104 protein-coding genes (2 of these 104 running past the window's edge) are annotated in these 115,343 nt (G+C 34.2%); 42 read left to right on the top strand and 62 right to left on the bottom strand.

Translation table 11 applies throughout. The features are described from left to right. Together ruvX and H8R22_RS12580 are read left to right on the top strand one after the other, a co-directional pair. Positions 1–376, top strand: the 3' portion of a protein-coding gene (ruvX, locus tag H8R22_RS12585; RefSeq protein ID WP_187010744.1) for a Holliday junction resolvase RuvX. It extends 41 nt beyond the left edge of the window; 376 of the gene's 417 nt are visible here — the last part of the coding sequence; the start codon falls outside the window, past its left edge; its stop codon occupies positions 374–376. Positions 377–495: 119 nt separating this feature from the next. Continuing rightward, on the top strand, positions 496–1,992 hold the full coding sequence (locus H8R22_RS12580) for a malate:quinone oxidoreductase (RefSeq protein ID WP_187010743.1): 1,497 nt from the start codon (positions 496–498) through the stop codon (positions 1,990–1,992). 25 nt (positions 1,993–2,017) lie between these two features. On the opposite strand, the gene H8R22_RS12575 is transcribed toward H8R22_RS12580, so the two are convergent. Next, entirely contained in the window at positions 2,018–4,249 is a 2,232-nt protein-coding gene (locus H8R22_RS12575) for an FUSC family protein (RefSeq protein WP_187010742.1), read from the bottom strand. A 196-nt stretch (positions 4,250–4,445) separates the two neighbouring features. Here H8R22_RS12575 and def point away from each other — a divergent pair, with 196 nt between their 5' ends. The 4 genes from def (at position 4,446) to H8R22_RS12555 (ending at position 7,935) form a co-directional block, all read left to right on the top strand. Beyond that, the gene (gene def, locus H8R22_RS12570; RefSeq protein ID WP_187010741.1) at positions 4,446–5,033 is read left to right on the top strand and encodes a peptide deformylase; all 588 of its coding nucleotides are present in this window, start codon (positions 4,446–4,448) and stop codon (positions 5,031–5,033) included. Positions 5,034–5,109: 76 nt separating this feature from the next. After that, positions 5,110–5,577, top strand: coding sequence for a DUF5606 family protein (locus tag H8R22_RS12565; RefSeq protein WP_187010740.1), 468 nt, complete (start codon positions 5,110–5,112; stop codon positions 5,575–5,577). Positions 5,578–5,683: 106 nt separating this feature from the next. Beyond that, entirely contained in the window at positions 5,684–6,457 is a 774-nt protein-coding gene (mazG, locus tag H8R22_RS12560; RefSeq protein WP_187010739.1) for a nucleoside triphosphate pyrophosphohydrolase, read from the top strand. 32 nt (positions 6,458–6,489) lie between these two features. Further along, complete coding sequence (locus tag H8R22_RS12555; protein WP_187010738.1) at positions 6,490–7,935, top strand: APC family permease; 1,446 nt, start codon at positions 6,490–6,492, stop codon at positions 7,933–7,935. On the opposite strand, the gene H8R22_RS12550 is transcribed toward H8R22_RS12555, so the two are convergent. Further along, positions 7,936–8,616, bottom strand: a complete 681-nt coding sequence (locus H8R22_RS12550) for a Crp/Fnr family transcriptional regulator (protein WP_187010737.1) — start codon at positions 8,614–8,616, stop codon at positions 7,936–7,938. Between the two features lie 109 nt (positions 8,617–8,725). Between H8R22_RS12550 and H8R22_RS12545 the strand changes: the two genes are divergently transcribed. From H8R22_RS12545 to H8R22_RS12505, 9 genes are all read left to right on the top strand, one after another. Beyond that, the gene (locus H8R22_RS12545; protein WP_187010736.1) at positions 8,726–11,110 is read left to right on the top strand and encodes a heavy metal translocating P-type ATPase metal-binding domain-containing protein; all 2,385 of its coding nucleotides are present in this window, start codon (positions 8,726–8,728) and stop codon (positions 11,108–11,110) included. 93 nt (positions 11,111–11,203) lie between these two features. Further along, entirely contained in the window at positions 11,204–11,395 is a 192-nt protein-coding gene (ccoS, locus tag H8R22_RS12540; protein ID WP_187010735.1) for a cbb3-type cytochrome oxidase assembly protein CcoS, read from the top strand. Between the two features lie 2 nt (positions 11,396–11,397). Further along, positions 11,398–13,587 carry a cytochrome-c oxidase, cbb3-type subunit I gene (gene ccoN, locus H8R22_RS12535; RefSeq protein WP_187010734.1) on the top strand — a complete coding sequence of 730 codons (2,190 nt, stop codon included), beginning with the start codon at positions 11,398–11,400 and terminating at the stop codon, positions 13,585–13,587. 91 nt (positions 13,588–13,678) lie between these two features. After that, complete coding sequence (locus H8R22_RS12530; RefSeq protein ID WP_187010733.1) at positions 13,679–13,849, top strand: cbb3-type cytochrome c oxidase subunit 3; 171 nt, start codon at positions 13,679–13,681, stop codon at positions 13,847–13,849. A 24-nt stretch (positions 13,850–13,873) separates the two neighbouring features. Beyond that, positions 13,874–14,776 (top strand): cbb3-type cytochrome c oxidase N-terminal domain-containing protein, encoded by a 903-nt coding sequence (locus tag H8R22_RS12525; RefSeq protein ID WP_187010732.1) that lies wholly within the window; start codon positions 13,874–13,876, stop codon positions 14,774–14,776. Positions 14,777–14,846: 70 nt separating this feature from the next. Beyond that, positions 14,847–16,265 carry a cytochrome c oxidase accessory protein CcoG gene (gene ccoG, locus H8R22_RS12520; RefSeq protein WP_187010731.1) on the top strand — a complete coding sequence of 473 codons (1,419 nt, stop codon included), beginning with the start codon at positions 14,847–14,849 and terminating at the stop codon, positions 16,263–16,265. 48 nt (positions 16,266–16,313) lie between these two features. Then, positions 16,314–16,814: a FixH family protein gene (locus tag H8R22_RS12515; protein ID WP_187010730.1), complete on the top strand. Its 501-nt coding sequence runs from the start codon at positions 16,314–16,316 to the stop codon at positions 16,812–16,814. Positions 16,815–16,889: 75 nt separating this feature from the next. Then, entirely contained in the window at positions 16,890–17,591 is a 702-nt protein-coding gene (locus H8R22_RS12510; protein WP_187010729.1) for a sulfite exporter TauE/SafE family protein, read from the top strand. Positions 17,592–17,626: 35 nt separating this feature from the next. Further along, positions 17,627–17,860 (top strand): YdcH family protein, encoded by a 234-nt coding sequence (locus H8R22_RS12505; RefSeq protein WP_187010728.1) that lies wholly within the window; start codon positions 17,627–17,629, stop codon positions 17,858–17,860. 277 nt (positions 17,861–18,137) lie between these two features. Here H8R22_RS12505 and hemN read toward each other — a convergent pair whose 3' ends face one another. The 6 genes from hemN to H8R22_RS12475 all read right to left on the bottom strand — a co-directional run bounded on the left by hemN (position 18,138) and on the right by H8R22_RS12475 (position 27,133). Then, positions 18,138–19,502 (bottom strand): oxygen-independent coproporphyrinogen III oxidase, encoded by a 1,365-nt coding sequence (gene hemN, locus H8R22_RS12500; RefSeq protein WP_187010727.1) that lies wholly within the window; start codon positions 19,500–19,502, stop codon positions 18,138–18,140. Positions 19,503–19,667: 165 nt separating this feature from the next. After that, a complete protein-coding gene (locus H8R22_RS12495) occupies positions 19,668–21,665 on the bottom strand; it encodes a DUF349 domain-containing protein (protein ID WP_187010726.1) in 1,998 nt (665 codons plus the stop codon). A 306-nt stretch (positions 21,666–21,971) separates the two neighbouring features. Next, the gene (locus H8R22_RS12490) at positions 21,972–22,721 is read right to left on the bottom strand and encodes a shikimate dehydrogenase family protein (protein ID WP_187010725.1); all 750 of its coding nucleotides are present in this window, start codon (positions 22,719–22,721) and stop codon (positions 21,972–21,974) included. Beyond that, on the bottom strand, positions 22,718–24,118 hold the full coding sequence (locus H8R22_RS12485) for a tetratricopeptide repeat protein (RefSeq protein WP_187010724.1): 1,401 nt from the start codon (positions 24,116–24,118) through the stop codon (positions 22,718–22,720). The genes H8R22_RS12490 and H8R22_RS12485 overlap by 4 nt, the downstream gene beginning before the upstream one ends. Positions 24,119–24,247: 129 nt before the next feature. Next, on the bottom strand, positions 24,248–25,441 hold the full coding sequence (locus tag H8R22_RS12480; protein ID WP_187010723.1) for an aspartate aminotransferase family protein: 1,194 nt from the start codon (positions 25,439–25,441) through the stop codon (positions 24,248–24,250). 60 nt (positions 25,442–25,501) lie between these two features. Continuing rightward, a complete protein-coding gene (locus tag H8R22_RS12475) occupies positions 25,502–27,133 on the bottom strand; it encodes an OstA-like protein (protein ID WP_394368138.1) in 1,632 nt (543 codons plus the stop codon). A 295-nt stretch (positions 27,134–27,428) separates the two neighbouring features. On the opposite strand from H8R22_RS12475, the gene H8R22_RS12470 reads away from it, so the two are divergent. Next, on the top strand, positions 27,429–29,300 hold the full coding sequence (locus H8R22_RS12470; protein WP_187010722.1) for an alpha-amylase family protein: 1,872 nt from the start codon (positions 27,429–27,431) through the stop codon (positions 29,298–29,300). A 67-nt stretch (positions 29,301–29,367) separates the two neighbouring features. Here H8R22_RS12470 and H8R22_RS12465 read toward each other — a convergent pair whose 3' ends face one another. The 7 genes from H8R22_RS12465 to rsfS all read right to left on the bottom strand — a co-directional run bounded on the left by H8R22_RS12465 (position 29,368) and on the right by rsfS (position 34,975). Then, positions 29,368–30,144: a superoxide dismutase gene (locus H8R22_RS12465; RefSeq protein WP_187010721.1), complete on the bottom strand. Its 777-nt coding sequence runs from the start codon at positions 30,142–30,144 to the stop codon at positions 29,368–29,370. Between the two features lie 9 nt (positions 30,145–30,153). After that, the gene (locus H8R22_RS12460) at positions 30,154–30,423 is read right to left on the bottom strand and encodes an acyl-CoA-binding protein (protein WP_187010720.1); all 270 of its coding nucleotides are present in this window, start codon (positions 30,421–30,423) and stop codon (positions 30,154–30,156) included. Then, entirely contained in the window at positions 30,416–31,075 is a 660-nt protein-coding gene (locus H8R22_RS12455; RefSeq protein ID WP_187010719.1) for a phosphatidylserine decarboxylase family protein, read from the bottom strand. Before H8R22_RS12455 ends, H8R22_RS12460 begins: the two co-directional genes overlap by 8 nt. Next, the gene (locus tag H8R22_RS12450; RefSeq protein WP_187010718.1) at positions 31,065–31,955 is read right to left on the bottom strand and encodes a phosphatidate cytidylyltransferase; all 891 of its coding nucleotides are present in this window, start codon (positions 31,953–31,955) and stop codon (positions 31,065–31,067) included. Before H8R22_RS12450 ends, H8R22_RS12455 begins: the two co-directional genes overlap by 11 nt. Before the next feature lies 1 nt (position 31,956). Next, positions 31,957–32,559 carry a lactate utilization protein B/C gene (locus tag H8R22_RS12445; RefSeq protein ID WP_187010717.1) on the bottom strand — a complete coding sequence of 201 codons (603 nt, stop codon included), beginning with the start codon at positions 32,557–32,559 and terminating at the stop codon, positions 31,957–31,959. Positions 32,560–32,670: 111 nt separating this feature from the next. Continuing rightward, positions 32,671–34,596: an ATP-dependent zinc metalloprotease FtsH gene (gene ftsH / locus H8R22_RS12440; protein ID WP_187010716.1), complete on the bottom strand. Its 1,926-nt coding sequence runs from the start codon at positions 34,594–34,596 to the stop codon at positions 32,671–32,673. A gap of 7 nt (positions 34,597–34,603) precedes the next feature. After that, the gene (rsfS, locus tag H8R22_RS12435; RefSeq protein WP_187010715.1) at positions 34,604–34,975 is read right to left on the bottom strand and encodes a ribosome silencing factor; all 372 of its coding nucleotides are present in this window, start codon (positions 34,973–34,975) and stop codon (positions 34,604–34,606) included. 94 nt (positions 34,976–35,069) lie between these two features. Between rsfS and H8R22_RS12430 the strand changes: the two genes are divergently transcribed. Continuing rightward, entirely contained in the window at positions 35,070–35,798 is a 729-nt protein-coding gene (locus H8R22_RS12430) for a biotin--[acetyl-CoA-carboxylase] ligase (protein WP_187010714.1), read from the top strand. 62 nt (positions 35,799–35,860) lie between these two features. Here H8R22_RS12430 and H8R22_RS12425 read toward each other — a convergent pair whose 3' ends face one another. Then, the gene (locus H8R22_RS12425) at positions 35,861–37,609 is read right to left on the bottom strand and encodes an ABC transporter ATP-binding protein (protein WP_187010713.1); all 1,749 of its coding nucleotides are present in this window, start codon (positions 37,607–37,609) and stop codon (positions 35,861–35,863) included. A gap of 195 nt (positions 37,610–37,804) precedes the next feature. Between H8R22_RS12425 and H8R22_RS12420 the strand changes: the two genes are divergently transcribed. From H8R22_RS12420 to H8R22_RS12405, 4 genes are all read left to right on the top strand, one after another. Next, positions 37,805–39,880: a glycoside hydrolase domain-containing protein gene (locus tag H8R22_RS12420; RefSeq protein WP_187010712.1), complete on the top strand. Its 2,076-nt coding sequence runs from the start codon at positions 37,805–37,807 to the stop codon at positions 39,878–39,880. Positions 39,881–39,983: 103 nt separating this feature from the next. Then, positions 39,984–40,409 (top strand): MarR family winged helix-turn-helix transcriptional regulator, encoded by a 426-nt coding sequence (locus H8R22_RS12415; protein WP_187010711.1) that lies wholly within the window; start codon positions 39,984–39,986, stop codon positions 40,407–40,409. 21 nt (positions 40,410–40,430) lie between these two features. Continuing rightward, on the top strand, positions 40,431–40,853 hold the full coding sequence (locus H8R22_RS12410) for an organic hydroperoxide resistance protein (protein WP_187010710.1): 423 nt from the start codon (positions 40,431–40,433) through the stop codon (positions 40,851–40,853). 11 nt (positions 40,854–40,864) lie between these two features. Beyond that, positions 40,865–41,500, top strand: coding sequence for a nitroreductase family protein (locus H8R22_RS12405; protein WP_187010709.1), 636 nt, complete (start codon positions 40,865–40,867; stop codon positions 41,498–41,500). 162 nt (positions 41,501–41,662) lie between these two features. Here the strand turns inward: H8R22_RS12405 and H8R22_RS12400 are convergent, their stop codons facing one another. The 6 genes from H8R22_RS12400 to H8R22_RS12375 all read right to left on the bottom strand — a co-directional run bounded on the left by H8R22_RS12400 (position 41,663) and on the right by H8R22_RS12375 (position 46,639). Next, positions 41,663–41,968 (bottom strand): DUF6787 family protein, encoded by a 306-nt coding sequence (locus H8R22_RS12400; protein ID WP_187010708.1) that lies wholly within the window; start codon positions 41,966–41,968, stop codon positions 41,663–41,665. Between the two features lie 32 nt (positions 41,969–42,000). Beyond that, entirely contained in the window at positions 42,001–42,435 is a 435-nt protein-coding gene (locus H8R22_RS12395; RefSeq protein ID WP_187010707.1) for a DUF6146 family protein, read from the bottom strand. A gap of 211 nt (positions 42,436–42,646) precedes the next feature. Further along, positions 42,647–43,204: a DUF937 domain-containing protein gene (locus tag H8R22_RS12390; protein WP_187010706.1), complete on the bottom strand. Its 558-nt coding sequence runs from the start codon at positions 43,202–43,204 to the stop codon at positions 42,647–42,649. A 99-nt stretch (positions 43,205–43,303) separates the two neighbouring features. Beyond that, the gene (locus H8R22_RS12385; RefSeq protein WP_187010705.1) at positions 43,304–44,254 is read right to left on the bottom strand and encodes a D-2-hydroxyacid dehydrogenase; all 951 of its coding nucleotides are present in this window, start codon (positions 44,252–44,254) and stop codon (positions 43,304–43,306) included. Between the two features lie 159 nt (positions 44,255–44,413). Beyond that, a complete protein-coding gene (gene serC / locus H8R22_RS12380) occupies positions 44,414–45,487 on the bottom strand; it encodes a 3-phosphoserine/phosphohydroxythreonine transaminase (RefSeq protein ID WP_187010704.1) in 1,074 nt (357 codons plus the stop codon). A 93-nt stretch (positions 45,488–45,580) separates the two neighbouring features. Beyond that, a complete protein-coding gene (locus tag H8R22_RS12375) occupies positions 45,581–46,639 on the bottom strand; it encodes an acyl-CoA reductase (RefSeq protein WP_187010703.1) in 1,059 nt (352 codons plus the stop codon). Between the two features lie 134 nt (positions 46,640–46,773). Here H8R22_RS12375 and H8R22_RS12370 point away from each other — a divergent pair, with 134 nt between their 5' ends. Beyond that, the gene (locus tag H8R22_RS12370; protein WP_187010702.1) at positions 46,774–47,124 is read left to right on the top strand and encodes a 4Fe-4S dicluster domain-containing protein; all 351 of its coding nucleotides are present in this window, start codon (positions 46,774–46,776) and stop codon (positions 47,122–47,124) included. Between the two features lie 128 nt (positions 47,125–47,252). Here the strand turns inward: H8R22_RS12370 and H8R22_RS12365 are convergent, their stop codons facing one another. After that, the gene (locus H8R22_RS12365) at positions 47,253–49,886 is read right to left on the bottom strand and encodes a TonB-dependent receptor (protein ID WP_187010701.1); all 2,634 of its coding nucleotides are present in this window, start codon (positions 49,884–49,886) and stop codon (positions 47,253–47,255) included. Positions 49,887–50,184: 298 nt separating this feature from the next. Between H8R22_RS12365 and ychF the strand changes: the two genes are divergently transcribed. From ychF to H8R22_RS12335, 6 genes are all read left to right on the top strand, one after another. Beyond that, a complete protein-coding gene (gene ychF, locus H8R22_RS12360) occupies positions 50,185–51,279 on the top strand; it encodes a redox-regulated ATPase YchF (protein ID WP_187010700.1) in 1,095 nt (364 codons plus the stop codon). 321 nt (positions 51,280–51,600) lie between these two features. Further along, positions 51,601–52,125, top strand: coding sequence for an NADPH-dependent FMN reductase (locus H8R22_RS12355; RefSeq protein WP_187010699.1), 525 nt, complete (start codon positions 51,601–51,603; stop codon positions 52,123–52,125). A 126-nt stretch (positions 52,126–52,251) separates the two neighbouring features. Then, positions 52,252–54,111 (top strand): DNA topoisomerase IV subunit B, encoded by a 1,860-nt coding sequence (locus H8R22_RS12350; RefSeq protein WP_187010698.1) that lies wholly within the window; start codon positions 52,252–52,254, stop codon positions 54,109–54,111. A gap of 12 nt (positions 54,112–54,123) precedes the next feature. Next, positions 54,124–54,534 carry a nucleotidyltransferase substrate binding protein gene (locus H8R22_RS12345; protein ID WP_187010697.1) on the top strand — a complete coding sequence of 137 codons (411 nt, stop codon included), beginning with the start codon at positions 54,124–54,126 and terminating at the stop codon, positions 54,532–54,534. Further along, a complete protein-coding gene (locus H8R22_RS12340; RefSeq protein ID WP_187010696.1) occupies positions 54,534–54,836 on the top strand; it encodes a nucleotidyltransferase domain-containing protein in 303 nt (100 codons plus the stop codon). Before H8R22_RS12345 ends, H8R22_RS12340 begins: the two co-directional genes overlap by 1 nt. 15 nt (positions 54,837–54,851) lie before the next feature. Next, positions 54,852–57,572, top strand: coding sequence for a DNA gyrase/topoisomerase IV subunit A (locus H8R22_RS12335; RefSeq protein ID WP_187010695.1), 2,721 nt, complete (start codon positions 54,852–54,854; stop codon positions 57,570–57,572). 37 nt (positions 57,573–57,609) lie between these two features. On the opposite strand, the gene H8R22_RS12330 is transcribed toward H8R22_RS12335, so the two are convergent. From H8R22_RS12330 to H8R22_RS12265, 14 genes are all read right to left on the bottom strand, one after another. Further along, positions 57,610–58,383: a TerC family protein gene (locus tag H8R22_RS12330; RefSeq protein ID WP_187010694.1), complete on the bottom strand. Its 774-nt coding sequence runs from the start codon at positions 58,381–58,383 to the stop codon at positions 57,610–57,612. 34 nt (positions 58,384–58,417) lie between these two features. Next, positions 58,418–58,792 carry a DNA topoisomerase IV gene (locus tag H8R22_RS12325; RefSeq protein ID WP_187010693.1) on the bottom strand — a complete coding sequence of 125 codons (375 nt, stop codon included), beginning with the start codon at positions 58,790–58,792 and terminating at the stop codon, positions 58,418–58,420. Positions 58,793–58,906: 114 nt separating this feature from the next. Continuing rightward, positions 58,907–59,479, bottom strand: coding sequence for a pentapeptide repeat-containing protein (locus tag H8R22_RS12320; RefSeq protein WP_187010692.1), 573 nt, complete (start codon positions 59,477–59,479; stop codon positions 58,907–58,909). Continuing rightward, the gene (locus H8R22_RS12315) at positions 59,479–59,700 is read right to left on the bottom strand and encodes a DUF6095 family protein (protein WP_187010691.1); all 222 of its coding nucleotides are present in this window, start codon (positions 59,698–59,700) and stop codon (positions 59,479–59,481) included. The genes H8R22_RS12320 and H8R22_RS12315 overlap by 1 nt, the downstream gene beginning before the upstream one ends. A 2-nt stretch (positions 59,701–59,702) precedes the next feature. After that, a complete protein-coding gene (locus H8R22_RS12310; protein ID WP_187010690.1) occupies positions 59,703–60,170 on the bottom strand; it encodes a hypothetical protein in 468 nt (155 codons plus the stop codon). A 33-nt stretch (positions 60,171–60,203) separates the two neighbouring features. Next, a complete protein-coding gene (murQ, locus tag H8R22_RS12305; RefSeq protein ID WP_187010689.1) occupies positions 60,204–61,019 on the bottom strand; it encodes an N-acetylmuramic acid 6-phosphate etherase in 816 nt (271 codons plus the stop codon). Positions 61,020–61,611: 592 nt separating this feature from the next. Further along, a complete protein-coding gene (gene nhaA / locus H8R22_RS12300; RefSeq protein ID WP_187010688.1) occupies positions 61,612–62,778 on the bottom strand; it encodes a Na+/H+ antiporter NhaA in 1,167 nt (388 codons plus the stop codon). Positions 62,779–63,331: 553 nt separating this feature from the next. Then, positions 63,332–63,868: a GNAT family N-acetyltransferase gene (locus tag H8R22_RS12295; protein WP_187010687.1), complete on the bottom strand. Its 537-nt coding sequence runs from the start codon at positions 63,866–63,868 to the stop codon at positions 63,332–63,334. A gap of 404 nt (positions 63,869–64,272) precedes the next feature. Continuing rightward, positions 64,273–64,599 carry a DMT family transporter gene (locus H8R22_RS12290; protein ID WP_187010686.1) on the bottom strand — a complete coding sequence of 109 codons (327 nt, stop codon included), beginning with the start codon at positions 64,597–64,599 and terminating at the stop codon, positions 64,273–64,275. A 543-nt stretch (positions 64,600–65,142) separates the two neighbouring features. Next, positions 65,143–65,481 carry a HepT-like ribonuclease domain-containing protein gene (locus tag H8R22_RS12285; protein WP_187010685.1) on the bottom strand — a complete coding sequence of 113 codons (339 nt, stop codon included), beginning with the start codon at positions 65,479–65,481 and terminating at the stop codon, positions 65,143–65,145. Then, entirely contained in the window at positions 65,471–65,773 is a 303-nt protein-coding gene (locus tag H8R22_RS12280) for a nucleotidyltransferase family protein (protein ID WP_187010684.1), read from the bottom strand. Before H8R22_RS12280 ends, H8R22_RS12285 begins: the two co-directional genes overlap by 11 nt. Positions 65,774–66,618: 845 nt before the next feature. Next, the gene (locus tag H8R22_RS12275) at positions 66,619–68,802 is read right to left on the bottom strand and encodes a hypothetical protein (RefSeq protein ID WP_187010683.1); all 2,184 of its coding nucleotides are present in this window, start codon (positions 68,800–68,802) and stop codon (positions 66,619–66,621) included. Positions 68,803–68,994: 192 nt separating this feature from the next. Continuing rightward, a complete protein-coding gene (locus H8R22_RS12270; RefSeq protein ID WP_187010682.1) occupies positions 68,995–69,729 on the bottom strand; it encodes a hypothetical protein in 735 nt (244 codons plus the stop codon). 8 nt (positions 69,730–69,737) lie between these two features. Next, a complete protein-coding gene (locus H8R22_RS12265; protein WP_187010681.1) occupies positions 69,738–69,944 on the bottom strand; it encodes a DUF6140 family protein in 207 nt (68 codons plus the stop codon). A 233-nt stretch (positions 69,945–70,177) separates the two neighbouring features. Between H8R22_RS12265 and H8R22_RS12260 the strand changes: the two genes are divergently transcribed. Continuing rightward, positions 70,178–71,722, top strand: coding sequence for an IS1182 family transposase (locus H8R22_RS12260; protein ID WP_225876024.1), 1,545 nt, complete (start codon positions 70,178–70,180; stop codon positions 71,720–71,722). A gap of 329 nt (positions 71,723–72,051) precedes the next feature. On the opposite strand, the gene H8R22_RS12255 is transcribed toward H8R22_RS12260, so the two are convergent. The 6 genes from H8R22_RS12255 to H8R22_RS12230 all read right to left on the bottom strand — a co-directional run bounded on the left by H8R22_RS12255 (position 72,052) and on the right by H8R22_RS12230 (position 78,436). After that, complete coding sequence (locus tag H8R22_RS12255; RefSeq protein WP_187010680.1) at positions 72,052–72,858, bottom strand: tetratricopeptide repeat protein; 807 nt, start codon at positions 72,856–72,858, stop codon at positions 72,052–72,054. A gap of 185 nt (positions 72,859–73,043) precedes the next feature. Further along, positions 73,044–74,798: an ATP-binding protein gene (locus H8R22_RS12250; RefSeq protein WP_187010679.1), complete on the bottom strand. Its 1,755-nt coding sequence runs from the start codon at positions 74,796–74,798 to the stop codon at positions 73,044–73,046. Positions 74,799–74,801: 3 nt separating this feature from the next. Then, complete coding sequence (locus H8R22_RS12245; protein ID WP_187010678.1) at positions 74,802–76,028, bottom strand: DUF4297 family anti-phage-associated protein; 1,227 nt, start codon at positions 76,026–76,028, stop codon at positions 74,802–74,804. 192 nt (positions 76,029–76,220) lie between these two features. Further along, the gene (locus H8R22_RS12240) at positions 76,221–76,730 is read right to left on the bottom strand and encodes a hypothetical protein (protein WP_187010677.1); all 510 of its coding nucleotides are present in this window, start codon (positions 76,728–76,730) and stop codon (positions 76,221–76,223) included. Positions 76,731–76,951: 221 nt separating this feature from the next. Next, a complete protein-coding gene (locus H8R22_RS12235; RefSeq protein WP_187010676.1) occupies positions 76,952–77,623 on the bottom strand; it encodes a ZIP family metal transporter in 672 nt (223 codons plus the stop codon). Between the two features lie 48 nt (positions 77,624–77,671). Continuing rightward, positions 77,672–78,436, bottom strand: coding sequence for a class I SAM-dependent methyltransferase (locus H8R22_RS12230; protein ID WP_187010675.1), 765 nt, complete (start codon positions 78,434–78,436; stop codon positions 77,672–77,674). Positions 78,437–78,597: 161 nt separating this feature from the next. Between H8R22_RS12230 and H8R22_RS12225 the strand changes: the two genes are divergently transcribed. After that, positions 78,598–79,773, top strand: a complete 1,176-nt coding sequence (locus tag H8R22_RS12225; RefSeq protein WP_187010674.1) for a THUMP domain-containing class I SAM-dependent RNA methyltransferase — start codon at positions 78,598–78,600, stop codon at positions 79,771–79,773. Between the two features lie 129 nt (positions 79,774–79,902). Continuing rightward, positions 79,903–80,139: a hypothetical protein gene (locus H8R22_RS12220; RefSeq protein ID WP_187010673.1), complete on the top strand. Its 237-nt coding sequence runs from the start codon at positions 79,903–79,905 to the stop codon at positions 80,137–80,139. A 109-nt stretch (positions 80,140–80,248) separates the two neighbouring features. Here the strand turns inward: H8R22_RS12220 and H8R22_RS12215 are convergent, their stop codons facing one another. The 4 genes from H8R22_RS12215 to H8R22_RS12200 form a co-directional block, all read right to left on the bottom strand. Then, complete coding sequence (locus H8R22_RS12215; protein WP_187010672.1) at positions 80,249–81,076, bottom strand: DUF6048 family protein; 828 nt, start codon at positions 81,074–81,076, stop codon at positions 80,249–80,251. After that, the gene (locus H8R22_RS12210) at positions 81,048–81,569 is read right to left on the bottom strand and encodes a DUF6452 family protein (protein ID WP_187010671.1); all 522 of its coding nucleotides are present in this window, start codon (positions 81,567–81,569) and stop codon (positions 81,048–81,050) included. The genes H8R22_RS12215 and H8R22_RS12210 overlap by 29 nt, the downstream gene beginning before the upstream one ends. A gap of 114 nt (positions 81,570–81,683) precedes the next feature. After that, on the bottom strand, positions 81,684–83,096 hold the full coding sequence (gene rlmD / locus H8R22_RS12205; RefSeq protein ID WP_187010670.1) for a 23S rRNA (uracil(1939)-C(5))-methyltransferase RlmD: 1,413 nt from the start codon (positions 83,094–83,096) through the stop codon (positions 81,684–81,686). Between the two features lie 256 nt (positions 83,097–83,352). Then, entirely contained in the window at positions 83,353–84,243 is an 891-nt protein-coding gene (locus tag H8R22_RS12200; protein WP_187010669.1) for a hypothetical protein, read from the bottom strand. A gap of 368 nt (positions 84,244–84,611) precedes the next feature. Between H8R22_RS12200 and H8R22_RS12195 the strand changes: the two genes are divergently transcribed. Continuing rightward, complete coding sequence (locus tag H8R22_RS12195) at positions 84,612–85,091, top strand: hypothetical protein (RefSeq protein ID WP_187010668.1); 480 nt, start codon at positions 84,612–84,614, stop codon at positions 85,089–85,091. A 28-nt stretch (positions 85,092–85,119) separates the two neighbouring features. On the opposite strand, the gene H8R22_RS12190 is transcribed toward H8R22_RS12195, so the two are convergent. Then, positions 85,120–85,563 carry a hypothetical protein gene (locus H8R22_RS12190; protein WP_187010667.1) on the bottom strand — a complete coding sequence of 148 codons (444 nt, stop codon included), beginning with the start codon at positions 85,561–85,563 and terminating at the stop codon, positions 85,120–85,122. A 392-nt stretch (positions 85,564–85,955) separates the two neighbouring features. Here H8R22_RS12190 and H8R22_RS12185 point away from each other — a divergent pair, with 392 nt between their 5' ends. Further along, on the top strand, positions 85,956–87,806 hold the full coding sequence (locus tag H8R22_RS12185; RefSeq protein WP_187010666.1) for a CocE/NonD family hydrolase: 1,851 nt from the start codon (positions 85,956–85,958) through the stop codon (positions 87,804–87,806). A 238-nt stretch (positions 87,807–88,044) separates the two neighbouring features. After that, positions 88,045–88,455 (top strand): OsmC family protein, encoded by a 411-nt coding sequence (locus H8R22_RS12180; protein WP_187010665.1) that lies wholly within the window; start codon positions 88,045–88,047, stop codon positions 88,453–88,455. A 123-nt stretch (positions 88,456–88,578) separates the two neighbouring features. Here the strand turns inward: H8R22_RS12180 and H8R22_RS12175 are convergent, their stop codons facing one another. From H8R22_RS12175 to H8R22_RS12155, 5 genes are all read right to left on the bottom strand, one after another. Continuing rightward, the gene (locus H8R22_RS12175; RefSeq protein WP_187010664.1) at positions 88,579–89,871 is read right to left on the bottom strand and encodes a CPBP family intramembrane glutamic endopeptidase; all 1,293 of its coding nucleotides are present in this window, start codon (positions 89,869–89,871) and stop codon (positions 88,579–88,581) included. Positions 89,872–89,993: 122 nt separating this feature from the next. Then, positions 89,994–90,443 carry a GNAT family N-acetyltransferase gene (locus H8R22_RS12170; protein ID WP_187010663.1) on the bottom strand — a complete coding sequence of 150 codons (450 nt, stop codon included), beginning with the start codon at positions 90,441–90,443 and terminating at the stop codon, positions 89,994–89,996. After that, the gene (gene cysM / locus H8R22_RS12165) at positions 90,444–91,331 is read right to left on the bottom strand and encodes a cysteine synthase CysM (protein ID WP_187010662.1); all 888 of its coding nucleotides are present in this window, start codon (positions 91,329–91,331) and stop codon (positions 90,444–90,446) included. Position 91,332: 1 nt separating this feature from the next. Continuing rightward, positions 91,333–92,124, bottom strand: a complete 792-nt coding sequence (gene epsC / locus H8R22_RS12160; RefSeq protein WP_187010661.1) for a serine O-acetyltransferase EpsC — start codon at positions 92,122–92,124, stop codon at positions 91,333–91,335. A gap of 494 nt (positions 92,125–92,618) precedes the next feature. Continuing rightward, the gene (locus tag H8R22_RS12155; RefSeq protein WP_187010660.1) at positions 92,619–92,897 is read right to left on the bottom strand and encodes a DUF2752 domain-containing protein; all 279 of its coding nucleotides are present in this window, start codon (positions 92,895–92,897) and stop codon (positions 92,619–92,621) included. Positions 92,898–93,000: 103 nt separating this feature from the next. On the opposite strand from H8R22_RS12155, the gene H8R22_RS12150 reads away from it, so the two are divergent. Together H8R22_RS12150 and H8R22_RS12145 are read left to right on the top strand one after the other, a co-directional pair. Then, entirely contained in the window at positions 93,001–93,186 is a 186-nt protein-coding gene (locus tag H8R22_RS12150; RefSeq protein WP_187010659.1) for a hypothetical protein, read from the top strand. Further along, positions 93,176–93,727 (top strand): Smr/MutS family protein, encoded by a 552-nt coding sequence (locus H8R22_RS12145; RefSeq protein WP_187010658.1) that lies wholly within the window; start codon positions 93,176–93,178, stop codon positions 93,725–93,727. The genes H8R22_RS12150 and H8R22_RS12145 overlap by 11 nt, the downstream gene beginning before the upstream one ends. 86 nt (positions 93,728–93,813) lie before the next feature. On the opposite strand, the gene H8R22_RS12140 is transcribed toward H8R22_RS12145, so the two are convergent. After that, positions 93,814–94,764: a hypothetical protein gene (locus H8R22_RS12140; protein WP_187010657.1), complete on the bottom strand. Its 951-nt coding sequence runs from the start codon at positions 94,762–94,764 to the stop codon at positions 93,814–93,816. Between the two features lie 234 nt (positions 94,765–94,998). Between H8R22_RS12140 and H8R22_RS12135 the strand changes: the two genes are divergently transcribed. After that, a complete protein-coding gene (locus H8R22_RS12135; protein ID WP_187010656.1) occupies positions 94,999–96,123 on the top strand; it encodes a cysteine desulfurase family protein in 1,125 nt (374 codons plus the stop codon). Between the two features lie 57 nt (positions 96,124–96,180). Next, a complete protein-coding gene (locus tag H8R22_RS12130; protein WP_187010655.1) occupies positions 96,181–96,816 on the top strand; it encodes a porin family protein in 636 nt (211 codons plus the stop codon). A gap of 45 nt (positions 96,817–96,861) precedes the next feature. On the opposite strand, the gene H8R22_RS12125 is transcribed toward H8R22_RS12130, so the two are convergent. The 6 genes from H8R22_RS12125 to H8R22_RS12100 all read right to left on the bottom strand — a co-directional run bounded on the left by H8R22_RS12125 (position 96,862) and on the right by H8R22_RS12100 (position 108,965). Continuing rightward, entirely contained in the window at positions 96,862–98,076 is a 1,215-nt protein-coding gene (locus tag H8R22_RS12125) for a cation:proton antiporter (RefSeq protein WP_187010654.1), read from the bottom strand. Positions 98,077–98,529: 453 nt separating this feature from the next. Beyond that, the gene (locus H8R22_RS12120) at positions 98,530–98,916 is read right to left on the bottom strand and encodes a response regulator (protein ID WP_187010653.1); all 387 of its coding nucleotides are present in this window, start codon (positions 98,914–98,916) and stop codon (positions 98,530–98,532) included. After that, positions 98,903–101,923, bottom strand: a complete 3,021-nt coding sequence (locus H8R22_RS12115) for a PAS domain S-box protein (RefSeq protein ID WP_187010652.1) — start codon at positions 101,921–101,923, stop codon at positions 98,903–98,905. The genes H8R22_RS12120 and H8R22_RS12115 overlap by 14 nt, the downstream gene beginning before the upstream one ends. 265 nt (positions 101,924–102,188) lie before the next feature. Further along, positions 102,189–102,482 (bottom strand): chaperone modulator CbpM, encoded by a 294-nt coding sequence (locus tag H8R22_RS12110; protein ID WP_187010651.1) that lies wholly within the window; start codon positions 102,480–102,482, stop codon positions 102,189–102,191. Beyond that, on the bottom strand, positions 102,479–103,369 hold the full coding sequence (locus H8R22_RS12105) for a DnaJ C-terminal domain-containing protein (RefSeq protein WP_187010650.1): 891 nt from the start codon (positions 103,367–103,369) through the stop codon (positions 102,479–102,481). Before H8R22_RS12105 ends, H8R22_RS12110 begins: the two co-directional genes overlap by 4 nt. A 334-nt stretch (positions 103,370–103,703) precedes the next feature. Then, the gene (locus H8R22_RS12100) at positions 103,704–108,965 is read right to left on the bottom strand and encodes an endonuclease (protein WP_187010649.1); all 5,262 of its coding nucleotides are present in this window, start codon (positions 108,963–108,965) and stop codon (positions 103,704–103,706) included. A gap of 368 nt (positions 108,966–109,333) precedes the next feature. Between H8R22_RS12100 and H8R22_RS12095 the strand changes: the two genes are divergently transcribed. Beyond that, a complete protein-coding gene (locus tag H8R22_RS12095; protein WP_187010648.1) occupies positions 109,334–110,866 on the top strand; it encodes a SulP family inorganic anion transporter in 1,533 nt (510 codons plus the stop codon). 100 nt (positions 110,867–110,966) lie between these two features. On the opposite strand, the gene H8R22_RS12090 is transcribed toward H8R22_RS12095, so the two are convergent. Both H8R22_RS12090 and H8R22_RS12085 read right to left on the bottom strand, forming a co-directional pair. Then, positions 110,967–111,752 carry a sulfite exporter TauE/SafE family protein gene (locus tag H8R22_RS12090; RefSeq protein ID WP_187010647.1) on the bottom strand — a complete coding sequence of 262 codons (786 nt, stop codon included), beginning with the start codon at positions 111,750–111,752 and terminating at the stop codon, positions 110,967–110,969. A gap of 70 nt (positions 111,753–111,822) precedes the next feature. Further along, a complete protein-coding gene (locus tag H8R22_RS12085; RefSeq protein ID WP_187010646.1) occupies positions 111,823–112,449 on the bottom strand; it encodes a Crp/Fnr family transcriptional regulator in 627 nt (208 codons plus the stop codon). 293 nt (positions 112,450–112,742) lie between these two features. Here H8R22_RS12085 and H8R22_RS12080 point away from each other — a divergent pair, with 293 nt between their 5' ends. The 3 genes from H8R22_RS12080 to H8R22_RS12070 all read left to right on the top strand — a co-directional run. Further along, positions 112,743–113,054: a rhodanese-like domain-containing protein gene (locus H8R22_RS12080; protein ID WP_187010645.1), complete on the top strand. Its 312-nt coding sequence runs from the start codon at positions 112,743–112,745 to the stop codon at positions 113,052–113,054. A 49-nt stretch (positions 113,055–113,103) separates the two neighbouring features. Further along, positions 113,104–114,684 (top strand): NADP-dependent glyceraldehyde-3-phosphate dehydrogenase, encoded by a 1,581-nt coding sequence (locus tag H8R22_RS12075; protein WP_187010644.1) that lies wholly within the window; start codon positions 113,104–113,106, stop codon positions 114,682–114,684. Positions 114,685–114,904: 220 nt separating this feature from the next. After that, positions 114,905–115,343: the beginning of a S9 family peptidase gene (locus tag H8R22_RS12070; RefSeq protein WP_187010643.1), read on the top strand. It continues 1,718 nt past the right edge of the window; 439 of the gene's 2,157 nt are visible here — the first part of the coding sequence; its start codon is at positions 114,905–114,907; its stop codon lies beyond the right edge, outside the window.

The following is a 115,343-nucleotide window of genomic DNA, read 5'->3' as shown; positions in this document are numbered from 1 at the left end:
AGGAATAGCTGTAACTGATGAAATGCAAATTATAGCATCAGGATTGACTACTGTTCCTAGCGCAACAGCCATTGCTTTTTTGAAGGATTATTTTTTGAAGGAGAAAGTAGAGGCGGTGCTTATTGGTGAGCCAAAACAGATGAATGGTCTACCTTCAGAAAGTGCTTCGATAATCAAAGGTTTTGTAACCCATTTTACGAATCATTTTCCGGAGATGAAGGTTATTCGTGTAGATGAACGGTTTACCTCTAAAATGGCGTTTCAGTCCATGATAGATAATGGTATGAAAAAAAAGCAACGTCAAAATAAGGCATTGATTGATGAAATTTCAGCTACCATTATGCTGCAAGATTACCTAAACAGAAAAAGGTTTTAGTACTCAATTTATAGAGAAAAATAACTACAAAGTTTTTTTTGTTAAATCTAGTTTTTCCTCATTTTTATACTTTTTTTAGGAACTATATAAAGTATCTTTGCATTTTAAAAAAATGTGCTATGGCTGATACAATTATTCGTTCAAATACTGATGTCGTTCTTATAGGAGCCGGAATTATGAGTGCTACTTTAGGACTGATGCTAAAAGAATTACAACCAGATATTACAATTGAAATTTTTGAAAGATTAGATATTGCGGCTGCCGAAAGTTCCGATGCTTGGAATAACGCTGGAACTGGGCATTCGGCTTTTTGTGAATTAAATTACACACCTCAAAAAGAAGACGGTACTATCGATCCAAAAAAAGCGATTAGTATTGCAGAATCATTTGAAGTTTCAAGACAGTTTTGGTCTTACCTAGTTCAAGAAAATAAGATTACTGCGCCAGAAAATTTCATAAAAAGTGTTCCTCACATGAGTTTTGTTTGGGGGGCTGAGAATGTAGCGTTCTTAAAAAACCGTTTTGATACGTTGCAAGCAAATCCTATTTTTAAGGAAATGACTTATAGCACTGATTTTTCTAAATTGAAAGAATGGATGCCTTTAGTAATGGAGGGTAGGGCAGAATCTGGAGAAGTAGCTGCAACTAATATGCCTATTGGTACTGATGTTAATTTTGGTGAATTAACGCGAAGTATGTTCAATTATCTAACAAGTTTAGATGGTGTTACGATGCATTTTCATAATGAGGTTAGGAAAATTAATAAACGAGAAGACGGAAGGTGGAGATTAAAAGTAACTGACTTGTCATCTGGTCAGAAGAAAAAAATATATACTAAATTCGTTTTTATCGGTGCTGGTGGTGGGTCACTCCCACTATTAGAAAAAGCTGACGTTCCTGAGGGTAAAGGGTATGGCGGTTTCCCAGTAAGTGGGCAATGGCTTAAATGTACTAATCCAGAAGTTATAGCGAAACATGATGCAAAGGTATACGGTAAAGCTAGTGTAGGCGCACCGCCTATGTCGGTTCCGCACATAGACTCTCGTATGATCGATGGTCAAAAAGCATTACTTTTTGGACCGTTTGCTGGATTCTCCACTCGATTTTTAAAAAATGGATCCTACTCTGATCTTCCTTTATCAATCAAGACTGATAATATTTATCCAATGATTGTTGCGGGTATTAAGAATATTCCGCTGACAAAATATTTAATTCAGCAGGTTCGACAGTCACCAAAAGATAGAATTGAGGCACTTAGAGAATATGTTCCAAGTGCTCGATCTAAGGATTGGGTTCTAGAACGTGCGGGACAAAGGGTTCAGGTTATTAAAAAGGACGAAAAAGAAGGTGGTATTTTAGAATTTGGAACAGAAGTAATCAATACTGCTGATGGTAGCTTAGCTGTTCTATTAGGCGCATCGCCTGGAGCTTCTACTGCAGTATCAATTATGGCGGAGTTAGTAGACAGATGTTTTAAAGATCAATTAGCTACTCCAGAATGGCAGAAAAAAATGAAAGCCATGATTCCATCCTATGGTCAGACGCTTAATGATCAACCGGAATTGCTAGCTAAAGTTAGAAACAATACGGCTGACGTCTTAAAATTAAATAACTAAAACACAAAACAAATCCCAATAGTCTCTATTGGGATTCTTTTTTTTCCGCCAGTAACGTTTTTGTTATTTTGAGAATATTTTCAGATAAACTAGTCAACCATATTAACTGCTCTATGACTAACTGAGCTTCTTGCATTTTTAACTTAAAATCAGCTTCGTCCTCAAGTGCATTACTTTTAATTTCTCGTTCTCTAATTTTATTTAATTCTATAAATCTCTTTTTTAGGCTCTCGTCAATAAGTTCAGGATTCATTACTGTGCTAACTTTATTATCTAAAAGCAAAATAGCAGAATCTAAATTTTTTAATACAGCATTCACCACCTCATTAAATGCCTCTGAGGCTTGTGTTGTTTTATGAGACTGAATGTAGGTTCCTAATGATGCAAGGGAAGATAATAAAGAGTGATTAACCACGGTTAGTTTATATACCTGCTGTAGTTTACTTTGCTTCGATTTTGGCTCTTGAATCATTCTTTGAAACGATGCCATTAAGTTTCCTATATCTACAAAAGCTTCTTTTCTTGCCAAACGATAGGCAGTCGTTACTTCGCCTTTTTTATTATATAGAATAGAAATCTGGTTTAAGTAATTTCTATTTGCTGAAATAGCTTTACTGATGAATTTGGATAAATTTAAAAACTCCCATGAAGGCCAAATAAAGGAGTTGGCTAAAAATGCCAAAAGTGCTCCAACACAGGTGTCCAGAATGCGATATTGAACTACATCGGTAATATTAGGGGTTAAGATCGCGTATATGAACACAACATAGATAGTTACAAAAGTTGCTCCAATTTTATAATTACTCGGGGTATAGGTAAACCCTAAAAGCATGGCTAAGATGGCTAGGGCCGCTGTTATTGCTGTATTATTTATAAATAGGAGAACTCCAAAAGCTATTGCACCCCCTAATAATGTGCCAAAAATTCTTTGGTAGGTCCTTTGGTTTGTAAGTCCGTAGCCAGGCCTCATGATTACTACAATTGTAAGTAAGATCCAATACGTATTTTGAAAAGGCAGAACTTGTCCGATAATAAAACCGATTAAGATGGTAATTGTCAAACGTGAGGAATGTCTGAAAACAGTGGAGGAAAAACTTAAATTTTCAATTAAAGTATTCCATAAATAAGTATTTGGAGAAATGAATTTTTCTAAATCTTTATCTCTACCCTTAAATTCATTTGCTTGAATATTCTCTATAAAAGCACGTTCAATTGTTTTAATTTTTTCAACTTGCTTCTCTGCATAATGTAGCATGTTGATCAACATCAACACGCCTTCTGTTGATTCTCCTTTATCTAACTGCTTTTCATAATCTGTAATCGCAATTTCTAGCTTCTGTAACTCAGTAAGTAAATTATGTTTTGATGTATATTTTGTCCTGTCCTCAATGCTTTTGCCAACTTTTTTTAAACAAGCCGCCAGTTTATAAGCAAGATTTTGATAGGTTTCTAAAACCTTAGGGTGCGCGTCAAACTTTTGATGTAATTTATTATGATCAAATGAAGTAGCTATGGCTAATTCCATTATCTCCACTAAAGAAATAAAAGTAATTAGCATTTTTCTGTTTTGATTTGATGAACCTATATTAGTTCTGTTTCTGATCAAAACTTCTCTTATGTTTTCATGAATAGCGTTCAATTCAACCTGAAAATGCAATTGCTTTTTAGTGATTTCTTTACGATCAGAGTTTAATTTCCATAAGTCACCTCTGAGTTTTAGGTACTTTGCAGTTAATAAAATACCCTGCGCAATTTGCAGTTGGATATAACGATTAGGTCTTATGTAGTAAAACAAAAGAGAAATAAGTAGGTAAAATAATCCGCCTGTCAAAAGTAAACCAGAATGGCGAAGCATTTCCCAGCCACTGTGTAAATTAGCAAAGGCAAGCGATATAGCAAGCAAACCAGAAAATGATACCATTGTAGCTCGCTGTCCATAGACGGAAATCATAGACATTAAAAAGATCAGAAAAACTAGAACGGGATAAAACAGTAAAGGGTATGGGTGTATAAAATTAATAATGAGGTTCATTCCCGCAACCGTAAAAGCAGCAACAAGCATTCCGTTTACTTTGTGTTTTAAACTACTAGGGATATCGCTGGGGTAGGTTAAAATAGCGCCTAAAGCTATGGTAAATCCCGTAGAGAAATAGCCTAAATAACTAAATAACAATGCAGGAATAACTGCAGAAAAAGTTACTTTTAGGGCATTAGTAAAATGAGTACTGTCAATAAAATTTTTGATATTAGTAATCATAGATGTAAGATTGTCTTCAAAGGTAAGGATTGTGGGATTTATCCATAAAAAAAAGAGTACTAATTATAATCGAATTACAAAAAAATATTAAATACCCAGATCCGTTTATTCATTGTCCAAAATTTTACTATTTTTGCCCACCATATTTAAAGGGGTTTTACTCCTTAGATGGTTAATAAATCTTAATACAAGAATAATGATTTTACCAATTATAGGTTACGGTGATCCAGTCTTGAGAAAGGTAGCAGATAATGTAACTGCTGAATTCCCTGACTTGAAAGAAACGATTGTTAATATGTACGAAACCATGTATAACGCTAATGGCGTAGGTTTAGCAGCGCCACAAGTTGGAAAAGCACTTCGTATATTCGTTATAGACACTACGCCTTTTAGCGATGATGAAGATCTTGATTCAGCTGAACAAAAGCAGTTAAATGGTTTCAAACGTACTTTTATTAATGCAAAAATGATAAAAGAAGAAGGCGAAGAATGGTCTTTTAACGAAGGTTGTCTCAGTATTCCGGACGTTCGTGAAGACGTTTATAGAAATCCCACGATTACTATAGAGTATTGCGAAGAAGATTTTGTAATGAAAACAGAAGTTTTTGATGGCTTAATTGCACGTGTTATACAACACGAATACGATCATATCGAAGGAATTTTGTTTACTGATAAAATTTCGTCATTAAAAAAACGATTGATTCAAAAAAAGCTTAAAAATATTATCGAAGGGAAAACATTCCAAGAGTACCGAATGAAATTTTTCGGTAAAAAAGGCAGATAAAGAGCGAGTCGGTATAGTTTTTGGTTGACATAAAAAAAAATACAATTCAAATTGAATTCTTAATAAAATAAATAAAATGAATTTAGAAAAAATATTATCCATTTCAGGAAAACCAGGTTTATATGTTTTAAAAGTACAAACGCGTACTGGTTTTGTTGCAGAATCATTAGCTGATGGAAAAAAAATATCAGTAAGCCTTAAAAGTAACGTAAGTTTATTATCAGAGATTTCAATTTATACCTACGAAGGCGAAAAACCTTTGGTAGAGATCATGAATAATATTGCGGCTAAAGAGAGTAACGGACCGGCTATTTCACATAAAGAAGATAACGCTACTTTAATGAATTACTTTAGAGAAGTTTTAGTTGATTTTGATGAAGAAAGAGTATATCCCTCAGATGTAAAGAAAATCTTAAATTGGTACAATACACTACAAGCTAAAGGATTAGTGGTTTCTGAAGAAGCAACAACTGCTGAAGTAACAGAAGAAGCTTCTGAAGTAGTAGAAAACAAACCAAAAAAAGAGAAAAAAGTTAAAGAATAATTTTTTTTGATAAGAGTAAAAATCCTGCTTTCTATACTAATTAGAAAGCGGGATTTCTTATTTTTACCCCAATAGCTTACTCATACGAAGTTAAAACCGGTACGAAATGAACACAAGACAAAAACAATTAGAAGCCTTCAATAGATTACTAGATATTATGGATGATTTGCGTGAAAAATGTCCTTGGGACAAAAAGCAAACCATGCAAAGTCTTCGTCATTTAACAATTGAAGAAACCTATGAACTTGGAGACGCAATTTTAGAAAATGATTTAGTTGAGGTCAAGAAAGAACTAGGTGACTTAATGTTACACCTTGTTTTTTATGCAAAGATTGGAAGTGAAACCAATGATTTTGATATTGCAGATGTATGTAATGAAATTTGCGAGAAATTAATTCACCGTCATCCTCATATTTATAGCGATACTGTGGTAAAGGATGAAGAAGAGGTAAAGCAGAATTGGGAGAAATTAAAATTAAAAGAAGGTAGATCTTCAGTTCTAGAGGGAGTACCAAAAAGTTTGCCTGCATTGGTAAAAGCAAGTCGCATACAAGAAAAAGTAAGAGCGGTGGGTTTTGATTGGGACGAACCACAGCAGGTCTGGGAGAAAGTTCAGGAGGAGTTAGACGAGTTTCAAATTGAGGTACAAGCCGGTGATCAGGATAAGATGGAAGCTGAGTTTGGAGATGTTTTGTTTTCGATGATTAACTATGCCCGTTTCTTAAAGATCAACCCCGAGGATGCTTTGGAACGCACCAACAAAAAATTTATCAAACGCTTTCAATATTTAGAGAGTAAAGCTGGAGAGTTAGGAAAGCCATTAATGGACATGACTTTAGCGGAGATGGATGTTTTTTGGGAAGAAGCTAAAAAACTATAATTTGTTATTCTTAACATAGATTAAAACACAATATGTCAGAAAATAAAACCGAATTAAAACGCTCATTAGGATTAATTGACGCCACAAGTTTAGTTGCAGGTTCCATGATAGGTTCTGGAATTTTTATTGTTACCTCTGCTATGGCTAGAGATATCGGATCAGCAGCTTGGTTATTAGTAATCTGGTTAGTGACTGGTTTAATAACTGTAGCTGCAGCGCTAAGCTATGGCGAACTAGCAGGAATGATGCCTAAAGCGGGCGGACAATTTGTTTATATACAGCGTGCCTACGGTAGATTAGTTTCTTTTTTATACGGTTGGACCGTGTTTACAGTCATTCAAACAGGTGTTATTGCGGCTATTGCAGTAACATTTGCAAATTATTCTGCTATATTTTTCCCCGCTTTAGACAATGTTATTTTTACAATGGGAAGTAGTTTTGCGTTCACAAACAGCAAAGCACTTGCTGTTATTAGCATCATACTACTAACTTACATTAACACTAAAGGTGTTCAAAGCGGAAAAACAGTCCAGCTAATCTTAACTTCAGCTAAGTTGATTGCGCTGTTTGCCTTAATAATTTTAGGTTTGTATGTGGGTTTACAAACCAATATTCTCTCAGATAATTTTGCTAATATGTGGGAAGCAAGTAAAAACGTAGTTAACGCAAACGGTACGATCACCGTTACTAAATTAACTGGTATGGCATTGTTGGGAGCCGCTGGAGCAACGATGATTAATTCTCTTTTTTCAAGTGATGCATGGAATAATGTGACTTTTATCGCAGGTGAGATTAAAGAACCCAAAAAGAATATTCCGCGCAGTTTGTTTCTTGGAACGCTAATAGTTACTATAATTTATGTGTTGGCAAATGTAGCTTATCTTGCTTTGTTACCGATGCAAGGAACTCCAGGCGCTGAGACGGCGTTTGAAAACGGAATCATGTTTGCAAGTAACGATCGGGTAGGAGCTGCTGCGGCAGGCATGATTATGGGGAATGTGAGTGTTTTTGTAATGGCCGCACTGATTATGGTATCTACTTTTGGTGCCAATAGCGGATTAATATTGTCAGGAGGTAGATTATTCTATGCTATGGCAAAAGATGGATTGTTTTTCAAACAAGCTACGGAACTGAATAAGAATCAAGTTCCTGCTAAAGCCTTATGGGTACAATGTATTTGGGCAAGTGTATTAGCGGTTTCAGGTAAATTTGGAGATCTATTAACCTACGCTACTTTTGCTTCTTTACTGTTTTATATTTTAACGATAATTGGAGTCTTTGTTTTGAGGAAAAAAGAACCTGATACTGAACGTCCTTATAAAGCATTTGGTTATCCATTTATACCAGCAATTTATATTCTTGTTACAGTTGCAATATGCATTACTTTATTGGTTTACGATACGTTTAATACAGGTTTAGGCTTAGGAATCGTAGCTCTAGGAGTTCCAGTATATTATTTAGTAATGAATAAAAAATAATTATTCGGATAGTTTTTTTAGCATCATATGATTTTTCAAAGCTATTTTCTTGCCAGTTAAATCGATCAAATCACTTTTTTTGAAATCAGATAAAAGACGGATGCAGCTTTCTGTAGCGGTTCCAATCATGCTTGCTAATTCATCTCGAGAAAGTTGAATTTTTAAAGTGCCGTCAACGTTTTTACCAAAAGTGTTCTCTAGATATAATAAGGTTTCAGCAAGTCGTTGCTTAACTGTTTTTTGAGCCATATTTACCATATGACCATCAGCATCTTTTAAGTCTCCACAAATGGTTTTCATAACATTCATTGAGAATTGATTATTGCTGTCAAAAAAACTCATGACTTCTGCTTTGGGAATAAAGCACACTTGCATATCCTCTAAAGCTACTGCAGTCAAGTTGACTGGTTCTTCGCTAATCATAGAACGCTGTCCCAATAATTCACCTTTAGTCACTAATTTAACTATTTGATCTTTGCCATTTGGGCTTAATTTGGTTAGTTTACAAACACCATCTTTAATACAAAAGATACCATTCACATTCTCACCTTCTTCAAATATCACTTCCCCTTTTTTAATAGTATGAGATGTTTTGCAATCAGCAAGATGTCCTAATTGGTCTTTGTTTAGCGCTTTTAAAGAGCTAAATTCTCTAACAATACATTGTTCGCATTTACCCATTGAAAAGAAGTTTGTGTTTCACCGTAAAAATAAGGCTTTAATATGATATATGTCATGTTTACTTTAACAATCGTTTAAGTTCTTTGTGTTAGGTAAAATGAGCAAAGTTATGGACACACAAAACTGTTTCCATTGTGGGTTAAATATTGTAGAATCAGAAGAAATTATTTTTGACGAAAAAAAGTTTTGTTGCAACGGTTGTAAAACGGTGTATGAGATTTTTAGTGTCAATGATATGTCGTGCTATTATGATTTTGAAAATTCCCCTGGAGCAACCCCATTAGATATTAATGGGAAATATGATTTTTTAGAAAATGAAAATATTGTCTCAAAATTATTGGAATTTCAAGAGAGTGCAACCGCTATCGTTTCACTTAATATTCCTCACATTCATTGTAGCTCGTGTATTTGGATTTTGGAAAATTTACACCGCCTTCAAGAGGGAATAAGTAGTTCACAGGTTAATTTTCCTGAAAAAAAAGTACGTGTTACTTATAATCCCGAAGTGGTTTCTCTAAAAACAATAGTGTATTTATTAAGTTCTATTGGCTATGAGCCATACATCAGCTTGGAGAATTATGAGACAGGAAAAAACAATATCGATAGGAGCTTAACTTATAAACTAGGAGTGGCTTTCTTTTGTTTTGGGAATATTATGTTGCTTTCATTTCCGGAATATTTTGAGGTAAAAGAGTTTTGGTTAGATAGTTTCAAGCCATTTTTTAGAGGATTAATCTTTGCACTATCACTTCCTGCATTTTTCTATTCCGCCTCAGATTATTATGTTTCGGCTTATAAAAGTATAAAATCTAGGATGTTAAATATTGATATTCCGATAGCCTTGGGAATTATCGTCATGTTTATTAGAAGCACGGTCGATATTTTATTCGATTACGGTTCGGGCTTTTTTGATAGCTTAACTGGTTTGATTTTCTTTATGCTCTTGGGGAAAATGTTCCAAATCAAAACGTATAGTTTTTTAAGTTTCGAAAGAGACTTTAAATCGTATTTCCCGATCGCAATTACCCGAATCAATAGCGATTCTTCTGAAGAGAGTGTGCCTATTTATGATATTCAAAAAGGAGATCGATTATTAATTAGAAATCAAGAACTAATTCCTGTTGACGGAATTTTAATTAGTGATAAAACCGCCATTGACTATAGTTTTGTTACCGGAGAAGCTGATCCTATAACTAAAAACTCAGGCGACAAAGTATTTGCTGGTGGGAAACAGATGGGCAAAGTCATTGAAATGGAGGTCTTACATTCGGTTTCACAAAGCTACTTAACGCAGTTATGGAGCAACGATGTTTTTCAAAAAAATGTAGAACGCAAACACAAAACCATAACCGATACGATTAGTAGGTATTTCACTCCAGCATTATTATTCATTGCGTTTTTGGCCTTTGGTTATTGGGTTTTCATTGATACCAATACCGCTTTTAATGTTTTTACAGCTGTGCTTATTGTCGCTTGTCCTTGTGCACTAGCACTGACCGCTCCTTTTACTATGGGGAACGTACTAAGAATAGTAGGCAAGCAGCAGTTTTATCTTAAAAATGCATTGGTAATTGAGCAATTAGCGGCTGTAGACACTATTGTTTTTGATAAAACAGGAACCATAACAACTAATAAAAAATCAAATATATTGTATGAGGGAGAGGTGCTTTCGAGCCAAAATACAATACAATTAAAAAATGTGCTTCGGGCGAGCAATCATCCGTTGAGCCGAATGTTGTATGATTATTTCCCAGACAGTACAAAAATAAAAACTACTTATTTTGAAGAGATCACTGGACAAGGTATAGTGGCAACAATTGATGGAGTTGAGGTACAAGTAGGTTCGGGGATTTTTGTTGAGAATAAAGCAGAAAATCATAATTTACAAACAGCTGTTCATGTAAAAATAGGCGGTATTTATCTAGGTAAATATATTTTCAATAATCAATATAGAGATGGTTTAGAATTGTTATTCAAAAATTTAAAACAAGAATATCAAATCAAAGTATTATCTGGAGATAACGAAGGAGAACGAGCAATTCTAGAAGAATTATTACCTAAAGGAACTGAACTTATTTTTAATCAAAAGCCAGAACAAAAGCTAGAATTTATAAAAAAACTACAAGAAGACGGTAAAAATGTTATGATGGTGGGTGATGGTTTGAATGACGCAGGCGCTTTAGCACAAAGTAATGTAGGTATTTCAATTTCTGAGAATGTCAACGTTTTTTCACCAGCTTGCGATGCTATTTTAGAAGCCAAACAATTTGAAAAATTGGATTATTTTTTGAAGTTATCTAAAAAAGCAATGTTAACTATTAAAATGAGTTTTGCTTTATCATTATTATATAATATTGTAGGATTGTCCTTTGCAGTCACAGCAAATTTACAACCGTTAATCGCAGCTATTATCATGCCTTTGAGTACCATAACAATTGTAAGTTTTGTGACGGTTATGAGTAATTATTATGCTAAAAATTTAATGAGAAGATAGCAATGATAATTCTGATAGAAAATAGATAAATATGATATATATCATATTTGTTATAGAACGATTAAGGTAATTTTGTTAACATAATTTTAAGGTATGAGTGTCATTTATTTATTAATCGGAATCAGCATATTTGTTGCCCTTGGTTTTTTTGCAGCCTTCATTATTGCTGTAAAAAGTGGCCAGTATGACGATGATTATACGCCTTCAGTACGAATGCTATTCGATGATGAAATCAAGAAATCACCAAAAAAAGAAATACAAACAATAAAAGAAAAACAAATTTAATTATGGAAATGCAGCAGTTTTATTATGACAACAAAATTGTAAAGAATTTCATTTACGCTACCATTCTTTTTGGGGTAGTGGGAATGATTGTAGGGCTTACGCTAGCTACAATGTTTCTTTTTCCTAACTTGACTGATGGTATTTCATGGTTGAGTTACGGTAGATTAAGGCCTTTACATACTAATGCAGTTATTTTTGCATTTGTAGGAAATGCTTTTTTTGCGGGAATGTATTATTCCATGCAACGATTGCTAAAAGCTAGGATGTACAGTGATTTTTTAAGTCAGCTTCACTTTTGGGGATGGCAGTTGATCATTGTTGCGGCGGCAATTACTTTACCTTTAGGATACAGTACTTCAAAGGAATATGCCGAACTTGAGTGGCCTATAGATATAGCAATTACCTTTATTTGGGTTGTTATGGGGATCAATATGATAGGAACTATGATAAAAAGAAGAGAGCGCCATTTATATGTAGCGATCTGGTTTTATCTAGCCACTTTTGTAACAGTTGCGGTATTGCATATTTTTAATAGTTTAGAAATTCCTGTTTCATTGTTTTCAATGAAAAGCTACTCTGTTTATGCAGGAGTTCAAGATGCATTAGTACAATGGTGGTACGGTCATAATGCTGTGGCATTTTTCTTGACAACGCCATTTTTAGGTTTGATGTACTACTTTGTGCCTAAAGCAGCTAATCGTCCAGTGTATTCTTATAGATTGTCTATTGTGCATTTTTGGTCTTTGATATTTATTTATATTTGGGCTGGACCACACCACTTATTATATTCTGCTTTGCCTAACTGGGCTCAAAACTTAGGAGTTGCTTTCTCAATAATGTTACTTGCTCCATCTTGGGGAGGTATGATTAACGGATTGCTAACTTTACGTGGTGCTTGGGATAAAGTGCGTGTAGATCCAGTATTAAAATTCTTCGTAGTTGCAATTACAGGTTACGGTATGGCTACCTTTGAAGGACCTATGTTGTCTCTTAAAAATGTAAATGCAATTGCGCATTTTACAGATTGGATTATTGCTCACGTTCACGTAGGAGCTTTAGCTTGGAACGGATTTATGGCATTTGGTATGATTTATTGGTTAGTGCCAAGAATGACAAAAGGGCCTTTATTTTCTCTTAAATTAGCTAATTTCCATTTCTGGATAGGAACACTAGGAATTTTACTGTACACATTACCAATGTATGTTGCGGGTTTCTTACAAGCTTCAATGTGGAAACAATTTAATCCTGATGGAACTTTAACTTATGGTAACTTTCTTGAAACGGTGACGCAAATCATGCCTATGTATTGGATGCGTGCCATAGGAGGTACTCTATACCTTATAGGAATGCTTGTTTTAGTATATAACGTTACTAAAACAATAATGGCTAATGAAACAATAGAAGATGAATTAGCAGAAGCACCTGAATTACAAAAAATTAGCAGTAGTCGTATCAAAGGAGAAAAATTTCACCCTTGGTTAGAGAGAAAACCAATCCAATTAACAATTTTAGCTACAATCGCTATTTTAATTGGTGGGATCATCCAAATTGTACCTACCATTATGGTAAAATCAAACATACCTACAATTGCAAGTGTAAAACCATATACTCCTTTAGAATTAGAAGGGCGTGATTTATATATTAGAGAAGGTTGTGTAGGGTGTCACTCTCAAATGGTCAGACCTTTCCGTTCTGAGGTAGAGCGTTATGGTCCACAATCTAAAGCTGGAGAGTTTGTTTACGATCACCCGTTTTTATGGGGGTCAAAACGTACAGGACCAGATTTATTAAGGGTAGGTGGTAAGTATAATGACAACTGGCACTTTAACCACATGTGGAGTCCACAAAGTACTTCACCTGGATCTATCATGCCTGGTTACAAATGGTTATTTGATAACAAACCGTTAGATATTTCAGATATTGAAGGGAAAATGAAAGTAATGCAAACACTTGGAGTTCCTTACACTGATGCTGAGGTTACAAATGCTAAAAAAGCAATGAGACTGCAGTCGCAAATAATAGAAGACAACTTATATGCTGATCCTGATTTTGTGAAAAGCTATGAAGAGAGTAAGAAAAAGGCAGCTGCAAATGGGGAGGAATTTGTACCCATGCGCGAGCGAGAAATTGTAGCCTTAATAGCTTATATACAAAGGCTAGGGACTGACATTAAAGTAAAAGATAATAAGTAATTGAGCCGCAAAGTTTCAAAGTCAGAGGCTATAGATTTTCTAATCCAAACACTTTGAAACTTTACGCCTTAGAAATTAAATATATATACATATGTTCGAACAAGTAAAACACAATATGGAAACTATCGCAGGTGTTGCGATTTATCCCATTATGTCATTATTGATTTTCTTTATCTTTTTTGTAGGATTAGGAATTTGGGTCTTCTCTTATAAAAAAGAAAAGATTGAGGAGTTGAGTCAAATGCCATTGAACGATAAATAAAAGTATAATTTCAAAATAATTAAAATGAAAAAATTAATCCCAGTATACGTAAGAGTACCCGTAATTTTCTTTTTCGTGTTTGGCGCAATGGAATACTTTATAGATTCAGGTGAGCAGCCGGCATTCATAAGGTACCCTATGGTTTCTTTATTCTTATTTGTATTTCTATTTCTTTTAATAGCAATAGAGATCACCATTAGTGCAATAGACAATATTACATATCAGTTGCTTACAGAGCAACAAAAAACTCAATTAGAGGTCGTTGCTACTATAAGCTATAAGGAAAGTGTTTGGTTCAAAAATTTAATGCAAAAATTAACCAAAACTGAACCTATTGAAAACGAACTTGATATATTATTAGATCATGATTATGATGGTATCAAGGAGTTAGATAATAATTTACCCCCATGGTGGGTCTATTTGTTTTATGCTAGTATCGTTTTTGGAGTTATCTATTTAGTGCGTTTTGAAGTAATGGGAGCAGATAATCAAGAAATGGAGTTGCAAAAAGAGTTGGCTCAAGCTAAAATTGATGTAGCAGAGTATATGAAGACTGCTCCAGATTTAATTGATGAAAAAACAGTTACTTTACTTACTGAACCTGCTGATTTAGCGGAGGGAAAAACTATTTTCATGACTAATTGTGCTGCTTGTCATAGAGCTGATGGAGGAGGTCAAATTGGTCCTAACTTGACCGATGATAACTGGATTTTAGGTGGCGGAATTAAAAATATTTTTCACACTCTTGTTAATGGTGGTCGTGATGGTAAAGGAATGATTTCTTGGAAAGGAACTTTAAAACCTAAAGAAATGCAAAAGGTAGCAAGTTATGTTATTTCTCTTAAAGGAAGTAATCCCGTAGACCCAAAAGCACCAGATGGTGAAATTTGGGTAGAGGAAGTAGTAGCAGCTCCCGCAGAAAAGTAATAGCACTGATTCACTAGCTTTTGATGTCAAATAAACGGTATCAGAAGGTAGAATTAAAATACCAATCAAAATGTCAAAATTACCAGACGAAGCGTTTAGAGATACAATTGGAACTATTGATCAAGAAGGTAAAAGAAAATTTATTTTTCCCAAGAAGCCCTCTGGCAAGTTCTATGATTATCGCAAATGGGTAAGTTATTTTTTACTGGTTGTTTTAGTTGCCAATCCGTTTATAAAGATTAATGGTAACCAATTCATGTTATTCAACATATTAGAACGCCGTTTTAATATTTTTGGATTTCCTTTTTGGCCACAAGATTTTTACATTTTTGTTTTGTTTATGATCGTAGGCGTAGTCTTTGTGATTTTGTTTACAGTGATTTTTGGGCGCATTTTTTGTGGATGGATTTGTCCCCAAACCATATTTCTAGAAATGGTTTTTAGAAGAATTGAATATTGGATAGAAGGAGATCGTGGTGCCCAAATCAGGTTGTCAAAACAAGAATGGAATGCCGAAAAAATAAGAAAGAAAGGCATCAAATGGTTTATTTTTCTTATTATTTCTTTCGCTATTGCCAATGTGTTTTTGGCTTATTTAATTGGTAGTGATGAGCTAATCCAAATGATTGAAGATGGACCGGAAACACATACCAGTACCTTAATTGCACTATCTATTTTTACTGGAGTTTTCTATTTTATATTTGTATGGTTTAGAGAGCAAGTCTGCATTATTGCATGTCCTTACGGAAGATTGCAAGGGGTCTTGCTAGATAATAAATCAATTAATGTTGCTTACGATTTTGTACGTGGCGAAAAAGAAGCAGGAAGAGCTAAATTCAGTAAGCAAGAGGATAGAGCTACTACGGGAAAAGGGGATTGCATTGATTGTAAACAATGTGTAAATGTTTGTCCTACTGGAATCGATATTCGTAACGGTACACAATTAGAATGTGTAAACTGTACCGCATGTATTGATGAATGTGATGTGATTATGGAAACCGTAGGTCTGCCAAAAGGATTGATTCGCTATGCCTCTGAAGACGAAATAGAGAAAAAAGAGCCTTTTAAGTTTACCGCTAGAATGAAAGGGTATTCAGCTATTTTATTAATATTAGTTGGTATTTTGACAGGGTTATTGTTTTTACGTACTGAAGTTGAGGCTGTTATTTTAAGATTGCCTGGGCAATTATTTGAACATAAAGGTGATAATATTAGCAATGTGTATACCTACAAAGTGATTAATAAAACAAATAATGATTTTAAAGACATTCATTTTGAATTGGTAGGAATAAAAGGAACACTTAAACTTGTGGGTAACCAACATTTAAAAGTAGTGAAACAGGGAATGACTAGCGGGACGATGTTTATCGAAGTCAATCAGTATTTATTAGAAAGTGATAAGACCAAATTGAGGATTGAAGTATATGAAGGCGATAGAAGAATAGAAACTGCCGTAACGAGTTTCTTAAGTCCGCGATCTTTTGACTAATTATATAAAAAATCAGCATAATATTAATATAGTGAACCTAGAGAAATAATGGAAAATTATAGTAACGAAACTTCGGCAATTACCAGCGATAAAAAGAAATTTAGAATTAATTGGGGGGGCGGAATTGTGATTGCAATAGCGCTTTTTATGTCCTTCATTTTGTATTTCGTGATTAAAGTACAATCTAATTCTAAATATGATAACGAATTAGTAGTCGAAGAGTATTACAAGCACGACGCTAAATTTGGTGACGAAATGGTACGCGTTCAAAATGCGCATGATTTAACCCAAAAGCCTACATTCACTAAAACAACTGAAGGCGTTACTTTAGAATTCCCTACTGTATTTGAGCCAAGTAAAATTAAAGGTAAAGTATCCTTATATAGACCGTCTATGAAAAATTTAGATTTTGAAATTCCCATTTCGCTATCTAATCCAACTTTGCTCATACCTAAATCAAAATTGGTAGGCGGTCGATGGGATATTAATATGGAATGGGAGTATAACGGAAAAGCATACTTAAGTAAAGAGACACTTTATATAGATTAGATTATTGAAGTATCAATGTTTCAGAGCTGCTAAGAAACTAAATTTCTAAGTAGATCTTAATTCAAAAATATTAAAATGCTGTACACCGCTTTCTTGTTTGGATTAATAAGTAGTTTGCATTGCGTTGGGATGTGTGGTCCTATTGCGATGATGCTGCCTGTGGATCGCAATAATAAAACAAAAAAAGCAATTCAAATCATTACCTATCATTTAGGTAGACTAGCTGCTTATGGTACTATAGGATTGATTTTTGGTTTAGTAGGAAAGGGTTTTTTTATGGCTGGACTACAACAAAATATGTCGATATTTATTGGAGTAGCAATGATAGTAGTAGTACTCGTTCCTGAGAGATCGTTTGCTAAATACAACTTTTCAAAGCCAGTATTCAAATTAATTTCTAATGTAAAACAGCATCTTGGTGCTCAGTTCAAAAATAAAAGTTACAAATCCCTATTTACAATTGGTTTGTTAAATGGCTTTTTACCTTGTGGTATGGTGTATGTGGCACTTTTTGGTGCAATAGCCATGCAATCAGCAAGTCTAGGAGTAGTGTATATGGTATTATTTGGACTAGGGACGGTTCCTATGATGAGTGCAGTGGTTTATGTGAATTCATTTGTTACAATACCACTTCGAAACAGGATTCAAAAAGCAATTCCTTATGTTGCTGTTTTTATAGGGTGTTTGTTTATTTTAAGAGGTTTAGGATTAGGGATTCCTTATGTTTCCCCTTCTAATATGAGCTTGTTTGTACAAGCCGAACCCAATTGTCATTGAAAAAAGCATTTTAATTTAATATAAAACTAACCAACATGGAAAGACATGATCTAGTACACGAATTCCCAGAATACGCTGAGAAAATTCACGAAATGAAACAAAGTGATGCACATTTTAGAAAATTATTTGATGAATATAATGAAATGGAACATGAAGTACACCGCGTTAATACAGATACAGAGGTGGTTACTGATGGGCATGCACATGAATTAAAAGCCAAACTATTGTTTTTGAAAGATGAATTGTATGCAATGCTAAATAAAGAATAGAACAGTAACTTACTTTCTTTAGAAAACTAAAATTCGCAAATTAAGATTTTATTAAAATCTTAATTTGCGAATTTTTACTGTACTGTTGAAGTTTAATTTTTAACATTCCCTTTTATATAGAGCCCAATTGTCAATTAGAATACTCCCCAATTGTTAGTTCGACCACATTTCAATAATCAGTTCAAAAGGGCAGGAATTTGTCAGTTCGAGCGGAGTCGAGAACCATCATAATGTTTTTACTACGCCTGATACGATAAAAAAAGAACTAAATCAGTCATTATATTGTCATAGAGAATAATTTTGTATCTGGTGCTTTTCGTTTTAATAGCACATCAAACGCCATACAAATGTTACGCACATAAGGTTTACCAGCCTCTGTAACTTGCATTCCCTCTTTATTCAATACAACTAATCCATCATCTTCCATCTCTTTTAGCTCTATTACTATCTCTGGAATTTCCTTAAAATAGGTACTGCGCTCTTTCCATGATGTTTCAAATTGGCACATTAGGTTCAAAATATGCTTTCTGATAATAAGATCTTCGGTGGTTAATAAGTGACCTCTGTAAATAGGTAATTTGTCCCATTCTAACAATTGGTAATAGTCCTCTAAGTTTTTTTCATTTTGCGCAAAGCTATACCAGCTATCGCTTATCGATGAAACCCCTAGTCCAATCATTAGTTTTGTTTTAGAGGCGCTGTATCCCATGAAATTACGGTGCAATGCTCCATTTTTAAAAGCAGTGTATAATGAGTCCGTTTCTAGAGCAAAATGATCCATACCTATTTCATGATAGCCATTCTTAAGTAATAATTCTTTTCCTACCTGGTACAATTGTCTTTTCTCTTGATCTTGAGGGATGTCTTCGTCTTTAAAACCGCGTTGTCCATTACCTTTAATCCACGGGACATGAGCATAACTATAAAATGCAAGTCTATCTGGTTGCAAGGATTTTGTTTTCTCTATAGTGTCAATCACATCCTCTACAGTTTGGAAGGGAAGTCCAAAAATAATGTCATGACCAATTGAAGTATAGCCTATTTCTCTAGCCCAAAAAGTAACTTTAGCTACATTATGAAACGGTTGTTCTCTATGGATGGCTTTTTGTACTTTAGGCGAATAATCTTGAACGCCAAAACTAACCCGTCTAAATCCTAAATCATAGAGTTTTTGTAAATGAGCGTGGGAAGTATTGTTTGGGTGACCTTCAAAACTAAATTCATAATTGGGTGCTTTTGCAGCATAGCTAAAGATACCGTTGATCAAGTCTTCTAAATTTTTAGGAGAGAAAAAAGTAGGTGTGCCTCCCCCTAAATGAATTTCTTTGATAATGGGTTTTTCGTCAAGTAATTTGCAGTACAAACTCCATTCTTTTATGATTGCTTCTAAATAAGGATGCTCTACATCATGATTTTTTGTAATTCGTTTATTGCAACCACAAAAAGTACACATGCTTTCACAAAACGGCAGATGAATGTATAAACTAACGCCTTCGTTGCTATTACTTTCAATAAAAGATTTCTTAAAAGTTTCTATCCAAGTTTCATAAGTAAAGTCAGCTTCGTTCCAGTAAGGAACGGTAGGGTAACTAGTGTATCTAGGACCTGGAACATTGTATTTTTGAATCAGGGAATTTTTCATAATCTGTCTTTTTACTTCCCTCAAAAATAGAGGAATTAGGCTAGATGTAAAATGATAATTATCATATTCAATTACGCTAATGAACGCTAATTAGTAGTAGTAAGGCATCAAAAAACCTCAAACTAATGACTAGAATGAGGTTTTTATGGTTTTATTTTAAACTATTTATTCATGCTTTAAACTACGCAATTGCTTTAGTTTTTCCTTCCACGTGTCTAAACTTTCTTTGTGAATGGCAATGTTCTTACGAACCTCTAAAACAATAGAATTTTCCTTTTTAGCATTTCTCGTATTGGTAAAAAACTGAATATTGTTCTCTAATTGAAAAATTTCATTTTGTACTTCTTCAATTTTACGCATAATAAAAATTTTCTCTCCCTCTAATTTTCTGGTATCATTACTGTCTGCCAAGCTGTCGATTCTATTGGCAAAACGCATCATATCAGAATCTTTTTTACTTAAGCTTAACTTGTCAAAAAGAGCATCTAATATTTTATTAAACTTCCCTTCAATATGTCTTTTTGGAAAAGGAACCTTACCAATATTTTTCCAATTTTCTATGTGTAGTTTTATAGCGTCAAGATCGGTTTTATGGTCTCCTACTAACTGAAAAGCTCGTAGTTCTTCTAAGTAAGCCTTCTTATTTTCAAAAGCAGCCACTTCTTCAGCATTATCCTCGCTTTTGTGTTCTTTTAAATTGTCAAAATAGGCATTACAAGCCGCCTTAAATTCAGCCCAAATTTTATCAGAGTATTTTCTTGGAACATGACCTATTTTTTTCCACTCTTCTTGAATTTGTTTCATTACAGGAGTAGTAGCAGCAAAATCTTCGCTGTCTTTTAGCTCTTGTGCTTTTGCAACAAGTGCATTCTTTTTAGCTAAATTATCGTTTTGTTCTTTTTTAATATCCTTGTAGAAGGAGTTTTTAAAAGAGTTAAAATTTCTCACAGCTGTCTTAAAGGCATCCCAGGTTGCTTCATTAACGTCTGACGGAACTTTTCCAGCTTCAAAAAAAGCAGTTCTTAAAGCTTCCACTTTTTCAATTTGCCCTAACCATTGCGAGTGAGCATTAACTTTCACCGTTGCCAAAGTTTCTATTTGGCTTATAATTTCTTTTTTCTTTTCTAAGTTTTCAAGTTCAGTACCTCTCATTTTTTCAAATAAAAGTTCTCTCTTGTCATGCATTTGTTTGGTCAAATCGCTAAACTGATTCCAGATCGCATCTCTATGTTCTCTTGATACAGGTCCTATGTCCTCTTTCCAAATTTTATGTAAATCTTGTAATTCCCTAAATGCTTTATTCACATCTGTTTCCTGAACTAATTCCTCTACACGAGCAACTATTTTCTGCTTCAATTCTAGATTGTGTTTAAAATCTAAATCTCTCGCTTCTCGGTCAAGGTGCAAGTAATCATAAAAATTTTCAACATGAAAATGGTAATTATTCCACACGTGGTTGTACTTGTCCTTTGGAATCGGACCTGCATTTTTCCATCGTTCTCTCAGTTCATTAAAGTGTTTTAAGGTGTCCTTAATGTTTTCGTTGGGATTTATCAGCTCTTTCAACTCTTCTACGACTGCTAATCTATTTTCTAGATTCGTTTGTAAATTTGTTTGTAAGCTCTTAAAATGTGCATTTTTATTATCTCTGTATTTCGAATAACTTTCATCAAATTTCACCTTAAGCGGAGAGTGGTAATGAAAATCTTCTGTAGTATCGGGATTTTCAGTATGAAATTCTTCTTTCTTTTCTTCAATAAAATGATTGAATTTAGCTAAAAATACTTTCTTTATTTCCTCAACATGTTCTTTTATAGATAGTACCTTGTCTGTAGCAACCAGTTTTTGTAATTCGGTTACAAGCGCCTCCATCGATAAGGTATCATATTCCAACATAGGAATCTCATGACGCTCTCTTACCGATTCATCCTCACCTTCCTCGGCATTCGAATCATCAATGGCACTCAAGGCTTTTTGATTTTCGTGTTCTACAACAGTAGTAGCATCAGCTACATCTACTGACGTGTTGGCATCTACGCTACTTACTTCTTCAGTAGTTATCGCGTCTTCTATTACAGCGTTTTCAGATGGGTTGGATTCCATCGATTCGCTTACTACATTTCCATCTGCCTCTTGCAGGTTATCATTCGTTTCTTCTAACATTTTGTCAATGTTTAAGGTTTGTACTCAATTATAGGTGACGAAAGATAGTAAAGCAGCAGGAAATTACAAAATAAATCCTTTATTTATAGTCGTTTTACACTGAGATTTAGTTGTTTTTGGAGCTGTTTCCTGCTATCCACTGTATCTTTTTTATCTCTAAAAAGGAGATAAAAAAGGATGTCGTTCCTATCAGGGCTAGTGAATAATGCTTTAATTCACTGTTGGGATTGATCAAAAAATCCTGTTTTAACTCCGCTAGCTCGCTAGTGCAGTTACAACAGGATGTAAATATATTTGGGTAAAAATTTATTTATTCCAAATTTCCCATGATTTTTCAGCTTGATACACTAGCATATCATAACCGTTTTTGGTAGTCGCGCCTTTTACTTTTGCTTGGCGTAAAAACTGAGTTTCTTCAGGGTTATAAATAAGATCGTAAGCAATGTGTTTGTCTGTAAACAACTCGTACGGTATAGCAGGCGATGCTTCAATGTCAGGACTTGTACCAATAGGGGTACAGTTAATTACAATTTGGTAATTATCAAATGTAATAGCAGTTAGACTTGCATAATCAATGGTGTTCTCTTTACCTCCTCGAGAGACAAAAGTATACGTAATACCCAGCTCCTCTAGTGCAAAAGCGATTCCTTTTGATGCGCCTCCGGTACCTAATATTAGCGCTCTTTGATGATGCGGTTTTAAAAGGGGTTGTATCGATTTCTTAAAACCGTAATAATCGGTGTTGTATCCTTTTAGCTTTCCTTTTTTTGTGATCTTTATCGTATTTACTGCTCCAATACGAGCGGCTTTTTTAGATAAGGAGTCTAAATGAGACAGTACAGCTTCTTTATAAGGAATCGTGACATTGATTCCTTTTATATCCGATCCATTTGCTACAATAACAGGAAATTCACTAATATCTTGCAAATCGAAATTTTCGTAGGTGCAACCATCTAAATTTTCATTCTTGAATTTTTCAGTAAAATAGCCTCTCGAGAACGAGTAACTTATGTTGCGACCAAGTAAACCAAAACGTTTTTTTAGGGACTCGATCATTCTATTTTTTTGTATTTGGCAATATAATTCTGAACTGTTTTATTAGACCAAACTACTGGAAAAAGGTCTTCTATCAAAATGTAATTATCAAACTTTAATCGCAACCCGTTGCTTAAGTGAAATTTAGCTTTAGTAGTATCCTGAATCATAAAATAAATTCCAGCAAGGCGGTACTCGATCTCGTTTTCCTCAGGATAGAATTCAGTGGCTTGCAATAAGGTCTGAATGGCACTTTCAAATTCACCTAGAAACTGTAAAATGTCAACCCAAAATAACCATGTGTCTAATTCGGTATCACCAAATTCAACCGCTTTTCTAAAACCAAACTCTGCTTCTTCAAAAAAGTTCATCTGTTTGTTTATAGTGGCATAACGCTTCCAATACAAATTATTTTGATTGTCGATTGCAAGCGCTTTATTGACATAAAACAATGCTTTTTGATAGTTTTTTTGACGGACATAAAAGTCTGTAATAGCAATCCATCCTTTATCTAGAAGAGGGTCTTCATGAACGGTTTGATTATAAAATTGCAATGCTAGTGCAGTATTACCTAGTTTTTCATGACATTTCCCAATGCGAAGTAGCGCATAGGAAGTCGCATCATCTAGCTCAATGGTTCGCGTATAACTTGCAATTGCTTCTTCATAACGTTTTAGACGTTCACATGCTTTAGCTCTCTCCATGAAAGCACCTAGGAACTCATCATCGATTAACGTGGCATAATCAAAAGCACGAATAGCATTTTCGTAATCCTTGACACCGTAGTACAAGCGACCCATTTGGTGCCATGCAATTTCACTATATGGGTTTTTGTCAATGTACTTATTTAAGAATGCAATAGCATCTAAGTTTTGATCCAAAAATTCATAGCAATACACAACGTTGTATAAAGCCGATTGATCTTCGAGGTCTTCTTCAAGACATTTTATGAAATTCTGTTTTGCTAATTCAAAATTGTCCATGAATAAGTATTCCATTCCAATTAAATTATACACATCGGCATAATCATCCGTGAACTGTAAAGCTATTTTTAGCAATTCAACCGCCTTTTCATGTTGGTCTCTTTTTGAACAAATATTTGCTTTTTGAATGTAAATTTCTTCATTGTTAGGTTCAATTGCATACAACTCATTTAAGAGTTTTTCTGCAATTTCTAGTTTGTCGTCATACACCAACATCTCTACCTGTACTAGTTTTAAACCAGTAGATTTGGGGTGTTGATCTAAGGCTAATTTTAACGCTTTTTTAGCTAGAGCGGCCTTTCCCATATCAAGATAATGAAGAATTATTTCTTCAAATTCTTCTGAGTCAAAAAAGAGCACTTTGTTGGTTTTCAACATAGACTCAAATTTGGATAGTGATTTGCTGTAATCTTCTTCTTCGTTGCTTAATTGCATACTTGTTTTTTTGAATTTGGCCTACTTTAAAGGTAGGGTTCCTTACTATTTTTGTGAAGAAAAATTTGAATTGTTGTGAACAATTTAATTAACAATCAATCAAAAGTTAATGTGCATTGTTCAGGGTACTTATTTTTCAATCGTCATTAGGACTTCGTCCATCACTTCTATTATTATCGCACAACCTTCCTTTATTTCTTCTTCAGAGATCGTCAAAGGAGGTGTGATTCGTATGGCGCAACCTTCAAAAAGGAGCCAAAATAATATGAGTCCGCGATCTTGACATTTTAAGATCACTTGGTTAGTAACATCTGGACTGCTAGTCATTGCTGCTAACATTAATCCTTTTCCTCTAACTTCCTCTATCAAAGGATGTACCAAAAGCGTTCTAAATAGTATTTCCTTTTCTATGGCTTGCTGCATCAAGTCAGTCTCAGTAATTTCTTTCAACGTAGCGAGACATGCTGCCGCAATGACAGGATGTCCGCCAAAGGTTGTTATGTGTCCTAATTTTGGATTATCACTTAATAAATCCATCATCTCTCCAGAGGCTGTGAAGGCACCTACTGGCATTCCGCCACCCATTCCTTTTCCCATAACAACCACATCTGGTACTACATCGTAGTTTTGGAAACCAAATAATTTTCCTGTCCTTCCAAATCCAGGTTGGATCTCATCTAAAATCATTAGGGCACCTACTGCACTGCAACGTTCTCGAACTTTCTTTAAAAAATCATTATTAGGTTGTATGAATCCGGCGCCACCTTGTATAGTTTCTAGTAATACTCCTGCCGTTTTAGAAGTTATTTTCTCTAAATCAGCTTCATTATTAAAAGTTATAAAATCAACATCCGGAATCAAAGGCCTGAAAATTTGTTTTCTCTCCTCAAATCCCATCACACTCATTGACCCCATGGTGTTACCGTGGTACGCATTGTGGCAAGAAATGAGTTGGCTGCGACCTGTAACACGTCGCGCTAACTTTAGTGCACCCTCGATAGCCTCGGTTCCTGAGTTAACTAAGTACGTTTTATCTAGTGGTGCTGGCAGTAAAGAAGCCATTAATTTACAGTATTCAACTGCAGGACTTTGTGAATATTCGCCATAAACCATTACATGCGAGTATTTGTCAAGTTGATCTTTAATTGCTTGGTTTACTCGTGGCGGTTGATGGCCTAAGGTGCAAGCAGATACTCCTGCTACAAAATCTAGGTATTTCTTATTGTTGGTGTCGTATATGTAAGAACCTTTTGCGTAGGAAACTTCCATTCCAAGAGGATAAGGCGATGTTTGCGCTTGGTATTTTATAAAATCGTTTTTCAACTGTGCTAAATTTAAATATTGTACTGATTTGCTGCCTTTTGTAAAGCGACTTCCCTTGTACTATTTTGTCTTCTTCTTTTTATCGTAATCTAATGTTTCTTTTCTAACTTTCAATGGTGTATTTTTTTTCGCTTCTTCGGCTTTTCCTTCTTTTATCATCTTATCATTAAGATTGTTTTCTTCCTCACTAAAAATATCGTCCTTGGATTTTATTCGTTCGTCGCCTCGCCAAGCTAATCCACGTAATACTCTACCGTTTTCAGGTAATTCTGTTTCAGGGAAAATATCGCCGTCAACTTGATTAAAGAAAGTGATAGTTTCAATACCTTTATCTTCAAAAATTAAATTGATTTTACTACTCTTATTTTTGTTGATACCTATAAGTTCCTTGTCATCATTACGCATATAATAGACTACTTCAGTATTTTTAACTATATCAACATCATGTAATTGCCCTTCCTTAAATTTACCAAAGAGATTGAGTCCTTTGACCTGATTATAGCCGGTTCCTAAGGTGTCCCTCGAGACGAGAAAGGTATTATTGAGCACTTTTAGAGAGTCCAATTCTCTAGTAGTATTATTCCCTATTAAATGCATGAGGTCACCTGTGATCTGGTTTTCTCCATTCCATAAAATTGGATTTCCAATCAACTTGGTTAAAGCATTTTTTGCACTCGAGTGAATCGAATCACATTTTCCACTCATATCTGTTTTGAAAAAACGAACATTATTGTAAGCTCTAATAATTCTATTATCTTCTTTGCCAGTAACCATTAATCGTTTGCCATGAATGTAAACAGAGTCATTTTCGACAAAGTTAACTGCGACTGCTCGTTTAGTAACAAACATGGAGTCTTTTTGTTTGTAAATTTCGGCGTAATGTCCTTTTACAATACCTCGATTTACGGAGTCGGTGATTTTTACATTTCTAGTAGCCGATGCAAATTCTTTATTACGATCATAATACAAGCTATCACCTTGAATGAGGCGGTCATCGTATTTTATGTAGGATTTCCGCAGAAAGTGGGCTAGATTTTTTTTAGTATCATAAAAACCTTTTTCAGTATAAATATAATTGGATTTACTAGTGATGGTTGATGGGCCAAATAAATACGAGTGTCCTGAATTAGTGTAATAATCTAAATGATTAGACTTAATGACGTAGGTTTTATTAGTAATTGTAACGGCCGTTAAAAATTGAAACTTTTTTTGATTTACAAAATATTTACCAGCCTTGCTCACTAAAGTGTTCTCCTTATTAACGATGGTTCCTTTTGTATTATAAAATACTTCTTGAGTATTTCGATCAAAATTGATAGTATCAGTTGCTAAAGTCGCATCAGGGGAACTCATAAAAGCATCTCCAGTGGCAAATGCTTTTTTTGCATTTCCGCTATATTCGGCATATTTACTATTCAAAAATAAGGTATCACCTTGTACCAGTTGAACATTCCCAAAGGCCTTAATGTAATTTTCCTTCTGGAAATAGTAGGCTTTATTACAGGTTAAAACAACGCCATCATGGTTTACACGAACATTTCCTGTCAATAAAATGGCATCAGGGATGGTTAACTGATTTACATCAAAATAATCAGAATGCTCTACATTAATTTTCTTAGGTGCTTGCGCGAAAACGGCTTTGTAGGTAAGTAAAGACAAGATACAGTAAAAGAAAAAAACGAACTTTCTCAATGGATTTATTTTTTGTCAAATTTATGAAAAAGGAAGCAATCCTAATCGATATTAGTATTTATTTATAGTTGTTGCTGCGAGAGCTTTCTTTTTTAAAGTATTTGTAGCTGACAAGTTATAAACATATGTTTGTACTCACACGTTGTAGTTGACGTATGGTCTACATTTGGATAAATATTGAATCCGTTGTTGCATCTAGTTTAAAAAAAAATACATTAAATTTAAAAATTGATTTAATCCTTTAACTTGTAATTTGGCGGTGCAGAGGAGCTTTATTTGAAAACTAGATATAATAATGACAAAAAGAATAATAATTTTGGGCTTAGCCTTATCACTACTACAGGTAGGTTGTAAAACTAAAGATGTAAAAATGAACGAACAAAAAGAAACGCTAGCTGAGAAAAAAATAGTAGTCTATCAAGTATTTACGCGACTTTTTGGAAATAAAAACACCTCAAACAAACCTTGGGGAACGATAGAGGAGAATGGTGTAGGGAAGTTTAATGATTTTACACCACTAGCTTTGCAAGAAATAAAAGCTTTAGGAGTTAATTACATTTGGTATACTGGTGTTCCCCACCATGCCGTGATACGCGATTACACAGCTATTGGTATTTCTAACGATGATCCAGATGTTGTAAAAGGAAGAGCTGGTTCACCTTACGCTGTGAAAGATTACTATAATGTAAATCCCGATTTAGCAGTTAATCCAGCCAAACGATTAGAAGAATTTGAAGCTTTGATTGCCAGAACACATAATGCTGGAATGAAAGTTATTATTGATATTGTTCCCAACCACATTGCGCGCAAGTACGAGGGTAAAAACAATCCAAAGGGCGTAAAAGATTTTGGAGCCAACGATGATCAAACAGTCGAGTACAAAAGAGACAATAATTTCTATTATATTCCAAACACCAACTTTGAAGTGCCCGATACGGCAAAACCGTTAAATGGGGAAGAAAATAGGTTTAGCGATGCAAAGTTCAAAGAATTTCCTGCTAAATGGACTGGTAATGGTTCTCGATTAGCGAAACCCGATAAAAATGATTGGTACGAAACGGTGAAAGTGAACTACGGAATTCGTCCGGATGGTTCCAAAGATTTTCCGGAGCTGCCTACTGGTTATGACACAAAATCCGTTCGAGAGCATTTTGAGTTTTGGAAAGATAAAGAAGTACCGGATTCTTGGGAAAAATTCAAAGCAATTGCTTTGTATTGGACAGCCAAAGGTGTTGATGGCTTTAGATATGACATGGCCGAAATGGTTCCTTACGAATTTTGGAGTTACATGAACTCAGCGATTAAAATGGCTAATGAAGATGCTTTTTTAATGGCAGAGGTTTATAATCCTGCTGAATACCGGAATTACATTCATTTAGGTAAAATGGATTATTTGTATGATAAAGTAGAAACTTATGACAAACTTAAAGACGTTATACAAGGAAGGTCATGGCCGGATGATTTAACTCATATTCAAAACGGAATGAAAGATATTGAGCATCATATGTTGCACTTTTTAGATAATCATGATGAGCAACGTTTAGCTAGTCCTGAGTTTGCTGGATCTGGAGAAAAAGGGAAGCCTATGATGGTCGTTTCGGCAACAATTAGTACGTCACCAACCATGATTTACTTTGGGCAGGAAGTAGGAGAGGCGGGAAATGAGAATGCTGGTTTTGGGACTCATTCTAGAACCTCTATTTTTGATTATATAGGAGTGCCTTCTCATCAACGATGGATGAATGATGGAAAATTTGATGGAGGACAACTTACTGATGGAGAAAAAGACTTGCGTGATTTTTACAAACGCTTACTTAATTTTACGATAGCGAGCTCTGCCTTGATGGGAGATTATGAAGATTTACAATTTTATAACAGACCAATTACGGCCAATTACGATCCTCTTATCTATTCCTATGCTCGTTGGTCAACTGACGAAAAGCTAATTATTGTTTCTAACTTTTCATCGGACAAGACTAGTGATTTTGAGTTAAAGATACCTGCAACTATAATTCAAAAATGGAGCTTAGCTGATGGTCATTATATAGTTGTCGATCAACTGTATCAAAAGAATAAAGTAGTTCTGGATGTTGTAAGCGGCATAGGGAGTTTACATGTTCGTATAGCTCCATTGGAGTCTTTCATTTATCAATTAGATAAAAAGTAAGCAATGAACTAAAACAATAAAGCTGGTACTCCATGGAATACCAGCTTTTTTTATATCATTATATTAGTTAGTACTTTCGTCTGATGGCTGCTTCGTAGTTTTCGTTAATCTTTTTCCAATTAATAACATTAAAAAAGGAATCAATATAATTTCTGCGTCGGTATTGATACCCTAGATAGTAAGCATGTTCCCATAAATCTAATGCCATGATTGGTTTACCGGGCATAGGAGCATTTTTCATTAGTGGGTTATCTTGATTTTGCGAGGATGTTACTTGTAACTTTCCATATTTATCTACGATTAAAAACACCCATGCAGAACCAAATTGCTTAGTGGCTTCTCCTTTAAAAGTAGTTACAAAATTAGTGTAAGAACCAAAATCTCTTGTTATGACTGCTGCTAAAGTATCTGTAGGGGTCCCGCCAGTGTTTGGAGCCATAGACTTCCAATACAAACTGTGGTTGTAATAACCACCTGCATTGTTTCGCAGTTCAGTATCATTAGGGTCTACTTTGGCTAATATATCTTCAATCGATTGGTTCTCGTACTCGGTTCCTGCGATTGCTTGGTTAAGGTTGTTCGTGTAGGTAAGATAATGCTTAGAGTAATGCATCTCTAATGTTAGCGGAGATACGGTAGGAGCCAAGGCGTCATAGGCATAAGCAAGTTTTTCAACTTGAAAAGATCCTTCGTCGGCTTTTACGTCGTCAGCAAAACCTATAGTTACTTTTTCTTGAGCTGTAGGTAGCGGAACTTCAACTACTTCCGTTAGTTTTTTATCATTGCAAGAAGTTAAAAAACTAATTAATAATATGCTTGATAATAAAAAATTAATTTTTTTCATGATTGCGGTTTATTTCTTCAAAATAGAATTAATAATTTCAATATAATTTTCTTTGGCTTCATCAGCAGTAAGATGACTTATTTGCATCCAAGCATTTATCTTAAAAGCATCCCTAAGATGGTAGGCTGCACTTTGTCGCAAATCTACATGTCCAAAGGTAGCTTGTTTGTAAAAAGCATAGAGACGCAATTGCACATCTTGAGGTAAGGAGGCTTGAGTCATTCCAGAGGCGCTTAAAACAGCCTCTTGAAACCTAATTTCTAAATTGTTATTAGTCATTGTTTTTTACAGCAATGATTGTTTTTCCTCCAATTGCTTTTTGGTTTAAAACAACATCAACTTTAGTTCCTAAGGGTAAAAATAGATCTACTCTTGATCCAAACTTGATGAACCCTGCGTCAGTACCTTGTACTACTTGCATACCTTCTTCAGCATAATTAACAATTCTTCTGGCCAAAGCACCTGCAATTTGACGGTATAAAATAGCACCAAATGTGTTGTTTTCAATAACTACTGTAGTTCTCTCGTTCTCTTCACTAGCTTTAGGATGCCAAGCAACTAAAAATTTACCGGGATGGTATTTACTAAACTTGATTATACCATTCATAGCATATCGAGTTACGTGTACATTTATTGGTGACATAAAAATAGATACTTGTAGGCGCTTATCTTTAAAATATTCTCCTTCAAAAACTTCTTCAATAACCACAACTTTACCATCAACGGGCGCTAAAATTTGATTTTCATTTAAGATGAAAGCGCGTTTAGGGTTTCTGAAAAATTGTAGAATAATTATTAAAATCAATAATCCGCTACCTTGCAATAACCATTTAAGCCATTCGGTAGTTATAAAACGATCAGATAATAATAATACTGCAACAGTAAAAATCATTCCTAAAAAAATAGTCTTGGTTCCTTCTTTATGAAACATAATTTAAAATTTGGTAAAATAAAAATACAATTGGTGCTACAAATATAACACTATCTAGTCGATCTAGGATGCCTCCATGTCCTGGCATTATTTTTCCGCTGTCCTTAACTCCAGCAATACGCTTAAATTTAGATTCGATTAAATCTCCTATGGTTCCAAAAACACCTGCTAATAAAGCAATTATTGTCCATATTAAAATCGATTTTTCGCTAAAATTTGGGTTTGGTCTAATGTATAATTTTGAAATTAAATAACCTGCAAATACAGCAAATACTACTCCTCCTACAAATCCTTCAATTGTTTTTTTAGGAGATATGCGCTCAAAGAGTTTGTTTTTCCCTATGGATTTTCCAACAATGTAGGCAAAGGTATCATTAGTCCAAATGATAATAAATAAACCGATAATGATTTTAGGATTGTAATTATTGATCCCGAAGGATATTTTAGTGATAAAGATAAAAGGCAAGACGATATATCCTAAAAGGTAAAGGTATTTTGAGACCTTTGTAATGGATTGCACTTTGTCGTCAAACAACAACACCATACATTTTATAGATACAAACAGTGTTATTAATAGTAGAATGCTGTTAAGTAAAGGAATATCAACGTCTAGCCTTACGTCAATTCCAAAAAATTCGTTCAAATAAAGTTCGGATTCTGATCTGTAATAGCTCAATAAAGTAACCACACTGTAGATTAGAAATACGAATATTAGAGGTATGGTTTTACTTATTTGTACAAGAGCACAAAATTCATAAGCAGCAATAACTACAAAGACACCGAACAAAAGTATGAAGCTTTCAGTCGAATATAGTATAGAGGCTATTAATAAACTAATATAAACAGCGCCCGATAGTGCTCTCTTTAGAGTTTCGTTCATATTAAAGATCTTCTAAAAGCAACAAATAAAGGTTTTTAGCGGAACTCCCGTATTGCGTAAAGTCCTCTTCTTTGGCTTTTTCAAAATATTTAATTGCAGTAATGTTGGTAGGGTAATTTCTCTCGTACTTCTTTTTAATAGCACTTAGGCTATCGCTCTTCATCGCTAGAATCTGACTTGTTGTAGCGTAAATAATGATATCAGCAGGTAGCTCATTTGGTTTATTCTGCTTTATCTGATTAGATGAAAATAAAATTGATCCCTCCTCAGCAATTAAGTTTTCACAAGATGAAAATAAGAATTTAGGAGCTGTAACTTGTTTGTAGTTTAGTTTGTTTTCTTCGAGGATACTAAAAAGAGTGGGGTCAAAGCAAAGTACGTCGCTTTCAAACCAATCATTTTCTTCCAGTATATTTTCAAATTGTTCTTTTACTTCTGCAAGGTTTTCACAGTATAAAAACTTGCCTCCGTTCTTTTTAAAATTAAAGATAAACTGCTCGTCAATAGACATATCTGTTTCAGATGAAGCACCATTGTTATCCTTCTCCTTTTCTTCTTCTGAAGTAGAAATACTAGAACCAAAAATTTTTCTAAAAAGACTCATATCTTATGGAGGTACTTTATATGTTATTTGAAAACGTCCAAAGATAAAAAAATCTTAATTCAAAAGAAGCTTTTGAATTAAGATTTTCTAAATATAACCGAAAAGGTGTTGTTAGGATACTACTTCTTCCAAATTTTTGTCGAAAGTACGTTTTCCAAATATTGCTTCTAAATCATCTTTGAAGATAACCTCTTTCTCGATTAGTATATCAGCAAGTTGATTTAACTTGTCTTTATTTTCTTCAAGGATCGCTATCGCTCTTTGGTATTGACTTTCGATTAAAGTTGAAATTTCCATATCAATCACTTTAGCCGTTTCCTCAGAGTATGGTTTAGAGAAGTTGTATTCACTTTGACCCGTTGAGTCGTAGTAAGTAACGTTTCCAATTTTATCGTTTAAACCGTAGATAGTTACCATTGCTCGTGCTTGTTTGGTCACTTTTTCTAAGTCACTTAATGCTCCAGTTGAAATTCTGTTGAAAGTTACTTTTTCAGCAGCTCTTCCTCCCATAGTAGCACACATTTCATCTAGCATTTGGTCTGGACGTACAATTAAGCGCTCTTCAGGTAGGTACCATGCTGCTCCTAAACTTTGACCTCTAGGTACAATTGTTACTTTGATAAGAGGTGCTGCATGCTCTAACATCCAACTTACAGTTGCATGTCCTGCTTCGTGTATTGCGATTGCTTTTTTCTCTTCAGGAGTTACAATTTTATTTTTCTTTTCTAAACCACCAACGATTCTGTCAACGGCATCAAGGAAATCTTGTTTGTCTACTGCTGTTTTGTTGTATCGTGCTGCTATCAAAGCGGCTTCATTACAAACATTAGCAATGTCAGCTCCAGAGAAACCAGGAGTTTGTTTTGCTAAAAAGTCAAGATCAAGACCTTCAACTTTTTTCAAAGGAGCTAGGTGTACCTTAAAGATTTCAGCTCTTTCTCGAATGTCTGGTAAGTCTACAAATATTTGTCTGTCAAAACGACCTGCACGCATTAAAGCCTTATCTAAAACGTCAGCTCTGTTAGTTGCAGCAAGTACAATTACATTGGTATTTGTTCCAAACCCATCCATTTCAGTCAATAACTGATTTAAAGTGTTTTCTCTCTCGTCATTTCCGCCAGACATATTGCTTTTTCCTCGAGCTCTACCCACAGCGTCAATTTCATCAATGAAAATAATTGCTGGTGACTTCTCTTTGGCTTGCTTAAATAAGTCACGTACTCGTGATGCTCCAACTCCTACAAACATTTCTACAAAATCAGAACCTGATAAAGAGAAAAAAGGAACTTGTGCTTCTCCGGCAACTGCTTTGGCTAGCAAGGTTTTTCCTGTTCCAGGAGGCCCTACAAGTAAAGCACCTTTAGGAATCTTACCTCCAAGATTGGTATATTTCTCGGGGTTTTTCAAGAACTCTACAATTTCTTGTATTTCCTCTTTAGCACCCTCAAGTCCTGCTACATCTTTAAATGTCGTCTTAACATCTGTCTTTTCGTCAAAAAGTTTAGCTTTTGACTTCCCAATGTTAAAAATTTGTCCACCACCGCCTGCACCACCGCCAGACATTTTTCTCATAATGAAGATCCAAACACCAATGATAATGATGATAGGTAATAAGCTGATGATAATGTCAGACCAGTTGCTTTTTGCAAGAAAATTAAAATCTTTCAACTTTCCTTCTGCAACGGCTTTTTCTAATTTTGTTTGAAAAATTTGGTCGTTACCTATTTCAAACGTGTATTGAGGTCCTTTATTTGGATTATCAAAAATGTCCTTAGCTACTTTTTGGTGTTCTTTCTCCTTAAGTGCTTCCGGTTTTAGAAAAACTTCCGCTTCTGTTTTGTTGTAAACAATTACTTTTTCAATTTGTCCTTTCTCTAGAAATCCATTGAATTTTGAGGAGGTTAATTGTGCTGGCTCTTGCAAGCTTGAGCTTCCAGTTATAAAACTGATAAATAAGAAAATAAGTAGAATAGCAGTGTAAACTAACCAAGGACTTACTTTAAATTTATTAGGATTCGGATTGTTGTCTTTTGCCATTCTGTTTTTAGTATTTGTTAGCTATTGTGGTAATTTTTGCATCTCCCCACAAGCTTTCGATGTTGTAATACTCTCTAATTTGTTTTTGAAATACATGCACAACGATATTAACATAGTCCATAAGTACCCACTCTGCATTATCAGATCCTTCAACATGCCATGGTTTATCTTTTATTTCTTTCGAAACAACTTTTTGGATTGAGTTAACGATTGCGTTAACTTGTGTGTTTGAGTTTCCGTTGCATATTACAAAATAGTCACATACGGCACTATCAATTTCTCTAAGGTCGAGAATATCTATGTCATTTCCTTTTACTTCTTCGATTCCCTTTATAATGTTTGCCAAAAGGTCATCATTATTTATTGTCTTTTTTGCCATGAAAATATTTTATATAAGTTTGTAAAGTTACCATTTTTTGTGATTATTTTTGAACCTTAACATATAATTAAATTATGTTTAAAAATAACAACTAATGAGAGTAATCAAACTCGATGCCATAGATTCAACAAACGAGTTTCTTAAACAACTCGATGTTGCAGAAAATTTGGAAAACTTCACTGTTGTAACGGCTGAAAATCAGACGAAAGGTAAGGGGCAAATGGGTTCTGTTTGGGATTCTGAAGTAGGTAAGAATCTAGTAATGAGCGTTCTTTTGAAGAATATAATTATTGATGTTAATGCGATTTTTACACTAAATATTGCAGTTGCATTAGCGATATATAAGGCTTTAGAAACAGTTAATATACCTGCTTTATCCATAAAGTGGCCAAACGACATTATGTCATACAATTACAAATTAGGTGGTATTTTGATTGAGAATAGTCTAAAAAGTGATGGCGCGATAGTTTCGATTGTGGGAGTTGGACTAAATGTAAACCAAACCAATTTTGAAAATTTACCAAAAGCGTCTTCTATGGCCGCTGTTTCAAAGGTTTTCCATAACAAAGAACAGTTACTGTTTTTAATTATGGAAAATTTAAAAAACAACATCAATTTAATAGCAACTAGACCCGAGATATTGTGGGGCTTATATTCAGATTATCTTTTCAAAAAAAGTGTTCCTATGCCCTTTAAAGGAGTTGATGACAAGAATTTTATGGGAATTATTCAAGGGGTATCTCCATCTGGTAAGTTGCAAGTTCTTTTAGATGATGATTCCACAGCAGCATTTAATATCAAAGAAGTGCAGCTGTTGTATTAATGGACCCTTTGTGCAAGCAGTACTTTAATTACATATAAAAACGATTGTTAACATTAGTAGATTTATTTTCTCTCTCCAATTTGTTGTCTCCACATTGCGTAGTAGAGCCCTTTTTCATCTAACAAGTCGGCATGTTTTCCTTGCTCAATTATTTTTCCTTGCTCAAGAACGAATATTTTGTCAGCATGCATAATAGTCGAAAGTCTGTGTGCTATTAATACCGTGATCTGATTTTTTTGAGACGAAATACTTCGGATCGTTTTGGTAATTTCTTCCTCTGTAATAGAATCAAGCGCCGATGTAGCTTCATCAAATAATAATAATCTCGGTTTTCTCAGTAAAGCTCGTGCGATAGAAAGTCGCTGTTTTTCGCCACCCGAAACTTTAATTCCTCCTTCACCAATAGTTGTATTTAGTCCGTTTTCGGCACGAACTAATAAGTTTTGGCAAGCTGATTTTTGCAAGACATCATTGATCTCGTCATCTGTTGCATTTGGTTTAACAAACAGTAAATTGTCTTTGATTGTTCCTGAAAACAATTGTGCATCCTGAGTTACAAAACCTAATTGCTGTCTCAGCTCCGTTAAATCTATTTCGTTAGCATTTTTTTCATTATAATATATTGCTCCTTCTGCTGGTTTGTAAAGTCCAACCAGCATTTTCACTAAAGTTGTTTTACCGCTTCCTGATGGACCTACAAAGGCAATAGTTTCCCCTGCTTGAGCTTCAAACGAAATATCTTGAACAGCGTAACTTGCAGCCGATTGGTGTTTGAAGGAGATGTTAGAAAATCGTAAATGGTCTATGGGACCAATTGTTTTAGGATTAGATGGAATTTCTTCACTTTTTGAGTTCATCAAATCGGCAAAATTATCCATAGATACCTTAGTCTCGTTGTAGGTAGCTATTACATTACCCAACTCTTGCAGAGGGTTGAATAAAAAGAAAGAGAAAAACATTAAGGTTATTAAATCCCCAGGTAAAATTATTCCTTGAAAAATAAACATGTACAAGGCAAAAACTAAACCGGTTCGCATAAAGTGCACAGTTGTCCCTTGAATAAAACTTAGGGAACGAATGAAACGTACTTTTTTTAACTCTAAACCAAGTATTTTAATCGTAGTTCCGTTTAATCTTTCGACTTCTTGTTCTGTTAATCCTAAACTCTTAACAAGCTCTATGTTTCGTAAAGACTCCGTGGTTGCACCAGCGAGAGATGTTGTTTCTCGTAAAATTTCAACAGAAACTTTCTTGATTTTTTTACCTAGAAATGAACTGATTATAGCAATGACGGGAACTGTCGCTAAAAAAATAGGACCTAATAACCAGTGAATATTAATTGCGTACACCACTACAAATATAATTCCGATTAAAGTTTGAAAAACCATAGAAATAGAGAGCGTAATGTACTTTTCACAATCTGATTTTACTTTTTGTAATCGACCCAACGTTTCACCACTGCGTTGATCTTCAAAGTCTTGAAAAGGCAATTGCAATGCTTTTTGGATTCCCTCTGTGTACATTTGCGCACCTGTACGCTGTATGATTATATTTGTGAAATAATCTTGGAAGTTTTTAGCAATTCTGGAGATCATGGATGCTCCAAGAGATAATCCTAACCATCCTAAAACTGCTTTGGTGAAATTGCCATAATTGCCATTAAAATCAGCAACTCCTACACCACATTCATTTAACAATTTTCCAATAATAATAGAATCAAATAAGGAGAAACATTGGTTTATTGCTGCTAAAAAAAGGGCTAAAAACAATAAAGGCTTGTGTGCCTTTAGGTAGGTATATAAAATTTTCATTGTAATTTTCTAAAATGGAAATGCAAAACTACAACTATTGGTTTCAAATAGAATTATCCAAGGTGAAATTTAATATAAATTAACAACATAGCTTTTCTAATTGACATCATTCAGCTGTTTTAAATTTTGTTTCCATCGTTGATAGAGCTAATTTAGTGCTTCAGTAAAAATGCAGTCAACTCCTAAATTTTGCTTATGAAAAATAGTGTATTCTTGTCGGTTTTATTCCTTCTTATCAATAGTATGTCTAGTTATTCTCAAGATAGCAAAAACGACATCACCTCATACACCGATAAAGTAAATGTTTTTTTGGGAACTTCTGGAGATCATGGCCAAATGTCTCCTGCAGCTTCTTCACCTTTTAACATGATGAGTATCGGACCACAAACCTATCCTCATATTCATGCAGGTTACGAGTATTTAGCCAAAGAATTTATTGGTTTTACACATACTCGAATAGAAGGTGTAGGTTGTTTAGGGAGTGGAGGAAACCTATTGGTTAAACCAATTGTAAACAGCAAGCAAAATACAAAATTGCTAAAGAAAACAGAAAAAGCTTCACCTGGTCTGTATGCAGTTTCCTTCGAAAACGGAATTGAAGCAAAAATACAAGTGGAACATAATTTTGGTATTCATGAGTACCTTTTTCCACAAGGGCAAGCCGGACTTTACATAGATTTATCTTATGCTTTTGTAAATCGCTTTGTTGCCGAAGAACATGAAGTTTTAGGAAATACGATCAGCGGGTGGGTCGAAACCAAAACTACTTGTGATAAAGGGATATATCGGATATACTATGCAATCGAAATTTCGAATGCCGCTTCAATAAATGCTATAGATACTCATAAGCTTCTTGTTGAAGGGGCAAAGGAAGCTAAGGAAATGCGATTACGCATAGGTTTTTCATCGGTTAGTACGGTTTACGCTAAAGAAAGAATTAAAACGGTTTCGTCGTCAGTTCTTGCAAATCAAACTAAAGCAGAGTGGAATACATTACTCGGTAAAATTAAGGTAGAAGGTGAGAAAGATAGAGAAGATTTGTTTTATTCCCTTTTATACCGAGCCTTGCAAGCTCCTTTTTTAATTTCAGAGAAAGATGGCACCTATGCAGCTATTGATGGTAGCATTCAAAGATCTAGGGACTCTATATATAATGGTTGGGCAATTTGGGACAATTACAGAGAACAATTACCACTCCTGTCTTTAGCTTATCCTGAAAAGTACGGTGCCATTACGAAGTCGATTTCCAATTTGTATGTGTATGGGAAAAATAATTGGGCAACAAAACATGAGCCTTCGCCAACCGTCCGCACTGAGCATGCGATGGTTGTACTTCTGGATGCATATAACAAAGGATATAAAGTTGATTTCAATACAATTAAAGATTCTTTAATCGCCGAAGGGAATCGCTTGGAGTACAATTCTGCAGACAAAGCACTAGAATCATCCTATGATAATTGGGCTTTGTCAGAAATACTGAAAATTACAAAGGATGTGCAACTTAGTGAAGATTATCTTCAAAAAGCAGTAGAATACAAAAGTTATTGGAAGAAAGATTTTGCCGATTTATCTAAGGAAGATGTTGATAAAATGCCTGCTAGAGGAATGTATCAAGGTACAGTTTGGCAATACAGATGGTTTGTCCCTTTTGATTTGAAAGGATTAAAGAATTTAATTGGTAGCGAAGATAAATTTGTTGCACAACTCGATCAGTTTTTTGATGAGGACAATTACAACCATGCAAACCAACCAGATTTGCAAGTGCCCGGTTTGTACAATGCTAGCAGACAACCGTGGAAGTCTCAAAAATTATTCCGTGAGCTGTTGTTGGATACTGTTGTCCAAAGTTATTTTAACGATAACAGCAAAGGAATCGATTCTTACATTGGTCGTATTTACAAAAATCAGCCTCAAGCGTACGTACGTACGATGGATGATGATGCGGGTACGATGTCCTCTTGGTTTGTCTTGCGCAGTATTGGGCTTTCTGCAGCTAATGTTGGTGATTCTATTTATTATTTAACAGCACCTATTTTTAAGAAGGTTACACTACAACTGGCAAAAAAAAACACTTTTACAATTGAAGTTAAAAATTATAACAAAGATCATTTTTATGTCGAAGCAGTTTGGTTGAATAATAAAAAAATAAACAGGAACTGGCTAAGTCATCAAGAAATCATGGCAGGTGGACTACTGTTAATAGAAACAAGTGCAGAGCCAAATACATCTTGGGGAACTACAGATCAGTGGATTTCTGAAATAAAACCGTAAGGAGTTAGACGTATTTTAAACTTCCTTAACTAAAGTTTAACTACATTGTGTAAAATTATATTGTGCGCAATATATATCTTTGCGTCAGTTTAAAAGTAGAAATATGGTAGATCTTTTAAAATTAGATGCTCAAGTTTGTTTTCCCGTATATGCTTTATCGCGGGAAATCACAAATTTATACCGGCCAATTTTGGATCGGCTTGATCTGACCTATCCTCAATATTTAGTACTTCTAGTCCTTTGGGAAAATACAGCGCAAACTGTAAATCAAATAGGAGGTAAGCTACAATTAGATAATGGAACATTAACACCTTTACTCAAAAGATTAGAAGTTAAGGGGCTAGTAAAGCGAACGCGCAGCACTGTTGATGAACGCGTAGTAATTGTTTCACTGACTGCCGCTGGTGAAGAGCTAAGGGAAAAAGCACAATGTGTTCCGGAGACCGTAGTTCAAGCTTTAAATGTGTCCCTAGAGGATTTGACACAGTTAAAAAATGCAATCGAAAGAATAATAAATAGAAATAAATAATAAAAAAAAGTTCTCTAAAACATGAAAACATTATATACGGCTGAGGCCACCGCAACAGGTGGTAGAAACGGTCACGTTAAAAGTAGTAACGGAATACTAGATGTACAAGTAAGAATGCCCAGATCACTGGGAGGAGTTAATGATGACTTTGCTAATCCAGAAATGCTTTTTGCGGCAGGATATGCAGCTTGTTTCGATAGCGCTCTAAACTTAGTGATCAAACAAGAAAGTATTAACGCGGGAGAAACTAGCGTTAATGCTAAAATAAGCATCGGACAATTAGAGAATGGTGGTTTTGGTTTAGCGGGTGAGTTAGCCGTAAATGTTCCAAGTGTTTCTCAAGAAAAGGCACAACAATTAGTAGAAAAAGCGCATCAAGTATGCCCTTATTCAAACGCAACTCGCGGCAATATCGAAATAAAATTAATAGTAACGAATAACTAAAAAATAGAAAGATGGCATTAATAGACGATTTAAAATGGCGTTACGCTGCAAAGCAATACGATCCAACTAAAAAAGTAAGTCAAGAGAATGTTGATAAAATTGTTGAAGCGGCGCGTTTAGCACCTACTTCATCAGGATTACAGCAGTTTAGAGTATTGGTTGTGAGTAACCAAGAAATTAAGGAGAAACTAAGTGCCAAAGTGCTTAATCCCGAAGTGATGGTTGATTGTTCTCACGTTTTAGTATTTGCTGCTTGGGATAAATACACAGCAGAACGTATTGATACTATTTATAACAAAACAACTGATGACAGAGACTTGCCAAGAGGGCGATTTGACAGTTATACGGATAAAATAAAAGGTATATATTTAAATCAATCTGCTGAAGAAAATTTTGAGCATACGGCACGTCAATCGTATATTGGTTTTGCGATGTCTATCGCACAAGCGGCGGAATTAAAAGTAGACACAACGCCTGCTGAAGGTTTCGATAATGCATTAGTAGATGAAACATTAGATCTTGCTTCATTAGGTTTAAAAAGTGTGACTTTGTTATACCTAGGATACCGCGATGCCGAAAAAGATTGGTTAGCGGACATGAAAAAAGTACGTAACACGAAAGAGGATTTCGTAATTGAAATCAAATAATAGGGTAGTAATAACTCTTTTGAATCATATATAAATCATAAAAAGCCAAACTTGAGTAATCAAAGTTTGGCTTTTTACTGTTTTTATATTTTTGGTGATTAAAATGTTGCTTATACTTTTCTGTTTTTCAAAAGTATTTGTAGACTAGAAGACAATGAAAATCTATTTTTCTTTAAATAAGAAACCAAGTCCCATACTTTTGAGCATTTTCTTTTCAAAATTCCAAAAGAATTTAAATTGCCCAAAAATGGTTCCTATTAGTACGAGTAACACTTGATAGAGCGGAAAAATAATCAGTAAACGGATTAATATAAACCAGTTCCCAAAATCCTCTTCAACTATTCCTAGCCATAAACAAACAGGTTTTGAAACCCACGCAGAGGTAGAGCCGGTAATAGCAAAAACGATAAATATAATGGCAAGTTGAAGATTAGATTCAATTCCCCAACGTTTCTTTAATTTCTTCATCTTTATTAATAATGATTACAAATGTAGTAACATTATCTCGAAGGAACATTGCCAAACAGTCTTTGATTATTCGTATTTTGAAAATAAATCATATAGTTATATATTAAGTAATTTACTTCATACCCATAGTCTACACCATACTCATAATTAATAGTCATTTCATATAGATTAGGATTAAACCGACTTGGTTGACGTGCGCGACTGTTCCATTCTGTTATGTACATCCTATTTTTATTTTCTAAAAAAGTTTGCGAGTGATATCCTCTCGGGAAGGAGCGAGAGACAAGCCAGCTCGTAAATCCAGGATCAATAATTATGACCTCATATTCTAGTTCGTCATTGGCAATCCTTATTGTATCTCCATGTATTGCTTTGGCATTTTCGGGAGCGTTTACGGTCTTTTTATTTGCTGTGCAACCTACAATGATAAGTAAAACCACTACCAATGCATATATATAATTTCTCATAATCATTTATTTAACCCTAAAGTTACAAAATATTAATTATTCGCTCTATGCATGATGGATAAATACTTTTAGTGTAATTATGCTCAAGATGTTGATTGTTTAGTAGATATTTCGATAAGAGAAATAACCACTAAACGATAGATCTTTTTACTTAACTTTCAATTTTGATGTAGAGAAGCTTTTAGGAGATTTAGATTCTTACAGGAATTATTTATTTCCTAAAAAGACCACCTAACATTCCACCAAGACCGCCACCTTTTTTAGTAACTGCATCCATAGCATCACTTATATCAACTTTTCCATCACCGTTTTGGTCTAAACCAAATTGTCCACCATATTTAGTAATCGCGTCCATAACCCCCGCATCATTACCACCAGAGATTGCACTAATGATATCCGAAATTTCAAAACTACTATCATTAGGATCTTTCGCTTTTCCCACCAGTGAAGCTAGTATTTGTGGTATTAATTTCGAGGCTATTCCAGTCGCATCAGATGCGCTAAAGCCAAATTTTTCACCTAGGTTACCCGTTAATTCTTGAGTTAGCTTTTGCACTACAGGGTTTGAAACATCCGCAGCATTGTTTCCTTGAAACAGTCCAGCTAATTGGCCTACACCACCTTCTGCAACTATTTTTTGAAGTCCTCCTATTACTGAATTACTTGCTTCGCCTATTACAGCTTCGTTTTTTTCGTTAGGAACTGCTGGGTTGTTTATAACAGTGTCTACTCCAAATTGTTGTGCTAATTGTGTTAGTTGTTCGAACATATATAATTTTTTTATCGTGTTCTTAAAGTTACAAAAAAAAGTGGATTTGTTAAAATAATTTAACAAATCCACTTACTGTTGCTATAAAAAAGAGCTTAATTACCCAATCAAACTAATGATTTGAGAGGCTAATTCTGTTCCAATTCGATCCTGAGCTTCTCCCGTTGCAGCACCAATATGTGGTGTTAAAGAGATTTTTGAATTCATTAAAATAGTCATTTCTGGAGTTGGTTCGTTTTCAAAAACATCCAATCCAGCAAATAATACTTTTCCGCTGTCTAATGCTTTCACTAATGCCACTTCATCAATAACACCACCACGAGCACAGTTCACAATACCTACATCGTTTTTCATCATAGCAAATTCCTTTTCTCCAATAATGTATCCATCTTGTGCAGGAACGTGCAAAGTGATAAAATCACTTTCTTTAAACAATGATTCTAATGATTGTGATACAATAGTAGTAGTGATCGACTGTCCGTCAAAAAATGCTACTGTCACATCTACTTTTGGGATAAAGCTATCCGCAGCAATTACCTTCATACCTAGTCCAAGAGCCATTTTTGCAGTAGCTTGACCAATACGACCAATACCTACAATTCCTAATGTTTTTCCTCTAAGTTCAACACCGTTAGCATAAGCTTTCTTCAAACCATCAAAATTAGTGTCGCCTTCTAGAGGCATATTTCTGTTCGAATCATGCAGGAAACGAACGCCTGAGAATAAGTGAGCAAATACTAATTCTGCCACAGACTCTGATGAAGATGCTGGCGTATTTATTACATGAATTCCCTTGCTCTTTGCATAGTCTACATCAATATTATCCATTCCTACACCACCGCGGCCAATGATTTTTAATCCAGGACAAGCGTCGATAATATCTTTACGAACTTTAGTCGCACTACGAACTAGAACAACACTCACGTTATTTTCGTTCACATAATTAGCTACTTGTTCTTGTGCTACTTTTGTTGTTATTACTTCAAATCCACCTGCTTCTAAAGCTAGAATTCCACTTTTAGAAATTCCGTCATTTGCTAATACTTTCATTTTTTATGGCATTACGAGTAAAGATTATTACTTTACTTATTATTTTATGATAATTTATTTAGGAGCTATTTCCCGCTATTCGTTTCAATCTTTTTATTTTTTAAAAAAAATAAATAAAAAGGATTTCCACTACTATCGGGGCTAGGAATCCGTACTCTATTATGCTACTTTAGACTCTAATTCTTTCATAACATCTACTAAAACTTGAACACTCTCAATAGGCATCGCATTATACATTGATGCTCTGTAACCACCTACGGAACGATGTCCCGGAAGACCTGATATACCTGCTGCTTTCCACATAGCGTCAAATGTTTCTGCGTGAGCCGCATCATTCAACAAGAAAGTAGCATTCATATTAGAGCGATCTGCAACGGCAGCAGCTCCTTTAAACAATGGGTTTCTGTCAATTTCGGTGTAAAGCAATTCTGCTTTAGCGTTGTTTAATTTCTCTACAGCAGCAATACCACCTAGGTTTTTCAACCATTGTAAGGTAAGTAGTGAGGCGTACACAGGAAAAACAGCTGGAGTATTATACATACTTTCTGCCTTGATGTGTTTTTCATAATCTAAAATACTCGGAATAGTTCTACCTGATTTACCAAGAACCTCCTCTTTCACAATTACTAAAGTAGTTCCGGCAGGTCCCATATTTTTTTGAGCACCAGCATATATAATATCAAATTTTGTAAAATCTAATACTCTAGAAAAAATATCCGAACTCATATCACATACGATAGGCATGTCTAATGATGGGAATTCTTTTATTTGAGTACCAAAAATAGTATTGTTACTGGTGCAGTGGAAATAATTTGCATCAGCAGGAACACTATAACCTTTTGGAATATTGTTGTAATTTTCCTCTTTTGATGAAGCAACAACGACAGTTTCACCAAAAAATTTAGCTTCCTTTATTGCTCCGCTAGCCCAAGTTCCAGAATCAAGATAAGCCGCTTTACCGCCTTCTTTCATCAAATTGTAAGGAACCATTAAAAATTCTAGACTGGCGCCACCAGCTAAAAATAAGGCTTGGTATCCTTTGCCTTCTAATCCTAGTAATTCAAGTGCAAGAGATCTAGCCTCATCCATTACTGCAACAAAATCTTTACTTCTGTGCGATATTTCTAGAATAGACAATCCCGAATCGTTAAAATTTAATATAGCTTGTGCTGATTTTTCAAAAACTTCTTGTGGTAAAATGCAAGGTCCTGCGCTGTAGTTGTGTTTTTTCATTGTGTAGTTTGTGTCCAAAAAATTAAAAAACAAATTTCGGTAATAGGAGTTTAAAAAGCGTTAATTTTTTCGAAATTATTACACTATTTTTAATCATATTGTTAACAAAAACGATATAGTGTCAACGTTATCTGCATAATCCCACAATTTTGGATGCTGTGTTTGACCAAAGTCAATACTATTAGCAATTAACTTGTTACTTACAATACATTGCAGGTTGTCTTTTTCTCTTTCTAATCGGTTTTCAAGCTCTGCTATAGTATCGTAAGTCTCATAAAAAACACTCGAAATAGGCGAGGCGTGACTACTGTCTTCTTTTAGTGTCAAAAAACCATTATCAAGTAATTTAAAATTACTCATTAAAAACACTGCCTTGTTATAATCATAATTATTAGCATATTTTTGATAATGAATAACGTCTTGGTAGACAAAAATAGCTTCAAAAAAAGCATCGAATGTATATCCTTTTGGAACAAAAAGCTTAGACACGTTGCGACACCCTAATCCAAAATACCTAAAAATATCTTCTCCTAGCGCAGTCAACTGCTCCGTTGTTTCGTTGCCATCGAGAACCACTACTGAGTTTCTACTTTTTCTGATAATCGATGGTTTATTTTTAAAATAATACTCAAAATAGCGTGCCGTATTATTACTACCGGTGGCTATTACAGCATCAAAGTTTTCTAATTTTCCTTCGACAAAAGTAATTTTATCACTAAATTCAGGTGCTACAGCAACAATATATTTGGCTAAAAAAGGCAGTAAATGTTGATCGTTTGAAGAAGTCTTTATTTTAACATTATGCCCTGTAATCAGCACCGATAAAAAATCATGAAAACCTACTAAAGGGATGTTACCGGCAAGAATCAAGGCAACATTTTTATTAGAGTTTTCACTCAATTCATAGTTGCTTAACCACTCATTCAAGTGATCTTCGGTTAATGCAGTAGCCCATGACTGAATCGAAAAATAAACTTGCTCAGGAGTATACCATCCGTTGTGCGATTGTGATAGTGCGATGAGTTCTTCAAAGGCATCAAAAAACAAATCGTTATGCAAAACGTCTGGTTTTTTAGTGGAATTATTCTCTGAAAATTGGCTCAAGAATTTACCTAATGCAACAAAAACACTTTTTTTTGTTTCTAATGTCATAATGTTTGCTTATGAATTGTTTTGATTGTAATTTTGCACAAAAATAAGCTTTAATAAGTCGAAAGTCAAAAGTCTTAAAGTCAAAAGTAACCGAATTCGGTTTTTTAGCTCTCAATACTAAATAAAAAAACAAAATGGCAATAATAATAACTGATGAATGTATTAACTGTGGAGCATGTGAACCAGAGTGCCCAAATACAGCAATTTATGAAGGAGCTGATGATTGGAGATACAAAGACGGAACTAAATTAACGGGTAAAGTTGTTTTACCTGACGGAACCGAAATTGACTCTGATGAGGCGCAAACGCCTATTTCTGACGAAGTATATTATATTGTTCCAGGAAAATGTACAGAATGTAAAGGATTTCATGACGAACCACAATGTGCTGCTGTATGTCCTGTAGACTGTTGTATTCCAGATGATAATCACGTAGAAGATGAAGAGACATTGTTAAACAGACAATCTTTTCTACACAACGAATAAATGTTAAAATGGACTAGTTAAAAATCCTGAGTTTATAGCTCAGGATTTTTTTTTGCTATTTTTTAAAAAAAGGATAACAAAAAAAAGGAACATCAGTTGATGTCCCTTTTTCTATGTTTGCAATTAGCTTAGAAATTAAATCCAAGTCTAGCGTAGTAATAAGCTCCGCTAAAACCCATTTGTACTGCATCCCAGTATCCTCCAGCTTCTGTGTTTCCTTGCTCATCTTGTTTAGTTGGATAGATGTTTAGCAAGTTATTACTACCTGCACTTAGTTTTAGGTTTTTTGTTAGTTTGTAACCAAAAGTTAAATCAGTGATTACTCTCGGATTATAAACATCATCTTCGTCATTATAATCAACAAGTACAACTTTACTAAAGCGTGTGAATGCTAATCCAGCGTCAAATTTATCTTTCGAATAATTGAAGTTTAAACCAAATTTATTATTTGGTGCCGAAGCCAACAAAAAGGCTTTTTCACGTTTTCCAAAGAAAGTACCTTCGTCTAAAGTACCATTTTTTACATTACTGATTTTCATGTCATTAATGTTACCAATTAAATTAACTCCAAATTGACCTGCATCAAATTTTTTCTTCCAAGAGAAAACGATGTCTAGACCATGCGTTCTAGTATCAACACCATTAGCAAAAAACTGGGCCTCAGCAACTCCTAGATTTAATGCAGTTGCATCAAAATAGCCAGTAAGTACAATACGATCTTTTACTTTAATATAATATCCATCAACAGTCGCAGTAAATTCGCCAAAAGAGGCGGTCATACCTAGTGAGGCGTTAACTGCTTTTTCTTCATTTAGTTTTTGTATTCCAAACGCTCTAGTAACTGGGCTATCATTTGGCGCAAGCAAGACCTCAGTTGCTCCACTTCCGTTAAAATTAGTAAATCGTAGGTTGTAATAGACTTGTGCTAACGATGGCGCTCTAAAACCAGTACTCACAGATCCTCTTACATTAATTTTATCCGAAACTTTTAGTCTTGAAGCTATTTTACCATTTAAAGTACTTCCAAAATCGCTATAATTCTCAAAACGTACTGCTCCACTTATCATTAAAGCATCAGTGATGTCAAGTTCAGCATCAGTATAAAGTGAAAAGTTAGTTCTGCTTTTATTGACCTCGTTCAAAGGACTATATCCAGGGAAACCTTGAGAACTTCCAGGTCTGAATTCTCCAGTAACGGGGTCTACAGGAGCACTTTGAGTAGAAGGATCAGTAATTGGATTACCGTTAGTATCATACGTCGTGTAAGAACCTTCTTCTCCAGCAAAGATTTTGAACTTTTCAACTCTAAATTCAGTACCAAAAGCAATATTTAAACCATTTAATACACTTCCGTAATTTTTAGAAACATCAAAATTGGTTGTGTTTTGAAGTAAACTGTGTCCACCTGCATCAAATTGAGTAGGTGAATTTCCTTCTAAAGAGGCGTTCAAAGTACCTTTTATAGTGTAATCAAATTTATTATTTCCTAGCGTGTTGCTGAAATCTAATTTCCAACCGCCACTTGTTTCCGTTCTGATTCCCGCAGCGATAGAGTTATCATTAATTTTAGAAGTAATTCTAGGCGTATATCCCCCGGGATAGATAGACTGAACTACTCTTTCACCATCATTTCTTGTAAAGGCATAGGCATCTGTATCTCTAAAGTTGCTTCCACCAAAGGCATAAAATTCTGTTTTGTCAGAAAGTGGTACTGCAAAATTTCCAAATAAATTTAAACCTTGAATTTCGGCATCACCAAAACCTTTTCTGAAATCATAGCTTGGACGAAAAGTTTTGTTTTTATTGATAAATTCCCCAGTGAAGTTGGCATAACCTCCTTTGTTACCTAATGCAACACCATAATTTGCAGCTACTTTAATAGAGCCTCCGTCAAAATTTTGATCTTTTCCATACGTGTTTCCATTGCCGTTTTTATCTAGTCTAAATCCCTTTGTATTAGGAGTTCCTGGCAAAAAATCTCCTTTGGCATTCGTATTAAAAAAACCATAAGTAATGGCTCCTGTTAACTCATTAACGTTGTCATTTGTAACAATATTAATTACTCCAGCAATAGCATCAGATCCATATTGTGCCGCTGCACCATCTCTCAAAATCTCGATTCTTTTAATAGAAGCCGCAGGAATGGCATTTAAATCTGTTCCTGTGTTTCCTCGTCCGCGAGTTCCAAACAAGTTAATTAATGATGATTGATGTCTTCTCTTACCGTTTATTAAAACTAAAGTTTGATCTGGACCTAAACCTCTTAAAGATGCTGGATCTACGTGATCAGCTCCATCAGAACCGGATTGTTTGTTGGCATTAAAGGAAGGAGCAACGTACTGCAATAATTCGTTTATTTCTAGTTTACCACTTTGGGTTGTAACCTCTTTTACGTTGATTATATCGATAGGAACTGCTGAATTTACTACCGTTCTTTTTGCATTTCTAGATCCAACAATAACAACATCACTTAAAACTTGTCCGCTACTTTCTGCAAGCGTAATATTTAGTGGTGTTTGTGAAACCTTTTTTTCTACTGTTATATAGCCAATGTAGCTAAATACTAAAGTGGCGTTATCAGCCACTTTGATGCGATAAGTTCCTTCTAAATCAGTAGATGCACCGTTATTTGTGCCTTTTTCAAGAATGTTAACGCCAGGTAATGGTGCTCCTGACTTATCTTTTACTACACCTGAAATTTCTTTTTGAGCAAATAGAAAACCAGTGTTTAGCATTAAAAGAAATAATAGTAACTTTTTCATAAGTATCGTCGTTTTGTTATTTTTTCGTGATTTTATATCCAAATATAGTATTTATTTAACAAAATATTAGCAAAATAGAAAATTTTGGTTTAAAAAGTCAAATGGCAATCAATTTTTATCATATACTCAAAATTTAATTTTATTATTGTGAAATTCGGAATGAGAATAAAATTACTTGCTTGTGATATTAATGATGTGATTTTGTGATCTAACCTATTTTAAATGGTATATTTGCACTTTTTTAGAGGAATTATTTAAAAACTCTTGGCAGGAAACTGCTACTTGTAAACTGAAATATATGAAAGCAGGAATTGTAGGATTACCTAATGTTGGAAAGTCAACATTATTCAATTGTTTATCAAATGCAAAAGCGCAAAGTGCTAACTTTCCTTTTTGTACTATCGAGCCTAATATTGGAGTGGTAAATGTACCGGATCCGCGTATCAATAAATTAGAGGAGTTAGTAAAACCGGAGCGCGTGCAAATGGCAACAGTAGATATTGTAGATATCGCTGGTCTTGTAAAAGGAGCTAGTAAGGGAGAAGGATTAGGAAATCAATTTCTTGGAAACATTAGAGAGTGTAATGCGATTATACATGTATTGCGTTGTTTTGATAACGATAATATTGTACACGTGGATGGTAATGTAAACCCTATTCGTGATAAAGAAACAATCGATATTGAATTGCAGTTAAAAGATTTAGAAACTGTTGAAAAGCGTTTAGAAAAAGTAAATCGTGCTGCTAAAACAGGAAACAAAGAAGCAATCACGGAGAAAACACTTTTAGATCGTATTAGAGAAACATTGTTACAAGCTAAATCAGCTAGAACAATAGTTCCTCAAAATAACGACGAAGAGCTTTTAATGGAGGCTTTTCAGTTAATTACGGCAAAACCCGTTTTATATGTTTGTAATGTTGACGAAAATTCAGCAGTAAACGGAAACAAATACGTTGACCAAGTAAAAGAATTAGTTAAAGATGAAGATGCTGAAGTTATTATACTTTCAGTGGGTGCAGAGGCTGATATCACTGAATTGGAAAGTTATGAAGAACGTCAAGTTTTTCTTGAGGATATGGGGTTAACGGAACCAGGTGCTTCGGTGTTAATTCGTGCTGCTTACAAATTATTAAAGCAACAAACGTATTTTACAGCCGGTGTAAAAGAAGTTCGCGCATGGACAATCAATATTGGGTCTACTGCGCCACAAGCAGCTGGAGTTATTCATACTGATTTCGAAAAAGGATTCATCCGTGCTGAGGTGATTTCGTATGAAGATTATGTTGCTTATGGCTCTGAAGCGAAAGCAAAAGAAGCAGGTAAATTTAAAGTAGAAGGAAAAGAATACATTGTAAAAGATGGAGATGTAATGCACTTCCGTTTTAACGTGTAGTCCGAAACAAAAAATAATAGAAACACTAGAGGAGACCTGTAAAAGTAATTTTGCAGGTTTTTTTGTGTCTAAGCTTTACTTCAATTATAGTTTACTTCTGTTATTCTTCATTACCTAATCCCGCTTTCCATTGCAAGATTTCTCCATCTTCCCTTTTTTTCTAAGTCAAAAAAAGGAGCTTCTTCTAGTCGCTCTTTTTTGCCAAGAAAAGAGAGGAAATCTGTTCAAAATGCTTTTCATTTCAATCAGGGGTAAAAGTAAAAGACATCTTGATTTTTTATGTTTTATATTTTTATGTATCTTTAAAATAAAAATAAATTTATGAAAATTATAGCCTTTGGAGCAAGTACTAGCAACAACTCAATAAATAAAAAATTAGCAACGTATGCTGCCTCCCTTTTTGAGAATGCAACGGTAGAAGTTTTAGATTTAACTGATTTTGAGATGCCTCTTTTTGATGTCGATCTCGAAATGACAATTGGGGAACATAAGCTGGCGCAAGCTTTTTTAGATAAAATTAAAGGCGCTGATCTACTGGTAGTTTCTATGTCTGAACACAATGGGAATTACAGTGCCGCATTCAAAAACGTATTTGATTGGTGCACTAGAATCAATGGCAAAGTTTTTCAAGAAAAACCAATGCTGTTGTTAGCGACCTCTCCCGGCGCTAGAGGCGGAGCTAGCGTTCTAGAAATTGCTAAAAATGCTTTTCCAAGATATGGAGCATTAGTAAAAGCAACATTTTCGTTACCTAGTTTTGATGAAAATTTTGATGTCAAAAAAGGACAGATTTCGAATACCGAATTAGATAATGACCTTAGAGGAATTATAAGTTTGGAGTTCTAAAACAACGATTATCTCTTAATTTTCTGCTAACGATAGTTGTCAATATCATTCTTAATAACTTTGATGGATACTGCTTTTAAAATATATCGAGATATGCTATATTAGCACGAAATCCACAAAAATCAAATGTCAGATCAAAATCAATATACCGAAGATAATATTCGGTCACTCGACTGGAAAGAGCACATCCGAATGCGTCCTGGTATGTATATCGGGAAACTAGGTGACGGTTCTTCTCCTGATGATGGTATTTATATTTTACTTAAAGAGGTGCTAGACAACTGTATCGATGAATTTGTCATGGGTGCAGGTAAAACGATTGAGGTTTCTATAAAGGACAAAACCGTAGCTGTACGGGATTATGGACGTGGTATTCCGTTAGGGAAAGTAGTTGATGTGGTCTCTAAAATGAATACTGGAGGGAAATATGATTCCTTAGCCTTCAAAAAATCAGTAGGTTTAAATGGTGTGGGGACAAAGGCAGTAAATGCTTTGTCTAATTACTTTCGCGTAGAATCGGTAAGGGAAGACAAGCAAAAAGCGGCTGAGTTCTCTGCTGGGAATTTAGTGTTAGAGGAGGATATCATTGATACAACAAAGCGAAAAGGAACTAAGGTTACCTTTATTCCTGACGAAGCCATATTTAAAAATTACAAATTCAGAAATGAATATGTAATTAAAATGCTTAAAAATTATTGTTACCTGAACACCGGATTAACAATTATATACAATGGCGAAAAATATTTTTCAGAAAACGGATTGAAAGATTTGTTAGATGAAAATATCGCTATCGAGGACATGGTGTACCCTATCATTCACTTAAAAGGTGATGATATTGAGGTAGCATTAACGCACAGTAAATCGCAATACAGCGAAGAGTACCACTCCTTCGTAAATGGTCAAAACACAACTCAAGGAGGAACACATCTTGTTGCCTTTAGAGAAGCAGTTGTAAAAACGATTCGAGAGTTTTATAATAAAAACTTTGAGCCTTCGGATATTCGTAAATCGATTGTAAGTGCTGTAAGTATCAAAGTGATGGAACCTGTTTTTGAATCACAAACAAAAACTAAATTAGGTTCGACTGACATGGGCTCAGAGGCGGGAATGCCCTCTGTACGAACCTTTGTTAATGATTTTATTAAAAATAAATTAGATAATTTTTTACATAAAAATCCTGAAACTGCCGACTTGCTTTTACGCAAAATTTTACAAGCAGAACGCGAGCGCAAGGAACTTTCTGGTATTCGAAAATTAGCCAAAGACAGAGCGAAAAAATCGAGTTTACACAACAAAAAACTGCGTGATTGTCGCGTGCATTTACCAGATATCAAAAACCCACGATATCTAGAAAGCACCCTTTTTATCACCGAGGGGGATTCTGCTTCGGGATCGATTACAAAGTCTCGAGATGTAAATACGCAAGCCGTTTTTAGTTTACGTGGTAAGCCTTTGAATTCGTATGGGATGAGTAAGAAAATCGTTTATGAAAACGAAGAATTCAATTTACTACAAGCGGCATTAGATATCGAAGATGATATGGAAAACTTGCGTTACAACAACATTGTAATCGCAACAGATGCCGATGTCGATGGAATGCACATTCGATTATTATTGATTACTTTTTTCCTTCAGTTTTTTCCAGAATTAATAAAAGAAGGTCACTTGTATATCTTACAAACGCCATTGTTTAGAGTTCGTAACAAGAAAGAAACTATTTACTGTTATTCTGAAGAAGAGCGACGTGCGGCAATCGAAAAATTAAAACCAAAACCGGAGATCACACGATTTAAGGGGTTAGGAGAGATTTCTCCTAATGAGTTTCAGTTTTTCATTGGAGAGGATATTCGTTTAGATCCTGTTATGATGGATAAAAACACTTCGGTAGAGCAGTTATTATCGTTCTACATGGGTAAAAACACACCAGACCGCCAAGAATTTATCATCAAGAATTTGAAGGTAGATTTAGATGTAATTGAGTCATAAATTACAATAATTATGGAAAATCAAGATGTACGCTGGAAGCAACGTTTTGCACATTTTAAAAATGCTTTCAAGCAATTGAAAAATGCAAAAGAGTTACGAAATGATAGAGATTTTACTGAATTAGAGTTGCAAGGCGTTATCCAAGCATTTGAAGTATCGCAAGAGTTATCTTGGAAAGTTCTGAAAGACTTTTTAGAGGATCAGGGAAAAACCGATTTATTTGGAAGTAAAAATGCAGTTAGGGAGGCTTTTAATGTTGGATTAATTACAAATGGAGCTGTATGGTTTGATATGATTAAAAGTAGAAATTTGACTTCTCATATCTATGATCATTCTGAAATACTAGCAATACTCGATATTATTTTAAATGATTATGTTACAGAGTTTAAGGTGTTCGAAAATAAAATGCAAAGCCTAGTATAATGTTTGGAATCTACCCCGAAAGCTATAATGAAATTCAAAGTATTTTGGAGAATTGTTCTTCTATAAATGAAGTTGTTATTTATGGTTCGCGAGCGAAAGGAAATTTTAGAGAGGGCTCGGATATCGATCTTACAGTTTTAGGAGATCCTAATGAAGCGGACATAAATAAATTATGGCATGACTTAGACGAAAGTTACATTCCTTACAAATTTGACATTTCAATTTTTAAAAAATTGAAATCTGATGATTTAAAAGAGCACATAAAAAGAGTGGGTAAAACTTTTTACAAAAGAAAAAACTGAAATAAATTCAGATAAATGAAAGACGAAGAAGACGATAACATCATTCCTAATAACGGAGACAATACTCCAGATGAGCCTACTGCAAACGATCATTCTGAGGGCGACAGCAGCGAAGAGATTATAAAAGTAGATGCCAGCAAATTTGAAGGCGGACATTTTTATAACAACTCAGAGGATGGCGATGGTAATGATACCATAACCAAAGTTACAGGAATGTACAAGGATTGGTTTTTGGACTATGCTTCCTATGTAATTCTAGAACGTGCCGTTCCTGCGATTGAAGACGGTTTTAAGCCGGTGCAACGTCGTATTATGCATTCGCTAAAAGAATTGGATGACGGTCGTTACAACAAAGTAGCTAACGTTGTTGGCCACACCATGCAATACCACCCACACGGTGATGCAAGTATTGGTGATGCGATGGTGCAAATAGGACAGAAAGAATTACTAATCGATTGCCAAGGAAACTGGGGAAACATCCTAACCGGTGACGGAGCCGCAGCTTCAAGATATATTGAAGCTCGTTTGTCTAAGTTTGCGCTTGAGGTATTGTATTCTCCTAAGATCACAGATTGGGGTACTTCCTATGACGGTCGTCGTGCAGAGCCAAACAATCTTCCTGTAAAGTTCCCTTTGTTATTAGCGCAAGGAGCAGAAGGAATTGCGGTTGGACTTTCGACTAAAGTGCTACCTCATAATTTCAACGAGCTTATTGATGCTTCTATAAAAATATTAAAAGGGAAGCCATTTACCTTGTATCCTGATTTTATGACGCAAGGAATTGCCGATGTGTCTAACTATAATGATGGATTGCGCGGTGGTCGTGTGCGCGTGCGTGCTAAGATTGCCCAATTAGATAAAAACACATTGGTAATTACCCAGATTCCGTTTTCGACCAATACTACGACCTTGATCGACAGTATTTTGAAAGCCAACGAAAAAGGGAAAATCAAAATCAAGAAAATAGAAGACAATACCGCTGCTGATGTAGAGATATTAATTCATTTATACCCAGGTGTTTCTCCTGATAAGACAATCGATGCGCTCTTTGCTTTCACAGCCTGTGAGACATCAGTAGCGCCTTTGGGCTGTGTTATTGAGGACAACAAACCGTTATTTATAGGTGTATCGGCGATGTTGAAAATCTCGACAGAGCGAACTCAAGAGTTGCTACGTCAAGAACTCGAAATTCAATTAGAGGAGTTAAAAAATAAATGGCATTTCTCTACTTTAGAAAAGATCTTCATTAGAGAAGAAATGTATATTGATTTCAAATTATATTCAGACAGAGAGGCCTTGTACAAATATATGTACGATCGCTTTGAGCCCTTCTCTAAATCTTTTGTAAGAGCTATTATCGACGATGATTTACAGCGCTTAACGCAAATTCCAATGATTCGTATTACTCGCTTCGACTCGGATAAAGCAGATGACTTTATTTCGAAATTAGAAGAGGAAATGAAAGAGGTGCAATACAACTTAGAGCACTTAACTGATTTTGCTATTGCTTATTTTACCAAATTAAAGGAAAAGTACGGTAAAGGCCGCGAACGCCAAACGGAGTTGCGAATATTTGATGATATCGAAGCGACGAAAGTAGTTTTACGTAATACGAAATTGTACGTTAATCGTGAAGAAGGATTTGTAGGTACTAGTTTGAAAAAAGACGAGTACGTTACAGATTGTTCGGATATCGATGACGTAATTGTTTTTCTGCGCGACGGAAACATGATGGTGACTAAGGTAGATGCCAAGACCTTTGTTGGTAAGGATATCATTCATATAGCCATTTTTGACAAAAGCGATAAGAGAACGATTTATAATATGATTTACCGCGATGGAAAATCGGGTCCTTCCTATATCAAGCGTTTCAATGTATCAGGAGTGACTAGAGACAAACCGTATGATTTGACAAACGGAACAAAGGGATCACAAATTCTATATTTTACTTGCAATCCTAACGGAGAAGCGGAGGTAATTACCGTTTTATTGCGACAAGTAGGAAGCATTAAAAAATTAAAATTTGATATTGATTTTGCTAAATTAGCGATAAAAGGTAGGGCTTCTAAAGGAAACGTGGCCTCAAAATACCCAATTAAGAAAATCGAAATTAAGGAGAAAGGAATTTCGACTTTACTACCTCGAAAAGTGTGGTACGACGAAACCGTACAACGCTTAAATGTAGACGGTAGAGGAGAGCTTTTAGGCGAATTTAGACCAAGCGATAAAATTTTAATTATCCAACAATCAGGGAAATTGAAAGTAGTAGTTCCGGAATTGTCTACTCATTTTGAGACGGACATGGTAGTACTAGAAAAATGGGTTCCTAAAAAACCAATCTCTGCTATTTATTACGATGGTGAAAAAGAGCGTTATTACTTGAAACGCTTTTTAGTAGAAACAGAGAATAAGGAAGAAACGTTTATTACGGAACATGCCAACTCTCAGTTAGAAATTGTTTCGACTGATTATCGTCCGGTGGCCGAAATTATTTTCCCAAAAATTAAAGGGGTCCAGAAAGAAAGTATTACAATTGATGTCGAAGATTTTATTGCTGTCAAAGGTTTTAAAGCATTAGGAAATCAATTAACTACTGACAAAATCAAGCAAGTAAATATGCTAGACCCGTTACCATACGAAGTTCCAGTTGAGGTTATTCCTGAAAAAAGAACGAATCCAGATGATGATGATACTGATGTACAACTTGACGATGATGGTCAAGTAATATTATTCTAAATAAAAAAAGCTCCCTAGGGAGCTTTTTTTATGATTATTATTTCTTTTTCTTGTTGGCTTTCATGTTCAAAACCTCTACCAAAAGAGAGAAGGATATGGCAAAATACAAATAACCTTTAGGAACAGGAGTTACATGACTGCCAAAAACAAGTGCATCTGCTAAATGAGCACTCTCGGTAATCAGCATAAACCCAATTAAAATCAAAAATGATAAACCTAATATTTGTATCGACGGGTGCGTATTTACAAATTTACCCACAGGAACTGCAAATTGCATCATGATTAAAACAGAGATTACTACAGCTGTGATCATAATGTACAAAGCACCAGGGACACCGTTCGTCATTCCTACCGCAGTTAATATACTATCAAACGAAAATACTAGATCGATAAGTATAATTTGAAAAATAACGCTCCCAAATGACTTGGTTGCTGCTTTTCCTAATTCTTTCTCTTCTTCCCCTTTTTCGTCAACTTTCTCTCTGATTTCATTGGTGCTTTTATAAATCAAGAACAAACCACCCAGCAGTAAAATCAAACTCTGACCCGAAATTTTTGCACTCAACCAACTAAAATTAAGTGTAAACCATGGTTCCTTCATTGCGATTAAATAGGAAATACCCAAAAGCAATGTTATTCTCATAAACATCGCTAAAAACATTCCAATTTTGGTTGCTTTTTTACGTTTTTCCTCGGGTAATTTTCCAGTTGCTATTGAGATAAAAATAATATTATCTATTCCTAAAACAATTTCAAGAAAAGTCAATGTCAAAAGTGCAATCCAAGCATCAGGGCTATAGAGTATTTCCATGGTGTCGTATATTTATTTTATAGTTAAAACCGTTTTAGTTCGAAATTTTAGTAACTGTTCCTCTTTGCTTTTGATCGGATCCTACCATCCCAAATTCAAAATTATAAGTATCTCCTTTAGTACTTAATATTTTCATGCCAATCGATTGTTCTTCGGCCTTGTTTTTGGGGTGTAATTTTTTCAATACATATTCGCAGTCGCTAATCCATCGAATCGATGCCGTATCGATTTTGCCTTCAAAGGTTTCAATTTCAATACTATCATTTCGTTCAAACAGCGTTGTTTTCTTGACTCCATCAACCTCATATTCAAATTTGAATTTTCCGGTCTTAAAATCTTTGCAGTTTTTTTCGTTGTCATAACAAGAAATGACAAGTAGAATGAGGGGCAATAAAATAAGTTTTTTCATTTTTTTTTTGAAGCTTAATCCTGCTATTCGTTTCAATCTTTTTATCCTGATAAAAATCAGGATAAAAAGATTGAAACGAATAGCAGGGCTAGTTTATAATCGTTATTCTAATTTTCACTGAATTTTAATATCGTATTTATCGAGCAATCCTGGAATTCCTTCTGTCGAAAATTTTGCTTTTCGCATCGGATTAAATTCGGGATCAATCTTGTAATTGTAAGCCGTCAAGAAATTGACTTCTTTTAATTGCGTATCATTAAAAATAGCATTTTCTAAATTACAGTTCTCAAACAAGGAATTGGATAAGTTCGTTCCTATAAAACTTACCTCCTTCAAAGAACAAGAAGTAAAGGTTGTTTTAGGCATTTTTTTATTAGCAAAGGACGAATAGTCGAGAGTGCAATCGTTAAAACTCACTCCAAACATAAAATCAGCACAACTGGAAAATTCAATACCAAGCAATTTGCAATTCAAAAAACGAATCGTTTTTAAACTTGTGTTTTTTAATTGAGTCATAGAAAGATTGCAATCTATAAACTCACAATCCATAAAACTATTGTTCGAAAAATCACTATTCGAGAAATCACAGTTTTTGAAAACACAGTCTTCAAATTCTCTGTTACTGACTTTCTTATCAATAAAAACGACTTTATCAAACGTTTTTTGAATGTGAATAAGCTCTTCCATTAGTCGTTAAATAAACTTTGCATGATTATTTTTAGTCCTTTGTACATCAAATACATCGCTCCTAAACAAGCGCCTATTCCTATTGCCAAAATTAAGTAATGCCACACATTCTGTTGGTTCATAAAAGCATTGTAAATCAGCGACGGACCTATAAATAATAGAGGTAACGCTCCAGCTAAATACTTTATTCCTTTGGATAATAATTCTTTATTAGTTCCCATTTTTAAAATGATAGTTGCATTCCTATTCCATTTTTGCTGGAGAGAATATTTATTTTTTCAATTTGGAAACCTACTTTCCTAGTTGTGATAGTTTCATTGTATCCATCAATGGCTGTTTTTGTTTTTTTAGAGTGACCAATAAGGACTGGAATAGAAATAACAGCAGATGCTAAACCCACAATGGTTAAAGCTGATGGGTAAACTTTATCCTGAGATAATCCGGTGACTAAGTCGGTAATAATAAAACCAGTTCCAAAACCTAAAAGAAATCCTCCAACAGCTGATTTGGTTTGACCTGCACTGTAACTCGCCAATAGCTCTGGTTTAGTACTAAGCAACTCTTTTACCTGGTTGTTAGTTAGCTTGCTATTATTTTCATCATACACGCGCCCTTTTTTATAGGTTAGTTGCTGACAAAAAGCAAGTGAGCTAACAAGAATAAAGAACAAGGTCATTAATTTTGATTTCATATGGTATAATTTTACTGTATTTTTATATCTGGTTTACTGGTTTTGATAAAAATTAACTGCTTTACGCACACTTCCGTGGGTTGCTAATAAAATAGCTGCTGCTTCATAATTCACAGGAATTTCGTCCATGATCATTTTTACTCCCCGATCTACAAGTTTGCTATTACTCAATTGCATATCGACCATTTTATTGCCTTTTACTTTTCCTAGTTGGATCATAGTCGCGGTCGATATCATATTCAAAACCAATTTTTGCGCCGTTCCTGCTTTCATTCTAGAACTTCCAGTTACAAATTCAGGTCCTACAACCACATCAATTGGGAATTGTGCCGTTTGCGAAAGCGGACTATCAGCGTTGCACGAGATGCTTCCTGTGATAATGTTATTCTCATTGCACATTTGTAACCCACCTATCACATAAGGTGTTGTTCCTGAGGCTGCAATTCCTATTACAACATCGTCCGAATTGATCTGGTATTCTTTTAGGTCTAACCAAGCTTGAGTTGCATCGTCCTCGGCGTTTTCTACAGCTTTACGAATCGCTGCATCTCCACCTGCAATAATACCATTGACGAGGTCAAAAGGTACGCCAAAAGTAGGAGGGCATTCAGAAGCATCGACGACACCTAAACGACCGGATGTACCTGCTCCAATGTAAAATAAGCGACCTCCTTTTTTCATTTTAGTTACCACTTGTGCTATTAAAATCTCTATTTGCGGTAATGCTTTTTCTACAGCAAGCGGAACGGTCTGGTCCTCTTGATTAATATTGATCAGTAATTCATGTACTGACATTTTTTCAAGATGCTCATATTTAGACGGTTGCTCGGTAGTTTTTGTGAATGCCATTAGTGTTTGAGGTTCAAAGTTTTGAAGATTCAAAGTTACAAAGTTTTATCCTTTTGCCCCATGTAAAAAGGTGAGATTTATAGATTTATTATACTATTTTAGGAAGAGATACCAAATAAGAATCAAGAGTTCACAAAGCGATCAATAACTACAATAAATTGTGATTGATACATTTTTTAAATACTTCAGCAATTTGCTTCTATTTGATGTATTGGAATTGGTGTTAGTCCTGCAATAAAAGAAAGTTCATCTGCCTTCCACCTTGGTCTTTGAACAAATTCAAAAGAGGATATTCTCATAAAGAAGTACTAGTGTGCGTTATATTCATAACAAGTATTCTGGTTCTTATCGGCAGCTACAGAAAATGAATAATTTAATTTTGAAGTGCTAGCATTGTTTGAGCTTGTTGGAACTAGATGACAAACCGTATAAATAGGTACATAACTGGGGATAAGAAGGTGAGCTGCTTTAAATTCAAAATAGGGATTCTACATTCAGCTTCAACGCAAATTCTTACAGCTAGAACAAAATACCGCATGAGAGTAGATGATTGTAACAGCCATAGAGCAGCACGGACAACTATTAGTACTTATCAATTTACTTCTTCTTCGTTTTCTAAGTTGGTAAAAGGTTTTAAAGATAATTTTAATGTAAAAAAGCCTAAAAGTCCTGCAGTTAAAGAGGCTAGGAGGATTACTAATTTTGAATTATTGATTATATTCTGATCCTCAAACGCTAATAATGTAATAAATATAGACATCGTAAATCCGATACCACCCAATAAACCTACGCCAAAAATAGATTTCCAATTTAGATTTTTTGGAAGTTTACAAATCCCAAATGTAACTGCTAAAAAAGTAACGATGAAGATGCCCAATGGCTTACCAACAACTAATCCCATAGAAATCCCTAAACTATAACTCTCGGATAATGTTTGTGCAATATCTCCACCAAAAATAATTGCGGTGTTTGCTAACGCAAATATGGGTAAAATAACAAAAGCAACCGGCTTATGTAAAAAGTGTTGCAAAGCATACGAAATTGATTTTTCGTCTCCATTTTGAAAAGGAATAGCAAATGCTAGTAAAACACCAGTAATTGTTGCATGAACACCCGAATTCAGCATAAAGTACCACATTGCTGCTCCACCAATTAAATACACGGCAAGATTATTAATTTTCATTCTATTGAAAAGTAGAAGTAAGGCAAAAATACCTAAGGCTATAAATAGATTTACAAAAATTAAGGTCTTTGTATAAAAAACAGCGATTATAATGATGGCAAATAAATCATCTATAATGGCCAGCGCTGTCAAGAATACTTTTAGTGAGAGTGGTACTCTGTTTCCCAAAAGAGATAAAATTCCCAATGCAAATGCGATATCAGTTGCCATTGGAATTCCGATTCCTGATTGCGTTGACGTGCCATAATTGAAGAAGAAATAAATTCCAGCAGGAACTAGTAATCCTCCAACAGCTCCAAATATGGGAAATAAGGCTTCTTTGATATTAGAAAGTTCTCCCTTATATATTTCTCTTTCTAATTCTAAACCAATTAGTAAAAAGAATATGGCCATTAAACCATCATTTATCCAGTGTTCTATCGATAAACCAACTAATTTATTTTGGAAAAAGCCTTGATAGTCGGAACCTATATTTGAGTTAGCTAATGCAAGGGATACCACAGTACAGGCGATTAAAACAAGACCACCCGCCTTTTCGCTTTCAAAAAATTCCTTAAAGAGTTTAGTTGCTTTCATTTTTGTATTGTTATTCAGTAGTTACAAAACCACAGATGTGGTCTGTGTTTTAATTGAGGTGCTAAAAAAGTGCTCACCACCTTTTTTCAAAAATAGCATATTTATTTTTAGTAAATAGAAGATTGGCTTTGTTGTTGGTTTGCTTCTACAATTAATGAAAGCTGTAATAAAAAACAAAATTGATTTTGTACTGAAAGCGAATATACAGAAACCTTTAAAATTTAGCATCGGAATTAATTACTGCTGTGTTTAAATCAAACTCCTATTCAATTAAAGAGATGTAAGTAAAGCTGCCACGAATTAGACTCTAAATGATTTTCCTTGCAAAAACTAGATAGGTAGCTGAGTCTTGATTTGGATTAATCCACGACGCAACAAGCACTTAAAAGTCAAGGCTTTTTTTAGCAGTTTACTGTCTTGGCGCTGGCGAAGTTTTGGGTTTTATAGCAGAAAACTGTATTGTAGCACATCCTTTGATTTGGAAACTGAATTTAAAAGTAGTAGCAAACTTGTTATAATTAGTAAGCTCTGCGAATGTTTTTAGGTTGTAATTTTATTTAGTATTCAGTTTTGCGTAAATGTCTAAACTTATAAATTTTCCGTCTTTGATTTCACATTCTCTCATCGTTCCTTCATGATCAAAGTTTAGTTTAGCTAATGCTTTTTTACAATTTGTGTTTTCGGTTTCTACTATTCCTTCAATTCGATGTATTCCTAGTGTGTTAAATCCATAATCACATAGGAGTGGCATGGCTTCGGTCATTATCCCTTTTCCCCAAAAATCTACTAGCAACCAAAAACCAATTTCTGCTTTTTTATGTTCTTTATTTAAATTATTTAATCCACCTGCGCCATAAAATATTTGATTGTCTAAAGAACAAATAGCCCACCAAAGTCCGGTTTCCTCTTTTTCAAGGTCAGCAAAGAAATTCATCTGCGCTTTAGTTTCTTCTACTGTTTGATAACTCACACCGTAATATTTAATAATGTCTGGGTGAGAAAGTCCTTTGAACACATTTTCAATGTCGCTTTGAACAAATTGTCTAAGTAAAAGTCTTTCTGTTTTTATGGTAGGAAAATCGGTTAGCATCTCGTTTGTTTTTTCTTAATTATTGTCCTTGCCTTAAGAATTGTTTTTGGTTTTAAAAAGCCTAATTACGCTTAGACTTAGCAATTGCACCCAAGAAACAACCTTTATGACCACTTGTCTTGAAATATACAACAGTGAATTTTGTTGTAATTTAGTGAAAAACATCGTTTTTTCTCAGCCTGACTTTTTTAAGTTTCAAGAAATTAGTGTTTTCGAAGCACTAAACGGTCTACTAGAAGTGAAATTGAAATATAGCACAAAACCTCATTGAACAAGTTGACTGGCAACTTAGTATTGGTGCTGCTAGTGACTACTGTTGTGTTGTTAATCAGCAGTATCGTAGCTTTCTCATCACTTAAGTCTGTTTATCATTTACTAAATAAAATGGTTTGCTCTACTATTTATTAGTGAGAAACTACTTTTAGTCCTATAATAGAACCTATTAATGTAGTAATAAAAAAAAGTCGCAGAAAAGTTGCTGGTTCTTTAAATACCAAAATCCCTACTAAAACTGTTCCAACAGCTCCAACTCCTGTCCACACGGCATAAGCAGTACCTATTGGTAGCACTTGCGTAGCTTTGATTAAAAGTGTCATACTTACCACAAGAGTTATAAGAAATCCTACGTACCATAAGTACATTTCGGTTCCAGTAGTTTCTTTTGCTTTACCTAAACAGAAAGCGAAGGCTACTTCAAATAAACCTGCTATTACTAAAATTATCCAATTCATTTACTTTGGTTTTTATTTGTTTGTCTAAATCGTTACGTGTTGCTAGCGTTATCAATGATTATTTCCGTCACAAGGCTGCTACTAACTTCAGTCTTCGAAATAACTACTATTTATTTCTTTCAAATATACTGCATCTTCTCAAAATAAAAGGCAGGAAAGATGTGCATTTAAGATAGTACACAGCACAGGAATACGAGTCAAATTAATGAATTTTGAGTTTAGAAGACATGATTTTCCTAGGTAATCCCGTTTATGTTGTAGCTACTTTTTTAGAAGCTATAGAATTTACTATGCAGATTTTTAAATCCAAAGGTGTATCTATTGTTAAAACAGCTTACTTAGTGTGGGTATATTGAAGTATGCAACGATGGCTTTTGAGGGAATTCAAAGGGAAAAAGAGTTTTTTCACAGCCTGACGTTTCGCCACTTTGAGATGGCTGGAAGTTCATAACCGCTCAATTTTCTGCTTAACGAAAACTTGATGCGTAAGGATAATTCCACTAAATTCCAGCTAGATGAAAATAGCGGTTAGCAGAAGTACATTTATTCACCAAGTAATTCTTCTACCTCTTTTTGTAAAACGGGTAAATTTTTAATCACGATTCCCCAAATTACATCATCAGAAACTGAATCATAACCGTGAATAATTCTATTTCTAACATCTACAATTTTTCTTGAGTTCGATATTATAATTTCGCTATCAAGTTTCAGAATTCGATTCATGGCTTCTCCAATTATTTCGATGTTTCTTTCAACCGCTCTTTTTGTTCTTAAATCATTTTGGTAAACCTCAAATAATTTAGGAGTATCAATAAAATAGCTTTCTATTTCATTGATTGAGCTTAAAATATCGTAAAGCCAAGTTTTAATATTATTGTCCATAAATCAACTGTTTTTTTTGATTTATAGTTTTTCTAAAAAAAGGATTTTTAATAGCTTTTTCTTCAAGTAAATCAACACTTCGTTTAAAAATATTCTCCAAAGAAAATTTCAAATCATAATAGTTATCTCCATAATCGAGGACATCCAATTGTTGGAAATCAACGATTAAATCAACGTCACTTTCAGGATTAAAATTATCAGTTAAAACTGAACCAAAAGCATACAATGATTTTACTTTATGTGATTTACATAAGTTTAAAATGTCGTTTATATGACTTTCAATTAAATTCATTTTTCTATTTTTTTATAAAAGTAATAAAAACAATTTTGAGTTGTATAATTTATTCTAAATATCCTTGTTTTTGGCCGTATTTCTGCTAACGTCAGTCTGTGAAAAAACTTCAATTTAGTTCTTTCAAATATACTGCATCTTCTCAAAATAAAAGGCAGGAAAGATGTGCATTTAAGATAGTACACAACACAGGAATACGAGGCAATTTACTGAGTTTTCAAGTTTAGAGGACCTGACTTTCCTTGGTAATCTAGTTCGTTTGTAGCTGCTTTTTTAGAAGCTATAGAGTTTACTATGCAGATGTTTAAATCCAAAGGTGTATCTATTGTTAAAACAGCTTACTTAGCGTGGGTATATTGAAGTATGCAACGATGGCTTTTGAGGAAATTCAAAGGAAAAAACTTCCGTTTATTTCTTTCAAATATACTCTATCTTTTTAAAATAAAAGGCAGGAAAGATGTGCATTTAAGATAGTACACAGCACAGGAATACGAGTCAATTTAATGAATTTTGAGTTTAGAAGACATGATTTTCCTTGGTAATCCCGTTCGTTTTGTCGCTGCTTTTTTAGAAGCTATAGAATTTACTATGCAGATGTTTAAATCCAAAGGTGTATCTATTGTTAAAACAGCTTACTTAGCGTGGGTATATTGAAGTATGCAACGATGGCTTTTGAGGAAATTCAAAGGAAAAAAGAGTTTTTTCACAGCCTGACGTTTCGCAGCTACACGATGCACAAGGATTCGGAATTCGAGTATTTTCGGCTTAACGAAAACGTCTTGCGAAACGATAATTCCACCAAATCCTTGTGTATTGTGTAACTGCTGTTATGGGCTGGCCTTATTTTACGCTAATGTTTTTACGTCATTATACAATATTTTTAAATGGTCGTCCGTCAAATCCATTAAAGGTTCATACATAAATGAATTAACGTGAATATTTTCTGGAGTCATTAAATTTACTCTATCTAAAATTCCTAAGTTGTCTTTTTCTACAGGGAATTCTGCTCTATATTTATCGACAATTTGTCCTGTTTGTTTTTTCAATATGTGATTATGAAAATTAGGGTCAACTATTTTTGAGATCATAAATTTTTCTGCAAGAAGTCTTATTCCAATTGAGATACAGATTTTATATTTTATGTCTATGGGATTCCCATCTGCGAGATTATAGATTTCCTCTGCTTTGGTAATTATAAGGTCAAAAACATTATCGTTTGAATTTGCTTTTATTTTTGTCTGCTGAAAAGTTGTGTTAAAAACATCTAAAACCGATTGAACTGTTATTTCTTCTGTTTTATTAATTCCTTTATCCGCTCTTTCAGGCTTCATATGAAGTAATGAAGTTAAAAGTAAATAATTATTGTTATCGTCTCCAATAGTGAAATCAATTAGGTTTCTTACAAATGGAACACAAGCGATAAAAGTAAAATCACAAATGTCATGATTACTTCTTAAAACTGGAAAGACATCTCTTTTTTCTCCGATACTTAGCTCTATTTGTCCCGATTTTCTGGTTGTAGTCCAATTACCTTGGTAGTTAATTTTGGCTCCTAATCTGCTTTTAATAGTTTTGTAGAAATCAAAATTGTGAGTTAGAATAATCATAAAAAAATAAGGGTCGTCCAAAACGTCTTTTAGATATTCTATTATGGCGTATTTGTTTTTATAATCAAATGAGTCTGCTATATCGTCAACAATTACAAGTTGGTTTTTGTTTAATTTCCTTCTTGTCTCAATTTGAAAAATAATATTCAAAAGATAAAAAACTCTTTGTTCTCCCGTGCTTAGTGATTCTTGTAGTTCAGTACCTCCTAAAAATTTTGTATCATCAGGTCCACTTCCGTCTGTATACTTAAATAGCAAAGATGCAGGTTCGCTATTTAATATTACACTTTCTTGATTTTTAATATGTACTTCAAAAGGAACTGTAAATCTTCTTTTAAAAATATCAATTACATTTTTCCAATCATCTTGTTCCTTTTTTGCTTCGAGTATGATTTTATCCCTTTGAATAGATGAGTCTTTATGTAATTTTAAAAGAATATTAAACTCGTTTTTGAATTTAGCTAAGTAGTTTAATATAAGTTTTTTCTTGAAGTTAGATAAATCTGCAAATTCTTTAATAATTTCTTGATTTTCTTCTACGTAATTTCTAAACTTTCTTAGTTCTGCATTACTATTAAGTAATTTATCAATTTCATTGAATGTATTTGCTAATAAAGGATCTTTAAGAACTTTCTCTTTTTCGTTAAAGATTAAATCTTCTAATTCTTTGGCATTTGTTATTTCCTGATCTTTTATCTTTACTTTATGATTTGCAGAGAAGAAATTGTTGTCTTTGAGTGATTTTGTAACAGTGTCGGCATTATAATGATTAAATGTTCCCTTCATAAAAAGAGCGTCATTTTCATTAACAAGAGTATCATAGACTTTTATGTAATCTTTAATTTTTGATTTAAAGTCTTTACTTTCAAGAAATTTTATGGTTTTATCATTAAATACTTCTGAATAAAGTATATCTGAATATATTGGCTCTTTAATTTCATTTATTTCAGCATCATATGTTTCAAACATTTTGAAAAGCTCTTGTCTGAAAACCGATTCAATTTCGGTTTCAACTGCATTGCTCTTAATTCCAAGTAATGGTTGAATTTGTTTAAAAAAATCATTTTTTGACTCGATTAGTTTTGAATTTAATGCGTCGTATTCATTTTTAAGCTTTTCATTTGCAAGAATTGTAGATGCTTCTTTGAAATCTGTTGACTTCATTCTTTGAATAACAAAAATTTCATCCTTTTCGATATCAATCCCATCAATTTTTACTTCTCTGTGATTTACTCTGTTTGAAAAAATTCTGTCTTTTGAAAGTTTACCTTCTGCTATATCGTCAAATGTTGATGCAAGAGAAGATTTCATTACTCCGTTTGGAGCATAAATAAGTTGTGTTTTTGATTCTCCAAAGTTGAATTTATGCTTGAACCGTCTTATTCCATAACAGTTTTCTAAGTGAATTTCTAATTCTGTCATTGAGGTTGGTTTTTGTCTGTTGTTGTTCGTTAAATTTCCGATTCTGCTCTAGGCTTGCCCATAACGTTATGCCACTTTGAGATGGCTGGAAGTTTGTAACCACTCAATTTTCGGCTTAACGAAAACTTGATGCGAAACGATAATTCCACTAAATTCCAGCTAGCTCAAAATGGCGGTTACCAGCTGTGTTTATTACAATTTTCCGCTTTCTATTAAGTTTTCTATATATTTCTTAGGCATTCTATATTTGATACCTCTGCCAAATACTGAGGGATGATAACCAATGTAAATTTCAGTTTTAGGATTGATTTTGCTTTTTATGTGTGTTTTAAAATAGTTTTTTAGGGTTTGACTTTGTACAATTATTACGTCTGGCATTAATATATTTATGCTATCAATTAATAGACGATTTTCAAACTGATGATTAATTTGAATTCTATCACTACTTCCAGTTCTATCTTTTCTGTCAATAGTTACAAAATTGTAAAAATTAATCAAGGAAATATAATTTAGAACATCTTTGGGAAGAGTATTATGATTTAATAATATTGCTTCTTTAAAAAAGCTAGTTTGATTTTCTAACAAGCTCCAACTTTCTTTCCAATTATATTGATTTTGCAATAAATATAAAGCAGTGCCGTAAACTCCCGCCATATGTGGGTTTTTATCTGTTAAGATGTTAGTGCATACCGCATTTCTTCTCTCAATATAATCCTGAAATGTATTTTCTTGGAATTTTTCATCCTTGCCCATATCTAAACTTATAAACAGAATTTTTCTTTTAGCATTTGGGTAGTTTTGACCAATACAAGCTTTACTAGCAAATCTTCTACTTGATTTATTTACTATTCCTGTTACTGAGTCTATATTAAGTTTTTCGAAAAAATCTTCATATAGTAAGTCTAATTTAGATTGTAATTTTAACATAAGATAATTCAGCTAATTTTTTCAATGTCAATGTCACTCATTTTTAGCCATCCTTTTTCGCATTTGGTGTCATACTTATCGCTAAACATGTTGCAAATTTGATCCATTTCTCTGGTAGAGATTGAACTTGATGAGCCACAAATTACTTCTATACTCATTCCTTTCATTAAAACAATTCTATTTGAATTGTGGTTTTTTCTAATCGTAATTTTCATTAAATAACCCATAATTTTTTTTTAATTTTTAATTTACATACTCTTTTCGGTTTTCTGCTTCCCCGTTTTCTGCAAAATTAAAATGTCAATACGTCAAACCGTATCGTTATTTTTAGCAATTCCATTTTTTTAACATAGCTGGTAACGTCAGTCTGTGAAAAAACTTCCGTTTATTTCTTTCAAATATACTCTATCTTTTTAAAATAAAAGGCAGAAAAGTTGTATATTTAAAAATGCAACACATCACAGGAATACCGCGCAATCAAATGAGTTTTTCGAGTTTAGAAGACCTGATTTCTCTAAACAATCCTGTTCGTTTTGTAGATGCTTTTGTCGACGCTTTGTCATTAGTGGCTTTAGGGTTTAAGATTCAAACTTTAAAGACAGAAGGTCGTCCAAGTTTCGATACTAAAGTATTTCTTAAAATATATTTGTACGGTTATTTAAATGGCCTGCGAAGCTCTAGAAAGCTAGAAAAAGAATGCGAAAGAAATATAGAATTACAATGGCTTTTGTGCGGTTTAGTTCCCAATTATCATAGCATTTCTGATTTTAGGAAACAGAATCCATCTGGATTAAAAAACCTATTCAAACTCTTTGTGACGTTTCTTAAAGATTCTGATTTAATTGCAGGGGAAACCATTGCAATCGATGGCACAAAAAGTAGAGCACATAATGGCAAAAAGGCCAATTTTAATCAAAAGAAGATAGAACGTCACTTGGCTTACATCGACGAAAAAACGCAAGAATATTTAGATCAATTAGACCAAAACGATTCCCAAGAAAACAGTAGTACGATTTCTAAAATTCAAGAAAAAATAGCACGTTTAAAAACTAATAAAATAGGTTACGAGATACTGCAAGAAAAACTAAAAGCCAGTGGGGATCCACAGATTAGTACCACCGATGAAGATGCTCGCGCTCTGTTAGTACAAGGTGTCGTGGTAGAGGTAAGTTACAACATCCAAGCGGCGGTAGACAACAAACACAATTTGGTAGTTGCTAAGCACACTATCAATCGAAATGATCTTAATGCCTTAGGAGCGATTGCTTTGGAAGCAAAGCAAAATTTGGAAGTAGACTCACTAACAGTTTTAGTTGATAAAGGTTACCACAACGGACGAGAAATTACGCAATGTAAAAGCAACAATATCACTACCATTGTTGCACATCCTACACCAGGAAGAGCTAAAGATAGCGTTACACAAGCGGAATATTTGGTAGCTAAATTTATATACAATAAAATTGACGATACCTATCAATGTCCACAAGGAGAGACGTTAAAAACAACCGGAAGATGGCATAAAAAAAGCGGACGAACCGAGCAAAGCGGCTATCAATTTAAGAAATACCGAACACCTGCTTGTAAAGCCTGCCCTGTAAGACATCTTTGTACGAGCAGAACTGGAGGTAGAGAAATAGATAGGAGTGAGTATGCCGATGCAGTAGAAGAAAACAACAAGCGCTATCAAGAAAACCCGCAATTGTATCGCACTAGGCAGGAGATTAATGAACATATTTTTGGAACGATTAAAAGACAATGGGGTTACAACCATACTAATTTAATCGGCTTGGAAAAAGTCAATGGCGAACACAGTTTGATTATGCTAGTGTACAACATCAAACGCTGTATTAATATACTGGGCGTTCCCGATTTGCTTGCCAAACTTCTAAAATGGAACTCACCCTATAAGACAAAAGTCTTGCTTTTACTAAAAACGACGAATTTAAACTCGTATGCAGACTTCCTTATGTTACAAACTAAATTAGCTGCCTAAAAAAACAGCCCTCTGAGAAGGGCTTATTTGAGTTGTGATATCGTAAAATGTAATGATTATTGTAGAAAAAAGAGGTTTTTTCACAGCCTGACGTTATGCCACTTTGAGATGGCTGGAGGTTCGTAACCGCTCAATTTTCGGCTTAACGAAAACTTGATGCGAAACGATAATTCCACTAAATTCCAGCTAGCTCAAAATGGCTGTTACAGGCTGGTTGTTTTTGTCGAAATTATGATTTTAACCGCAAACTTTTCAAGTTTCCGTTGGCAGATTCCAACTTTTACACTTTCCATTTGCTGTTCCAATTTAGGTTTCAACTTCATTTTTTTTTAAAATTTCAGAACGGATTTAATGTCTTCTGAAATTTCTTGTTTATTTTCTATTTGTTCATAAAATTTAAAAGCTTTTTGTCGCATTTTTTCGTCATTTTTAATTTTAGAAACTTTGAGTAAACATAATGAATAGTGAATTTTAAAGTTTTCATCTTTTTTATAAGTTGAATAACATTTTTCTAAATATTCTAAACCTTCATCATATTTTTTATTTTGAGATAATAAAACTCCTTTTAGAAATATTACTTCGTCTTTTAATTTTGGATTTGATAATTTATATTTTTCAATTGCGATATTTATATTTTCTAAACCTTTATCTACATCTCCGAAAATAGGAGAAGTTAATGCAAAACCATAGTAACCTTCAGGGTTTTCAGGAAACAAAGAAATTATTTCATTATACTTTTTTCGAGCAATTTTTAATGATCTATCTTGACCTAATCTTAATCCTTCAGAAGCTAAATTTATTTTAAATTCTAATGTTTTTTTTGATAAACTGTCAGCCATTATATAGCAAGCCATTGCCTTTTCGTCATTCAATAATCTCAAAGTGTATCCTGTGAAAAAAATTGCATCACAAAATGTCGTGTCGGTTTTGTAAGCTTTAAAGAAAATATTTGAAGTTATTTTGAGATATTTTGGGTCTAAAGATTTATTCAAATATAAAGTTTCAATACCTAAATTAAAAAGCTTCATTGCTTCCGGATTTTCAGATTTACAATACAAGTTTTTACCTTCAAAGTAATCTTGAGAAAAGGTTAAATTAAAGCTTAATATTAGTAAAGTAATAATGATTTTTTTCATTTTAAATATTTCTGTTTTCTATGCGGTTTTTTGGTTCAACTTGCCTGTAACGTTTTGCCGCTTGGCGAGGTTGCGAACTTCGTAACCGATTATTTTCCGTTAAAGATAAAATTTCTTACGAAACGCAAAAGTGGATTTACCACAAAATTCGCAATCTTGCCAAACGGCTGTTACCTGCTGGCCTTTTAGCTTTCTTTCTTTAATTTTTTAATTAAATCTTCAAATGCAATATTTATCCAATCTTTCTTCCACTCTGTTCTGAAATTAATATCATTTGAATCGGGTTTGTCTGTTAAGTCTTTAATTCTAACAATTGTTGGAATAGGAATACAATCTCCAATTATTAAAGCTTCTTGTCTTTCTAAAACAGGTAAAGTATCAGTAATTGCACTTATGCTGTCTGGCATTAATCTTTTAACATATTGTTGGTCTGAAGGATTTGTTAATCTCATTGCAACAAAATTATTACATTGAGAAAATATAGTTTCGGAGATTTCTGAAGGTCTTTGACTAACAATCATTAAGGACAATCCATATTTTCTTCCTTCTTTCGCAATTCTCTCAATAGATTTTTTAACTGAATGGTATTTAGCGCCTTCACTTTGAGGAATATAATTATGTGCTTCTTCTAAAACTAATAGAAAAGGAATTTCTTCTGAATCCTTTTTTAAATTTTTATAGTAAAAACAGAAGTCAAAAACTAATCGGCTTATTAATGATACTACTATACTTAATACTTCAAATGGAATACCGCTTAAATCAATAATAGTTATGTTTTCATTTGAATCGTCTTCGAATCCTATGAATTGTTTTAAAATTTCAGAAAGTTCTTCAGTTTTATATTCTGTTATAAAATCAGCTTTTCTTGGTTTTAATAGAAAAGACAATCTATCATCATTTATTTTGGTTTCAAGTCTTGGTACAAATCTATCAAATTCGTTTGCATATGGACCACCATTTATTTTGCCACTTGATTTTTCTTCAAATTGAATTTCTTCAAAAAGTTGATATTCATCATTGACACCTGCAGCTTTTACTTTGATTTTCAATTCTCCTGTTTTGGCATCTTTTGTTGCTACATTTTGATTAGAAATATATCTAAAAACTTCGTCAATACTGAAATAAACAGGTGTGTCATAATTGACTTTTGGCAAAGTAGAGTTATGCCTTTTTTTATTTAATGTAACTGCTGTTTTAAATAGTGAGACTTGGTTGTGAGAATTACTTTCTCTACTTTCAATAAACATTTCCTCAAGTTCTTCGGAATTCATTAACCAATAAGGTAACACTAGATTTGAGACATTTAATTTTTTTGATTTTGGAAATGCTTTAGCATATTCTCCGTGTAAATCAAAAAGTAAAATATGTGTATTATTTAGAATCCCTTTTCTTATTTGTTCTTCATTTGCTTTTATTCCTTCTTGTAAGATTCTTGCAACTGTTCCTGATTTACCCGAACCAGTTGAACCAACTACAGCAATATGCTTACTGAAAAATTTATCGCCGTCTATACTAATATCTATTTGTGAGTTTTGCGCTAAAGTTGAAAAACAAAACTGTTTATCTTCTTCAATTGAACTATAAATACTTTTTAATAACTCTTCATCAGCAATTTCTACATTATTTGGTGGAATTGCAATTTGTTGTCCGCCTCTTCTAAATTTTCCTTGATCATCCAAAAAACCAATTGGTTGTGAGTCTAAAATGAAAGTTGGAGTTGTAACATTACTAGTTTCGCCAATTAAATTTGTTTCTTTTATTTTAAAACTTTGAACTAACGCAATTATTGCAGTATTTGAATCATCTGAAATTTTCAAATAACTTCCTATTGTAAAGTCGGAAGTATCTTGTTTAAATTTTTCAGCATCCAAAACTTCAACTTGAATAAGGCTAGGTGATACTGTTAAAATGCGAAAAATATCTGAATTATTTGTTGCCATTTTTTAGACTGTTAGGAGTTTATGGATTTCTTTAAGATTGATGCAATGTTTAATATCAAAATATTGACCTTTCGAAAACTTAAATGGATTATTTTCTTTTGAAAAATATAAGTAGACATTTGGAGAACTAATTTCTACGATATTAAATTCAAAAGTTTGTTTAGAAATTACTTTAAGACTATAGGAACTTTTAGATAATTTTGTTCCATTTTTTGATGTGTTTATAATCGGTTCTTTATTAAAAACAAAATTTGAAAATAATATTTCTTCATATCCATCATTGAATAAAATTTCGTTCTTAATCAATTCTTCTTTTATTGCTTTTAAATTTTTAGAATCAGTATCAAGTATTAATGTTATTGGTTTTGAATCTCGAAGAGAAGTATTTAACCTATAATATTTTGAAATTAAATTTTCAATGAAACTTAAAAGTGGTAATTCTGAATTATCAGATTCTAAAATATCCTGACCTATATAGATATATTTAGTTTTATTTGGAACTAAAGCTTTTGTATATTTTAGATTTTGTGAAATTAATTTAAAATATTCATTTCTAGAACGTAATTTTATAAACCATTCATTAAATAGTCGTTGACTACAATTAATTTCATTTAAAAAGTCTTTTTTTGTTATTTTTCGATTTGATAATCCTTTTTTAATTGCTTTGTCAATTACAATTCTTAACGAATTATTATAATATAATGTGTCAGCTTCAAATTCCGTACAACTGAAAAAATCTTTTAATTTATTAACAACTAATAATTGTTGTTTGTAAAATTCTATTCCGAATATAAATTTAAATTGAAGCAAAAATGAATTTAATTGAGCATCGGAGATGCTCTTTTCAATTTCATAATGTTTTTCAATTTTATTTATTTTATAAGTTAGTATTTCTTTTAATCTCTTTAAATCTATTTTTGGCTCATTTCCAGGTATTTCATTTTCAAAATGTGCATATAGAACATAATTATAGATACTACTAGTTTTTGGATTAACAAAATGGTCTAGCATCAATGAAATTGGTTCTCTAACTGCTGAATTTATAAAGTTTGGTTTTGACAAATACTTGCATTGAATGGTAGTTTCATCTGTTGAATTAATGTCAATATCTTCAATTCCTTCAATCGTAATTTCGTCATCATCGTTTGCTAATTCTAATAATTTTAAAATAGAAGTATCAAATTGATAGTAATAACCTTTTATTGTTGCTTCCGCACTTCTTGTTGCCATTTTTTTCGGTTATAATTTTTTTATATTCATTGTTTTGCGAGGCTTTCTGGTAGGCTTGCAGGTAACGTTTCGCCACTTTGAGATGGCTGGAAGTTCGTAAACGCTCAGTTTTCGGCTTAACGAAAACGTGATGCGAAACGGTAATTCCACTAAACTCCAGCTAGCTCAAAATGGTTGTTGGCAGTTGGCTTTTTATTTAGTTTTTTTTCTTAATTCGGCTATTTCATTTTCTAAATCGGATTTAGCTCTTAATTTCCAGTTAGATTGAACTTTCATATTTTGAGATTTCGTTTGATTTAAAGGTGGCGGATTTGGTACTCTTGTTGCAGAAATATTATTTTCAGGATTTTTAAAACTTCGAGTTATTCCGCAAGCTCTTATTTGAATTAGTTTGTTTGATTTACGATTGGCATAAATCAGCCACATTCCACTTTTATCAATTACAGGTCCGCACTGTTGATTATATATTCCGCCATAAACTTTTCCGTTTAATACTCCTTTAAAAGATTCAATAACTTTAATTTCAAACGTGTGTTTTTTAGAATCAATTTTCAAAATTTCTCCGATAAAAATATATTTTGATTCCGTAAATTCTCTCTTTTGAATTTCTTTTAGATTTTTAGAAATTTTACAATCGCAGGCTAATGATTTACTTGAAATCAAGAAAGTAAAAAATAGTATTGTTAAAATTTTTGTTCTCATTTTTTTCTTAAGCTTAATGCCAACTTGTATATAACATCAAATATATACATGTTTTTTGATATTTTTTAATGATCACTAAGTTTTTTCTGTCTTTTTTATTTGTGAGTGCAGTAGGTGCTTGCGTGAGGGTTAGGAGCGAAAATCCTTTTATTTTTTGAAAAAAAATAAAAGATTGCAGCGCATAGCCCGACCCGTTTTTTTGCGGGGCACGCCCAAATATGTTATAAAAAGTAGGCTAGTAAGATTCCTAGGATGATCATAGAAACCTTGGCGATGTTAAATTTATGGCCTTCACTGCTTTCGAAGATGATGGTAGACGAAATGTGAAATAAGATTCCGATGACTACAGCGGTGATTTGGGTGGTGTATTGGTTTAAAACCGGAGAATAGTCGGATACAAATGTACCTAGTGGTGTCATGATCGCAAAGGTGATCATGAAAGCAAAAATAGCTTTGGTGTTAAGATGTGAGTTGATAAAAAAGGTGGTTAAAATAATCGCAATAGGCAAGTGGTGTATGGCGATTCCTATGGCTAGATTGTCTTCGTGATGCCCTACGGGGAAACCTTCTAGAAAAGCATGAATACAAAGGCTAATAAAAAGTAACCACGGAATGTGGGTCATGTTTTCTTTGCCGTGTACGTGTCCGTGCTCAGCACCTTTAGAGAAAAACTCAAGTATGATTTGGAATAAAATCCCCAGCATAATGAAAATCCCTGTTGCTTCGTTTTGACTCTCGTACACATCCGGTAGCAAATGCATAACGGTTAAAGACAACAGAAACGAACCACTAAAAGCCAATAGCAGCTTTAGGTTGGTTTTATTCTTTGGTTTTAATACCGATGCAATGATGTAACCTAGCAGTACGGATAGTAAGGGTAAAAGGTAATTCATAGGGTAGGAGGAGTCGTTAGAATCGAAGGTCGTGTCTCGTTGTGGCTATTACTTAAAAATTAAAATTAGGCGCTCGCTATCTAGTTTGTGGAATTTTTTTAGCTTATAATCCCCAAAAATATCCAGCAGGTAGATTCCAGCTTCGTCCATCAAGGTTTCAAAATCTTGCAGGGTTAGCGCTTTTACTTTCTCGAAAAACAAGAACGCTTTGCCTTGGTCCTCAAAAGCGATTTCTTTGATGATGTGACCGTCTTTTAGGTAGCGTTTTAAGTTAAAGGTGATTCCGTCAACCACTTTAGTTTCCTCAGGAACTAAGGTGTCTAAAACATTGTTAACGTTCATAAAGTCAATAACTGCAAAACCGTATTCGGAAAGGCTTTCTTTGATGGCTTTTAGGGTAGTTAGGTTGTCTTCGTCGTTTTCGAAATAACCAAAGCTAGTGAATAAGTTAAAAATAGCATCGTATTTTTCCTCAAAAGGTTCGCGCATATCGTGTACCTTGAAGTGCAAACTACTGTTGGTGTTTTTTTGCGCTTCGGCTATACTATTTTCTGATAAATCAGCTCCTAGTACGTCAAACCCCAATTGGTTCAAGTAAATAGAATGTCTTCCTTTGCCACAGGCTAAATCCAATACTTTTGCCTTTTCAGGTAAATTTAAGTAATGGGTGATGTTATCCATGAAAACCTGTGCTTCTCTATAATTGCGTTCCTTATAAAGGATATGGTAGTATGGCGTATCGAACCATGAACTGAACCAAGTCTCAGTTGGTTGTTCGGGATTTATTGCATTTGGTTTTTGTTCTTCAGACATTTATCTTTTTCAATTTATTCTATCCGGCAAATTTAGTGTATTTTTGCAGAAAAATAACTATCAGCTATAGATACAAAATGAATCTAAGTGTGGTGATTTGATTTTTTAAAGCAAATTAAACTAGAAACAGGAATAGGGCTGTTTCAATTGACACAAACAAAATGGAAAATAATTTTAAGATGATTGCCAAAACCTTTTACGGTTTTGAAGAAATATTAGCAAAGGAATTACTAATGCTAGGCGCGCAAGATGTGGAGCAGGGTGTAAGAATGGTGAGTTTTAAGGGTGATAAAGGATTTATGTACAAAGCCAATTTATCGTTGCGCACCGCACTAAAAATATTGAAACCTATCTATTTTTTTAAGGCAAATAATGAACAAGCTTTATATAAAGGAGTAGCCGGTGTGAACTGGTCTAAATACATCAATGCTAACCAAACGTTTGTGATTGATGCTACGGTGCATTCCGATAACTTTAATCATTCCGAGTTTGTATCGCAAAAATGTAAGGATGCGATTGTAGATCAGTTTAGAGAAAGAACGGGACAACGTCCCAGTATTGATAAAGTACACCCTGATTTAAGAATAAACATTCATATTGATAGAGACCAGGTTTCGGTAGCATTAGATACCTCAGGTAACTCGCTTCACCAACGTGGGTATAGAACAGCTACTAATATTGCACCTATAAACGAAGTGTTAGCAGCTGGAGTGTTGTTACTTTCAGGTTGGGACGGACAAGGTGACTTTTTAGATCCTATGTGTGGGTCAGGAACTTTCCTTGCTGAGGCAGCGATGATCGCTTGTAATATCCCAGCTAACATTAACCGCAAAGAGTTTGCTTTTGAGAAATGGCACGATTGGGACAATGAGTTGTTTGATAATATCACCACTAGTTTGTTAAAGAGAGTACGTGAGTTTCATTATACCATCACTGGTTATGACAAAGCACCATCGGCAGTACAGAAAGCGAAGGACAATATTAAAAATGCCAACCTAGACGAATACATAAAGATCGAAGAAAGGAACTTTTTTGATACGGAGAAAACAACCGAAGGGAAACTGCACATGGTTTTTAATCCGCCTTATGATGAGCGTTTAGACATTCACATGGAGGAGTTTTACAAAAGTATAGGTGATACCTTGAAGAAAAATTATCCTGGTACTAACTCTTGGTTTATTACAGGAAATCTAGATGCCTTGAAATTTGTTGGACTTAGACCTTCTAGAAAAATTAAACTATTTAATGCAAGTATCGAAGCACGTTTAGTAAAATACGAAATGTACGAAGGAAGCAAGCGTACCAAGTTTCAAGTGACTGAAGGTGATGCAGAATAATACAATAAGTAGAAATACAAATAAGAGGAAATAAATTAGTCATCGTCGTAGATTAAAAATTCGTTATAGTATAGTCATTATGACTTTGGACAAACGATATTTGACTTAACCGACATTAAAACACATAAAATGACACGATTACAAGTAAGAGCTTTTTTATACCAACTAGGGTGCTTTGCATCATTGTTTATTTTAGCACGTTATTTAGTAGCTAGCTACACTGGTCTAACTGGTTTTTGGGTTCCCTTTATTGCGTTTGTGATAGGTACTTTTTTAGCACCAAAATTCCAAGCCGTAAAAACCAAAGACGGAGAGAAATTATACATGAAATGGGTTTTTGCTAAAGGTGTAAAAGAAATAGGATAGTAATTCACTTTTCATAAAACAGCCTAGTTTAAAACAATTTAGAGAACAATAAAAAAACCGCAAATTCAATTTTGAATTTGCGGTTTTTTGTGTCAAGCGATAAGCAAGATTATTTTTTAGGAGCTTCTTTTTTAGCTATTGGTGCTAGTTTTATTTTCTTTTTATAAATAGGAATAAAATAAGAAACGGTGTAATTAAAACCAACTCCAAAAGTACCATCATAGGTTTTGTTAAATCCAGGGATGTACAAATTATCGAAGTTCTCGGGTTTTTTATTGGTCACTAATTGATTCAATCGCAAGCTAAAACCCATGAATACATTATTAAAAACTTTGGCTTTTATCCCAGCAACTACTTCAATCCAGCTTGCAGACAGCCCTGAATAACTCTCTGTAGAGGGGTAAGCAGGTTTCTCTCCAAAATAAGGATTAGAATTATAAATTTTAAACGAATTTAAATCTTGACTAAAAGTGCTAAAACCGTAACGCATACCTATCGAGATCACGTTTTCCATGTCTAACCAGTTTTCATAAGCGTTGTAATCAAATCCTACTTTAAGGTAGGATCCTTTAGATGTGAAATTTAAACGATCGTCATCAGTGGTTTTGTTTTCATTACCTAATTCGGCCGCCAAAAAATATTTTTTTGTCAATCGGTAGTCGGCTACAATCTCGACACCTTTATAGTTCTTGTCATATATCGCACGAGTCAAGCGAAAAACATCAATTCCTACACGCAAACCGTAGCGATCTGTTTTTACAGGGATACTATCTACTACTGAGCTTGCCGTTTTTACAGCAGCCTTGCTAACCGCAGCTTCAGGAAGAATTCCTTCTGAGTCCGTAGTGTTTTTAGGTGCTGGTTTCTCTTGCGCTGCTGCAGCTAAAAAACAGAAAATCAAGCAAATGCTAAAAAAATATTTCAAGGTGTGTTTCATTTTCGGTTTCTATAGTACTGTTTTTTACTGCAATCGTATTCATCCATTTGCCATCAGCAGTTGCACCATCGGTATGTACAAAAGGCGTTGCTCGATCAAGTAGGTAAGTTGTTTTAAAACCACAAGCTCGTGATACAAATTCGTTTTTTCTAGTATAATTCAGTCGAACGATATCCTCGTTTACCACAGCAGGATTTGCATTGCCAAAATTTAAAATAAAACGAAAGGTAGTGGCATCAACATCTGTTTGTAAAGGAATAGAAACAGTGTTGCCATTAATTAGTGTGCTTCCGCTAAAAGTTATTCCCTCAGTCATTCCTTCGCCTATAATGGTGAGGTCAGTCACGCTTTTAGCTACTGATGCATTATTTACGTCATAAAAACTAATCACTAACCTGGGAGTAGTACTGGTATTAGCATCACAAATATCATCTTTCTCGCAGCTGGAGAAAGTGAAAGCCATAGCTATAACTAGAAGAATTATTTTTTTCATATCAAATATATAGTGAGTAGTAAATAGTGAGAAGTTAATAGTGAGTAGTCAGAAGTTAAAAGTAATTAGTACACAATGGAGACTAATTACTTTTAACTAATTACTAGTAATAATCTATCTCAACTCAAGAAGAACTACATTTTCTACGTGATGCGTTTGCGGAAACATATCTACGGGACGCACGCGAGTTACTTTGTACTTCTCGTCCATCAAAGCTAAGTCTCTAGCTTGCGTAGCCGAGTTACAACTTACGTAAACCACCTTAGCAGGAGCAATTTTCATGATTTGTTCAATCACGTCTTTGTGCATTCCATCTCTTGGTGGATCAGTGATAATTACATCCGGTTGTCCGTGTTGCGCAATAAAAGCGTCGTTGAATACCACTTTCATGTCACCTACATAAAACTCACAATTATCAATAGTATTGCGCACCGCGTTTGCTTTTGCATCTTTTATAGCATCAGGAACACTCTCAACACCTATTACTTTTTTTGCTTTTTTAGAAACAAACTGTGCAATAGTACCAGTTCCAGTATATAAATCATAAACAATTTCTTCACCCGTTAAACCAGCAAAATCTCTAGTGATCTTATATAATTCGTAAGCTTGATCTGAGTTGGTTTGGTAAAATGATTTAGCGTTAATGCTAAATTTTAACCCTTCCATTTCCTCTAGGATGTAATCGCGTCCTTTGTACAACTTAATATCTGTATCATATAAGGTATCATTTGCCTTATTATTTACTACGTATTGTAGCGATGTAATTTGAGGAAATTTCTCGTAAAGGTGATCTAAGATTAACTCTCTGTTGGCTTTGTCGTTTTCAAAAAACTGAATCAACACCATGATCTCGCCAGTCGAAGCTGTACGTAACATCAGGGTTCTCAATAAACCAGAATGTTCTCTTGGATTAAAAAAAGTAAGTCCGTTTGCATTAGCAAAATCACGTACTTCGTTTCTAATCGCATTCGATGGATCTTCTTGTAAATGACATTTATTGATGTCTAGAATTTTATCCCACATTTTCGGGATATGAAAACCTAAAGCATTTCGGTTTCCTAAATCCTCTGTGCTAGCAATTTCTGCTTCGGTCAACCAGCGGCTGTTCGAAAACGAAAATTCCATTTTATTGCGGTAGAAAAACTTTTTTTCTGAACCTAGAATGTCTTCAAATTCAGGTAATTCAATTTTTCCAATACGTTGCAAATGGTTTTTCACCTCGTTTTGTTTAAAAACAAGTTGCTGATCGTAGTTCATATTTTGCCATTTACAACCACCACAAACACCAAAGTGCTCGCAAACAGGTTCTACACGGTACTCTGAGAATTCATGAAAATGAATCGCCTTACCCTCGTAATACGCTTTACGTTTTTTAAATGTTTGTACGTCTACCACATCGCCAGGAACGACATTAGGGATAAACACTACCTTACCATCGGGAGCCTTTGCTACCGAAACGCCTTTTGCACCAGCATCAAGGACTTTTATTTGATGAAAGACAACTTTGTCTGTATTTTTCTTAGCCATGCCGCAAAAATAAGCGTTTGTAAACTTTTATAAATTCAATTTGTGAAATATTTTTAAAAACAACTGTTTTTATTTGGGCCTAATCCTGCTTTTCTCTTCAAATCCTCCTTCATCTAGCGCTGCTAGTAAGTGATTACAGGAGCTTCTTTTAGTCGCTCTCTAATCACAACTAGCAGTTCGCTCGCTTCAGTTCGGGTTTTACGCTGCAATCAGGGGCAGGCGAGTAGTTTTCTTAGCGATTTTCTAACATAAAAATCTAGTTTGCCTCTACAGTACTACTTTTATAGGAGTTATGAATTAGTAAAATAAGAAAACCAAAAATCACGGCACCTACAATTAAAGCATTATTAATGATGCCGTGTGCCGAGAAAGAAAGTTTGATTAATATAGTCGAAATTACAAACCCGGAGTTCCTAATGATTTTATGAAAACTATCAGAGTAGAAAAAAGAAAAGAGTAACAGGATAACATCAATGATTATCAAAAGGATAAAGAAATCTTCAAAGAATATATTGTTGATGTTCTTAAAATTGGCAATATCATTCCACTCATTTTGCTGATTAACGATTATCCAATTTGCAAACGAATAAATAGCAAGAACAAGGACCACTGGAATTAAAATGGTGGCAATCGTTTTTTTCAATTGAATGAATTTAGTTATTTTTAATTGCGTTTTTTCGGCAATTACGCTTTTAGTTTCCTTTTTAGCTTGCTGCTCTAATTTTTTATAAAATTGTTGAATCAAAAAGAACAAGATTATTGCTGAAATGAGGTCGTAGGTAAACTGCAAGTCGTTTTCTGACTGAAACCAGTTGCCTGAAAGTTCCATATAACCAATATCCTTAAATATTCTACGAATCACGATCAGGGTTATAATTTCGTATTGCTTACCTATATAACTAGAAATAGATCGCGGTAAATAAAACACGAGTAAGAACACTTCGTAAACAAGAATAAACGAAAACGGGGTGTAAACTGCTGATATAGGGCTTTTAGTTAGTTTTGAACTTAGGTGAATTAGATCTTGGTGTACCAGAAAAATAATTAGTAAATGCGCTAAAAAACTAACAATAGCGATCCCAATTATGATGCGTTCGAGGCGTTCTCTAAAATTTTCGGATAAGAAATTAGTAATTATTTTCTTCATAGATAAAAAGTGGTATTTAGAGAATTATGAGGATCAATACAAGCATTGATTGATGGAGCAAAATAGTTTTGTAATCATAAACGATACCTTAGACTTGATCAACTCCACAACGCTACCAAAGCTAAGAAAACTATCTTATAATAAACCATTTAACCTACTGTTTTGTTTCTGTAAACTAGAGGTTTAGCGTAATTATTTTTTGAATGCTCATTAGAAGTGCCTATAACTGGAGTAGAGGAATTATTGTTATAAAAAAATGAATATATAAGTTGTGAAAAAGATAAAATGAAGTCCTAATTTTTTGCTAAACCGCCGCTAAATTGACTAATTAAGCTTAAAAGTCCTTAACTTTAAGGAAATCTATAATTATGAAAGCATTAAAAACACTACTAGTTACATCTTTTTTACTATTATTTGGAGGACTAACACAAGCACAAAACGACGGAAGTTCAAAAGTCGATAGCAATATTCCGTTAGTGGTATCCGAAAGTTTTAATTTGATGTATTCAGAGAAAGATCCCGTTTGGTTTTCAAGATACCAAGGCGCCGGCAATCAAAAATTAGTGTACATCGCAAAATTTATTTTTGACAAACGATATTGTCAGGCAATTTATGGAATTAATGGTAATCAAATTGCTTTTGCTGCAACAGTAGAATACAATGAGCTACCAGAAGCTGCTAGAAAATACATGAAACAAAACTATCCTACATTCTCTATTGCCGAAGCGCTTTTAGTAACAGATAGTGATAAGGAGGTCACCTACGAGCTAGGAATTTATATTGATGGTGTGTATGTTATTCAGGTTTTTTCTAGCGGTGGAACATTCTTAAAAAATACTAAGGCGTAATAGGAGTTTACCGTGGAGAGCAAGAAAGTTATAGTTTTCTTGTTCGCTTTAATATCTCATAATTAATTATGGTTAGAAAATAAAAAACGATATCCGCACAAATTTTACCTGCTATAACTCCCGTTAAAGCGTTGCCCGTAAGCAAAGGCAAGGTATACATGCAAAACGGACGTACTAAAAACAAATCTAGAACTACGGGGTACCCAAACTCCAAAAGTAAATTTCGGGCAATAGTCGTTGTCTTTTGCCATACAGTTGTGGTAGCGCTGTCATTGATAGAAAGTTGTTTGTAACTAGCGGTTATGATTACGGCATAAAAAGCGAAGTATTCAGCAAAAGTGATCAGATAAGCTGTAGCAACCGCAGTAAAAAAAACGGCCAACTGAGAACAGAGTAAAGCAGTTGCAGTCGCTGCTAATTCGGCATATTTATAGCGATCAAACCATTCTTTATATCTTGCTCTAGTTAACATTTTTGTTTTTTGGATGCTAAATTACAGTATTGCATTTACTATAGAGAACAGAATGCCATTAAAGCGCTTTTTTGAATAAATCAAAGTTAAATCATACGATCTATTGTATTGGAATCGTTTTTGGCAACTTAGTTCGTTTTGCATTAGGGATAGTAGTGGCATCCTTTATTGTGTCGTTGTTTTAACGAGACAATAAAGATAAAACGGATAGCCCGACCTTATTGCCAAAGTAGTTTGATGTTAGTATTGTGATACCGCGGCAATAAGGAAATGCCCGCATGAACAAAAGCTTTATTTCATAAAAAGTTGAATTAAGAAAATTTAGGAGTAAATCATAAAAATTACAGATAAAGGCAATATATTTACGGGATTATTATTTAGTATTCTGTTTTATGAAAAAATTACTTTATCTATCGCTTTTATTTATTTCGGCGACGCTTATAGCTCAAGAAAATAAACCTAATTATGTTGCCGATAACTACACCAAGAAAGAGGTGCACATAAAAATGAGGGACGGAGCAGAGTTGTTTACCGTAATTTACTCTCCAAAAGATGTTTCTAAAAAATATCCTATCATAATGCAGCGTACACCGTACAACGCAGCTCCTTACGGCGCAAATGATTTTAAGCGTAGCATAAGTCCTAGTGAGACGATGATGAAAGAAGGGTATATTGTAGTGTACCAAGATGTTCGTGGTCGCTGGATGAGCGATGGTTTGTATGATAACATGCGTGCCTTTATTCCAAACAAGAAAACTAAGAAAGATATTGATGAAGCATCAGATACTTACGATACTATTGATTGGTTGGTAAAAAACACACCAAACAATAACGGAAATGTAGGGGTTTGGGGAATCTCATATCCTGGATTTTACTCGACTTATTCTTTATTAAGTAATCACCCTGCTCTGAAAGCGGTATCGCCACAAGCATGTATTAGTGATTTTTTCTTTGATGATTTTCACCACAACGGAGCGTATTTATTGAGTTACTGGAAAGCCACTCCGTTATTTGGTATCCAAAAAACAGAACGCACGACTAAGTCATGGTACCAAATGCCAGAATTAGGAACTAAGGACGATTATCAATTTTTTCTAGATGCAGGACCTTTGTCAAATTTAGATAAGTATTACGGTAAAGACAACGAATTTTGGCAACAGCTAAAAGACCACTCTAGCTATGATGATTTTTGGCAAAAAAGAGGGATTTTACAACACCTAAAAGACATTAAACCTGCGGTTATGACGGTAGGAGGGTTTTTTGATGCCGAAGATTTATACGGACCTTTAAACACATATCAGGCGATTGAAAAAAGTAGTAAAAACTACAATACAATTGTAATGGGGCCATGGAGTCATGGTGATTGGGCGAGAAACTCAGCGAATGCTACTATTGGAAATATCAACTTTGGTGATAGTATTTCTGGTTTTTACCAAAAAAATATTGAAGCAAACTTTTTCCGTCACTTTTTGAAAAACAACGGCAAAGGAGAGAATAAATTACCAGAAGCGTATATGTTTGATACAGGTGCTAAAGAGTGGAAAACCTACGATGCTTGGCCTCCTAAAAATACAGAGAAACAAGATTTTTACTTGCAAGGAAGTAAATTGTCTCGTCAAGGACAACGCAATTTTGCATTTGAAGAATTTGTAAGTGATCCTAAGAAACCAGTTCCTTTTACAGAAGATATCAACCAAAGAGGGATTACACCTAGAAAATACATGACTGATGACCAGCGTTTTGCTGCGCGTCGCCCTGATGTACTCGTTTTTGAAACTTCGGTTTTAGAAGATGATACTACACTTGCCGGAGATATACTTGCAAAATTACAAGTAGCAACTACAGGAACCGATGCGGACTGGGTTGTAAAAGTAATTGATGTTTTTCCTGCTGATGCCCCGGAAAATAAAGAAATGGCTCCTTATCTAAAAATGAGTAATTACCACATGATGGTGAGAAGCGAAGTGATGAGAGGTCGTTTTAGAAATAGTTTTATCACGCCACAAGCTTTTGTTCCAAACGAAAAAACAGCAGTAAATATCAAATTGCAGGATGTGATGCATACCTTTAAGAAAGGGCACAAAATTCAAATCCAAATTCAAAGCACTTGGTTTCCTTTGATCGATTTGAATCCGCAAACGTTTGTAGATAATATTTTCTATGCTAAACCAGAAGATTTTAAAAAACAAACACACCGCGTTTATAACGACTCTACTATCGAGTTTACGGTATTAAAACCATAGTTGTAAACTTAAATAATTATATTTTTTTAGAACCCCAATCGATTTTGATTGGGGTTTTTTTATTTTAGTGCGATAGCCTTATCTGCCATACGATTCGATTTTATATTTTAAGTACAATTACTGTAAATTGCTTGTGGTATAAGTTTGCTTTAATTTTAAATTTTAGTTAAATATTCGGCTTCTATTTAATTCCCTTTTTTTAATTCGTTAAATTTGGATATAATCAAAAAAACTAATTATGAAAAGAAATGCAACCGCAGTATGGAATGGCTCGCTTAAAGAAGGAGCTGGAAAATTAACTACAGAAAGTACGACATTACAAGATACACAGTACTCTTTTGGTTCTCGTTTTGAGACAGGAGTAGGCACAAATCCAGAGGAATTAATTGCAGCAGCACATTCTGGATGCTTTACCATGCAGTTATCTGCTTATATCGGTGAGGCTGGTCATGAAATTGATAGCATCGAAACAAAGTGCGTAGTCGATTTTCAAGATGGTAGCGTGGTAAGTTCTCACTTATCAGTCCACGCCAAAGTGCAAGGGATTAGCGAAGCTGATTTTCAAGAGCTCGTAACCAAGGCAGAGAAAAATTGTCCGATTTCAAAATTACTAAATACTAAAATCAGTTCCGAAGCGGTTTTAGGCTAGTATTTTATCAGTATAGAGTTGAGCTGGAAAACCGGTGCGACTTGAAAGTAAAAGGAGCTTGACAAAACGTCAAGCTCCTTTTTTATATTTATTAAAGGTTGATTTAATTGGTAATCTTAAAGCTTATTTACTTTTCTTAAATAGAATTTGAGAGTGCTCGTAGTTCATTTTACGCTTGGTTAATGTTATTCCGTATTTTGATTGTAGTTGCTCTTTCATCGTTTCAAAATTACCTACTGAAAGAGTAAAGTCATAAATGGCAGTTTCATTTGTTTGATCGATAATTAGATGTTTTCCATCTTGATTTAAAGCAAAGCTAAGTTGCTTAATACCGCAGTTTTTTAGCGTGAGTTTTTCTTTGGTTGTTATAACCTCATTTGCTCTTTGTTCACCGTTTGATTTGTGTTTGGTTAATAAAGTAGGATTTACAACTTCTAGATGCCAGACGGTAGTGGGAAGGATCTTTTTACCTATCGTAAAATCATAACTTTTCATTAACCGCTCTAACGCCATGCTTTTGGTTTTTATGCTATCCTTTGTTTTGTTTTTAAAAATAAAATTGAGTCTAGAATCCAGTTTTTTTGCATCATTGGTGTTCAATAGACTTTCATTTGTTTTTAGTAAGTAAGCGATAGTCGCTTTTAAGCTTGCGTTTTCATATACCAAACTATCGGGATAATTTTTTAAAGAACTATCGTCATGTTTGTCAAAGGTCTCCCGAATTGCAACAACATATTCCTTTGTTTTACTATTAACTTTAACAGCACTTTGCGACATAGCCAACAATCCTAAACCAACAAATACGGCATTATGTAAAGCATGCATAAAAAATCCCATCATAAACCCATAACGAACGCGTAAATAACCGATGATGGAGCCTAGGATGATTTGTGGAGCAACTAAAATTGGCGAAAGCAATAGGATCGTAAGGGAAAACGGGAAATTGAAGAGATGTACAAAGCCAAAAATCAGCGCAGAGAAGTAAAAGATGTATTTGTAACGTTTTGTCCAGAAGGAGCGTAGACTATTGGACGTTTTCTCACGATTGGTAGATCCAGTTAATGAGGCTAGTCCAATAATCGTTGTGAAAACGTAATTGTGCCGGTATCTTAAATACAATCGAAATAATAGTTCTTCGAAAAAAGGGGTTATAATTACAGCGACAAAAAAGAAGACTGCAACAGGCATTGATTGCATCATTTTTAAAACGGAGTGGTCTTTATTATCAACCAGTTCTAGAGACTCAAGTCCTTGTAATAGAATTGAAAAAAGTAGAATAAAAGGAATCTCGATAGCGAGTAACGATAATAAGAGTTTAATTTTTTGTTTTGTAGAAATGGGTTCTCCTGCTTGGTCTATGGGATTTTTTAAAAATAATACAAGATCAGTGTAGGCTAGTTTTATTGTGTGCGTCATAACTATAGAGTTTTAGTGTACTCGTTTCCAAATATATTAAAAAGTAAGATAATATCTATTTTTTTCTACTTTTTTACTCATTTGAATAAACAAAGGCGTTACAAATCGTAACGCCTTTGTTGTTATATTTCTTTTTGAAAACAAACACTATCTTCTATTCCAATGTATTGGCCATAGTTTTCGGTTATTTGAAAGCCATTTTTTAAATATAGCGCTATCGCTTCGGGATACTTTTGTCCAGTTTCAAGGATACAACTTGTAAAATTATGTTGTGCAGCCCATTGCTGTAAACCGATAAGAATTTGAGTTGCAATTCCTTTTCCTCGACCTTCGGGTGTTACATACATTCTTTTAATCTCAGCTATGGAACCTTGGTACGCTTTAAAGGCACCACAACCTATAGCTTGATCTTTATCGTAAGCTACCATAACGTTTTTGATGTCGTCTGTCTTATTAAATTGAGCGTAAAAAGTATGCTCATCGCCATCTCGAACTGCAATATCTTTATCAAGAGCTTCAATCAAATGTATAAAATCGGGATTGTCAGCGTTGGTTTTTAGTATAGTTATCATTTAGTCGAATAAATCAGACGATAAATAACGATCTCCGCGATCGCAAATAATGGCAACAATAACTCCTGATTCCATTTCTTCGGCAAGTTTCATGGCTGTAGCCACTGAACCACCACTACTCATACCTGCAAAAACACCTTCTTCTAATGCTAATCGTTTAGTCATTGCTCGTGCCTCGGCTTCGCTTACTTCTACGATGCGATCCACTTTTGCGGAATCAAAGATTTTAGGGAGATATTCTTGTGGCCACTTTCTAATTCCAGGTATTTGCGAACCGTCACTTGGTTGTGCACCTACGATTTGGATATTTGGGTTTTTCTCTTTCAAATAAGTAGAAGTTCCCATAATCGTACCAGTGGTTCCCATCGCTGCGACAAAATGCGTTACGGTTCCTTCGGTGTCATTCCATATCTCAGGACCTGTAGTTTTATAGTGTGCTTTCCAGTTATCCTCATTGGCAAACTGATTGAGCATAATATAGCCTCCCTCAGCCACTTTTTTATCTGCGTAATCCCTAGAGCCTAAAATCCCTTCTTTGGCTGGTGTAAGGATTACAGTGGCTCCATATGCTCTCATGGTTTGCGTTCGTTCCTTTGTCGAATCCTCTGGAAGGATCAATTCGATTTCTATGTTCATTAGCTGCGCAATCATCGCCAAAGCGATTCCGGTATTTCCGCTGGTCGCTTCGATCAATTTATCACCTTTTTTAATATCGCCACGTTCTAGGGCAGAGGCGATCATATTATAAGCTGCTCTATCTTTGACACTACCTCCAGGATTATTCCCTTCGAGCTTTAAAAGTAATTTTACGTTTTTGTTCTTAACTAAGTTTACAGATTCTACTAATGGCGTATTCCCTATAAGATTCAGAATATTTTGAGGTTTCATATTATTTGATCTCTTTAATTTTAACTTCGGTTGTTGTTGTGTTTAATACCAATGATTTTGGCGGAATCGATTTGGTAACCCAAGCGTTTCCTCCCACGATACTCTTTCGGCCTATCACGGTGGTGCCGCCTAAAATGGTTGCATTGGCATAGATACAAACATCCTCTTCGACCGTTGGATGTCTTTTTTCATTTTTCATGTCCTTGCTTACGCTGAGCGCACCTAAAGTTACTCCTTGGTAGATTTTGACCTTTTTTTCGATAACTGCGGTTTCACCAATAACGATTCCGGTTGCATGATCAATAAAAAACGGAGAGGCAATTTGCGCTCCGGCATGAATATCAGTTCCGGTGATGCGGTGTGCATATTCACTCATTAATCTCGAAAAGAGTAAAAGATCTAAGTTGTACAATTCATGGCTTAACCGATAAATTGCAATGGCATAAAAACCAGGATACGCTAAGTAGACTTCTTCGATACTGTTAGAAGCAGGATCATTTTTAAGAATATAATCGGCATCTTTTTTTAGCTTTTCAAGTACTGATGGGAGTTTATCAAGAAAACTATCCCAATACGAATCACACAACGCATGTGGTTTTTTGCAGGCTATAGCCGATATTTCCTTGAATTGTTTTTCTAACTCATCAATACTTTCTTCTAGCGGAGCATTACTATCAAATAAAGTGTAAAATAGTTTCTCAGTAAAAACTTCTGTTTTTGTTTTGATACTGTAGTTAATCGTCGAATGACTTTTTAATAAGCCAATATTTTTAATAATCAGATCTCTTGTCATGATTATGGGATTGAAATGTTAATAGAAAAAAAATTGTGCGCATTTTTAGTAGTACTCTCACTAAATGGACCAGGGAATTAGGTTTTTTCCATAATTTCATGTGAGAAATCATTCAGAATACTTCTAATATTGGAGCGAAAACAAAGATATTGAACTATTTTGAATAAAGCAGTCAAAAAATAGCTTGAATAGTTGATGATTGTACTAGCGAGCAATACTATTTTTTAAACTAATTGCGATGGAGCTTACTAATTCATTTATGGGATTTGATCGCAAAATTGAGAGAACGCTAACGAAAGTTTTGGTAATATTTCAAAAAGTAGCCTTTTGACAACATAGGATTTCTTTTGAGGATGGGACAGTAGTTCGTAAGTAATACTAGGGGGGAAGTTAGTAGCAGATGAAAAGAATACATTTCCTGAAAAAAAAAGAAAAAAGCATAAAAGGTTTAGGAAAGGATTTTTTTTTTCTTTCGCAGAAATAGAAAAGCAAATTTAATAATGCTTATAAGCATAACCGGCAATCATAAAAACTACATTTATGACTCCAAAAACAAATACAATTTTTTGACTAAAAATACGATTATTGACTAAGTGCAAACCGATAAAAACAAGGAATAAAAGGGAGGGGATAATGGCTGGAAACATTTCAAAAGAACCTCTAAAATCTCCTCTCAAAAGGAGTAGAAGGGAACGCTGAAAACCGCAGCCCAAACACTCTATTCCAAAGAGTGTTTTGCTCAAGCAGGGGATCATGTATTTTTCTAGATTCATGTGTTTTTATCTGGGTGTAATTTACGAAATTATTAGAAAGCTTTTTCGATAAAAATGAAAGACAATTTTAAAAGTGTTACTTTTGAGAATTGAAAATAAGGAAATGAAAAAAATTGTAATTTTAATAATGATCGTCGCCATTGTTGTTGCTTTTTATGAGCAGGTGAGTCCTGATAAAAATGTATATGTGACCGTAATTGCTATAGTGATTTTCATGTACGGCATGATGCGATTAAGTGCAAAAACACCAAGTAAGAACCAAGATAAAGAGGAAGAAGATGTTCAATAAAGGAGATAAAGTTTCAGTATTAGACGAAGCCATAAACGGTGTGGTAATTAGTACCAAAGGGCAGGAGGTTACCATCGAAACTGAGGAGGGTTTTATGATGACATTTTTTGTCAACGAACTACTTAAAGTAAACGATTCCAGTAATTTAATGGATTCTATTAAAAGAATCAATGTAGATGAAATAAAAAAGGAAAAAGCCATCCCAAAACCACGCAGTTTTGTCAAAGAACGTAAGGATAAGCACGAAGTTTCGGCGCCAGAATTCGATTTACATATCGAAAAATTAGTGCCCAATAAACGCGGAATGTCTAATTATGATATTTTGACTTTACAGTCTGAAACGGCAAAACGTCATATCGAATTTGCGATAAGAAACCGTATTCCTAAGATCGTTTTTATTCACGGAGTTGGAGAAGGCGTTTTAAAAGCCGAGCTTGATTTCTTATTAGGTCGGTACGATAATATTGATTTTAAAGAAGCAAATTATCAAAAATATGGTCAAGGTGCTACTGAAGTTTATATCAAACAAAGTAATCGGTAGTACTATTGTAAAGCAAAAAAAAAGCCCTCATTTGAACTAACAAATGAGGGTTTTTTTTATATGGTATTAGGACTGATTTTCTCTTTTTAATTGGTGGTGAAAAGGTCTCCAAAACTATAACTATCTGCTAACAAAAAGCTGTCATTTCCTTTCTTAAACGTGACCTTTTTTAGCACGATAGTATGCCTGAAAGTATTGGGTCCACTAGTAGTGGTAGTGACCTCTATTATGCCACTTGCGGCACTAACTCCAGCAACTGCACTCCACTCTTGATTTACGGTTGGGGTAGTAGGTGTAACAGTATTACAAAAGTAGCTATTTGTTAAAACACCGCCTGAGAATAAACGATACGTTAGGCTGTTTGTAGTGCTTGTTAGTAAACCTGTTCTAGGCGTATTTAAGGGAGTAACTTGATTTGCGATTAAGCTAGGATCAATATTTAACTGCATCGCTTCGCTACTTGTAAAGTTGTAAACCTGATTAGATGTACTACATTTATCTAGTGTTTGATCAAATAAAAAGGGTAGGGTGGTAGCGGTAGTGGTGTAATTTCCAAAAGGAAATGTGGGGTAAGTTTGGTTCCCATTACTTTTTGCAAACGTCACATTGTTAAATGTAATGTTATGGTTGTAACCAGTTATTTTAGTACCATTAGTAGTCGCATTAGTCTCTTTTATAGGAGTCGTGGTAACCACTATTTGTCCATCAGAAGCACTCCATTGATCCGTTACAATTGGTGTAGCAGGTGGGATAGTTGCGCATATGTTATCAGTTGATACAGTTCCATTGTAAAAACGGTACACCACTCTGTTTGTCGTGTTAATATCTAATGTTTTTGTAGTTGTTTCATTGGTAAACGTAGTAGCAGGAATGTCTACTATTAGCGCTTCCTGATCTTTTAACTTGTAAATAATACCATTAGTACAGCTTTCTACTGTTTCTACATCTTCAAAACTAATATTTTCCTGTATTAAATTTCCATCATCGCAACTGTTTATTGCAAAGACGATAATTAATAGACTAATAACTTTTTTCATGTTTTACATATTTGTAACAAAAATAGAATTTTTAAGTTGTTTCAACTGCGGTCTCCTTTAAAAACAGCTATTTTAACAATATATTAATTTTTTTGACCCAAAAAGAATAAAGGTAAGCCTTGCTCTTGTACTCAAGTACAATAGATGAAATGATTATCTTTGCAGTAGAGTAAGAATGGATACAGATCTTAATTGTCTCTTTTTATTTCTTATCTAATTTTTTAATAAACAGTAATGAACAAAGTATATCTCGACAATGCCTCTACTACGGCAGTACATCCCTTGGTTATTGAAGAAATGACAAAAGTTATGTCACATGATTACGGTAATCCTTCGTCTACACACAGTTACGGGCGCAACGCTAAAAGTATTTTAGAATTATCTAGAAAGTCTATTGCGAAGCAATTTAATGTTTCGGCTCAAGAAATTATTTTTACTTCTTGTGGTACAGAGGCCAACAATTGGATTTTGCGATCGGCTGTAGTTGACTTAAAAGTCAAAAGAATCATCACTAGTAAAATTGAACACCATGCAGTTTTAGAGACGGTTCTAGCGTTGCAAAAGGAATATAGTATTCAAGTAGATTTTGTTGCGGTTAAACCAAATGGAGAAATTGACCTGACGAACCTAGTGGAGTTATTAGCTCAGGATGTCAAAACGTTAGTTAGCTTGATGCATGTAAATAATGAAATAGGGACTGTTTTAGACTTAGAAAGAGTTGGAGTGATTTGTAGGGAGCATAATGTCTTGTTTCACTCAGATACGGTACAGTCAATTGGTAAAAAGACTATCGACTTACAAGTTGTTTCTGCTGATTTTATAGTGGCAAGCGCTCATAAGTTCCATGGTCCTAAAGGTGTTGGTTTTGCATTTATTCGAAAAAATTCGGGATTACAGCCCCTTTTTCACGGTGGAGAGCAGGAAAAAGGACTTAGGCCAGGAACCGAGGCTCTACATCAAATTGCCGGAATGGCTAAGGCGCTAACTATCTCTTATGATAATTTAGAACAAGACGAAAAGCATATTTCAAATTTACGTACTTATTTATTAAAGCAACTAGATCAAGAACTTGAAGGCTATCAAATAAACGGGAGTAAAGAGGGTTTTTATACAATGCTCAACGTTCAGTTGCCTTTTACAAATGATAAAACAGCTATGATTTTATTTCATTTAGATATGCAGGGAATTGCTGTTTCCCGTGGTAGCGCCTGTCAGAGTGGTAGTATTAGGCCTTCTCACGTATTGGAACAAATGTTATCAGTGGAAGATCTAAAAAAACCAAGTTTACGCATCTCATTTAGTCAATTTAACACTAAAAATGATGTTGATCTTTTAATAGCCGCCTTGAAGAAAATTTAAGTTAATGGCTAGTGTTTTTCCTACTATTTATTTGATACATTTGCGAAAAAAAAAGCAATGAATTTAAAAGGGTATTGTAGTGTTTTAGCACTTGGGATTTCAATAGCAACATTTGGTCAAAATAGTAAGGGAGACATTGAGTTAGGTGTTAATTCAGGCATTAATTTTAGCTCAGTCGGAAATAATGAGGGTAACTCTGACGTAAGTACTGCGTTTAATTTGAGTGCCTCAGCAGATTATTTTTTCTCTAGTAGATGGAGTTTGAAAAGTAAATTAATTTATGACAAAAAGGGATGGGATAATGGTTTTGTAGAAAATTCGTCTTTCGATCCTTCTCTCCAAGATTCCTATAAAACAAATTTTAATTTAAATTATTTGACCATTCCTGTACTGGCAAGCTGGCACTTTGGTAGAAAAAGAAACTGGTATTTGCATTTTGGACCGTATGCAGGGGTTTTACTAAATGCAAAAGAAACTACTTTTGATACTAAATTAACAAAAGTCTTTAACACAATGGATTTTGGTGCTTCGTTAGGAGTTGGCGTAAAGATTCCGCTTTCAGAAAAATTGAAACTTTCATTAGAGTATGATGAGCAAGTAGGGTTTATAGATATTTTTAAAGAAAACTCAGGTTCCAGTATTACAAATAGTCGCACTAGTTTTAATATTGGTCTTAATTTTATGCTTAAGTAATAAAAGAGCCGCTAGGAAGTAATCAACTTTTTAGCGGCTATTTATTTAGATCAAAGGGGATTCCTCCGGGGTTCCTTCTATTGGTTTTTCAATTTTTTGCTCTCCTTTTTTAGAAGTTATCATCAAACCTAGCATCATCACAATAGCAGTTAGTAAAATAACTTGTATGATCAGTGACTTGTTTACAATATCGATTGTGCTTTCGGGTGCAATAGTTAAAAACAATAAAATGGTAATCAATCCTCTTGGCGCTACGAAAAGCAATGGTGATAGCGGTATTTTGGACATTTTTAGTTGAATAAAGCGAAGCACAAATAGCATCAAAACTATTATTCCTGCCCATCCTAGCGTGTCTGTATTAATTATTTCAGATGTTTTGATCAGGTATCCAAAAAGTAAAAAGAACAAAGCACGAACTAAAAAAGTAGCTTCAATAATAAGTTCTTTAAATTTAGAAACCTCTTTGTTTAACAAATCTAAACGGAAACTTTGTGTCCATTTGTATCCTTTTAACTCATCTAAATTACCAATAGACAATCCAAAAACAAGAATGAATATTAAAGCAGGTAGATGCCAAATTTTAGAAATTTCGTAGATTAATATAATTAGAAGAATGATCGGTACAAACTTGATATGATGGTCTATTTTATTAAGTAAAAAAGATAGTAAAATCGTAGCTACAAAGGAGATCACAATTATTATTAATAATTCAAGACAAAAATACCCGAAAGTTTCCAGTCCAAAGGTTGCGTTGAATGCTACAAAATTAAATAGAATCACACCAAAAATATCAGATAAACTACTTTCATAAATAATAAACTCTTTTTGATCTTTGCTTAAGTTTCGTACGCTAGGTATCGCTATTGCGCTACTAATCACGCAAAATGGAATTGCGTTTGTCAGACAGTCTTTGAAGGAATAACCGCCGTAATAATGCATCATATAAGCTAAGGCTATGGCTAGGACTACCAGTGGAAGAAAAGCCCCTAAAGAGGATTTTTTAATCAATCCTATTTTAGATTTATTTAGCTCTAGTTCAAGCGAGCCTTCTAGAACAATTAAAATCAGACCAATTGTACCAAGAATAGGTAGAGTAGAGCTTAGATCTGGGATTTCGATATCTAGTAATAGCGTTGCTTCTCTAACGAACCACCCTAAAACCAACAGTAAGATTACAGAAGGGATTTGTGTGCGAGCTGCTGTTAGATCAAATAAATATGCAACTAGTAATAAAAGGCAAAGTGCGATTATGATTGTCATAGACTTTTTTTATGTATGTTGTACCGCCACCAAGTAAATTATGGTAACGTAATTTTTAAATATAGCATTTTAGAGTGTGATATTACAAAAAAATACTGCATTGTAAGCATAAAAAAGGGCAAATTAATTATCGTTTATTCTTAATTTGTTGCTGTCAAACTATTTACTTCTGTTTATAAAAATCAAATGTGATAAAATAGTAAGTAGAGTATAGCCCTGCTTTTTAGCAAATCAGTTTTTCTGCTCGTGTATTTTAGGCGGATGAAACTGGTACTTATATCAATTAAATAGTCTACTAGGTATCAATCAGCAGCTATAAGCTAAACTTAATTCCTAATTATAGTGATGAAAAAAAAATTGGTGGTATTTAGAGGGGAGGTAACGCAAAAGTGATGAACAAACTTAGTACTATTAATGATTTGCTCTACGTAATATCAAAGCCTATAAGCTTATTTAATTTAAAATTTTCTTTAGTTCAGCTGTTGTGATTGGTTTTACTATGTAGCTGCTTATCGCATCATACTTTTTAGCTTTCTGGACATCAGCAGGATCTACAGAGCTTGTTATGATGTAAATTGTTATTGTTTTTTTATTAGGAATTTGAATAAATTCATCTAAAAATTGCCATCCATCCCAAACAGGCATATTTAAATCTAGTAAGATGATATCAGGCTGAGGTTCATTGGCAAGAATAATTGCTTTTAAACTTTCGTAGGCCTCTTTTCCATTTTCATACACAACTATGCTTTCGCAAAAGTTAGTCATTTCCATGATTTTTTTTGTTCCAAAAACAAAAATTGGATCATCATCAATTATGCAGGCAATATTAATTTTTTTCATAATTAAAATATATTTTAAATGTTGTTCCTACATTTACTTCACTTTCGACTTTAATTTTACCGTTCATTGATTCTATTTGATTTTTTGATATAAACAATCCAATCCCACGAGCATCCTTATTCGTGTGAAATGTTTTATACATACCAAATAGTTTATCTCCATTCTTCTTTAAATCGATGCCTATTCCGTTATCCTCGATGTGTAGCACAACATATTCTTGTTCGTATGTGGCGTATACTTTGATAAAACTTTCTCTATCATTAGTGCTATATTTTATACCATTTGTTACAAAATTTAACAAAATACTTTCTAAATAAGCAGGAATAGCCAGTATTTCTATCGATGAGTCAATTCCGTTTTCAATTTGCACTGCAGCTCCATTAGCTATAGCACTCACGTTTTTTATGGTTTTCTCCATATAAGAATGTAAATTTAGTCGATCTAAGTTTTCTGCTATAACGGTATTCATTAAAACAATCTCATTCAAGTGAGCTATTGTCTCTTTTAGATTAGTAGAGGCACTATTTAGTAATTCAATGTATTCATTGTTTTGCATTTCAGGGTATTCGTGTGCGTATAGATCGAGCATCATTCCTATATTCCCAGAATGCGAACGTAAATTATGTGACACGATATGTGCAAAGTTTTTTAATCGTTCGTTTTGGTCTTTCGTGACTTCAAGTAATGATTGAATATCTTTTTCGGTTTTTTTGATGTAACTAATATCTGCTGCTACTCCTAAATACCCTGTAATTTTATTATCCCTAACTACTGCGGTTACAGTTAATTGAACAGGAAATTGAGACCCATCACTTTTAACATAGGTCCATTCTCTAGTTTCAAATTGTCCTTTGCTTGCCCTGTAAATAAAAACATCAAACCCTTTAACTACGTCATTGTGCTCCTCTAAAATTTCTTTTGACCTTTCTTTAATTTCTTCTTCAAGATGAATCACAATTGGAGTGTGCTTATTTATCATTTCTTCTTTACCATATCCTAGCAAATTTTCAGCTCCTTTATTAAACGTTGTAATTAATCCGTGTTGATCGGTTTCGATCAGTGCAACGTGGGTACTTGCTTCAAATAATGCTTTTATCTTGGCATTATTCTCTTCTAATTGTTGTTCGGCTACTTTTTGAGCAGTAATGTCTATAATTTGAGAAATAAAGTATAAAATTTCATTTCCTTCGTCTCTAACTGCTGAAACTCCTAAAATGATGTATACCATTTTATTATCCTTAGAAAAGTACCTTTTTTTCATGTGATAATAAGTTCTTTTTCCTTGAATGATTTCTTTTAAGAGCTGCATGTCAAGTTCAAGATCATCGGGATGTGTTATCTCTTGAAATGTTTTTTGTACTAGTTCTTCCTTTGTGTATCCTAAAATTTCGCAAATTCTAGAATTTACTTTCAGCCATTTTCCGTTTTTATCAATGAAGGCCATTCCTACGGCAGCGTTCTCAAAATTTCCTCTAAAAGCGGCTTCACTAATTCTAAGCTGCTCTTCTGTCTTTTTTCTGGCTGTAATATTTGCGGTGTGTATCAAGATGCCGCCCACAGTTCCATTGTCATTGAACCACGGTTTTAATTCCCAAGAAATCCATTGTACAGAGCCATCTTTTCTAAAAAATTTTTCCTCTTCACGCTTAATTGGTATTCCTTTTAAACAATTTTGATGATGTTGTTTCCATTTATCGCTAGTTCTGGGAAATAGTTCATAATGAGATACTCCAACAATATTTTTAGTAGTTAATTTATAGTCTTCTTGCCATTTTTTAGAAGCGGCTAGGTATTTCATTTGGGTATCTAACATAGCAATAGCAGTAGGAGTCTGCTCAATAAAAAGCATGTTCCTTAAAACCGATTTTTTTTGCTCTGTTATATCCGTATGAATGCCAAACATCAGTAAAGGCTTATTGTCTGCCGTCCTACTAATTATTTTTCCTTTATCGAGAACCCAAATCCAATGGCCATCCTTATGCCTAATTCGGTACTCAGCTTCATAGTGATCTACCTTTTGATCAAAGCAATCTTTCATTTTTAAATTAGACACAATCACATCATCGGGGTGAATTAAATTCCTCCATTTCTCGGTAGTTACTGGCGCTATCTCATCAAGTGAATAACCTATAATATTAGCCCATATCTCATTATGCTGCGTTTCATCAGTTTGAATATTCCATTCCCATGTACCGGAATTAGTAGATATTATGATACTCTGTAACTTTTCTTTTTGTTGTTGTAAAGATAAATTAGCTTCCTTGACCTTCGTTATATCCTGAAAAGTTCCATACACTTTTGTACAGATACCCTTTGATGAAATGGCTTGACCTATCGCTCTAACCCATTTGAGATTTCCTTTGAAGGTTGTTATTTGTAATTCTAGGTCATACGATGTTCCTTCAGTCACACAGGAATTAAAGTGACGTATTATACTCTCTTTGGCTTTACCCTCAACAAAAAAATTAATTGCAGTTTCTAAATTTGTAGTGTAATCTGATGGAACTTCGTGAATTTCTCTTGTAATTCTACTCCAAAATATTTTTTGTTTTTTTAGGTTTACTTCCCAATACCCAATTAGTGCAGCTTCGTTTGATTTTTCAAGAAACTCTCCTTGTTTTTTCAATTTCTTCAAATACTTCTGAGGGTCAGGATTTAAATTTGATCCTCTGAAACAGCTTACATAGGCGATCGTTTCTCCAAGGCTATTTGTAATGGTTTTATGTTTGCATTTCATACTATGCTTTGATCCGTTTTTATGAATCAGTACCACAACTTTTTCCTTGGTATAGGCATATAGGTCGGTAGTCTCTACTATGTTTTCAAGATTAAAATATTCGTTGTAATCATAACCTAAACTTGTACATAGTTTTGAATTAATCCAGACGTTTTCAGGATTGATAATATCGGTGTATATTAGGCCATCTACGTCCCATTTCTGTATGAAATCAAAAAGGGAAGCGTCTTTATTAATGTGATCCAAAAGTTTTTGGCTCGATTTATTCATCGGATTCTAATTTTTAACTTTAAAATTTTTACTAAGGAAACTCTTGGTCGAATTTGAAAACTTGACTTCAAGTAAACTGTTACTTTGTAACTTTATTTATAGTAAATAAAAAAGTAAACAAGGTAGTAATAATTTTATATTTTTTTTAGAAAAAAGCTAAAAAAGTAAGAAATTTTACTTGGTTAAATTATTGGCTTTAGTTTGCGTTTACTTTAATGCCAAGTTTCTTTTGTATTACTATCGACCTAAAGTAAAATGCTCGAACTTAATTTTCGTATAATGACAAGCGGTTTTTAAGTGCTAGCATTTCTTTTTGTAAGTCATCAATCTTTTGTAATAGATTTAAAACAATATCTATTCCCTCCAAGTTAACCTCCAGATCTTGATGCAACCTCATTATTTTTTCGATTTCGTAGAGGGAATCTTTTTGTATATAGGCGACTTCTTGGATACTATGAATTTCTAGTAGTCCTGTAGCTACTAGACTATTAAAAAACTGATCATTTACTTGATATTTTACGCATAATACGTCAATGGGAATAAGGTTTTCTATCATCATGATGTTCTTAAATTAGAAAGTTGCTTAAATAAATCTTTTTCTTTTTCTGAGATGTTTTCTGGAATTTGAATTTGGTACGTGATGTAGAGGTCGCCAAACTCTTTTTCTTTTTTATAAATAGGGAACCCTTTTCCTTTTAATTTTATTTGGGCTCCATTTTGAGTACCTGCTGCAACCTTAAGTTTTACCTTACCATCAAAGGTGTCCACGGTAATATCACCTCCAAGTACAGCGGTGTAAAGATCTATTTCAGCGGATGTATAGAGATTATTTTTGTCTCTTTTGAAATTCGTATTGTTACTAATAGAAAAAGTTATGTAGAGATCTCCCTTTGGTCCGCCATTAGCTCCTTCAGCCCCATACCCTGCAATTTTAATTACTTGTCCATTTTCTATACCAGCTTCTATGGTTAGCCGTATGTTTTTCCCATTGATAGTTAAGGTTCGTTTATGGGTGCTGTAAACATCTTTTAGATCAAGATGAAGTTCGGCATTAAAATCTTGTCCTTTATAGCCCGAGTTTCTGCCTCTGTTTCCTTGTCCAGCAAACATAGATTCAAAAAAATCAGAATAATCACCACCTTCAAATCCTTGAAAACCTCCTTGCGATCTGTTGCCTTGGTTTTGGGTTTGCTGCTGTTTTGCTTTTTCGTATTCAGCTCCATGTTCCCAATTTTCTCCGTATTGATCGTATTTCTTTCTGTTTTCAGGGTTACTCAATACTTCATTGGCTTCGTTAAGTTCTTTAAACTTTAATTCGGCTTGCTTATCATTTGGGTTTAAGTCCGGATGGTATTTACGAGCCATTTTTCGATAAGCTTTTTTTATCTCTGTCTCGGTTGCTTTTTTGTCTATTTCAAGGACTTTGTAATAATCTATAAATGCCATAGTAAAGTCTTATTAATTACGGATTCAGTTTGTTTGTATTTAGAGAATAGTTTAGTAAGTAGTAATTTAATCTTATTCCCAAATTTACTCATTAAATCATAAAAAGTACTTTGTAAATTGTTTTATTTCAAGTGTATGAATTAATTTACGTTACGAAGTTATAGTTTGTATTATAGATTAGGTTTTAGATAGTTTGTTGAAGCTGCCTAATCTTTACTACTTGCTCAGTCTTTAGGGACTAAGTTGTCGCAGTGATGCATTATACAAATAAAGCCGGCAAAATAATTTTGACGGCTTTGCTTTTGGGGGTAATGAAATGTAAGTTGTTGTTGAATTACTTTTTAATTAAGTACTTAACATTATCAACTTTTCCATTTATAATAGTTTTTAAGAAATAGTTTCCTTTTTGTAAGTTGGATAAAATTAATTGTATGTTTGAATTTCCACTTTTAACATCATGAGTAGTTTGTTGAATTAATTGTCCGCTGAAATTGTAGATCGCTAAATCAACTTTTACATTAATCACACTATCAACTGTAACATTTACAGTATTCAAGAAAGGATTAGGGAATACAACTACATCAGTAAAGGTGGTTCTATTTTCAATTTGTGTTGAACAACTTCCTAATTTATCACCGTGGGCTAAATGACTAGCCACTGCATTTTCATCAATACAAATTGTTTTTCCATTGTGGCATACTTCTACTTTTGGATTTTTTGGATTATTTCCGCAGCTTACATCGATAACATTTACCTTTTTTTCAGTAGCCGATAAACAGCCATTAGCATCTTTTACAATTAAAGTGTAAATGGTTGTAGACGTTGGGCAAACCGATATGCTTTTAGTCGTTGCTCCGTTGCTCCATTGATAAGTGTATGGTAATACACCTCCGGTTATATTTCCTGCATCAAGTGTTGTGCATGAGTTTTTAGCATACCCGTAATATACAGTTGATTCAACTGATGAAGGAATTGAAATTAAGGAAGGTTCAGTAATTGTAAAATTAGCAGTCAATTTATTGTTTAATGCATCCAATACTACTACGTTATATATTCCTGCTTCTAAATTTGAAATAGCGTTAAAATTTGATTTTGTTCCATTACTCCAAGTATAGGTGTAAGGAGCGATACCTCCAGAAACAGTGACCTTGGCAGTACCGTCAGCTTCACCATTACAGCTAATATTAGTTGCGTTTGTAGCGTCTAATGAGAATGCTTTTAATTGCAATCTTGCAGATACAGGGAAGTGATCTGAAGCTGTTTTTGTGTAATCAGATGTAAAGAATTCATAATGTACTCTTGCTGATCCATCAATATACAAGTCCGCTAACTCATTAGAAACCATGATATGATCAATCATATTTTCGTAAGTAGCGTATGACCTAAATCCTTGTTCACTCAATGTTTTTGTTAGTACTTTGTATCTTGCACTGTCATTTACATAAGCTTCAAAAGTAGATACTGTTGTAGTTACAGATGATACCGTGAAGTCTACATCGTCATTATAATCTCCAAGCAGAATTAAGTTTGCTGTTGGATATTGAGCATCTAAAGTATCTTTTAAAACTTCGACATCAAATTTACGCATGTCATATTTGCCTTGTGCATCACCACTAGTGTTAGCTCTAGCGTGAAGGTCTATGATGTTAATTTGTTTTGTGTCTCCGCCAATGGTTACATCAGCTGTTAGCATAAACGGTAATCTTCCACTAGCAAAAAATCTTGATTTATCACTATCTGGATAATTAGTTAAAGCAGCAATACTACCTCCATTATAAAAAGGGTGTATTGTTTGTAGTAATACTTTAGTTTTTACCGGTTTTACTGTTTTGTTTTTGTAGATGAAACCAACCTTTTGTTTTGGACTAGTATTATCGCTTGGATAAGAAGTAGCCTCTGATAATACAAAGCTATAATCATTCATTTCACTTACCATTTGAGCGAATAATACATCATCAGAAACTTCTTCAACAGCATAGATATCTGCATCTAGTTGTTGTAAAACATTCTTAACAGCTTCTTTTTGTATCGCATCTGAATTTGGTTTGCCTGCAGCGGGCGAATTTTTTTCATCACCAAACCAAGCTATATTCCAAGTCGCTATATCTAAAGTTTTATCTTTTGCAATAGCTAAATCATTTCCTATTTGTTGGTATTTATTTGCACAAGGAAAATCGGCTCTCATTCTAGGTAATAATTGCTGAGTAGCAAAGTAATTTGCTACAACTCCTACGATTTCAGAACAATTAGCAGGCTGTGCAAACCCTACAAGATCACTCACGTCAGCATCTAAACGCAATTGTGCTGCTCCACTTAAATCTGTAATATTAATACTTGAATTACCAAAAATTATAGCACCAGGCTTAGGAAAAGCAGTATTTACGATTCGAACTAATTCAGCCGGGTGATTTGCCATCTCACTTAAAGTAATCGTTTTAGGTTCAATAAGTGCAGTAGCTGGACCATTATTAGTAACTGCGCTTACAGGACTAATTTGAACTTGTTCAGTGTATGTGCTTTTTGTTCCAGTAATGGTCAAAGAATCACCTATTTTAAAAAGTCCTGATCCGTGAACTGTTTTATCAAAAACAGCTATTGCTCCGGTACCATCTTGGATATAAGCAGAACCTGCAAATTGATCTGAAACGGTCAAAGTACCAGTAACGGTTACAATTTCGCCATCTACTTTTGTTCTCGCTTCGGCTATTGGAAGCACAACAATGATCTCGCTAGCATTACCAAAAAACTGACCTTTATTTACCGCATTATAAGTAGCAGTAGCTGATTGCCAAGTAAAATCGGCATATGTAAATCCAGCACCAATTAGTTGAAGTGAGGTTCCAACAGCGGCGTTACTTTCCTCTGTTATTCCAATATCGGTACTTGTCATGCCATTTGCAGGACCGTTAGTCGCAGTAAAACTGCCTTCGTAACTTATAAACTGAATCACTTTACCGTTAGGGTCAACCAAAGCAAGTCCGTCAGGAGCACCATTTTGTAAATTTAAAATAGGAACAAAAACAGTTCCGTATCCATTTAATTGATCAGCTATAATTCCTGATAAATTTCCTACGGGAGTGTAGCTTGCTCCTCCGCTTCCATTATAAGGAACAAGGCTCCAGCCTGTTAAGTCAATTCCGGCATAACCAGCAACTTCAACACCTTCTCCTATATCCGTTCCAGCATTGTCATAGTGTATTTCGTTGATGAATACTAGATCTCCAAATTTTTGTCCTTTGTTAGTTGACCCAGAAGTGCTTGCTGCTGTTTCCCACGTAAAATCACTGTATTTTGTTCCTCTACCAGTTAATTGAAGAGAGTTACCAACTGTTGCTGTACTAGTTTCCTCGATACCAATATCAGTACTAGTCATACCAATAGCAGGACCATTGGTTGCCGTGAAACTTCCCTCATAACTCAAAAACTGTACTACCTTATTTTCAGCATCAACTAAAGCTAGTCCATCGGGTGCTCCATTTTGTAGTCCTGGAATGGGTACATGTACTGTTCCATATCCATTTAATTGATTAGGTATGATTCCAGAGAACGTTCCTATAGGTGTATAACTCGCGCCATTTGCTCCATTGTACGGAATGATTTTCCACCCTGTAACGTCAATCCCGGCTAAACCAGCAATTTCTACTCCTTCGTTTACATCTGATCCTGCGTTGTCATAATGAATTTCATTAATGAAAACAGAACCAGCAGTTATTGGGGTGGTATTAGTTAATGTTTTAACACTTACTACAGCACTTGCTTCAGATGCGTTGTCGTTAGCATCTAGAGCCACCACTGTAAAATTATAAGTAGTATTTGCAGTTAGATTACTTAATGTGAAAGAAGTAGTGGTAGAACTTGCCACTTGTACAGTTCCATTATAAATTTCATAAGAAGATGCTGCTGTTACTGCATCCCACGTTAAGGTGGCAGCTGTTTGAGTAATGTTACTTGCCGTCACATTTGCAGGTGCAGTAACAGGAGCGGTAATAAGTGTAAATGATTGCCCATTATTGATAGCTCCATACGTGCTTTTAGCACTTGCTTGCCACGTAAAATCGCTGTATTGCGTTCCGTTACCTTTTAATTGTAACGATAAGCCAGCAGCTTCTAATCCGTTTTGCGAAACTCCAATGTCCAAACTTGTCATTCCAATTGCAGGTCCATTAGTAGCTGTAAAACTACCTTCATAACTTAAAAATTGTACCGCTTTACCCGAAGCATCTACTAGAGCAATCCCGTCTGGAGATCCATTTTGTAAGCCACTAATTGTCACGAAAACGGTTCCAAAGCCATTTGATTGATTTGGTATTATACCTGATAATGTACCAATTGGTGTATAAGTAGCTCCAGATCCTACGGCACCATTATAGGGAATAATACTCCACCCAGTTAAATCTGTTCCAGCGGTTCCGGCAATTTCTACTCCTTCTCCTACGTCTGTTCCCGCGTTATCGTAATGAATTTCATTGATAAACACCACAGATGCTGATGGAGTTGGAGGTGGCGTGCCTACTAAAGTTTTAACTGCTATACTGTTGCTGTTATTAGAAATGTTTCCAGCCGCATCAAAAGCCTTAACTGAAAAAGTATAATTAGTATTAGCTGTCAAGCCTGTCAAAACATAATTGGCAGTAGATGATGATGCTATCTGTACTGTTCCGTTAAAAATACGGTAGCCCAATACACCTACATTATCTGTTGACTGTACCCATGTTAAAGTTGTTTCCGTAGCTGTAGTATTAGTTGCAAATAATGTTGCAGGAACAGAAGGGGCTTCGGTATCCATTATTACGCTACCATCAAATCTGTTTTGTGCTTGTGGCCCTCCCCAAATTGCAGTTGCAAATGCAGGGTTATCAATAAAGGGATTTCGATTTCCTTGAACGCCTTCTAAAATTGTATTTCTATTAATCTCGATTTGAGAAACCGGATCTTCAACATTCCATTGCAATAAAATATCCGGAATATCTGCATTAAAAGTATTTGTTCCCACGGTAACTACATTAGGAAGACATTGATTTCCATATCTCAGGTACATGTACATTACCATACGTGCAATGTCTCCTTTCCATTCATCCCCAGGATAAAAGTAAGTCCCATTTATTAATTTTGCGTTACCTGAACTAGCTCCAAAAGGATAGTTATTTCGTGTGGCATTTAAAGTAATATCTGAAGCTCTCAAGTGATGTGCATCACTTCCAGGTCCTTCGCTACCTAAATTGGGGTTGCCTAATGACCTTGCATAAACGTGTTCTCTATTCCAATTACCACTATTACCACCGTTAGCGTCCTTAGAACGAGTACGATCATTAAAAGTGTCGGTATCAGTGTCGTTGTAACCGTATATTAATAACACTTTAGTAGGATCAGTTGGATCTAGGTCAGTTTGTTTTAAAGCATCCCATACTCCTGGAGTATAACTCAAGTTAATTGTGTTGCTACTTATTAAGGTGGCAAGACTTGACTTTAAGGTGGTTCCATTTTGGCTAATGTTAGTTCCATTGTAGTAAGTTGGAACTTGAGCAAATGAAATAACACTTAAAAAAGAAAATACAGCTACTAGAATAAACTGCGTTTTTAAGTAAAATTGCTTCATAATTTTAAATTAATTTATTGGACTGTAAATGTATTCAATAATGTAATTTGTTAAGATTCTTTATATTAACAAATTGTTAAAATTATTAACAATTGATGCTATTTGTTAGATGATTATCTAATAATTTACAGTAATAACTGATTATTTAATAGCTATATAGAATGGCTAGTAGTGATTAATTCATTGCCTTTGAACATCAATAAAAATGGTTTACATTTGCATTTTATTAAAATAGTGAATAACTATTTTCTAGAACGTCTTTTTTACTTTTGATATTTTCTATTTAATTTCAATAGAAAGAGAATCATATCTATTAGTGTAAACATCAATTTTACCAAGCTATTTTTATAAATTTTTTAAAATAACGAATGAAACAGTACCTCAATTTATTTGACTTCACACAAAAAGTAAATTACAAAACAGAAATTTTAGCGGGTTTAACGGTTGCAATGACGATGATTCCAGAATCACTATCTTTTGCAATTTTGGCTGGTTTTCCTCCGTTAGTAGGACTATATGCAGCTTTTATTATGGGACTTGTTACAGCTGTTTTTGGTGGTAGACCAGGATTAGTCTCTGGAGGAGCTGGAGCAACAGTAATTGTTTTGATTGCATTAATGAAATCCAATGGTCTTGAGTATGTCTTTGCAGCCGTAGCATTAGCAGGAGTTATTCAAATTATTGTAGGACTATTTAAATTAGGTAAATTCATTCGGCTGGTGCCCCAACCTGTAATGTTCGGGTTTGTAAACGGATTAGCCATTATCATATTCTTATCTCAACTAGATCAATTTAAAACGATTGTAAATGGAGAAAGTGTTTGGTTGTCAGGAAGCCCACTTTATATTATGGTAGGATTGGTGCTTTTAACAATTTCTATTGTGTTGCTTTTCCCAAAGGTTTCAAAAGCGATCCCAGCCTCCTTAGTAGCCATCATCGTGGTATTTGGATTGGTTTTAGGTTTGGGTATTGAAACTAAAACGGTGGCAGATATCGCTTCAATTAGTGGTGGTTTTCCTCCATTCCATATTCCAAATATCCCTTTGACTTTTGAAACATTACAAATAATTTTCCCATATGCCTTGATAATGGCATCTGTAGGACTTACTGAAGGGCTATTGACATTAAACTTAGTAGATGAAATCACAGGAACAAAAGGAAAAGGAAATAGAGAATGTATTGCTCAAGGTAGTGCGAATATTTTAAATGGCTTTTTCTTCGGAATGGGTGGCTGTCCAATGATTGCACAAACATTAGTGAATTTATCAGCTGGTTCAAGAGCGCGACTATCTGGTATTGTGGCTGCATTAACTATTTTAATTATTATTTTATTTGGAGCTCCTGTAATTGAAAGATTACCAATCGCAGCGCTTGTAGGTGTTATGGTGATGGTTGCAATTGGTACGTTTGAGTGGATTAGTTTTCGAATCATAAACAAAATGCCAAAACATGATATTTTTGTTGGAATTTTAGTCGCTATTATCACAATTATGTTGCATAATTTGGCTTTAGCGGTACTAATAGGTGTTATTATTTCAGCCTTAGTATTTGCATGGGAAAGTGCTAAACGTATCCGTGCAAAAAAATATATGGATGATAAAGGGGTAAAACATTATGAAATTTTCGGACCTCTCTTTTTTGGATCTACAACAGCATTTGCTGAAAAATTTGATGTTTTCAATGATCCTGCCGAAGTAATTATCGATTTTAGAGAAAGTAAAATTGCCGATATGAGCGCGATAGATGCGCTAAACAAAATTACAGAGCGCTATGCTAAAATTAATAAAAAGGTGCATTTAAGGCATCTTAGTTCAGATTGTCGTCAATTACTTCACAATGCTGAGGAAGTAATTGAAGTTAATATAATGGAAGATCCTACATACAAAGTTGCAGTAGATTAAAAGAAAAAAGGCCTTGAAATTATTCGAGGCTTTTTTTTTAAAAATCGGGATAAATAAAATGGTGCGTAATTAAGTGCGATTAGTCTACTCTTTTTTATTACTAAAAAAACAACTCTTTGGTAATGATATAAATTCCCATCACTAATACAAACCAACCAAAAGCTGGCTTTAGTTTACTACCATCTATTTTTTTAGACAAAGTAGTACCAATAATTAAACCTATAATAGCCATTAATGATATAATGACAAGAAATTTATAATCGACTGTTATACCAGCGAGTAAATCACCTGTAAAACCTATCATCGAGTTAATAAAAATAATGAATAGGGAAGTCCCTACCGCTTGTTTCATAGGTAGATTTCCAAAAAAAAGTAAAGCAGGAATTATTAAAAAACCACCACCTGCACCTAGAAAGCCTATTATTACACCTACTAATAATCCTATAACGGCAAGCATTGTGAAATTAATTTCAGAAGCCTCTACTATTATTTTTGTTTTTTTAATCATCGAGAAGGAAGTCGCAACCATCAGCATGGCAAAAACAATCATGATGAGCAAGTCCTTTGTAATATCAAAACCATCTATTGAGCCTATGTTTGATGGTATGTAGGGAAGAACTGATCTCCGAATAAAAAGTAGAGAGATTATTGAAGGAACAGCAAAAATTATCGCTGACTTAATTTTTAAATTCCCTAATTTATAATGGCTATAAGAACCGATCATAGAAGTGAAACCAACTATAAATAAAGAATAAGTAGTAGACTGCTCTGGACTTATTTTAAAAAGGTAAACAAGGATAGGTACTGCCAGAATAGAACCTCCGCCTCCAATTAGTCCTAAGGACAGTCCGATAATGATTGAAGCTAAATAACCAATATATTCCATCTATACTTTTTTTTACAAAGGTTGCTCATATCTTAAAAGGATGTAGTAACAATTGTCACATAGGCCTTATTTATTTCAAAAGTTCAATGTGATTACGATGAAGTACTACCATTCCTCTTTGTTCCATTTTTTTTAACAGACGAGAAATCACCTCTCTTGAAGTATTTAATTCAGTTGCAATATCTTGGTGTGAAAATTTTAAGTCGCAACAACCACAAGCATCTGCGTGTCTTTTTAGGTAAAATTCTAATCGCTCGTCCATGGCTCTAAAAGCGATGTTGTCTACCACCTCTAAAATTTCCTCAAATCTTATTCGATAGGTTAAAAGAACAAATTCGTTCCAAGTACGGTGCTCCATCATCCATTTTTCCATTAAAGGAAGTGGAACAATGATAATTTCAACATCATCTACGGCTTTGGCCATAATACGACTTACTTGGCTTTTAGTAGCACATATCATAGATACTGCGCATGCCTGTCCTGGTTGAATATAATACATAAAAAATTCACCTCCATTTTCACCTTCTCTGTAAATTTTTATTTGTCCTTTGGTAAGGAGCATAGTATGGTTAATATACTGACCAGTGCGCATTATGACCTCTCCAGCTTTAAAGGTGTGAATTTTTGCACTAGTTTCAATATCATTGTTTAACTCCTTTGAGAAAGTAGGGAATAAGGTGTTAAGTATTTCTTGCATTGAGTACGCTTTTATGAATTTAGTATTGTCCTATTGTAAAAGTACAGTAATTTTTTTGATACAGTTGGTAGATTACCAAAGTTAATAGTAACTTATTTGGTCGTAATTTGTATTTCAGTAATTCATAATTATCCTATGGATTTTATGGGCTATTTTTAACTTTTACTAGTAAAGATTGTAATTCAATGTTTATTAATGGTACTCGAAAACGTTTTCTATGATTAATTAACTAATTCGTATTTGAGCACTTTAATCTTCGGTAAAAACTTTGTATTTTTACAAAAAAGAGAACTATGAATTTAACACAAGAAGATTGGATTTCGCAACTTAAAGCGGATACAAACGCAGTAATATTAGATGTAAGAACAGAGGATGAATGCAATGAAGGTATAATTGAGAACGCGATCACTATAGATATTCACCAAGGTCAAGCTTTTATTAATGCTGTAGAACAATTAGATAAAACTAAAAACTATTACGTTTACTGTCGCTCAGGTGCTCGCAGCGGAAAAGCGTGTGAATTACTGAATGAGATCGGTATCGAAAATGCCTACAACTTGACTGGTGGTATGCTAGCTTGGGAAGGTGATGTGGTAAATCCATAAATAGAAGAGGCTTAGGCCTCTTTTTTTAATATAATTTAAAGATAAAGAGATGAATACAATTCCAGAAGAATTTCAAATTAAAGATTTATTAAATCAGGATACCTACTTGCTGAATGGGAAGTTAGAAAAATGGGAGGGTCAAACTTCACCTGTTTTTTCGACTATTTCATCAACAGAAGACTATTTACCAACTATTTTAGGATCGATTCCTTTTATGGGAGAAAAAGAAGGCTTAGAAGCAGTTGAGGCTGCTGATGTGGCTTATAATAATGGGCAGGGTTTGTGGCCAACTATGAGGGTGAAGGACCGTATAAAATGTATGACTCGCTTTGTTATACAAATGGAAGGTACGCGTGATGAGGTGGTGAAATTTTTAATGTGGGAAATAGGAAAATCATTAGGTGATTCACAAAAAGAGTTTGATCGAACGGTTGAGTACATTTATGATACGATTGAAGATTATAAAAAATTAGATCGCGATAGTGCTAAATTTACTAAAAGTCAAGGCGTAAACGCTATGGTTCGTCGTGGACCATTAGGAGTCGTATTGTGTTTAGGACCGTATAATTATCCTTTAAACGAAACTTTTGCTTTACTTATTCCTGCTTTAATAATGGGGAACACAGTGGTTTTTAAACCAGCAAAACATGGTGTCTTATTGCTATCACCTTTAATGGAAGCGTTTAGAAATAGTTTTCCTGCAGGTGTGATCAACGTTGTATACGGTAGAGGGCGCGAAGTTGCATCGCCTATTATGGCATCAGGAAAAGTAACTGTACTTGCTCTAATTGGAAACAGTAAATCAGCGATTGCATTACAAGACCAGCACCCAAACAAAAATAGATTACGTTTAATTTTAGGGCTCGAGGCCAAAAACCCTGCGATTATACTACCAGATGCTGATCTAGATTTAGCCATTCAAGAGTGCATTGCAGGAACCTTGTCATTCAACGGACAGCGTTGTACTGCTTTAAAAGTATTGTATGTACATGAGAATATAGCGGTCGAATTCAATAAGCGTTTTGCGGCTAAAGTAGATGCATTAGCTTTTGGAAATCCGTGGGAAAAAGGAGTGATGCTAACGCCACTTCCAGAAAAAGAGAAACCGGCTTACATTCAAGAGTTAATTGATGATGCAGTAAGCAAAGGTGCTAAAGTTATCAACGAAAAAGGAGGGCAACATAGCTCAAATTATATTTTTCCAGCGGTCTTGTATCCAATAAATAAGGAGATGCGTGTTTATCACGAAGAACAATTTGGACCAGTTGTACCTATTTTGACTTTCAATGACATTCAGGAGCCATTAAACGATATGGCAGAGTCTAACTACGGTCAGCAGGTTAGTTTATTTGGGAAAGATATCAAAACCTTAGCTCCACTAATCGACACTTTAGTGAATTTAGTTTGCCGTGTCAACCTAAACAGTTCATGTCAGCGAGGACCAGACATTTACCCATTTACAGGACGTAAGGACTCTGCAGTGGGAACCTTAAGTATTCATGATGCATTGCGTTCGTTCTCGATTAGGACTTTTGTAGCATCAAAGGATAATGAATACAACAACGAGATCTTGCAAGCACTGTTAAATAGCGCTGAATCAAATTTTATTACTACAGATTATATTTTGTAGATAAAACTCAAAAATAGTTTAAGCCGCCTTTCGTTATTGATTAGGCGGTTTTTTTATAGCCATTTTTTTTATAGTTAGGTATTTAGTTGAAAGTTTTTGTAGCAAAGGAGTAAAACCAAGAGCGTGGTTGTGGTTGTTCCGCTAAACATTTATATATTTACTATCGTGAACAAAAATAATATTGCAATTTGCTAACTACCTTATTAAAAACGAACCAAATATGAAAAAATTTATTGCTTTCTTGTTTCTTTTGCAGTTACAATTTTCTGTAGCTCAAAACGGAACCGAACCTGTTTTACTAACAGATATGTTAAAGATAAAAGCCGTTAGTAATGTTACTTTAAGTCCAGATGCCACCATTGCAGCTTTCACAGTCACATCTGTAGAGGATGATGAAAAAAGTAAAATAGATTACAAATACAGAACGCACATTTATACAGTAAGTACAGAAGGTAAAAGTTCACCTCGACAGTTAACATATGGTATTGATAGTGCCCCTAAACCAGTTTGGAGTCCTGACGGAAAAAAAATTGCGTTCAGCCGCTTAGTTGGAGATAAAACACAAATTTTTACCCTGTCAATGCAAGGTGGCGAAGCGATGCAAATGACAAAATACAAGTACGGAGCTAGTAATCCGAAATGGTCTCCTGATGGGAATA

The sequence above is a fragment of the Flavobacterium kayseriense genome (assembly GCF_014305095.1).
Lineage (GTDB): Bacteria > Bacteroidota > Bacteroidia > Flavobacteriales > Flavobacteriaceae > Flavobacterium > Flavobacterium kayseriense.
The sequence above is the reverse complement of the archived record's forward strand: the minus strand, read 5'-3'. Positions and strand labels throughout refer to the sequence as shown.

What these genes read in the sequence shown, in the direction of transcription:
- H8R22_RS12580 (WP_187010743.1), top strand. Translation starts at nt 496, where the DNA reads ATGGCTGATACAATTATTCGTTCAAATACTGATGTCGTTCTTATAGGA.
- H8R22_RS12575 (WP_187010742.1), bottom strand. Translation starts at nt 4,249, where the DNA reads ATGATTACTAATATCAAAAATTTTATTGACAGTACTCATTTTACTAAT.
- def (WP_187010741.1), top strand. Translation starts at nt 4,446, where the DNA reads ATGATTTTACCAATTATAGGTTACGGTGATCCAGTCTTGAGAAAGGTA.
- H8R22_RS12565 (WP_187010740.1), top strand. Translation starts at nt 5,110, where the DNA reads ATGAATTTAGAAAAAATATTATCCATTTCAGGAAAACCAGGTTTATAT.
- mazG (WP_187010739.1), top strand. Translation starts at nt 5,684, where the DNA reads ATGAACACAAGACAAAAACAATTAGAAGCCTTCAATAGATTACTAGAT.
- H8R22_RS12555 (WP_187010738.1), top strand. Translation starts at nt 6,490, where the DNA reads ATGTCAGAAAATAAAACCGAATTAAAACGCTCATTAGGATTAATTGAC.
- H8R22_RS12550 (WP_187010737.1), bottom strand. Translation starts at nt 8,616, where the DNA reads ATGGGTAAATGCGAACAATGTATTGTTAGAGAATTTAGCTCTTTAAAA.
- H8R22_RS12545 (WP_187010736.1), top strand. Translation starts at nt 8,726, where the DNA reads ATGGACACACAAAACTGTTTCCATTGTGGGTTAAATATTGTAGAATCA.
- ccoS (WP_187010735.1), top strand. Translation starts at nt 11,204, where the DNA reads ATGAGTGTCATTTATTTATTAATCGGAATCAGCATATTTGTTGCCCTT.
- ccoN (WP_187010734.1), top strand. Translation starts at nt 11,398, where the DNA reads ATGGAAATGCAGCAGTTTTATTATGACAACAAAATTGTAAAGAATTTC.
- H8R22_RS12530 (WP_187010733.1), top strand. Translation starts at nt 13,679, where the DNA reads ATGTTCGAACAAGTAAAACACAATATGGAAACTATCGCAGGTGTTGCG.
- H8R22_RS12525 (WP_187010732.1), top strand. Translation starts at nt 13,874, where the DNA reads ATGAAAAAATTAATCCCAGTATACGTAAGAGTACCCGTAATTTTCTTT.
- ccoG (WP_187010731.1), top strand. Translation starts at nt 14,847, where the DNA reads ATGTCAAAATTACCAGACGAAGCGTTTAGAGATACAATTGGAACTATT.
- H8R22_RS12515 (WP_187010730.1), top strand. Translation starts at nt 16,314, where the DNA reads ATGGAAAATTATAGTAACGAAACTTCGGCAATTACCAGCGATAAAAAG.
- H8R22_RS12510 (WP_187010729.1), top strand. Translation starts at nt 16,890, where the DNA reads ATGCTGTACACCGCTTTCTTGTTTGGATTAATAAGTAGTTTGCATTGC.
- H8R22_RS12505 (WP_187010728.1), top strand. Translation starts at nt 17,627, where the DNA reads ATGGAAAGACATGATCTAGTACACGAATTCCCAGAATACGCTGAGAAA.
- hemN (WP_187010727.1), bottom strand. Translation starts at nt 19,502, where the DNA reads ATGAAAAATTCCCTGATTCAAAAATACAATGTTCCAGGTCCTAGATAC.
- H8R22_RS12495 (WP_187010726.1), bottom strand. Translation starts at nt 21,665, where the DNA reads ATGTTAGAAGAAACGAATGATAACCTGCAAGAGGCAGATGGAAATGTA.
- H8R22_RS12490 (WP_187010725.1), bottom strand. Translation starts at nt 22,721, where the DNA reads ATGATCGAGTCCCTAAAAAAACGTTTTGGTTTACTTGGTCGCAACATA.
- H8R22_RS12485 (WP_187010724.1), bottom strand. Translation starts at nt 24,118, where the DNA reads ATGCAATTAAGCAACGAAGAAGAAGATTACAGCAAATCACTATCCAAA.
- H8R22_RS12470 (WP_187010722.1), top strand. Translation starts at nt 27,429, where the DNA reads ATGACAAAAAGAATAATAATTTTGGGCTTAGCCTTATCACTACTACAG.
- H8R22_RS12465 (WP_187010721.1), bottom strand. Translation starts at nt 30,144, where the DNA reads ATGAAAAAAATTAATTTTTTATTATCAAGCATATTATTAATTAGTTTT.
- H8R22_RS12460 (WP_187010720.1), bottom strand. Translation starts at nt 30,423, where the DNA reads ATGACTAATAACAATTTAGAAATTAGGTTTCAAGAGGCTGTTTTAAGC.
- H8R22_RS12455 (WP_187010719.1), bottom strand. Translation starts at nt 31,075, where the DNA reads ATGTTTCATAAAGAAGGAACCAAGACTATTTTTTTAGGAATGATTTTT.
- H8R22_RS12450 (WP_187010718.1), bottom strand. Translation starts at nt 31,955, where the DNA reads ATGAACGAAACTCTAAAGAGAGCACTATCGGGCGCTGTTTATATTAGT.
- H8R22_RS12445 (WP_187010717.1), bottom strand. Translation starts at nt 32,559, where the DNA reads ATGAGTCTTTTTAGAAAAATTTTTGGTTCTAGTATTTCTACTTCAGAA.
- ftsH (WP_187010716.1), bottom strand. Translation starts at nt 34,596, where the DNA reads ATGGCAAAAGACAACAATCCGAATCCTAATAAATTTAAAGTAAGTCCT.
- rsfS (WP_187010715.1), bottom strand. Translation starts at nt 34,975, where the DNA reads ATGGCAAAAAAGACAATAAATAATGATGACCTTTTGGCAAACATTATA.
- H8R22_RS12430 (WP_187010714.1), top strand. Translation starts at nt 35,070, where the DNA reads ATGAGAGTAATCAAACTCGATGCCATAGATTCAACAAACGAGTTTCTT.
- H8R22_RS12425 (WP_187010713.1), bottom strand. Translation starts at nt 37,609, where the DNA reads ATGAAAATTTTATATACCTACCTAAAGGCACACAAGCCTTTATTGTTT.
- H8R22_RS12420 (WP_187010712.1), top strand. Translation starts at nt 37,805, where the DNA reads ATGAAAAATAGTGTATTCTTGTCGGTTTTATTCCTTCTTATCAATAGT.
- H8R22_RS12415 (WP_187010711.1), top strand. Translation starts at nt 39,984, where the DNA reads ATGGTAGATCTTTTAAAATTAGATGCTCAAGTTTGTTTTCCCGTATAT.
- H8R22_RS12410 (WP_187010710.1), top strand. Translation starts at nt 40,431, where the DNA reads ATGAAAACATTATATACGGCTGAGGCCACCGCAACAGGTGGTAGAAAC.
- H8R22_RS12405 (WP_187010709.1), top strand. Translation starts at nt 40,865, where the DNA reads ATGGCATTAATAGACGATTTAAAATGGCGTTACGCTGCAAAGCAATAC.
- H8R22_RS12400 (WP_187010708.1), bottom strand. Translation starts at nt 41,968, where the DNA reads ATGAAGAAATTAAAGAAACGTTGGGGAATTGAATCTAATCTTCAACTT.
- H8R22_RS12395 (WP_187010707.1), bottom strand. Translation starts at nt 42,435, where the DNA reads ATGAGAAATTATATATATGCATTGGTAGTGGTTTTACTTATCATTGTA.
- H8R22_RS12390 (WP_187010706.1), bottom strand. Translation starts at nt 43,204, where the DNA reads ATGTTCGAACAACTAACACAATTAGCACAACAATTTGGAGTAGACACT.
- H8R22_RS12385 (WP_187010705.1), bottom strand. Translation starts at nt 44,254, where the DNA reads ATGAAAGTATTAGCAAATGACGGAATTTCTAAAAGTGGAATTCTAGCT.
- serC (WP_187010704.1), bottom strand. Translation starts at nt 45,487, where the DNA reads ATGAAAAAACACAACTACAGCGCAGGACCTTGCATTTTACCACAAGAA.
- H8R22_RS12375 (WP_187010703.1), bottom strand. Translation starts at nt 46,639, where the DNA reads ATGACATTAGAAACAAAAAAAAGTGTTTTTGTTGCATTAGGTAAATTC.
- H8R22_RS12370 (WP_187010702.1), top strand. Translation starts at nt 46,774, where the DNA reads ATGGCAATAATAATAACTGATGAATGTATTAACTGTGGAGCATGTGAA.
- H8R22_RS12365 (WP_187010701.1), bottom strand. Translation starts at nt 49,886, where the DNA reads ATGAAAAAGTTACTATTATTTCTTTTAATGCTAAACACTGGTTTTCTA.
- ychF (WP_187010700.1), top strand. Translation starts at nt 50,185, where the DNA reads ATGAAAGCAGGAATTGTAGGATTACCTAATGTTGGAAAGTCAACATTA.
- H8R22_RS12355 (WP_187010699.1), top strand. Translation starts at nt 51,601, where the DNA reads ATGAAAATTATAGCCTTTGGAGCAAGTACTAGCAACAACTCAATAAAT.
- H8R22_RS12350 (WP_187010698.1), top strand. Translation starts at nt 52,252, where the DNA reads ATGTCAGATCAAAATCAATATACCGAAGATAATATTCGGTCACTCGAC.
- H8R22_RS12345 (WP_187010697.1), top strand. Translation starts at nt 54,124, where the DNA reads ATGGAAAATCAAGATGTACGCTGGAAGCAACGTTTTGCACATTTTAAA.
- H8R22_RS12340 (WP_187010696.1), top strand. Translation starts at nt 54,534, where the DNA reads ATGTTTGGAATCTACCCCGAAAGCTATAATGAAATTCAAAGTATTTTG.
- H8R22_RS12335 (WP_187010695.1), top strand. Translation starts at nt 54,852, where the DNA reads ATGAAAGACGAAGAAGACGATAACATCATTCCTAATAACGGAGACAAT.
- H8R22_RS12330 (WP_187010694.1), bottom strand. Translation starts at nt 58,383, where the DNA reads ATGGAAATACTCTATAGCCCTGATGCTTGGATTGCACTTTTGACATTG.
- H8R22_RS12325 (WP_187010693.1), bottom strand. Translation starts at nt 58,792, where the DNA reads ATGAAAAAACTTATTTTATTGCCCCTCATTCTACTTGTCATTTCTTGT.
- H8R22_RS12320 (WP_187010692.1), bottom strand. Translation starts at nt 59,479, where the DNA reads ATGGAAGAGCTTATTCACATTCAAAAAACGTTTGATAAAGTCGTTTTT.
- H8R22_RS12315 (WP_187010691.1), bottom strand. Translation starts at nt 59,700, where the DNA reads ATGGGAACTAATAAAGAATTATTATCCAAAGGAATAAAGTATTTAGCT.
- H8R22_RS12310 (WP_187010690.1), bottom strand. Translation starts at nt 60,170, where the DNA reads ATGAAATCAAAATTAATGACCTTGTTCTTTATTCTTGTTAGCTCACTT.
- murQ (WP_187010689.1), bottom strand. Translation starts at nt 61,019, where the DNA reads ATGGCATTCACAAAAACTACCGAGCAACCGTCTAAATATGAGCATCTT.
- nhaA (WP_187010688.1), bottom strand. Translation starts at nt 62,778, where the DNA reads ATGAAAGCAACTAAACTCTTTAAGGAATTTTTTGAAAGCGAAAAGGCG.
- H8R22_RS12295 (WP_187010687.1), bottom strand. Translation starts at nt 63,868, where the DNA reads ATGCTAACCGATTTTCCTACCATAAAAACAGAAAGACTTTTACTTAGA.
- H8R22_RS12290 (WP_187010686.1), bottom strand. Translation starts at nt 64,599, where the DNA reads ATGAATTGGATAATTTTAGTAATAGCAGGTTTATTTGAAGTAGCCTTC.
- H8R22_RS12285 (WP_187010685.1), bottom strand. Translation starts at nt 65,481, where the DNA reads ATGGACAATAATATTAAAACTTGGCTTTACGATATTTTAAGCTCAATC.
- H8R22_RS12280 (WP_187010684.1), bottom strand. Translation starts at nt 65,773, where the DNA reads ATGAATTTAATTGAAAGTCATATAAACGACATTTTAAACTTATGTAAA.
- H8R22_RS12275 (WP_187010683.1), bottom strand. Translation starts at nt 68,802, where the DNA reads ATGACAGAATTAGAAATTCACTTAGAAAACTGTTATGGAATAAGACGG.
- H8R22_RS12270 (WP_187010682.1), bottom strand. Translation starts at nt 69,729, where the DNA reads ATGTTAAAATTACAATCTAAATTAGACTTACTATATGAAGATTTTTTC.
- H8R22_RS12265 (WP_187010681.1), bottom strand. Translation starts at nt 69,944, where the DNA reads ATGAAAATTACGATTAGAAAAAACCACAATTCAAATAGAATTGTTTTA.
- H8R22_RS12260 (WP_225876024.1), top strand. Translation starts at nt 70,178, where the DNA reads ATGCAACACATCACAGGAATACCGCGCAATCAAATGAGTTTTTCGAGT.
- H8R22_RS12255 (WP_187010680.1), bottom strand. Translation starts at nt 72,858, where the DNA reads ATGAAAAAAATCATTATTACTTTACTAATATTAAGCTTTAATTTAACC.
- H8R22_RS12250 (WP_187010679.1), bottom strand. Translation starts at nt 74,798, where the DNA reads ATGGCAACAAATAATTCAGATATTTTTCGCATTTTAACAGTATCACCT.
- H8R22_RS12245 (WP_187010678.1), bottom strand. Translation starts at nt 76,028, where the DNA reads ATGGCAACAAGAAGTGCGGAAGCAACAATAAAAGGTTATTACTATCAA.
- H8R22_RS12240 (WP_187010677.1), bottom strand. Translation starts at nt 76,730, where the DNA reads ATGAGAACAAAAATTTTAACAATACTATTTTTTACTTTCTTGATTTCA.
- H8R22_RS12235 (WP_187010676.1), bottom strand. Translation starts at nt 77,623, where the DNA reads ATGAATTACCTTTTACCCTTACTATCCGTACTGCTAGGTTACATCATT.
- H8R22_RS12230 (WP_187010675.1), bottom strand. Translation starts at nt 78,436, where the DNA reads ATGTCTGAAGAACAAAAACCAAATGCAATAAATCCCGAACAACCAACT.
- H8R22_RS12225 (WP_187010674.1), top strand. Translation starts at nt 78,598, where the DNA reads ATGGAAAATAATTTTAAGATGATTGCCAAAACCTTTTACGGTTTTGAA.
- H8R22_RS12220 (WP_187010673.1), top strand. Translation starts at nt 79,903, where the DNA reads ATGACACGATTACAAGTAAGAGCTTTTTTATACCAACTAGGGTGCTTT.
- H8R22_RS12215 (WP_187010672.1), bottom strand. Translation starts at nt 81,076, where the DNA reads ATGAAACACACCTTGAAATATTTTTTTAGCATTTGCTTGATTTTCTGT.
- H8R22_RS12210 (WP_187010671.1), bottom strand. Translation starts at nt 81,569, where the DNA reads ATGAAAAAAATAATTCTTCTAGTTATAGCTATGGCTTTCACTTTCTCC.
- rlmD (WP_187010670.1), bottom strand. Translation starts at nt 83,096, where the DNA reads ATGGCTAAGAAAAATACAGACAAAGTTGTCTTTCATCAAATAAAAGTC.
- H8R22_RS12200 (WP_187010669.1), bottom strand. Translation starts at nt 84,243, where the DNA reads ATGAAGAAAATAATTACTAATTTCTTATCCGAAAATTTTAGAGAACGC.
- H8R22_RS12195 (WP_187010668.1), top strand. Translation starts at nt 84,612, where the DNA reads ATGAAAGCATTAAAAACACTACTAGTTACATCTTTTTTACTATTATTT.
- H8R22_RS12190 (WP_187010667.1), bottom strand. Translation starts at nt 85,563, where the DNA reads ATGTTAACTAGAGCAAGATATAAAGAATGGTTTGATCGCTATAAATAT.
- H8R22_RS12185 (WP_187010666.1), top strand. Translation starts at nt 85,956, where the DNA reads ATGAAAAAATTACTTTATCTATCGCTTTTATTTATTTCGGCGACGCTT.
- H8R22_RS12180 (WP_187010665.1), top strand. Translation starts at nt 88,045, where the DNA reads ATGAAAAGAAATGCAACCGCAGTATGGAATGGCTCGCTTAAAGAAGGA.
- H8R22_RS12175 (WP_187010664.1), bottom strand. Translation starts at nt 89,871, where the DNA reads ATGACGCACACAATAAAACTAGCCTACACTGATCTTGTATTATTTTTA.
- H8R22_RS12170 (WP_187010663.1), bottom strand. Translation starts at nt 90,443, where the DNA reads ATGATAACTATACTAAAAACCAACGCTGACAATCCCGATTTTATACAT.
- cysM (WP_187010662.1), bottom strand. Translation starts at nt 91,331, where the DNA reads ATGAAACCTCAAAATATTCTGAATCTTATAGGGAATACGCCATTAGTA.
- epsC (WP_187010661.1), bottom strand. Translation starts at nt 92,124, where the DNA reads ATGACAAGAGATCTGATTATTAAAAATATTGGCTTATTAAAAAGTCAT.
- H8R22_RS12155 (WP_187010660.1), bottom strand. Translation starts at nt 92,897, where the DNA reads ATGAATCTAGAAAAATACATGATCCCCTGCTTGAGCAAAACACTCTTT.
- H8R22_RS12150 (WP_187010659.1), top strand. Translation starts at nt 93,001, where the DNA reads ATGAAAAAAATTGTAATTTTAATAATGATCGTCGCCATTGTTGTTGCT.
- H8R22_RS12145 (WP_187010658.1), top strand. Translation starts at nt 93,176, where the DNA reads ATGTTCAATAAAGGAGATAAAGTTTCAGTATTAGACGAAGCCATAAAC.
- H8R22_RS12140 (WP_187010657.1), bottom strand. Translation starts at nt 94,764, where the DNA reads ATGAAAAAAGTTATTAGTCTATTAATTATCGTCTTTGCAATAAACAGT.
- H8R22_RS12135 (WP_187010656.1), top strand. Translation starts at nt 94,999, where the DNA reads ATGAACAAAGTATATCTCGACAATGCCTCTACTACGGCAGTACATCCC.
- H8R22_RS12130 (WP_187010655.1), top strand. Translation starts at nt 96,181, where the DNA reads ATGAATTTAAAAGGGTATTGTAGTGTTTTAGCACTTGGGATTTCAATA.
- H8R22_RS12125 (WP_187010654.1), bottom strand. Translation starts at nt 98,076, where the DNA reads ATGACAATCATAATCGCACTTTGCCTTTTATTACTAGTTGCATATTTA.
- H8R22_RS12120 (WP_187010653.1), bottom strand. Translation starts at nt 98,916, where the DNA reads ATGAAAAAAATTAATATTGCCTGCATAATTGATGATGATCCAATTTTT.
- H8R22_RS12115 (WP_187010652.1), bottom strand. Translation starts at nt 101,923, where the DNA reads ATGAATAAATCGAGCCAAAAACTTTTGGATCACATTAATAAAGACGCT.
- H8R22_RS12110 (WP_187010651.1), bottom strand. Translation starts at nt 102,482, where the DNA reads ATGATGATAGAAAACCTTATTCCCATTGACGTATTATGCGTAAAATAT.
- H8R22_RS12105 (WP_187010650.1), bottom strand. Translation starts at nt 103,369, where the DNA reads ATGGCATTTATAGATTATTACAAAGTCCTTGAAATAGACAAAAAAGCA.
- H8R22_RS12100 (WP_187010649.1), bottom strand. Translation starts at nt 108,965, where the DNA reads ATGAAGCAATTTTACTTAAAAACGCAGTTTATTCTAGTAGCTGTATTT.
- H8R22_RS12095 (WP_187010648.1), top strand. Translation starts at nt 109,334, where the DNA reads ATGAAACAGTACCTCAATTTATTTGACTTCACACAAAAAGTAAATTAC.
- H8R22_RS12090 (WP_187010647.1), bottom strand. Translation starts at nt 111,752, where the DNA reads ATGGAATATATTGGTTATTTAGCTTCAATCATTATCGGACTGTCCTTA.
- H8R22_RS12085 (WP_187010646.1), bottom strand. Translation starts at nt 112,449, where the DNA reads ATGCAAGAAATACTTAACACCTTATTCCCTACTTTCTCAAAGGAGTTA.
- H8R22_RS12080 (WP_187010645.1), top strand. Translation starts at nt 112,743, where the DNA reads ATGAATTTAACACAAGAAGATTGGATTTCGCAACTTAAAGCGGATACA.
- H8R22_RS12075 (WP_187010644.1), top strand. Translation starts at nt 113,104, where the DNA reads ATGAATACAATTCCAGAAGAATTTCAAATTAAAGATTTATTAAATCAG.